A 115343-nucleotide genomic window follows, 5' to 3' on the forward strand; every position below is an offset into this window, starting at 1 on the left:
TATGCCTGGCGGCGATAGCGCGGTGGTCCCACCTGACCCCATGCCGAACTCAGCAGTGAAACGCCGTAGCGCCGATGGTAGTGTGGGGTCTCCCCATGCGAGAGTAGGACACTGCCAGGCTTTAAATCCGGTGAACCCCCTCAGCGTAAGCTGGGGGTGTTTGCGTTTGGGGGTCAGAGACGCGATGACATGTCGGCTCGCCTGGGGTATCCTGCGCAGTTGAGCCGGTTTGAAGACACTCACGCGGTCAAACATTCGGATAATTGCCTGCACAATCGCTCATGGGACGGCTCACTGTAAGGTAAAGCTTGAAGGCGGTTGTACAGAGAGAGTAAGAAGGTAAAGTTCGACATTGATATGGAATTAACTGATGTGGATGCAGAAGGCAGCTTAGCCGCTTCAGAACTCTATTGGATGAGTAAATAACTTAAGCCGGTCACTTCAATTTATAGAAAATATATAATTAAATTATAAAGTTAATTCATTATTATGGTTTTCTTTAAAAATATTATTTCGTGAAATAAGTAACATTGGATATTTCAGTGTTAAAAACAAATTTATAAGAATAATAATCTTAGTTATATCGTATGTGAAATTTTAAAACAGTATATTGCCAGGGCAATATTCAACCAGTTAAAGTGGGTTTGTTAAATTGAATCGCAATTCGAGACTCAGTAGTCTGATAAATTTTTTGTGGGTGATAGCAGCAGGATTAATGACCACACTATTTAATCCTAAAGATGACTCTGAATGTACGTACCTCCAATGACATAAAATCCTCTGAAGTTATTCACTACAGAGGATTTATAATATCATCGGCTTTATCGATTTAATTATAAGATACGACTAATCAATTTGTCTACCCGGATGCGGCGTAAGCGACGAATAAGTTTACGTACTTTGACTGGGTAAAGTTGGATACTATCTAATTCCTGATAATTGTTAATAATCGTAGTGTGAGTACGGATAAAATTCAGTTCTTTTGTACGCTGTTCTTGCATTTCTTCATGAGGATCGTGGATAAGAATTGCATTTTCTAAATCTAGTCCCCAGGCGCGAGGATTAAGGTTATTTCCTGTAATCAACTGCCATTGATTATCCACCCACACACCTTTCAGATGATAGCTATTGTCACCATCTTTCCATAACCGTACAGTCAGTTGATCGCTGTCAACATAGAATTGTAGTCTGCTGATAAAACGGCGCAGATTGATTTCATATAGATATGGCAATGCGCCGATAATTTTAAATGGTTCTTCTGGTGGAATATAAAAGTCATTGGCTGTTTTATCGCCAACAATAATTTCCACTTGTTTACCCCGACGTAGCAGATGAATAATCAGTCGGACAATTACTGCTGGCAAGTTAAAATATGGAGTACAAATAATGAGTTTCTGTTCTGTACTGGCGATCAGATGGTTGATGGTTTTATTAAGAAGGTTTTTCTTCCCTAAACCAGCGATCGGAGTGACAGATAACTCATCGTTAGTTGCTTGGTTATTAATCTGATAAGTGGTGTGTCGCAGAGAAAAACGAAGTTGACGGATCAGATTTTTAATTTCAGGGCTACGAGGGCGATTTTTACAATCCAGTTTCTGTACAGCTTCTGCGGAGAGAATGTAATTATCAACAAACTGTTTCATTGCTTCTGCAAGTTTTGCATTGTGAAGTAGATGGTAGCGGTCATAGCGATATTTATCATGTTGGTGGAGATAGACATCATTAATGCTCGCTCCGCTATAAACCACAGTATCGTCAAAGATAAAGCCTTTTAAATGTAAAACACCCAATGCCTCACGGGTATTTACGGGTACACCTAATACTGGAATTTTTATATCAGGATATGCTGCTGCCATAGAGCAATACCAGTCGGCATTCGTTGCCATTGCAGCAGCACCAATTCGTCCACGTTGTGCCCGATGCCAGTCAACAAGGACTTTAATATCTAGTTCGGGGCGTTGTTGCTTAGCTGCATAAAGTGCATTAAGGATATCTTGCCCTGCGTTATCATTTTCCAGATAAAGGGAGATGATATAAATATGTTTTTCAGCGTTAGCAATTTTTTCCAGCAGGGTGCTGCGGAACACTTCGGGTTGATAAAGTGTTTTAACATCAGCAACTGACTGAGGTAGCTTAGGCAGTTGTGCAAGGTGCTGTTGGTGTTTAGCTTGTTTGAATTTAGACAACATCACAGTGCGCTTTTTCTCTTATGTTGGATGGCTGAAATACTACTATATAAAGCAATGAATCAAATGATCTGGCGATAATACCATTAGTCTGGCTAATTGTGAGCATGATTTGACGCTCTACTCTCTAATGATTCAAGTCTGTGCGATTCATCACGTAGTTGATTTAAAGTTCAAGGGTTAAGTTTACAATACCATCTTCAAATTGAATATCTATGGTAAATCCCAGTTTCTTAGCGAGTTTTATCATAGTTCGATTTTCTGGCATGGTAATGGCGTTGAGGCGTCTTATGCCATGTTCTCGCGTATAATTAATAAGTTTGGTCATAAGCTGATGCCCAAGGGTAATCCCTTTTAAATCAGAACGTACTAACACAGCAAATTCTGCTTCGACATTATCTGGGTCAGCTATGGCGCGAGTAACACCGATAATTTCTGGGTTGGTTTTAGGGTGATGCACGGCAACAAATGCCATTTCACGGTCGTAATCAATTTGGGTCATATTCGCTAGATCATCGTGTGTGAATTCGCTAATTTCACTGAAATAGCGGTAATAGAGATCTTCTCTAGTGACCTGACCGATAAAATCTTTCAGCAATGGTTCATCTTCTGGCAAAATCGGACGCAGAAGGCATTCTGCACCACTTTTTAGTTTTATGGTTTCTTCTAGTTCGCTTGGATATGGGCGGATAGCCAATCTAGTTCTTGGGTCGCCTTCTATTGAAGACAATTCCATCGAAACATCCAATAGTGTGAATTCATCGCCAGAAGCTAGTAAAGGATGAATATCCAATCGTATGATCTGTGGGCAATCAAGTAATAGGTTGGATACTTGAACCAAAAGTCGGCTGAGTGCCAGCACATCTAGTGGTTGAAGAGAGCCTTTGAGCTTAATTTTTCTACTTTTAATGGCTTGAATAACTAAATATCGTGCTAATGCCATATTAAGAGGTGGCAATGCAACCGCTGCTTGTGTTTCCTGTAACCACTCTACACCACCTTCACCCAGCATAATCAATGGGCCAAATACTTCATCTTGTTCTACTGCAATCCGCAATTCTTGCGCTCCAGCGCGGTTTGCCATGCTTTGAACTAACAATCCCTGAACTCTTGCTTGTGGAAAGTTTTGGTTGACTCGTTCGATAATTGCTTGAGCAGAAGCCCTGACTTCATCTGCATTTCGCAAATAGAGCATGACTCCCTGAACTTCTGATTTATGTGGGATATCTGGTGATCGTAATTTCAGGGCGACAGGATAACCAATCTGTTGAGCAATACTGACTGCTTCATTACTGTCATGAGCAATCCATGTCGGAAGTGTATTGAGGCCATAGGCTTCCAGAATAGGTTGAACTTCATGGGTATCTAGACGAAAATTCTTTTGTTCTAGGGCTTGTTGTATGCACTGATGGGCGCGAGCTGTATTAGCGGTGATATTTGCTGGTAATGTTGGTGTCTCTGTTAATTGTTTCTGGTTGCGACGATATTCCACCATATGCATAAAAGCAGTCACAGCGCCTTCAGGGGTTCGGTAAGTTGGAATACCGGCTTCACTGAACAAACGGCGGGCTTCTTGTGACGAATATTCACCACACCAGTTGGTAAAGATAGTGAGCCATTTTCCCCGTGGATGTTGTCGGATTGTTTCAATCACTTTAGTTGCTGTATGAACGCCGGGAGCAATGGCGCTAGGTGAGTGAATAAGTAACAAGGCATCATGGTCGTGGCTGTCCAACAACGGTTTTAGTGCTGTGATATAACGTTCCACGGTGGAGTCATCTCTTAAATCCAGCGGGTTATGTAAAGCGATAGTTTCTGGTAATTGTGTTTTCAATGCTTTCGTTGTTTCTTCTCCTAACGTCGCTAATTTACCGTTGCGGCGGAATAATTCATCCAGCGCCATTGCTGCTGGAGCTGCGCCATTACTGACGATAAACAATCGTTCTCCTCGTAAAGGTGACATATAACTTAATGTTTCTACAGCCGAAAACATTTCATGCGTGTCTTGTACCCGTAATAATCCAGCGCGCTGAATAGCAGCATCATAAGCAGCATCTAGATTTTGTTGCTCACCAAGTAATTTCTGTGCCCGCTTGGTACGACCACTTTTAACCACAAGGATCGGTTTATTACGGGAAGCACTCCTGGATGCTGAAAGAAAACGACGGGCATCATGGATATGTTCAAGATAGAGCAAGATGGCGCTGGTTTTATTGTCACGAGCCAGAAAATCAAGCAGATGATCAATATCAATATCGACACTATCGCCTAGCGCTATAAAGTAGGAAAATCCGACACCTCTGTGTTGTGCCCAGTCAAGAATGGTATTGGATACTGCTGCGGATTGAGAAATAAAGGCTAACTTCCCTTTGTGTATCGGAACCGGAGAAAAACTGGCGTTCAGTCCTTGCCAGGGTGCTAATAATCCCAAACTGTTTGGTCCGAGTAATCGGATACTATAGCGTTGGCAACACTGTCTTAGTTCGGCAAATTGGGATTTTGGTGAAGAAAGAATAATAACTGTTTTACAACCTCGTTTCCCCAATTGCTCCAGACATTGCAAATTGCGGCTGTGATGAGTACAGATAACAGCCAAATCGGGTGTAATCGGTAATTTATCTATTGAAGGATAGGCTAAAACCCCTTGAACGGAACTTTTATTTGGGGTTATCGGTAGTATTGGCCCGGCAAATCCTCCTGCGAGCAGGTTACGCATCATAACTGAACCAGCTCGTTCTGGTTTTTCTGAAGCACCAATTACAGCAATGGATTTAGGGCGTAATAAAGCTTCAAGTCCTCGCTGGCTCATCAAGAGGCTCCTTAATTAGCGATTAATGTTGACAACTGTAGCGGATTTTTCCGGCAATTGCTGTGATTTACGCTCTTGGATGATGAGGTTTACCTGCCAGATATTGCTGATGGAAATAGCTAAAATGAGTGAGCAGTTGCTGAGAAGCTGTTATGTCTCCAGCTTGTTCCAGAATGATAGCTGCCACTTCTGCGGTACAGAGTTGTTCTTCTCTGGCTGACATCCGTAATAAATAATTTGTTTTTGCGGCGCTGTTAACGGATAACAATGGAATATTATCCAGATAAGGGCTTTTACGGAAAATTTTCCTAGCTTCCGGCCATGTACTATCTAACATAATAAATAACGGTGGCTTACTATCAATAGGAATATGCCGATAAACTTTACGCGGTGGTTGAGCATAGTTTTCCGGAAATATCAGATAGGGCTGACGAGAAGGATCGTGGATTACAGCCAGCATTTTTGGATCAGGTGTGGTTCTTGACCAAAGAAAAGCTTGCGTATCAGGAAGAATGTCAGCAATCAGTTTACCTGTGTTACTCGGTTTCATTGGCTCGGTATCAAACATGATAAGACAAAAGCGGCTGGTAGCATTTACCGGTTTGATTGTATCGCACAAGCAGTTTTTTTGTGGCAGCAGGCAGTAAGAGCAACGTTCTATACGGCAACCACGGGCACGAAAGGGGCGAGTGGAACGAGCAAGGCGTTGTTGGCGCAGTTGGAAGACAGCATTATCATTCATAAATCAGGAACCTGGGTCCTTCAGGCAATAAGGCGAGAAAAAATTGAGGGCACATTTTAATGGATTGTGGTTGTCAGAGGTAGCTTACTATGCGCACATCAGGTAATCTTCGCGCCATAAAGTAGTTGGAGAAACGAATGAACGATTCATATAGTGGTAAAAATGGCAAAGTCAAAGTGATGTATGTCCGTAGTGAGGACAAGAATGACAGCCGCAGCAATAACAAACGTCCGTCAGGCAAAGGACGCGATCAAGGTCAGAGTCGTAGGAACAATGAGCGATCATCCCATTCTCCGCGTGTTACTGAGCGTGAAAGATCACCCTGGAAAACAGTTTCACGCCCTGAGAGTGATTCTTTAGCGCCAGAGCATAATGGTATCAGTGGGAAAAGTCAGATTGACCATGAGCAACTCCGCCGTCAGAGAATGGAAGAAACTCGGATTTATGGTGAAAATGCTTGTCAGGCGATGTTTAAAAACCGGTCTGAAGCGATAGTTCGAGCCTGGTTTGTTGAGTCAGTGACACCACGTTTCCGTAATGCTCTGAAATGGATGGCTGCTAACCGCAAAGCTTATCATGTTGTGGATGAAGCTGAACTAACAAAAGTGTCAGGCACGGAACATCATGGTGGTGTTTGTTTTCTGATTAAAAAACGTAATGGTTTGGATGTAGAAACTTACCTGAAAGATGCTCCGGTAAAAGATTGTGTTTTAGCTCTTGAAGATGTGGGTAACCCTCATAATATTGGTGCCATTATGCGAAGCTGTGCACATTTTGGCGTGCGGGGAGTAATTTTGCAGGATGTAGCCTTGTTGGAGTCTGGTGCGGCTATCCGTACAGCGGAAGGTGGTGCAGAACATATTAAAGGCATTGATGCTGATAGCTTGACGACTACACTGAATAAATTTCGCAAAGCCGGTTACACTATTGTGACTACGTCTAGCCATAAGGGGAGTACCAATTTAGCTAAAGCTGAATTGCCTGAAAAAATGGTTTTAGTACTTGGTCAAGAACGTGATGGCCTGAGTGACAGTGCCTGGGAACATGGTGATATGAGCCTGTTCGTTGGTGGTACAGGTTTGGTTGAAAGCCTGAATGTTTCTGTTGCAACTGGCATTATGCTGGCTGAATGGTGGCGACAGAATAAAGCCTGATCGTAAAAGCGGGAGCGATAGTGCTCCCGTTTCGTTATTTAAGATTCAGTGAGCTCCGCTAATACCTTCTTTACTACCTTGTGTGAATGGCGGCTTAGCCAGCCAAACAAGCATGATCAAAATCAGGAATACGCCGGCGGAGAGCCAGAAAATTTCATTTGCTGAAATGATGAGTCCCTGATGGGTAATCTCTTTTGCCAGATAAGCAGAAATTTGCTGGTTATTCATTCCCAGTGCCGATAGTTGTTGATAGATTTGTTGAGTATCAAAGCCATAAGGATTGATGTATTCAGTAAAATGAGAGTGATGCATTGATTCGCGCTGAGTCCACATGGTTGTCGTTATTGATGTTCCTATTGACCCAGCCAATGTACGAATAAAATTCGATAGGCTAGATGCAGATGCCACTCGCTCTGGTGGTAAACCGGAAAGGGTAATGGTTGTTAATGGCATAAAAAAGCAGGCAATAGCAAAACCCTGAATAAATTGAGGCCATGCGGCGGCGGCAAAATCCATGCCTGGTTCGAATGTATATGCACGCCAGTAATAACAAATAGCGTAAACAACAAAGCTAAATGTCACTATGTAGCGCATATCTATTCTATTACTGAACTTACCGATTAGCGGAGATATTATCAATGGCAGCAACCCTACGGGTGCAGCGGCAAGACCTGCCCAAGTTGCGGTATAGCCAAACACTTCTTGTAATAACTGAGGTAACAAAACAATTGTGCCAAAGTAGAGTAAATAGGCCAAACTTAAACAGAAGCAGCCAATGGTAAAGTTGCGCTCTTTAAATAGTGACAGGTCAATAATTGGGTTGTCATCGGTCAATTCCCATACCGTCAGGAATATCAATGTGATTACGGCTATCACAGCCAATACGATAATTTCTGTAGAATTAAACCAGTCCAGATCTTTTCCTTGATCCAACATGATTTGTAAACAACCCACGCCGATAACCAGCAATAGGAGTCCGATTGTATCGATAGGTTTGATTTCTGTTTGAGTTTCACGTCCTTTTAGGGTTTGCATAGCAATCAAAATAACTGCGATACCAATAGGAACGTTGATAAAGAAAATCCATCCCCAATGATAGTTATCACTGATGTAACCACCCAATATAGGACCAAAAATCGGGGCGACAATAATAGTAATTGACCATAATGCCAGCGCCATATTTCCTTTGGCTGGTGGATAATTGTTCAGTAGTAGGCTTTGTGAAAGAGGAATAAGAGGACCTGCCACTAATCCTTGAATGACCCGGAAGAAGATTAGCATCTCAAGACTGTTGGAAATACCACATAGCCAAGAAGATATGGCAAATAAGGCTGTTGACCAGATGAATAGTTTAACTTCACCGATGCGTTTTGCCAGCCACCCAGTAATTGGAATTGAAATCGCGTTAGCAACACCAAAAGAGGTAATTACCCAAATCCCCTGAGAATTTGATGATCCCAGATTACCTGCGATAGTGGGTATTGCCACGTTAGCGATTGTAGAATCCAAAACTTGCATAAAAGTTGCTAGGGATAACGCAATAGTCATCCATGCAAGTTTAGCGCCTGTAAGTGGCGGTCTTGTCACTTTGGCCTCCGGTATTATTTTCCAGAATTGTTGTTAATTATGTCGGTGACTATTTTATTTGCCGGAGACATATCTATTTCCAGAGCCGTTGTGTGATAAGCCGATTTAGTGCGTGTTCTGTCTGATAGAACCTGTCCATCGGAATGAGTGGTATCTACCCTTACTTTAGTCGATAGACCGATGCGCAATGGATATTTCTCTAGTTGTTCAGGGTTCAGTTCAATGCGAACAGGTAAGCGCTGAATAACCTTAATCCAATTGCCACTGGCATTTTGAGCTGGCAGCAAAGAGAAGGCGCTTCCGGTACCCATATCAAGCCCAGCGATTTTGCCATTAAATGTCTTGTCTTTACCGTAAAAATCACTGGTGATTTCTACGGGTTGACCAATACGCATGTCAGCGAGTTGAGTCTCTTTGAAGTTAGCTTCAATCCACATATCGTTTGCTGGGATTATTGCCATTAGGGGAGTATTTTTATTGATTTGTGCCCCAATTTGTACACTGCGACGTGAGACATAGCCATCAATTGGGCTGACTATTTTGGTGCGTTGCAATGTCAACCAGGTATTGCGAACTTCCGTTGCAGCTTGTTCAACTGCGGGTTGTTTTTCTAAAGGGGTGTTCAGAATAATTGCCTGATTCGCGTTATATTGTTCGATAGCGACATCCAATGCAGATTGGGAGCTAGCAACCGCTTCTCGCGCATGTTGTAATTCTTCTTTACCAATGACTTTCTGAGCACCAAGTACTTCACGGCGACTGAGATCACTTTGAGTTCGGGTCAACTCAGAGCGGCGCAGGGCAATATTAGCCTGATATTGTTTACTGTTAATCATCTGCTGATGAGTTTGGCGGACACTGCTGGCTAGTACTGTTTTCGCTTTTTCCAGTGCTAATTCTGCATCACGAGGATCGAGTTGTACCAGCACACTACCGCTTTTCACAAAGTCAGTGTTATCGAAGTTAACGGTGATTACGCTGCCAGCAACTTGCGACATAATTTGAATTTGGTTGCCTGTAACGTAGGCATTGTCTGTTTCTTGATGATGGCGTAAGGCGATAAGCCAATAAAAAAAGTAGGCAATGCCAAGTAAGGTAAAGACAAGAGTCAGTGACACTAAGGCGCGACTGCGCCGTCTTTTTTTGCTATGGATTGGGCTTTGTGGTGCTTGTACTTTCTCATTTGCACTCATAGTAAATCCCCGTGCTTGTTATTTTCTTCCGGTAACTACCATTTCTCAGGATCACTTTTCCAGTAGCGCTATATCATCACTACTGGAAAGGTGAATTACACAAAGTCCAATGTTATCGAAGAATAAGAGTTAGCTTTTTGCAGAATAGATCATATTGGCTAACAAGAAAGTTTTTTCGAACAATTTAACCAGGAAAGTGTTGCTTGGATAAAAAATGTTCGATTAAACGACAAGCTATTTATTTGATACAATCGCCCATTGTATCAAGTTTGACCAGTAATTTTCTCATTAACTTCTCTAACTGTTTTTGTTCCTCTTGGTCAAGACATGACCAAAGTTTTCTCAGGCAGTCATGTTGAGGTGGAAGCAAACTATTTAAGAATTTTGTACCTTGCTCTGTCAGGTGAAGATGAAGACAACGGCGGTCGTTATGGCTTTCTTTTCTTTCAATCCACTCCTGCTTTTCCAATTCATCAGCGATACGAGTGGCATTAGTACGGGAAGAACCTAAAGCGGCACTGAGTTCTGATGGCTGAATACTGTGGCTTTCTTTAGTATCAAGGATCATCAGGGCCATGAACAAAGTTTCATTGATTCCTTGAGCTTTCAACATATTATTACGGTTTTCAAGCAACTTACTTTGGACGTGCATTGATAACCTAGTCAACAGGATCTCTTGATAAGGAATATCTTTATTTAATTTGGCTTGCTGTGCTGCACGAATATTCAGTAATTCTTCGGTAGGCGTAAACGAACTTTCCATTATTTAGATACCTTATTAGTTTCAACTGGTAAGATAACTTTTGTTATCAAACATCCAAATGGTATATTAAAAGATAAATTTAGCAATTGTAGTTATTTATTATCATCATATTTCTTTTGATATTGATACCTAATTCATAAATATTTTGAATGTTAGTCCGAAAAGTAGAGCTCCTAATAGAGTTGAGAGTATAATTTTCTTTGTTTTGTAGAAAACTAAGCAGATAGTTAGAAAGCCCATCAGGGTAGGAAATAGCTTTTGATTATCTTTCATTACATCAGGTACACCGGAAACGATCAGTAAAGAGCAGATGGATGCGATGCCAATGCTATCAAGAATAATGTTTGCTTTTCCGCCTTGTCTGCCGGCAGACTGACGTGCTGTACCAAAACGCAGTGGCAGATAACGGAATAAAAAATTAGCTAATCCAACGAATAGCCCGATGAGCAGAATACTACTGTCAATCATTGTGTTTCCTTTTGGTCAGAAATGCCATTGCAACGGTTTCTTGGTTGTAATAATGCAGCAGTACAACCACCAACAATACCGGCCAGAATGGCAATAGGGATTGAGAAAAATGTAATCCCTAATAGTGCCCCGGTCAGGGCTGCTACAACACAATAGCTATTTTGCTTTCTGCAAGATGCAAGAAGGAAACTCAAGAATAGTGCCGGCAACATGAAAGTCATGGCCGCTTCTACAGCGGGATAGGATTCCAGATAACCGTTGCCAAGAAATGCACCAGCTGCTGTTCCTATGACCCAGGCAAGCCAGGAGCTGATCGCAATGGCAACCATCCAGTTTTCACTCCAACTGCGTTGGTTCTTAATAAGTTTTGCGGTGGTTGCGGCAAAAACTTCATCTGTCAGGCCAAAGGCCCAAATGAGGGTTTTTTTCTCGGTTAATTTATCTTTGATACGGCGTCTTAAAGATGGGCCATAAAGGATATGGCGAACATCCATTGCCATTATGGTTAGAGCAGAAACCCATAATGATGTACCAGCACTCAGTAGGGCAGTGATAACAAACTGGCTTGCACCTGCATAGATGATGCATGAAAAGAAAATGGCTTCTATTGGGTTAAAGCCAAGTTTGACCGCGTTGAGGCCAAAAGCAAAAGCTACAGGTATATAGCCGATAACGATAGGCAAACTGTCTATTATTCCTTCAGTAAAAGAAGATTTTTTATCGGGTAAAGGCGTTAATGTGTCAGGAATAGGCATAGAATATACATTTGGTTATATGAGTGTTATGTAACATTAACAAAATGAAATGAAATAGAGAATATTGTCCCTGCTAAATGTTTCATAAATGTTTTTGTTTAAACATTCTTTGTCATGAGGGCTTCCTACAATGTCTTAGGTTCATGTTTTTTGCCCAAAAACCATACGAGCAGGTTGATGACACAAATAGTCATTCCAGCGGCAGTAACGCCATACCAGCCTGAGTGTTTATAAGCATAACCTGCAACCAGAGAACCAAGAGCACCACCAATAAAATAGCTGGTCATATAAGCGGCGGTAAGTCGATTTCTGGCTTCTGGCATGATGTGGTATATCGTGCTTTGATTAGTGACGTGAACTCCCTGAATTGCAATGTCGAGGATCAAGATGCCAATTAAGAAGCTAATTAATGATTCTTTGGCAAGGCCAATTGGTATCCATGAAAGGAGCAATAGTATCAGAGCGATGCTGGTGGTCAGAGAACCTTTTCCTTTATCGACTAGTTGTCCTGTTCTGGTTGCCATTAGTGCTCCGGCGGCACCGACTAAGCCAAATAAACCGATTACTCCTTCAGAATAATTAAAAGGAGGCGATGCAAGCAGGAATGCCATTGAGGTCCATAAAAGGCTGAAATTGGCAAATGTCAGTGCTCCCAATACGGCGCGAACCCTGAGAAGGGGGCTTGTAGCAACGAGTTGTACAATAGATCTAAGTAATTGGAAATAATTAAGGTCAGTCACTTGCTGGTAACGTGGCAGGTAGCGCCATAATGTCAGGGAAAGAATTACCAGTGATAAGCTAGCAACCCAAAAAATAGTTCGCCAGTCACCCAAGGTAGCCATTGCTCCTGAGATTGTTCTTGCCAGCAATATCCCAAGTAGCAAGCCACCCATAATTGTACCGACTGCTTTTCCGCGCTGATGGGGAAGAGCGAGTGTTGCAGCCAGAGGGACCAAAATTTGGGCAACTACCGAAAATAAGCTTGTCAAAGCTGTTCCTAGTAGCATTTGCCAAATATTCTGCGACGTAGCGGTAATCAGCAAGCCGATAGCGGCTAATATTGTCATCGAAACAATCAGACTGCGTCGTTCAAGCATATCCCCTAATGGCACTAGGAATATCAGGCCAATGGCATAGCTCAGTTGAGCTGAGGTGACAATAAAACTCGCTTCGCTGGTAGTTATGTTAAATTGTAAAGCGATGGTATCAAGTAGTGGTTGCACATAGTAGTTACTGGCAACAACTAAGCCTGTAGAAATTGCCATCAGAGCAATTAAAGCCGGACTTAATGGGGCTCGGGAAATATTTTCTTCCATAGTTGGGTTTTCTCATGTTTAAGCGGCAGATTAAGCGAGAGTAGGCACTTCATTAAAGATATCAGTAGTCACGTGCTAGATTTTTCGCATTGTAATGAGTTTTTATTATTAGATTCAATGCTAAAACAGCGGGAATAGCGGGATGAATCCCAAAAACATTAATTGAGCTGACCAGTTTGGTATAAGAGAAAATAGAAGTGAGAAATAGTGAACTGGCATATACCTGTTATCTTTCAAGTTGCCTCTTTGTTGGCTGCACTCACTCACCCCGGTCACAGAGTTATCTATGCTTATGCTCCCGGGGATTCGCTCCCTGCCGTCGCGATGCATCTTGAAATCCATAGGGTATAGACCAATTCACTATGGTATCTAGAGTGTTAATTATTTCCGGTGACTTCAATGGCAGTTTTAACCCAATCATCAAATAATTTTTGATGAGCTTTAATCCAACCATTGGCGTGGCGTTCGATATCCGCTTGTGATGCTTCACCATTATGCATTCGCAGGTTTTGGGCGTTAATATCAGCAAGCGGCATTTTCATAATAGAAAATAGCTTGGCTGCTGCCGGGTTATCTTCCGCCCATTTTTTATTGGCGGCAATATGCATAATACTTGGCGGGAAACCATAATTTGCTCCATTTGGTAGCTTAGTATCTATTTTTTCACCGTTAGGCATCGCCGAGAAAGGAACTTGCAGCCAGATGACATCTTTACCCGGTTTTAGCACATCACTGATCCAGTAAGGTGTCCAAGTGTAATAGAGGACAGGTTTACCTTCTTTATAGCGGGTAATCGTATCCGCCATCATAGCTGCATAGTTTCCCTGATTATGCTCAACACTATTGTTCAGACCATAAGCTTTAAGGTGATAGTTGATTGCGGTTTCACAGCCCCATCCGGGGTTACAGCCGGTAAGATCAGCTTTACCATTACCGTTGGTATCAAATAATTTGGCTATTTTCGGATCTTTCAATTGGGCAATATTCGTGATGTTGTATTTTTCCGCTGTTCTTTTGTCGATTAAGTACCCTTGCGCGGCGTTTTCTACGTAGTGACCAACCCGGTAAAATTTGGCATCACCACCTGCGGCCTGATATTGGGCGTTATGTAGTGGTTCCCAACTTACTGCCATAAAGGTTGCATCACCGGAAGCGATAGATGAATAAGCGACGTTGTAGTCTACCTCTTTGATTGGTTTGACATCATAGCCAAGTTTTTCCAGTGCCTTATTGACAATCAGTGTCTGGAATGTTTCTTCGGTGAGGGTGCTTTGTACTGGCTGTACGCTGATACCTTTACCCGGTAATTCGACAGCGGATATCTGTGGACTTACTAGTGATGATAAGGATACTACCGCCCAGATAACTATCTTATTCATAGTCTTATCTCCTGTTGTAATAACTATATACCCGTTATCTTTCAAGTTGCCTCTTTGTTGGCTGCACTTACTCCAGTCACAGAGCTATCTATGCTCCCGGGGATTCGCTCCCTTGCCGTCGCGATCCATCCTGAAATCCATTGGGTATATGTTTATTAAAAATTACGCTTTTTTGCTCAACAAACGGATAATTAATCCAGTGGGTCCAGTGGCGTACCAGCGATTTGTCCCCTTGGTGCGGCTGTCAAGACCGAGAGACTGGGTTAGACGGTCGAGGAGAATCGCAAGAATAACGATCCCGACACCACCTACGGCGGCAAGTCCCATATCAAGACGACCAATACCCCGCAGAACCATCTGGCCTAAACCACCGACAGCAATCATTGATGCGATAACAACCATTGACAGTGCCAACATCAGGGTTTGGTTTACACCGGCCATAATGGTTGGCATAGCCAGTGGTAACTGCACTTTAAACAGCATTTGTCGAGGACTGGCGCCGAAAGATTCCGCTGCTTCTATCAGGTCTGCCGGAACCTGTTTGATACCCAAAATTGTTAGACGGACAATTGGAGGCAGAGCAAAGATAATAGTGACGATAACTCCAGGTACGTTGCCGATACCAAATAGCATAACAATAGGAACCAAATAGACGAATGCGGGGGTAGTTTGCATTGCATCAAGTAGAGGCCGGATAATTTTTGCTGCTCTTTCGCTGCGTGACAGCCAGATACCAAGTGGTAACCCGATGATGATGCAGAACAGCAGAGATGTCAGAGCCAGTGCTAGAGTAACCATAGCTTCAGACCATGCCCCAATTGCGCCAATCACTATCAGCGCAACCAGTGAGGCAATTCCCATACCAATGCCTGATAGCTGCCAGGCAATCAAGGCAAACAACATGATAGCAATCGGTGCGGGCATTGATGTTAAAAATTGTTCAAAACCACTGAGAACAAAATCTATTGGGACACGTATTCCCTGAAATGCTGGACGAAAATTTAGCACGATCCAGTCAATAGCATGAGTTACCCATGAGTCTAGAGGGATAAGTGTATGCTGGAAAGGGTCCATGATATTAAAATGTTCAGTTTGTGCCGTTGTTGCTGGTGCATCCAGCCAGTCAGAGCCGGCTGAATTGTTAACATTGGCTTCGCTACCCCAAGGGTCTGTGCTATCAGCGGAAGAGGAATTGGTATCCCATGCGTCCTGTGTCGGCTGGGTTTGATGTTCGTTTTGATTACTCAATTGGTGTCTCCTTGTCTAAAGCCTGCAACAACATCCCCTTGGAAATAACACCAATGTATTTGTCGTTATCTCCCACAACCGGAACGGCACAAGGCGATTGTGCTACAACAGAAATTAATTCATTAAGAGACGTATCTGCGGCAACAGCAGTCGATTCCGCCAATATGGCATGTTCGATAGATTTTCCTTCCTGTAATGCTTTTTCCAGTGAATTTACTGAAACCACACCCGCAAATTTTTGTCCACGTTCAATCAGGTAACCGTAGTTTCTGTCTTCATCACCAAGAACTTTCAATGCAGAACGAGGACCAAAACCCGGCGCAATGTGAAGAAGAGAGTCTGGGCGGCGGCGGGCAACATCTTTAGCGCTGAATACATGGCTGATATCTACGCCACGGAAAAAGGTCCTCACATAGTCATTGGCTGGATTGTTCAGGATTTCATCGGGTGTCCCGACCTGTACAACCACACCGCCTTGCATAATGGCGATCCGGTCGCCAATACGCATTGCCTCATCTAAATCATGGGAGATAAAAACGATGGTTCGTGGTTGAGTACCTTGTAGACTTAGCAGCTCGTCTTGCATTTCTGTACGAATTAATGGGTCAAGGGCAGAAAACGCCTCATCCATCAGCAAAATGTCTGGGTTATTGGCCAAAGCTCTGGCAAGCCCAATCCGTTGGCGCATTCCGCCTGAAAGTTCATCTGGATAGGATTGTGCATAATTTTCCAGATTTACCTGTTTCAGTGCATCCAACGCTTTTTTGTGACGTTCTTGTTTGGCAATACCGGCAAGTTCCATACCAAAAGCACTGTTTTCCAGTACGTTTAAATGCGGCATCAGCGCGAATGATTGGAAAACCATACTGATTTTGTTACGGCGAACCTCTCTCAAGGCTGTTTCTGAAATCTCAGAAATATCTTCACCATCAATTAATACCTGACCGCGACTCGGTTTTATCAGACGATTGAGAAGGCGTACCATGGTGGATTTACCTGAGCCTGATAATCCCATGATGACAAATATTTCGCCTTCTTCAATGGCCAGATTGGCATTCTGTATACCAACAGTTAGACCTGTCTTTTCAAATATCTGATCTTTATTCAAACCAGAATTCAGTAATTTGAATGCATATTCTGGATGATCGCCAAATATTTTATAGAGATTTTTAACTTCGAGTTTAATTGCCATGAAATAGTTAATTTCCTTTCGATGGTTATCTAATAATTTTATGCATTATTTATCTCTGCATGATTACTTGAAGATATATACCCTAACATACTGAGAGGGCCTGACAACCCTATGTTAATGTTAATTAATCAAAAAAATGATGATAATAAATTATTAGAAGTAAATATATTTGCAATAATTTCATAATCATTAGGTCATTGTTATTGGTAATTTATTTCTATTGTTAAAATCATAATTATTCTCTATGTTAATGTTATTAAAGGGTTTTTTATCTTAATTGGCAGTGAGTTATCAATCATATTGTTAATAGAGTTTATTATTAATTAATGGAGTTTATTATGTGTGTTCGGAATGAAATTTAATTTAATAAGCATTAGATTTACTAATGTTTTTTCTGTTTGAAATGATGTGGATGGCTATTTTTGGAAAAAATATTCGTAGGAATAGCTGAAAATTTGAAAAATGCCATAGAAAAGATAAGGATTTTATGGCATTCCATAGTTTAAAAAATAGGCTTGATGATGTTCTCTTTAAATATTATCGTATTATGGCTATTTGCCGTTTGAAATATTCTATATAAAATAAAGTTATTTTCTTCAGAAATCCCAATCTTCATCCTCTGTATTAACTGCTTTACCGATAACGTATGATGAACCGGAACCAGAAAAGAAATCATGATTTTCATTTGCATCAGGTGATAATGCAGAAAGTATTGCTGGGCTAACATCTGTCATTTCTGATGAAAATAATGACTCATATCCTAGATTCATTAGTGCTTTATTAGCATTGTAATGCAGGAATTTTTTTATATCTTCTGTAAAATTGACAATATTATAAAGCTCTTCTGTATATTTTATTTCATTTTCGTATAAATCAAATAATAATGAAAAGGTGAAGTCTTTAATTTCTTTTTTCTTTGATTTACAATATTTCTTCAATGATTTTTGGAATTTATACCCAATGTAATAACCGTGAACAGCTTCATCACGAATAATAAGTCGGATTAAATCGGCTGTATTTGTTAATTTTCCTCGGCTTGACCAATACATAGGTAAATAAAAGCCGGAATAGAACAAAAATGATTCCAGAAAAACACTGGCTACCTTTTTCTTTAATGGATGAACATCACAATAATAATTTAAAATAATTTTAGCTTTATTCTGCAATGCGGGATTATTTTCACTCCAGTGATAAGCATCATCCACATCGGCAGTTAGGCATAGTGTTGAAAAGATAGAACTGTAAGATCGTGCATGAACAGCTTCCATAAAGCTAATATTGGAGATAACTGCTTCTTCATGAGGTGTCTGTGCATCCTCCATCAATGCTGGAGCGCCAACAGTGTTTTGAATCGTATCCAGTAAGGTCAAGCCAGTAAGAACCCGGATAGTGAGTTTTTTCTCTTCTGATGTCAATGTGTTCCAGGAGGGAATATCATTAGATAACGGGATTTTTTCTGGTAGCCAAAAGTTGGTTGTTAGCCGATTCCAGACTTCCAGATCTTTGTCATCTTCAATCCGATTCCAGTTAATTGCACATATAGGATTGTTAATCATAATAAATTTCCAGCATTAATTTTACAATGAGCATGAAATACAGCCTTGTACTTCTGTACCTTCCAGAGCAATTTGTCTTAAACGAATGTAATAAAGCGTTTTGATCCCTTTACGCCAGGCATAAATTTGCGCTTTGTTAATGTCGCGGGTCGTGGCGTCATCTTTGAAGAAAAGTGTCAGTGATAACCCCTGATCGACATGTTGAGTCGCTGCGGCGTAAGTATCAATAATTTTTTCTGGTCCGATTTCGTAGGCATCTTTGTAATATTCAAGATTGTCGTTAGTCATAAATGGGGCAGGGTAATATACCCGTCCTACTTTACCATCTTTACGGATTTCGATACGGGAGACAATCGGGTGAATACTTGATGTTGAATTGTTTATATATGAAATAGAACCTGTGGGAGGAATAGCCTGAATATTCTGATTGTAAATACCATGAGCCATAACCGAAATTTTCAGTTCAAGCCAGTCTTGTTGATTAGGAATCACGATTCCTGCTTGTTCAAATAACTGACAGACTTTTTGGGTCTGAGGTTGCCAGGATCTTTCCGTATATTTATTGAAAAATTCACCACTGGCGTAACGAGAGTCTTTAAAACCTTTAAAGTAACTATTACGCTCAATTGAGATCTGATTTGAAGTACGCAGAGCATGATAAGTAACGATATAGAAATAGATATTTGTGAAATCTATTCCCTCTTCAGAACCATAATAAATTCTTTCCCTTGCCAGATAACCGTGCAGATTCATTTGGCCTAAACCAATTGCATGGGAATCCAGATTTCCTTTTTCAATAGAAGGTACTGAACGGATATTGCTCATATCTGATACGGCGGTTAAAGCGCGGATAGCGGTTTCAATTGAAAGCGCAAAATCAGGTGAATCCATTGTATGAGCGATATTCATTGATCCCAAATTACAACTAATGTCTTTGCCAATATGGCGGTAACTTAAATCATCTTCATATTCACTGGCACTGTTAACTTGCAAAATTTCGGAACATAAATTACTCATATTAATTCTGCCCTTAATTGGGCTAGCACGATTCACCGTGTCCTCATACATAATATAGGGATAACCGGATTCAAATTGGATCTCAGCTAATGTTAGGAAAAATTCACGAGCATTGATTTTTAATTTACGAATGTGTTTGTTATTCACCATTTCAGTATATTTTTCTGTAATGCTAATTTCAGACATTGGTACACCATAAACTCTTTGAATATCATAAGGTGAGAACAGATACATATCTTCGCTGTTTTTAGCCAATTCAAAAGTAATATCAGGAATGACAACGCCAAGAGAGAGTGTTTTTATACGGATCTTTTCGTCAGCATTTTCCCGTTTTGTATCCAGGAAACTAAGAATATCAGGGTGATGAGCATTGAGATAGACAGCACCTGCACCTTGGCGTGCACCAAGTTGATTGGCATACGAAAATGCATCTTCTAGCATTTTCATTACAGGAACAACACCTGATGACTGATTTTCAATCATTTTTATTGGTGCGCCCACTTCTCGTAGATTACTGAGTAAGCATGCAACACCGCCGCCACGTTTTGAAAGTTGTAATGCTGAATTGATTGAACGCCCAATGGATTCCATGTTGTCCTCAATGCGAAGCAGGAAACAAGAAACCAACTCTCCCCGCTGTTTTTTTCCGCAATTAAGGAAAGTTGGCGTCGCGGGTTGAAAACGGCCACTGATAATTTCATCGACCAGACGACAAGCCAGGGTCTGGCTGCCTTGGGCTAGAGTCAGCGCTACCATACATACCCGATCTTCATAACGTTCTAAGTAGCGTTTATTATCGAAGGTTTTCAGGGTATAGCTGGTGTAGTATTTGAATGCGCCCAGAAAGGTTTGAAAGCGGAATTTTTTGCTATAGGCTTGCCGAAAGAGTTTTTTAATAAAAGCAAAATCGTACTGCTCCAATACCTTTGTTTCGTAATACCCCTCTTGCTGGAGGAAATCCAGTTTCTCTTTTAGATCATGGAAATGGATCGTATTTTGATTTACATGCTGGCGGAAATAATGATAAACAGCCAGTTTATCTTTATCAAACTGAATCTTTCCTTCACTGTCGTATAAATTGAGCATAGCATTTAGAGCGTGGTAATCTTGCTGTTTGTTAATTTGGGAAGTCATGATTGCATATTCTCTGGTGAGTAGTGTTGCCAAAATCTTTGAATACCCTTGCGTACCCGTTGTACATCTTCTTCGGTGCCCATTAACTCAAAACGATACAGAAGTGGTATCTGACATTTTTCTGAAATTATCCGTCCGGCAATGCCATAAGCTTCGCCAAAGTTTGTATTTCCGGCGGCTATAACTCCCCGAATTAGAGTTCGGTTTTCGGCAATATTCAGAAATCGGATCACTTGTGGTGGAACAGCGCCTTTAGTACCGCCGCCGCCATAACTTGGTATCAGCAAAATGTAAGGAAAGGTTACGTTTAGTGGGATAACTGATTTGTCTACTGGAATGCGAAGAGCTGGCATTTTCAGTTTCTGGACAAATCTATGGCTATTACCTGATGAACTAGAGAAGTAGATCAGCGGATTTATGTTCATAATAAACCTACACATTCTCGGCTAACATATTGATTTTATCAGGGCGGAATCCTGACCAGTGCTGTGTGCCTGCAATGACCACTGGAACTTGCTGGTAGCCCATAGCGCGGATAATAGCTAAAGCCTGAGGGTCTTTGGTTAAGTCAACAATCTGATAAGGAATGTTTCTTCGGCTTAGAGCTTGGTAGGTTGCACTGCATTGTACGCAGTCAGGTTTGCTATAAATAGTAATGCACATTAAGCACTCCTTTTCCAGTTTGTGGGTATGTAGTGACAAAGTTTGGTTCATTAGTAACAATTTCTTAAAAGGGACTAATTAGACTTATACTATATATAGTGAAATTTTATTTCAACCACACTATATATGGTGTCAATTCTATGCTGAATGACTATTGTCAAAATTACAGTGTTAGTTATTCCTTGTGGTTAGAGGGTTTTTCTCCTCTTTAGGAAAGCTTAAGTTTTCTAGTCAGTGGTAAGGGAGCAACTGAATTCATCATTGCAATTTATTGAAAAGACGATTTACTCTAATCTCAATAATGATTGATATTTTTTTCAAGAGAGGTGGTTATGTATCATCAGTATTTTGAGACACCTAAAGGATTTCCTAAACCGTATGTTCATATCACTGCGGATGATAAAGGAGTGACCAGTCTATATTTTGTTGATGAAAAAACAGCGCCTGAAGTGAAAAATGATATCACTAAACAGTGCGTGAAAGAGCTACGGGGATATTTTGCGGGTAAACGTACTGAGTTTTCTGTTCCACTCAATCCAGAGGGAACTGAATTCCAACAGCGTGTATGGTTGCAGTTATGTAAAATCCCATTTGGAGAAGTGTGGAGTTATAAGCAATTATCATTAGCATTGGGTTCAGCGAATTATTGTCGCGCAGTAGGAATGGCTAATTCTCGTAATCCGATCTCATTAATTGTACCTTGCCACCGTGTTATTGGACATGATGGTAAATTAGTTGGATATACCGGGGGTTTAAATATTAAAAGTTGGTTGTTGGAACACGAAAGAGCATAACAGTTTGTTTGTTTGATAAATTGCCTGATAAAAGACCAGGGACGGTTATAGAATATCTATATATGTGCATTATTTAGCAGCAGAACTAAATAAAGATAACATCCATCGAATTTTATTATGCTTTTCGTGATCTTGGTTGTAGACAGTGAACCAATTTATTTGCTGTACTGTATATGACACAGGTTTTGTGTCTTATTTTCACATTAAAGGTATGTTTGATGTCAAAAATTAAAGGTAACGTTAAGTGGTTTAATGAATCTAAAGGATTCGGGTTTATCACTCCAGAAGATGGTAGCAAAGACGTATTCGTACATTTCTCTGCTATTCAGAGTAACGGATTTAAAACTCTGGCAGAAGGTCAAAAGGTAGAGTTTGAAATCACTGACGGCGCTAAAGGCCCATCTGCTGTAAACGTTGTCGCTATCTGATTTTAACTCCGTATTGCGAAAACCCGTTGTTTCAACGGGTTTTTTTTAGTTTTTGCTAGATGTGTGATGAAATTTAAAGCTCGTTCATCAATGAGAAAGCTAAAATTGTCATCAGCAATGATCCAAAAAGATTAAGCAAAACAGTTCCCAAAGCCCATCCCAGTTTTCCATCTAGTAAGAGATAAACAACTTCGACAGAAAAAGTAGAAAATGTGGTTAGACCACCACAAAAACCGGTGGTCAGCATTAATTTCCAGGCCGGATTAAGATATGTGGATTTATTAAAATATGCCAACCCCAGTCCGATGATGAATGCACCAATACAATTAACTGTGAGGGTGCCAACTCCAATTGCGATATTAGTAGAAATATTATTAAGGCGGAGGCTTATAAACCAACGTAATACACTGCCTAAGCCGCCGCCGATAAATACGGCCAGAATAATATTAAGCATAACTGGGCTTATGATTATTTAACTTCTTCACCCTTGGCTTGCAAATCAGCATGATAAGAAGAACGGACAAATGGCCCACAAGCAGCATGGGTGAATCCCATTGCCAGAGCTTCTTCTTTCATTTCATCAAATTCTTGTGGGCTGACGTAGCGCTGTACCGGCAAATGGTGGCGGCTGGGTTGCAGATATTGGCCTAGAGTTAGCATGGTGACTCCGTGGCGGCGCAGATCACGCATGACATCAAGAATTTCTTCGTTAGTTTCACCGAGACCTACCATCAGACCCGATTTTGTTGGGATATGAGGATGGGCTTCTTTGAACTTTTCAAGTAATTTTAGTGACCACTCATAGTTCGCGCCGGGGCGTACTTGACGGTAAACCCGTGGTACGTTTTCCAGATTATGATTAAAAACGTCTGGTGGTGTCGCTGTCAGTATTTCAAGTGCACGATCCATACGCCCACGGAAATCAGGAACCAGAGTTTCAATTTTAATGGATGGATTTTTTTCACGGATAGCAGAAATACAGTCAGCAAAGTGTTGAGCACCGCCATCACGCAGATCATCACGGTCAACAGAGGTGATGACCACATAGCGCAGGGCCATATCTTTAATGGTTTGTGCCAGTTTTACCGGTTCGTTGGCATCAGGAGCTGTTGGACGGCCATGGGCAACATCACAGAAAGGGCAACGACGGGTACAAATTGCGCCAAGGATCATAAAAGTCGCTGTTCCGTGATTGAAACATTCAGCCAGGTTAGGGCAGGAAGCTTCTTCACAAACGGAATGCAGGCCATTCTTGCGCATAGCAGATTTGATACCCTGAATGCGGCTGGAATCCGCAGGAAGTTTGATTTTCATCCACTCAGGTTTACGCAAGATTTCTGTGCGTTCGGTAATCACTGTTTTGACAGGGATCAGCGCCATTTTGTCTGCGTCGCGGTACTTAATTCCGCGTTCCATCTGAATTGGTTTACTCATAGTCGTGCTGGTTCCAGTGTTAAATTCATCAGGTTGAGATTTATCTTCAGCCCACTGTGTGATAAATCCATTAAAAAATTTTGAAAAATATTAAAAAATTATAGCATCTTTAACTATTCAGTTTAAATCCTAACTGTTGGCAGAAGGTTTCTACCAAGATAGGTTGTACTTGCTCAATAGTAATTCCAGGGACTAATTCACTGAGTTGAGTCATTTTCATGCCAGCATAGCCACAAGGATTAATTCGTAGAAATGGTTCTAAATCCATTGCAATATTGAGTGCCAGACCGTGGAAAGAACAGCCTTGGCGTATTCGTAATCCGAGGGAGCAAATTTTGGCTTCATTGACATAAACACCAGGAGCATCTGGTCGGGCATAGGATTCCACACCAAAGTGAGCAAGTGTTTTAACGACAGTATCTTCTATCGCTGTAACCAATTGCCGTACACCAATTTTGGCGCGCTTGATGTCAATCATGACATACATAACCTGTTGACCAGGACCATGATAGGTGACTTGTCCACCACGATCGGATTGGATAATCGGAATATCACCGAGAGATAACACATGCTCTGCTTTACCTGCTTGTCCCTGAGTAAATACTTTTGGGTGCTGTACCAGCCAGATTTCATCGGGTGTACTAATATCTCGCTGCTCAGTAAACAAGTGCATTGCATCAGAAATCGGCTCGTAGGGTTGTATTCCTAATTGGCGTAAGAAAATCGTTTTATGTTGCAATTGAAACTTCATTTGGTAGCTATAAGATTTAGCCAGTATAACCCTCAGAAGAGATTCTCACCAGTTTAGTACACTTGAAATGGTGCTGTTTCTGATAGATAAACAATCCCCCTGAGAAATTACAGGGGATTGTTTTAGTTCATGTTACAACACCACTCGTACCAGTTTAAGGTTACCTAACTCTTCATACAGAGTTTCTATTTGTTCAATGTGAGTAGCATTGATAGTAATGGATACTGAGTGGTAGTTGCCTTTGCTGCTTGGCTTCACTTGTGGAGAGTAATCGCCCGGCGCATGGCGTTGAACCACTTCAACGACCTGATTGACTAACTCAGGCTCAGCTAAACCCATTACTTTGTAGGTAAATGAGCAAGGGAACTCAAGCAGTTCATTTAATTTTGTTTTCATGGGCGCTCCTGTTTTACTTTCCGCAATACGTCTGGTCAGTCTTTTCTATAAAATTTGATATTTTCCCCGTTTACATCAACGGGGGTACTTATTACGGTCAGGCTGTAGCTTGACTCGTTTCGGTAGGTTCCTGCTTTAACTATTAACCAAACCAGTGATGGAACAGCAGTTTGATATAGTCGATAAAACGGCTGAAAATACCGCCTTCTTTCACTTCATTCATAACAACTAAAGGACGCTGTTCGACAGTCTTGCCATCAAGTTGAAAGTTGATTGTACCGACGACCTGATTTTTCGCTAGCGGGGCATGTAATTCAGTATCATTCATGACATAGCTGGCTTTCAGATCTTTCAAACGGCCTCTGGGAATAGTCAGATAAACATCTTTATCAACGCCTAGCTGAACCCTATCATTATCTCCAAACCAGACAGGTTCAGAGGCAAATTCTGTGTCAGATTTCAGTGGCGAGACGGTTTCAAAGAAACGGAAACCCCAGGTCAGCAGTTTCTTACTTTCTGTCTCTCGGCCTTTATAAGTGTGACCGCCGAGTACCGCAGAAATCAGACGCATATCGCCTTCAGTTGCAGAAGCAACTAGGTTATAACCCGCTGCATTAGTGTGACCGGTTTTGATACCATCTACATTCAGACTTTTATCCCATAACAAACCGTTGCGGTTTATCTGACGGATATTGTTGTAGGTAAATTCTTTCTCTTTATAGATAGTATATTCTTCAGGAACATCGCGGATTAGTGCTTGACCAATCAGTGCCATATCACGGGCAGAGCTGTATTGGCCTTCTGCATCCAGGCCATGAACAGTTTTGAAATATGTATTCTGTAAGCCAAGCGATTTTACATAGCCATTCATCAGATTAACGAACGACTCTTGGCTGCCAGCAACGTAATCCGCCATTGCAACACAAGCATCATTACCGGATTGTAAGTTTATACCGCGGGATAGCATAGAAACTGAAACCTGATCTCCGGGTTTGAGGAACATCAGGGAAGAGCCTTTAAATACCGGATTACCTGTTGCCCATGCATCAGTACCAACCGTGACCATATCATTTGGCCCGATTTTGCCTGATTTGATTGTCTGACCAATAACATAACTGGTCATCATTTTTGTCAGGCTGGCAGGGTCACGGCGAGAGTCTGCATTCATTTCAGCCAGAACTTTGCCTGAGTTGTAGTCGATAAGAATATAAGCTTCAGCATCGATCTGAGGCACACCTGGGATCATCGTTTTCAGGTTTATATCATTCCCATTGGCAAAGGCAGAAACGTTCATTGCCAGCGCAATACTCAAGGTGGCGCTTTTTATAAAACGAGAAGTGGTTGTGTATTTCATGGTCGGTTGGACAACATCCGTGAGAATAAGGTTGATATCGGGCCATATCATAGCAAATGAAGAAAAATACTAACATTGGCAAATTTTGACAGGCCGCCAGTTTACGTTTTTTTACCTTGCTTGCTGATATCTAAGCAAAACCCAGATATCAGCGAGAGGAAAGCTAAGGACTGACGATAAAAGAAGATTGCTGTATCTGGTCAGCCAGTTTCTGTTGTAAATCGGTAGCGTGCTGGCGATTGCTAAATGGCCCCAATTGTACACGATAAACATTACTATATTGAGTTACGCGTCCTTGAACATTAAAGCGCTGTTCTAACGTTCGTTGCCACTCTTTTGCCCGTTGCTCACTGCTAACGGCACCAACCTGGACCATAAAACCATTTGCAGAGGAGCTTGTTGATACTGTTGCTGTTGAAGCACTGTCGGCAACTGGTTTAGGTGGTTGTAGCTTCATTGCGGGTAGTTGCTCAGTAGCTTCTGGTTGTATAGCCAATGGTTGCGTTTGTTCCTCAGGCTGATTAGTCAGAGGGCGGCTGACAGTCTGATCTGGAACATTTCCCATTGTGGGTGTTCCTAGCTGGTTTGTTGTCAGCGTTGGTCTGCCTGGCAGGGCATAACTCTGTTTAACTATCTGGCTGCCAACAGTACCGGGGCCAGATACAGAGCCATCCTGAGCGACCTGAATAAAATCAATCTTAACTTTGGTACTTTGGGTTAGATTCAGGCGTTCAGCAGAAGCCTTTGATAGATCGATAATTCTCCCTGGTTTATAAGGACCGCGGTCATTGACTCTGACTATCATCATACGGCCATTGCTTAAGTTGGTCACGCGAACATAACTCGGGATTGGTAGTGTTGGGTGGGCGGCTGTTAGTGCATAAGGGTTAAAACGTTCACCAATTGCTGTCATTTTGCCACTGTATTCTGCACCATACCAACTGGCATAACCTGTTTCACTAAATTGAGATGGGTCTTGCACAATATGATAAATATGCCCGTTCATCTGATAATCATTATTGGCGCCAGGATGATAAGGCTCATAGCGAGGTTCTGCACCCAGAATATCCTGCGTTGGTACCGCAGGTAATGGGGAAGATTTTTGCTCGTTAGGAGCAGTACAGCCGGATAACAGAGCTGCAATCATGCCGAGTATAAGCCAGTGTTGACGCATTGAAACCTCTTCTCTATAAACTTTTAGACAATAATTTTCGGTGTGTATGAATCGACATTATAATCCCGAAACCAGCCATTAAGACGATCAAGGCTGAGCCGCCATAACTGACAAATGGTAAAGGAACGCCTACCACAGGTAGAATGCCGCTCACCATGCCGATATTGACGAAGATATAAACAAACAGGATTAACATCAGGCTGCCAACCATGACTCGGCCAAAAGTGTTCTGTGCCCTGGTTGCGATAGCCAGCCCGCGCATAATTAATAACAAATATAATGTTAGTAACAGTAACACGCCGATTAAACCAAGTTCTTCCGAGAGTACGGCGAATATGAAGTCTGTATGGCGTTCTGGAAGAAATTCCAACTGAGATTGAGTGCCGAGTAACCAACCTTTACCTGATAGGCCACCGGAGCCTATAGCGATTTTTGATTGAATGATATGGTAACCTTTACCCAATGGATCAGTTTCTGGATCAAGTAACATCATTACCCGATCGCGTTGATATCCATGCATCAGAAAGAACCATAAGATCGGGATAAAACAGGCTAATAACAAGGCTGCAATACCGATCAGCCGCCAGCTCATCCCAGCAAGGAATAGGACAAACAGGCCGGAAAATGCGACCAGAATTGAAGTACCGAGGTCTGGTTGGGCGGCGACGAGTAAAGTTGGCAGGAAAATCAGCATTAGAGCGATAGTTGTATTTTTTAGCGATGGTGGACACAAATCGCGGTTCATAAAACGGGCAATCATCAGTGGTACAGCGATCTTGGCAATCTCAGAAGGCTGGAAACGGATGATCCCTAGATCGAGCCAGCGCTGCGCCCCTTTACTGATCTGTCCGAACGCATCGACAAAAATCAGTAAAACGACACAAACGATATATAGATAAGGTGCCCAGCCTTCATAAACTCTTGGGGGGATTTGCGCCATAATTATCATGACAACCAGTCCGGCACCAATTTGGCTGATTCTGCGCTCCATCATCCCCATATCTTGACCACTGGCACTCCACATAACAAAAGCGCTGTATACTAGCAGTGCTAGAATGCACAGCAACAGCGGTAAGTCGATATGTAGTTTGGTCCAGAGGGGAACCTTTTTTGGGTTTTCTGTCATGGTGTTATTCAGCCATTTTCTGTTCCGGGTGGTGTTGGAGCCGCATCCGGTAATGTTGTGTTGTTATCCCCTAACAATACATGGTCGAGGATTTGGCGAACAAGGGTTCCTACTGCCGGACCTGCACCACCATTTTCTAAAATGATAGAAAGGGCTATCGTCGGGTTTTCATAAGGGGCGAAGGCAATCATTAGCTTGTGATCCCGTAAATGCTCAGCAATTTTACTGGCATTGTAAGTTTCATAGCTATAGACCTGTGCTGTTCCTGATTTGGCAGCTGCTTTATACGGCGTTCTAGTAAAACTCTTGTGACCAGTACCGTTTGGCAGGTTAGCAACACCATACATACCGCTTTTTGCCAGTTCCCAGTATCCTGAATGGATATCACCTATTTGAATATTTTCTGTTTGTTGATAAGGGATCATCTCACCTTTCAGTTTTTTACCCAGCAGCAGATGCGGTGTTTTTACGTTACCGTCATTAATTAAGGTTGTTAGCGCTTTTACCATTTGAATTGGCGTTGCTGTCCAGTATCCCTGGCCGATCCCAACAGGAATAGTGTCTCCCTGATACCAAGGTTTTTTATATTTTCTTTGTTTCCATTCACGGGTAGGCATGATACCTGTGCGTTCTTCAGACAGGTCAATGCCCGTGTATTCACCATAACCAAACTTAGTCATCCATTCAGATAGGCGGTCAATTCCCATATCATAGGCAACCTGATAGAAGAAAGTATCCGCAGATTCCACGATGGATCTATATGCATTGAGACTGCCATGTCCCCAGCGTTTCCAGTCACGGTAGCGTTTTTCTGAACCCGGTAATTGCCACCAGCCCGGATCAAAAATGGTGGTATTTTTATTGATAACGCCGGTGCTTAGTGCTGCAACGGTAATAAAAGGTTTTACCGTTGACGCAGGAGGATAGATCCCTTGAGTTGCACGATTAATAAGCGGTCGGTCAGGATTATTTAATAATTCCTGATAGTTCTTGTTGGAGATACCGTTTACGAATAGATTTGGATCATAGCTTGGATTAGATACCAGTGCTAGAATTTCCCCATTATGTGGATTACTGACAACGACGGCAGCGCGGCTGGTTGTGAGTAGTTTCTCAATATAGATCTGCAACTCAAGATCGATAGTCAGATAAATATCTTGCCCGGCTTGTGGCGGTTGTTCATGTAATTGACGTATCACACGGCCACGATTATTGACTTCGACTTCTTCATAACCGGTTTTGCCATGTAAAACAGATTCATAATAGCGTTCAATACCTAGTTTGCCGATATCATGGGTGGCGGCGTAATTGGGTAAAATACCTTCCTTGTCCAGCCGTTCTACATCTTTATCATTAATTTTAGCGACATAGCCAATGATATGAGTCAGTGCTGAACCGTAAGGGTAGAAGCGGCGTTGATAGCCTTTTATTTCGAGGCCGGGGAAACGGTACTGGTTAACAGCAAAGCGTGCTACTTGGATATGATCCAGTGAAGTTTTCAGTGGAATGGAGGTAAAGCGGCGCGATCGCTTACGTTCTTTTTCAAAGTTAGCAATATCTTCATCAGTCAGATCGATAATATTCCGTAAATCACTCAGCGTTTGCTGAAGGTTCTCGACCTTTTCAGGTATGACTTCCAACTGGTAGATTGTTCGGTTAAGCGCCAATGGTGTGCCTTTACGGTCATAAATAATACCTCGGCTTGGAGCGATTGGAACCAGTTTGATACGGTTTTCGTTTGAACGGGTTTGGTAGTCTTCGTGGCGAGTGATCTGTAAATGGTAAAGATTGGCAATCAGGATACCAGCCAGTACTAGGATGATGATAAACGCCACCAATGCGCGGCGGGCAAATAGGGCTGATTCAGCCGTATAATCACGAAAAGGGGTACGTTTATTCTTCATCCCATTGCCAGAATTCGCTTTTATCCGTTGGTAACCAAATTATTCCCGGTGATAGGGATGATTGGTGGTAATGCTCCATGCCCGGTACAGGCTTTCTGCAACTAAAACTCGTACCAAAGGATGGGGTAAGGTTAAAGGTGATAATGACCAGCTTTGTTCCGCAGCAGCTTTACATGCCGGAGCAAGACCTTCTGGCCCGCCTATCAGCAAGCTTACATCTCTACCATCTTGTTTCCAATGTTCAAGCTGTTGCGCTAGTTGAGGCGTTTCCCAACGAGAACCCGGAATGTCTAGGGTGACAATGCGGTTGCTTTTACCGACAGCGGCCAGCATTTGTTCACCTTCTTTCTCCAGAATGCGTTTAATATCCGCATTTTTACCCCGTTTCCCAGCAGGAATTTCTACCAGATCAAATGGCATATCTTTTGGGAAACGGCGTAAATAATCCGTAAAGCCGGCCTGTATCCAGTCCGGCATTTTTGTACCTACAGCGACTAATTGCAGCTTCAAACTCAGCTCCAAAGTTTTTCAAGTTCATACATACGGCGACTCTCTTCCTGCATGACATGTACGATAACTTCACCGAGGTCTACGACAATCCAATCGGATACGCCCTGTCCCTCAACGCCAAGTGGAGTCAGACCACTCGCACGACAGTCATCAACTAGATGATCTGCGACAGACATCAGATGGCGACTGGAGGTTCCGGTGCAGATAATCATGCAATCGGTAATACTGGATTTCCCATGAACATCCAGAGAAACAATATCTTGTGCTTTGGAGTCTTCAAGTTTATCAATAACAAATTGTTGGAGTTCTCTACCTTGCAAAAGGTTCATCCTTATTTTTTATCAAATTGATCAAATAGTGCCGAATAATAGCATGCCGGGCCACTTGAGAGTAAGCCAACTAAATGACTAATCGGGCCAGATTTCGCTATTGGCGATATAACCCCTGTGAATCTATATATTTTTGTACTAAAGGGGTGAGCAAATCATCACAATTTAGCCCTTGCTGGAGACGCTGGCGGATATCTGTTGCTGAGATACGCAATAGTGGTGTATCTGCCAGATAGATATAACCGTTAGGCTTGCTGTTAAGTAGGGCTGGGTCGTAGATTTGGTGTTGTGTAAGCCATTGCTGCATTTCAGCTATTGAAAGTTGGGGCTGATAACCGGGGCGGGCACAAACCAGTAAATGACAGATATTTAGTAGTTCTGGCCAACGATGCCAGGTATGTAGTGATAACAAAGAGTCCAGACCGATTATAAATGCCAGTGATTGTTTTTCACCAAGCTCCTGACGGAACGATTCCAATGTATCGATTGTGTAAGAAGGAGTGGTGCGTTCCAGTTCACGGGTATCGATTGTAAACAGTGGATGGTCCTGTGTTGCTAGTCGTACCATTGTAAGCCGCTGTTGTGCGGTGGCTTCTGGTTGTGGGCGGTGGGGGGGAACATGGTTTGGCAGCAAAATCACTCGTTTCAGGCCAATTTGATGTGCCAGTGTTTCGATGGGATGCAGATGCCCATAATGGATTGGGTCAAATGTTCCACCAAATAATGCTTGAATAACGGGTTGTACTGGACAAGTAGTATTAATGGTATGAGGCATTAAAAAAGCTCTCAGGTAATGTTTTTCCACATAACAACATGGAAAGTGTTTCTAAATCTGGCCACACAGACTGACCATAATCCTGTTTAACCCGAAGCTCCATTTGTACAAGTAGATGAATTGCTAGTTGCAAATCATGTCGAGTTAGACGTTGCAGCGCACTTGTCAATAATGGGCGGCGGTTCTGCCATACTCGATGTTGATCTAACAGAGTTTTAATGGGAGTTGTGGTGCTTTGGCGTTTTAGTGTAAGTAGCAGCTGTAGTTCACGTTGTATGGTACGCATCAGAATAACAGTTTCACAACCTTCCTGTTTTAACTGTTTCAGGATATGCCAGGCTCGTTTTGCCTTTCCTGATAATAATGAGTCTACCCAGTGATAAGGTGTGAAGTGAGCCGCGTCATTTACGGCATTTTCAACACGGTGTAGGGTCAGTTTACCATCTGGATATAGCAGGAAGAGCCGCTCAAGAGCTTGGGCCAGTGCCAGTAAGTTTCCTTCATAACAGTAGCATAATAGTTGATTGGCTGGTTCTTCCAGAGTCAGTTTCATGACCCTGGCCCGTTGTGCGATCCATTGAGGTAGACGGCTCAGTTCAGGTGTCTGACAACTGATGTAAACTCCATTTTTTCCTAATACTTTAAACCAGTTACTGTTTTCTTGGGCTTTGGTCAATTTTAAACCGCGTAGTATCAGCAGTATATCTGGGTGAAGCAATTCTGCCAGTTTTACCAGTTGTTCAGCTATTACTGTGTTAGGGCCATTTTCTGGCAGCAGTAAAGTGAGTGTTTGACGGCTGGCAAATAGGCTTAGTGACTGGCAAATACTGAATATCTCATTCCATTCGGTATGATTATCCAGGGCATAAGTGAAGTGTTCTGTGAAAGAGTGCTGTTCAGCGGCCCTGCGGATATGATCTTGGCTTTCCTGTAATAGCAGGGGGTCATTGCCCCATATCAGATAACAGTTTCGCAGCCCTTCATTGAGCTGCGAAATCAGTTGTTCGGGATAAAGTTTGATCATTGTGCTTGTGCAGTTTGTTGTCCAGCCTGTTTTTCCTTGGCTTTTTGTTCTTCTGCACTATGAACAGTCAGTAACTGGCGAACTAACTGGCGAGCAGCCTGTTCACGCATTTCCTGATTGATCATCTCGTTTTCAGCATCTTTCGCCAGTGCTTCTAACGGATTGTCGAAAAAAGAACGATCAACCCTAGATTGGAGCGGATAGACGCTACCGTCTGGCATAATAACCTGTGCATTGACATATAGGGTCAGTTGGCGCTCAGCTGCCTTACCATCCTGAAAAACAGAGACGGTGTCTTTATTTTCAGAAGAACCTATTAGTTTCAGAATAGGAACTTCGGTGCTGCCATTTTCAAGGATTGTGACGTTATTCAGACGAAGTTGCTGGCGCACAGAACGAGTCAGTGGCCCGTATGGGTCGCTGCTTGCTAATTGCAGCTTTTTGAGTTCTAGGGGTACCTGAGTGGTACCACGTAGATGAAAACCGCAGCCAGCGGTGACCAGCACCGCTAACCCCAGCAACAACGTTAAAATACGATGCCGCACATTGCCTCCTTTATTAGCCGACGACCAGATTCAGTAATTTGCCTGGTACGTAGATGACTTTACGAATAGTGACGTCTTCAAGGTATTTCGCCACACCATATTCTTTTGCAGCCATATCATGAACATATTCTTTCGTCGCATCCGCTGGCACAGTAACACGACCACGCACTTTACCGTTAACTTGAATAACGACCAATTTGGTGTCGTCAACCATGGCCTGTTCATCAGCCTGTGGCCAATTAGCAGTATCAATGTCACCTTTACCACCCAGAGCTTGCCACATAATAAAACAAGCATGAGGAGTCATTGGTGACAACATGCGGACAACTGCCAGTAAAGCTTCCTGCATCAGAGCGCGATCCTGCTCGGTTTCTTGTGGTGCGCGGGTCAGTTTATTCATCAATTCCATTACGGCAGCAATGGCGGTATTGAATGCCTGGCGGCGACCTACATCATCTGTGACTTTAGCAATGGTTTTGTGCAGATCACGGAACAGATCTTTCTGTTCTACTGTTAAGCTTGTGATATCCAGCGGTTGAGTTGCCCCTTTGCTGCTATGTTCATAAACTAGGCGCCATACACGTTTCAGGAAGCGGTTTGCCCCTTCAACACTGGATTCTTGCCATTCCAGAGTCAATTCTGGTGGCGCTGCGAACATCATAAACAGGCGAACGGTATCAGCACCATATTTTTCTACCATCAATTGTGGGTCAATGCCGTTGTTTTTGGATTTAGACATTTTGCTCATGCCGGTATAAACCAGTTCATGACCCTCTTTGTCTGTTGCCTTAATGATACGACCTTTATCATCACGTTCAGCAATGGTATCAACTGGGGATATCCAGATTTTTTCACCGTTTTTACCCGTGTAATAAAAAGCATCTGCCAGAACCATTCCCTGACATAACAGACGTTTAGCGGGTTCATTGGAATTGACCATGCCTGCATCACGCATCAGTTTGTGGAAGAAACGGAAATACATCAGGTGCATGATGGCATGTTCGATACCACCGATGTATTGGTCAACAGGTAGCCAATAATTAGCTGCTGCTGGATCGAGTAGGCCCTTATCATAATCTGGACAAGTGTAGCGAGCATAGTACCAAGAAGATTCCATAAAGGTATCGAAGGTATCTGTTTCACGCAATGCTGGTTGGCCATTGATAGTGGTTTTTGCCCATTCAGGGTCAGCTTTAATTGGGCTGGTGATGCCATTCATGGTGACATCTTCCGGCAGAATAACTGGCAGTTGATCTTCTGGAACCGGAACAACCGTGCCATCTTCCAACGTTGCCATTGGAATTGGTGCGCCCCAGTAACGTTGACGGGAGACACCCCAATCACGTAGACGATAGTTGACCTTACGCTTGCCGGCTCCCATTTCTACTAGTTTATTAGCAATAGCATTGAAACCATCTTCATGATTCAGGTCGCTAAATTCACCCGAATTAAACAGGACATTCTTATCTGTCACCGGGGCTTCATGAACATTTGGTTCATTACCTTCACTGTCCAGAATAACGGCTTTCATTGGCAGGTTATATTTTGTCGCGAATTCCCAGTCGCGTTGGTCGTGGCCAGGAACTGCCATGACAGCACCGGTGCCGTATTCCATTAAGACGAAGTTTGCAACCCAGATTGCTACTTTCTCTTTGGTTAATGGATGAATGACAAACATACCGGTTGCCATGCCCTTTTTCTCCATTGTTGCCATATCTGCTTCTGCAACTTTGGTATTACGGCATTCATTAATAAAAGCAACCAGTTCAGGGTTATTTTCTGCTGCTTGTTTTGCCAGAGGATGACCTGCGGCAACTGCAACATAGGTGGCACCCAGGAATGTATCAGGACGAGTGGTGTAGACAGTCAATTTCTCCTGACTATCTGCTACTTCAAAGGTGATTTCTACACCTTCAGAGCGCCCAATCCAGTTGCGCTGCATGGTTTTGACTTGTTCAGGCCACTCTTCCAGCGTATCCAGATCGTTTAACAACTCTTCGGCATAATCAGTGATTTTGATAAACCATTGCGGGATTTCTTTACGTTCAACTTTGGTGTCGCAACGCCAGCAACAGCCATCGACCACTTGTTCATTAGCCAGAACGGTCAGATCGTGGGGGCACCAGTTAACTGCGGAGGTTTTTTTATAAACCAGACCTTTTTCATACAATTTGGTGAAGAACCATTGTTCCCAACGATAATATTCAGGGGTACAGGTAGTGACTTCACGATCCCAATCGTAGCCGAAACCCAGTGTTTTCAGCTGACTTTTCATATATTCGATGTTGGCATAGGTCCACGGGGCTGGTGCAGTGTTGTTTTTTACTGCTGCGCCTTCTGCGGGCAGGCCAAATGCATCCCAACCGATAGGTTGCAGGACATTTTTGCCAAGCATACGCTGGTAACGAGAGATAACATCGCCAATAGTGTAGTTACGTACATGGCCCATGTGTAGTCGGCCAGAAGGGTAAGGTAGCATGGACAGGCAGTAATATTTTTCTTTGCTGTTATCTTCTGTCACTTTGAAAGTTTGCTTCTCTTGCCAGTGAAGCTGAACTTGCGGCTCTATATCTTCTGGACGGTATTGTTCTTGCATGGCACCGATGATCCTATGGTGAGTAAAAAGCTACGTTTGTAGCAATCATTTAGTTGGTAAAATATGAGGTTGGCATAGCATATCTGATTTGATACATAAGCAACAGAGGGTTATTAGGGAAAATCCGGTGGCGACGGGCGCCACCACCGGGAATAATATATTTTAGTGAAGAATTTTAGCCAGAAATTCTTTGGCGCGATCTGATTTTGGATTCGCAAAGAAATCTTCTTTCTTGCTGTCTTCAACAATTTTGCCTTCATCCATAAAGATTACCCGATTGGCTACCTTACGGGCGAAGCCCATTTCGTGAGTAACAACCATCATGGTCATTCCTTCGTCTGCCAGTTTAACCATGACATCAAGCACTTCATTGATCATTTCAGGATCGAGGGCGGAAGTGGGTTCGTCGAACAGCATGGCAATCGGGTCCATACACAGTGCACGGGCGATTGCCACGCGTTGTTGCTGACCACCGGAAAGTTGTGACGGGAATTTATTAGCCTGATTGGTCAGCCCAACGCGTTCAAGTAATTTCAACCCTTTTTCTTCTGCCGCTTTCTTATCGCGGTTAAGCACTTTGATTTGAGCCAGCGTTAAATTTTCAATGATGGATAAATGCGGGAACAGCTCAAAATGCTGGAACACCATGCCGACTTTGGAGCGTAATTGCGCCAAATTGGTATTTTTATCATTGACTTTAATGTCATTAACCAGAATTTCACCCTGTTGGATGGATTCCAGACCATTAACCGTTTTTATCAGGGTGGATTTGCCGGAGCCAGATGGGCCACAGACTACAACTACTTCACCTTTTTTAACTTCAGTTGAGCAGTCAGTGAGAACCTGAAATGGGCCATACCACTTGGATACATTTTTCAGGGAGATCATCAAACAGTCCTTTTCTTCAAATAGTTAACCAGCATGGATGCGGCAAAACTAATAATAAAATAAATAACACCAGCAAACAGGATCATTTCAACCTGTGTACCATCACGCTCACCGATATTTGCCGCAGTACGGAAAAAATCCGCCAGACTGAGTACATACACCAATGAAGTGTCTTGAAATAGTACGATACCCTGCGTCAATAGTAGTGGGGTCATTGCACGGAATGCTTGAGGCAGGATAACCAGCCTCATACTTTGCATCGGCGTCATACCCAATGCCAATGCTGCCGAAGATTGCCCGCGGGAAATACTTTGAATGCCCGCACGAATAATTTCTGAATAGTAAGCGGCTTCGAAAAATGCAAACGCGACCATGGCTGAAATTAAACGAATATCTGTTTTGGGAGAAATCCCCAGAACATTCTGCAGTAGACTGGGCACAATCAGATAGAACCATAACAGTACCATAACCAATGGCACAGAACGGAACAGATTGACATATAAAGTAGCAAACCAGCTCAGTGCTTTTACAGAAGAGAGCCGCATAACGGCCAGTACGGTTCCCCAGAGAATACCGACAACAATAGCAACAATCGTGATTTTTGCTGTAATAACTAAGCCTTCTAGTAGAAACGGGATACTGGGGATAATCGAACTCCAGTCAAACTCGTACATTTATTGACCTCCAATATTACCCGGTAAACGCATTTTTTTCTCAAGCAAGTGCATGGCAAGCATAATTACCAGATTGATTCCGATATAGGCCAATGTAATTGCCGTAAATGTTTCATAAGCATGTGCTGAGTAATCAAGTAACTTACCTGCCTGTGCTGCCATATCCACCAGACCAATAGTAGAGGCAATAGCGGAGTTTTTTACCAGATTCATCATTTCTGAAGTCATTGGTGGAATGATCACTCGGTAAGCATTTGGTAATAGGACATAGCGATAGGTTTGTGGCAGAGTTAACCCCATTGCCAGCCCTGCTGCTTTTTGACCACGTGGTAGTGATTGTATGGCGGCGCGGACCTGCTCACACATCCGTGCAGCGGTGAAAAGACCTAAACAGACAGTGGATGAGATGAAAAACTGGATATTAGGGTCCAGTTTGGTTTTAAACCACAGACTGAATTTTTCTGGCAGTAGTTCAGGTACAACCAGATACCAGATAAAAAATTGAACTATCAGTGGTACGTTACGAAAGAGCTCAACATAACAGGTACCTATCCCAGATAATATTTTATTGGGAACAGTACGTAAAATGCCGAACAGTGAACCGACAATGAAAGCGATAATCCAGGCGCAGATAGACAAGGCAATTGTCACTTGAAATCCAGCTATCAACCAGCCTAGATAAGTCGTATTGCCGAAAGGGGCAGCTTGCAAAAAGACGCCCCAATTCCAATCGATTGACATAATAATACTCCCTGTGAGGATGTAGCTTGATCCCCTGAAAACGATTGATTGGCTGAGAAAAAAAAGCGAGGTAGGGAACGGCCACCTCGCACCCTGTGATGCCAATCAAATAGTCATTTTTCTAATTATATTTCTAGTTAAGTGCCTTATCATTTGGCGATTTAAATAGTGTTTTCATTTCATCAGACAACGAGAAGTTCAGGTTCAGATTCTTAGGCGGAATGGGTTGTGTGAACCAGCGCTCAAATGATTTCTCTGCCACTCCGGAAGTTTGTGCCTGAACAATGGTCTCATTGATCAGCTTCTTGAATTGAAGATCATCTTTGCGTGATATGCAACCATAGGCTTCTCTAGACTGCGGTGTACCAACGATTTCCCATTGATCAGGTTTTTTCGCTTTGGCGCGTTCACCGGCTAGCAGAGCATCATCTACCATAAAGGCGATTGCACGGCCGGATTCCAGCGTGCGGAATGAGTCACCATGATCTTTTGCACTGATGATGCGCATTTTCATGTTTTTCTCATCGTTGAGTTTATTTAGCAATATTTCAGAAGTCGTACCAGCGGAAACAACGACATTTTTACCAGCCAAATCTGGAAAATCTTTTATACCGGAACCTTTTTTAGTCAGCAACCGCGTATTAATGATGAAGATAGTGTTAGAGAAAGCGACTTGTTTCTGGCGTTCAAGGTTATTGGAAGTAGAACCGCATTCGAAATCATAAGTCCCATTTTGTAGCAGTGGAATACGATTTTGAGAAGTCACCGGTATCAATTTTACTTGCAAATTTGGCATGTCCAGTTTCTTCTTAACGGCTTCAACAATCAGATTAGAGTAATCTTGCGAATAGCCGACGACATTTTGTTTATTATCGTAATAAGCAAAAGGTACGGAGGATTCACGATGCCCCACAATGATTACACCATCATCTTTAATTTTTTTCAGTGTTCCCGTCAATTCTTCAGCCTGAACAGCACCTGCTGCGCCAAGTAACATCATGGTTAATACTAGGTTACGCATTCGCATATACAACTCCTTTAATGTGGTTATCGTTTGCGATGTTGTGTTTGCAAAAGTCTCTCTGTGATTTGTTTTTAATCAAGGATCATTTGCTGTTATATGTATATATGGTGTTAAAAAATAGTACAAAAGGGTTAGGTAATGAAAATGAATTGTTTCTATTTCGGGAGCTGTCTCGCACTATAAATGAACAATGTTGCTTATCTTGCACAATAAAAGTGCGTGACTATCATTTTTATGGTGCATTTTCCCGTTTTCTATTAATGAAACAGCTATTTTCCTTTTCATTCATGGAGATAACAGCAATTAACGTGCCAAAATAGTAAAGAGGGGTAAAATTAATACTTAAGTAGGTTATTTTATAACATAGAGTGATATCAGTAACTAAGGGAGCAATTTCGCTCCCTTATGATGTATGGATATCGGAGTTAAAATTTACGGCGGTGATATATCAGCGCAAACAGGGCAAACAATACGGTAATTATCCATACCGGCCAATTCCCCCAACGTGCATAGGGTGTTATCCCGGTTGCGGGTGTCACTTTAGCTTCCAAAACATTGCGGGTAAATTGTGGGAGTGCTGCCTGCACTTTCCCATCAGGGGAAATAACAGCTGTAATACCATTATTAGTACCACGTAGTAATGGGCGCCCTAATTCGAGGGAACGCATACGTGCCATTTGGAAATGTTGCCAGGGACCGATGGAACTACCAAACCAGGCATCATTAGAAACAGTGAGTAAGAATTCAGTATCCGGTTTGAAATTATCACGAACTTGCTCACCTAATATAATTTCATAACAAATGGCGGCGGTCAGGTTATATCCTGCAACAGAAAGCTGTGGTTGAATGTAATTGCCTCGGCTGAATGAAGACATTGGTAAATTGAAGAATGGAGCCAGAGGTCGGAGTAGAGATTCCAGTGGGACAAATTCACCAAAGGGGACCAGATGATGCTTATCGTAGCGAGTAGTTGATGGATATTGATAAGGAATTTTATCACCCAGAACAATCAAGCTATTATAGGTCTTATAGCTGTTACCAACCGTTCTTTCATCAATGATACCGGTAATCAGGCTGGTGTGCTGATTACGTAACAGCATATCCAGTTTTGCCAGAAAACCGCGTTGATAACTTTCCAGTGATGGAATTGCAGATTCGGGCCAGATGATAATAGGTGTTTTACCAATGTATGGGCGGCTGTTATTTAAATAGATGTCCAGAGTTTCACTGAGCATATTGGGGTCCCATTTCAGGGATTGTGGGATATTTCCCTGAACCAGTGCCACATCAACCGCTTTTTCAGGTTGTAGGTTATACCACTGGTAATGACGTATTGACCACGGTAATAGCAGAAGTGCGATAGCGGTAATGCCAGCGGTGATGTTTCTGTGTATAACCGCCAGAACTAATAATCCACTCAGAGCCATTAACAGGAATGTAATTGCCTCAACACCGAAAATGGGTGCAATGGCTTTCATTGGGCTATCTAGTTGGCTGTAGCCGAATTGTAGCCAGGGAAAGCCAGTCAAAATCCAGCCACGCAGGAATTCAGTGACTTGCCACAATGCAGGTGCGGCCACTGCTAGCCTTAACCCGCTCGTTTTTACGAAAAAACGGTTGAGTAAGCTGGAGAATAAAGCAGGGTAGAGCGAGAGATAAGCGGCAAGTAATATGACCAGCAAAATATTGACCGCAGTTGGCATTCCACCAAAATTGGCAATGCTGACATATACCCAGTTTATACCACTGCCAAATAAGCCGAATCCCCAGCAAAAAGCAATAAATGCCGCTTGTCCGGGTGTTCTGTTTAAAGTCAGAAGTTGTAGTCCAAACAGGGAGATAATAGCAGCAGGCCAGAAGTCAAAAGGTGAAAAAGCCAGTGTTCCACTGGCTCCGAAAAATAGTGCCAGCAAAGCACGAAGCCGCTGGCAATGTAATAATGAAGCTTTGTTCATTCAGACCCTATTCTTGTTCAAGGTTAGGCATTGGCGCATCGTCCGGTATCGTAACATGAACCTGAATAATTCTCCGACTATCGGCCATGGCAACTTTAAAGAGATAACCGTTAATATCAACAGATTCCCCTCTGGCTGGTAAATGGCCGAATGCCTGCATAACCAAACCGCCAATAGTATCCACTTCTTCATCGCTGAATTGGGTACCAAAGGCTTCATTAAAGTCTTCAATCTGAGTCAGTGCTCGTACCGTATAGGTATGACGGCTCAGGGCACGAATATCGACATCTTCTTCTTCATCATACTCGTCTTCGATTTCACCGACGATTAGTTCAAGAATATCTTCGATAGTAACCAGACCCGATACACCACCGAACTCATCAATGACGATGGCCATATGATAACGTTGAGAACGGAATTCTTTCAGCATGCGGTCAACCCGCTTACTTTCAGGTACAACGACAGCCTGACGCAGAACCTTATCTATGCTGAATGGTGGGGCATCGGTGCGCATAAATGGCAATAGGTCTTTTGCCATTAAAATCCCTTCAATGTGATCTTTATCTTCACTGATCACAGGGAAACGTGAGTGAGCCGAATCGATAATCACATCCAGACATTCGTCCAGGGTTTGATTACGTTTTAAGGTAACGATTTGGGAACGGGGGATCATGATATCACGGACACGTTGATCGGAAATATCCATTACCCCTTCGAGCATATCGCGGGTATCAGGATCAATCAGATCGTTTTGTTCTGAGTCACGGATCAATTCCACCAGTTCATCACGGCTTTTTGGCTCACCGTGAAAAAGTTGGTTAAGAAGAAGAGTAAAAAACCCTTTCTTAGGGCCCGGGTTATCGTTACTTGAAGGATGGTCGTCGCTCATGGAGTTTTAATGAAAATTTCCCATTAAATAAGTTGTTGTTGATATTTTTTAGCATAAAAATGGTGTAGGTGGTTACTCTTTTTCTGCAAGATAGGGATCAGAGTAACCTAACTTTTGCATAATTTCTGTTTCCAGAGATTCCATTTCTTCCGCTTCATCATCTTCGATATGGTCATAACCTAGCAGGTGTAGGCATCCGTGTACAACCATATGTGCCCAATGTTCTTCTACTGTTTTTTGTTGCTCCTCGGCTTCTTTTTCAACTACCTGTCGACAGATAATTAAATCACCAAGTAGAGGTAAATCAACCGTTGGTGGTGATTCAAATGGAAAAGATAGCACATTTGTTGGTTTGTCTTTGCCACGATAAGTCAGGTTTAAATCGTGACTTTCTGCTTCATCAACAATACGGATTGTTACCTCACTTTCAGATTGAAACTGAGGTAAAACCCCGTCCAGCCAGCGCTGGAATAGGGTTTCTTCAGGAAGACCTTGTAAATTCTCACAGGCAATTTGTAAATCAAGTATTACTGAACTCATTGTGCTTCCTGTTTGCGTTGCTCACTGATTGTCTGTTTGCGTTTTTGCTCAGTTGCTTCCCATTCTTCATAAGCAATGACAATTTTGGCAACAACCGGATGGCGGACAACATCATCACTGTGGAAGAAGTTAAAGCTCAGCCCATTGACCCCTGACAATACTTCAATTGCATGGCGCAGACCAGATTTCTGTCCACGCGGCAGGTCAATTTGGGTGACGTCCCCAGTGACAACTGCTTTGGAATTGAAACCGATACGAGTCAGGAACATCTTCATCTGTTCGATGGTAGTATTCTGGCTCTCATCCAGAATAATAAAAGCATCATTCAGGGTTCGTCCACGCATATAAGCCAATGGCGCAACTTCAATAACATTACGTTCGATCAGCTTCTCAACTTTTTCAAAACCTAGCATTTCAAATAAGGCGTCGTAGAGCGGGCGCAGGTATGGATCAACTTTCTGGCTCAGGTCACCAGGCAGGAATCCCAGTTTTTCGCCTGCTTCTACTGCCGGGCGGGTTAACAAGATGCGACGAATTTCTTGACGTTCCAGTGCATCGACCGCAGCAGCAACAGCCAGATAAGTTTTACCTGTGCCTGCTGGACCAACCCCGAACGTAATATCATGGCTGAGAATATTAGCAATATATTGCGTTTGATTGGGAGTTCGTGGTTTTACCATACCGCGTTTGGTACGAATATTAACGGACTTACCGTAGTCAGGTATGCTTTCAGCGGTTTGTTCTAGAACCCGGCTCTCTGTAATTGCTAAGTGAATCTGTTCTGGCTTGATATCAGGGATTACCCCACGAACAGGGGCGGTTTCCACATATAAATGGCGGAGAATATTGGTGGCGGCACTAACGCACCGCGGTTTGCCCATCAGTTTAAAACGGTTATCTCGTCGGCTGATTTCAATACCCAGCCGGAGTTCAAGCTGTTTCAAATTATCATCAAACGGACCACACAGGTTCATTAGGCGCTGATTATCGGCTGGTTCGAGGAAAATTTCCTGAGTTGCTATTTGTGAATGAGTTTGTTGAATCACTGATTATCTCTATGTTTAAGGCTGATAAGTGCCGACCCCGATTTCATCTTCTTTACGGGTACGGGCTATTACGGACTCAGGTGATTCGTGTATACGAAGATCCATCTGATCTTCGGTACGGATAACTTTACCGCGCAGTGAGTTGGCGTAGACATCAACAATTTCAACATCAACGAATTTGCCAATCATGTCAGGCTGGCCTTCGAAGTTGACAACTCGATTGTTTTCAGTACGCCCGGAAAGTTCCATCACATTTTTACGGGAAGTTCCTTCAACCAGAATACGTTGTACACTGCCCAACATAGCACGGCTGTAGTTCATAGCCTGTTGGTTAATGCGCTGTTGTAACAAGTAAAGGCGTTGTTTTTTCTCTTCTTCGCTGACATCATCAGGCAGATCAGCTGCCGGCGTCCCCGGGCGAGCAGAGTAGATAAAGCTATAGCTCATATCGAAATTGACATCAGCGATCAACTTCATAGTTTTCTCGAAGTCATCTTGGGTTTCTCCTGGGAAGCCGATGATAAAGTCAGAGCTTATCAGGATATCAGGACGTGCTTTACGTAATTTGCGAATAATGCTCTTATATTCAAGAGCTGTGTGCGCACGTTTCATCAGCGTCAAAATACGGTCAGAGCCACTTTGTACTGGTAGGTGCAGGAAGCTAACCAATTCAGGTGTATCTTCATAAACAGCGATAATATCATCAGTGAACTCAATGGGATGGCTGGTGGTAAAACGGATGCGGTCAATACCATCTATAGCTGCGACTAGACGGATTAACTCAGCGAAAGAACAGATGTCACCATCATAAGTTGCACCACGATAAGCATTCACGTTCTGACCGAGAAGGTTAACTTCACGTACACCTTGTGCAGCAAGTTGGGCGATTTCAAACAAAATATCGTCACATGGGCGGCTGACTTCTTCACCACGGGTATAAGGTACGACACAGAAAGTACAATATTTGTTGCAGCCTTCCATAATAGAAACAAATGCAGATGGACCGTCAGCACGTGGTTCAGGTAAGCGGTCAAATTTCTCGATTTCCGGGAAGCTGATATCAACAATCGGGCTGCGGGTGCCTTTCACTTGATTGATCATCTCAGGTAAACGATGCAGTGTTTGCGGCCCGAAAATAATATCTACGCACTGGGCGCGCTGACGGATGAAATCCCCTTCCTGGGAGGCCACGCAACCACCTACGCCAATAATAATATCTGGATTGGTGTCTTTCAGGTTTTTCCAGCGGCCTAATTGATGGAAAACTTTTTCTTGGGCTTTTTCACGGATTGAACAGGTATTCAATAGTAAAATGTCTGCTTCTTCGGCGACACCGGTTAACTGATAACCGTGAGTACTTTCCAGCAGGTCGGCCATTTTAGATGAATCATATTCATTCATCTGACAGCCCCAAGTTTTAATATACAGTTTTTTTATCGTCGACATTTTCTTATGCATCCGGGCTTTCTACAGTGCTGAAAGATATTACTGCACTGCAAAAGCAGTTGTGTATTAGGCATTTAAAGTTGTCGGATATTGTATTCATTTGAAGGAGCAGTGACCAGACTGTTAAACAGGATATTCTCTACCGAAGGATCAAAAATCCGGTACACTGTGCCAATCAATGAGTTAATAGCATGACTGATATGAATAATTCACAACAGACTTTTGATGTAGTGGTAGTAGGGGCAGGGATGATCGGTGCTGCAACAGCGCTTGGATTGGCTCAAGAAGGTTGGACAGTCGCTTTGTTGGATCATCAGATACCACAACCTTATGATGCACTGAGTTATCCTGATGTGCGCGTGTCGGCGATTAGTTGTGCTTCTGTGGATTTGCTCAAACAGTTTGGTGCATGGGATACGGTATTACAGATGCGCGGTGTACCGTACCGTAAATTGGAAACTTGGGAACAGCATGATTCCAATTTAGTGTTTGATGCAAAAAGCCTAGGGTTGCCTGAGTTGGGTTATATGGTTGAAAACCGTATTTTGCAGTTGGCTCTTTGGCAACAGTTTGAAAAACATCCTGCTCTGACTTTGCGGTGCCCGGCAGTCTTACAATCTATGCAACGTCAGAAAGAAGGTTGGTTAGTTACTTTGTCTGACGGAACTAAAATTAATACCCGTTTGATTGTTGGTGCTGATGGTGCCCGTTCTCAGGTTCGCAAAATGGCTGGAATTGGCAGCCATGGCTGGCAGTACAGACAGTCTTGTATGTTGATTACGGTAAAAACAGAGCAGCCACAACAGGATATTACCTGGCAGCAGTTTTTTCCTTCAGGTCCAAGAGCATTTCTCCCACTATTTGATCAATGGGCTTCATTGGTATGGTATGACAAACCGGCGCGTATACGGCAGTTACAGACAATGTCAATGGTTCAACTTGCGCAGGAGATTTTTCAGGCATTTCCTGTACGGTTAGGTAAAGTGACTCCGGTTGCAGCTGGCTCATTTCCCTTAACTCGTCATCATGCTAACAGCTATGTGCGTGAAGGATTGGTGTTGTTGGGTGATGCTGCTCATACAATTAATCCGCTGGCTGGGCAAGGGGTAAATCTTGGTTATCGTGATGTGAATACTTTGATTAATATTTTGGTGAAGGCCAGAGAATTAACAGAGCAATGGGATTCATTGGAAGTTCTGATGCGTTACCAACGTTGCAGAATGCCGGATAACCTGATGATGCAATCTGGAATGGATCTATTTTACACCGTGTTCAGTAGTGAATTACCAGGGCTGAAAGTAGCACGTAATCTGGCACTGATGGCAGCTCAACGAGCTGGCGTAATGAAAAAATCGGTGCTTAAGTATGCGTTAGGGTTATAACGTATAGATTGGTAGTGAAAATCACAAGCACGTCGTAAATCTATTTATGGCGTGAAAGGTTCACTTTTCTTTAGATAAAGCTAATTGGCAAGTTAAGAAAGAAGAGATAGGGCGGACTAAAAAGCAGAAAAACAAAACCACCTCTCGGTGGGTGGCATTCTGCATCAAAGAACATTCTTACTATATATTCTTTTTCAACGCATCACTTCACGTAACACATTGATAAATATGGCTGGGGTACCAGGATTTGAACCTGGGAATGCCGGAATCAGAATCCGGTGCCTTACCGCTTGGCGATACCCCAATTGAATGGTGGCTACGACGGGAATCGAACCTGTGACCCCAGCATTATGAGTGCTGTGCTCTAACCAGCTGAGCTACGTAGCCTTTTAGTGAACGGCATTCAGTTAATGGCTGGGGTACCAGGATTCGAACCTGGGTATGCCAGGATCAAAACCTGGTGCCTTACCGCTTGGCGATACCCCAACTGAAATTAGTTACTACACAACATGTCATCAGAACTATGGCTGGGGTACCAGGATTCGAACCTGGGTATGCCAGGATCAAAACCTGGTGCCTTACCGCTTGGCGATACCCCAACTGAATAATTGACAACTTGATGAATGGAATGGTGCGGGAGGCGAGACTTGAACTCGCACACCTTGCGGCGCCAGAACCTAAATCTGGTGCGTCTACCAATTTCGCCACTCCCGCAAAAGATGGTGGCTACGACGGGAATCGAACCTGTGACCCCAGCATTATGAGTGCTGTGCTCTAACCAGCTGAGCTACGTAGCCATCTTTTTTTGCATTACCTTCATCGGCGTTGCGGGGCGCATTATGCGTATATCAGCTAAATGCGTCAACTGCTTTTTTCTTGAAATCTGCTTAAGGTCGCTTGTTTGTTTGGCATATAAGCATTTTGCTGACAAAATCAACAAAAAATGACTATGATCCTTCGAGTAAGTGTTGTAATAGAATACCATTAAGCATAGCACGCTTAGTCAGAGCAAAGGCACCAATAGCAGAACAGTGAACTAATTCAGAAACAACAATCGGCAAATTTTCACGAAATTCTTTTAAAACTTGGGTGTTAATACAACTTTGAATTGCGGGTATGAGTATTTTCTGAGCTTCAGTAATTTCCCCTGCCAAGACAACCTTCTGAGGGTTAAATAAATTAATCGCGATAGAGATGGCTTTGCCAAGATAGTGACCGACATTTTTTATCACTTCAGAGGCTAATGGGTCATTTTGATTAGCGGCCTGGCAAATGGCTCTGATATTGCAGTTATTCAATGTTAGCTGGCTTGGGAAACCTTGTTTTAGTTGATGCTGAACCCGTGCTTCAATTGCTGAGTTAGATGCAATAGTTTCCAGACAACCAAAATTGCCACAGTGACAACGCTCACCGAGAGGATCAATTTGAATATGGCCAATTTCCCCTAAATTCCCTCTATTATTAAGTAATATCTGACTGTTTATAATTACCCCAGCACCAGTACCTCGATGGATACGTACCAGTAAAGAGTCTTCACAATCACGAGTAGCGCCGAAATAGCGTTCAGCCAGTGCTAAACTGCGGATGTCATGACCGATAAAGCAGGTGATATTGAAATGTTTTTTTAGAGTATCGACCAGAGTCCAGTTCGTCACTTTAATATGAGGCATATAACGAACGATACCTCTATTTGGGTCAACTAGTCCTGGCAGGATAACTGAAATAGCGATTAATTCGCGGACTTTGCGTTGGTTTTGTTGAATAAAATTTTCTATTGCGCTGATAAGCAGATTTTCGACTTTCTGCTGAGTGGTTTCAGGTAGTGGATAATGCTCTTCAACCAGCGTTTTGCCACTCATATCATAAAGAGCAAGAGTGGCATCGTGACGGCCAAGGCGTACACCAATAGTATGGAAATTGCGATTTTCTGTAACGATTGAAATTGCGCGGCGGCCTCCGGTAGAAGCTTGCTGCTCGACTTCTTTGATTAGGCCACGCTCAAGTAACTGACGGGTAATTTTAGTCACACTGGCTGGGGCAAGTTGACTTTGTTCTGCAATCTGAATACGAGATATTGGCCCTTGCTGATCAATCAACCGGTATACCACTGCGCCGTTGAGTTGCTTTACAAGGTCAATATTACCAATTTGTTTTTGTGTGCTGCTATGACTCATCGGTTATTTTGTCCATTAAAGATCAGTTTCTTTTCCGTTAACAATGGTTTTGCAGATTTTAAAGTCATGACTGAAAACAGTGAGGTTAGCAATCTTACCGGTTTCAATGGTACCAATATATTTATCAACACCAATTGCGCGGGCAGGGTAGAGTGTTGCCATCCTCAGAGCTTCATCCAGAGCAATACCAACGTGTTCAACACTATTTTTAACGGCGTCTATCATAGTAATAGATGAACCGCTTAAAGTGCCGTTTTCATCGACACATAATCCGTCCCGATAATATATGGTTTTACCGGCAAAGGTGAAGTGCCCCATTTTATTGGTGGAAACATTCAGCCCGGCAGGAAGTATGGCATCTGTGACCAGAATTAATTTATCTTTTTTTAGATGCTTGGCATTACGGATGTTTGGCCATAAGACATGCAAACCATCGGGAATAATACTTGCGTAAATTTCTGGTGTATCAAAGATAGCACCAATCAGGCCAGGTTGGCGGCCAGAAATATAGGGCATTGCGTTATAGAGATGGGTTGAGATGGTAATTCCATTCTGGAATCCTTGCCGGGCCTCTTCATAACTGGCATTTGAATGACCAGCAGAAATCACAATACCTGCTTCTACTAATTGCTGAATATATTTTTGCTCAACCATTTCTGGTGCGAGGGTCAATTTAGTGATGACATCAGCGTTATCGCACAAGAAATTTATCATTTCAGGTGTAGGCTTACGAATGAGTTCTGGATTGTGAGTCCCTTTTTTTATCGGATTAAGGTAAGGGCCTTCCAGATGCAGCCCCAATGCTTGATACTGATGTTTAGCCAGATAAGAGCGCATGGCTTCGACAGCGGCGATCATCAGTTCATCGGTGCTTGTAATGAGTGTTGGTAAGTAGCTGGTGCAGCCTGAGCGTTCATTGGCTTTTTGCATGATATCCAATGTTTTTTCTGAAATATCTTCTAGCCAGTCATTGAACTGAACACCCCCGCAACCATTAACTTGCAGGTCAATAAAACCGGGGGAAAGGATTGCGCCATGCAGATCGCATTTTTCAATATTTTCGGGTAACACTTCTGTTGGGCAAACTTGTTTAATTAAGTCGCCTGTAATTATAACTGCATGATTATCCAGTCTATTATGACCAGTATATATAATGCAGTTGGTTAAAGCATACATTTTAGCCTCCTATGGAATCGGGAGATGATTAATGATTGAGAATGTAAATTGAGATTGCTATGTAATCAGCCTAAATGGGTTTTAGGCTGATGTAGATTCTTATTTTTTGCTGGCAAATTTGCCGATAATATCTGCTTCTAATTGATGGAAATATTTGACTGTTTTTACTTTCAATTCCATGGTCGCGGGTTCATCACAGACAATGATGGATTTAGGATGCATTTGCAGGCAGCTTACCGTCCACATATGGTTGATATTACCTTCAATTGCAGCCTGAATTGCCTGTGCTTTATTTAGACCCGTTGCCAGGATCATAATTTCTTTTGCATCCATTAGTGTACCTACTCCTACCGTCAGGGCATATTTAGGTACCTGATTAATATCATTACCAAAGAAACGGGAGTTGGCAGTGCGGGTTTCTACTGTGAGTGTTTTAATGCGAGTACGTGAAGTTAAGGATGATGCGGGTTCATTGAAAGCAATATGACCGTCATTACCGACGCCTCCCATAAACAGATGAATTTGACCATAAGACTTAATTTTGTCTTCATAACGTTGGCATTCTGCATCAACATCAGGTGCATTGCCGTTGAGTAAATTTATATTTTCTTTTTGTATATCAATGTGATCAAAGAAATTTTGATGCATAAAACTGTAATAGCTTTGCGGGTGATCTTCAGCAATACCTACATATTCATCCATATTGAATGTGACGACATATTTAAAACTGACCTCTCCTGCTTTGTGCAGAGCAATCAATTCCTTATAAGTTGCCAGGGGAGTGCTGCCAGTTGGCAGGCCCAAGATAAAAGGATGTTCTGCGGTTGGGTTAAATGCATTGATTTTGCTAACGATATAGTGTGCAGCCCATTTACCAACATCACTTGCATTCGTTAGGGGGATTAGTCTCATAAATACCTCTTAGAAATCATCGTGATTAAATATTTAGCGTTATACATTATTCAGTTAGTTAATCTTCTATATACAAGATATTAAACCATTTTCAGTAACAGAGACACTATGCGGAGTAAGATATTTTTCATAATAAAATAAGATTTGTGTGTTAGCGAGCATTTTGACCATATTTATGGATAATATAGTGACTATCATCACATTTTGTTATTAATTAATTTGCGACGAAAAATAAATCTCCTACACTGAAAATTGTAGAATAAATATTCTTATTGATTAATTTTATAAGCGGTAAAAAAACTCCAATAATTGAAGATAATAAGGGGGAGTAATGTGAACATTCTGAATTATTTGCAAAGGGTGGGCCGGGCATTGATGGTGCCAGTTGCTACATTACCTGCTGCTGCAATACTAATGGGGATAGGTTACTGGATCGACCCGCTAGGGTGGGGAGCTGATAATGCATTGGCGGCTTTGCTGATTAAATCGGGTGAAGCCATTATTAAGAATATGCCATCGTTGTTTGCTATTGGTGTCGCTTATGGTATGTCCAAAGACAAGGATGGTGCGGCAGCCCTGACAGGTTTTGTCGGTTTTTTAGTGTTAACTACGCTTTGTTCTCCGGCAGCGGTATCTCTGATCTTGGGTATTCCGATTGACGATGTACCAAAAGCCTTTAGTAAAATTGATAACCAATTTGTTGGCATTTTGGTTGGTGTGATATCTGCTGAGTTGTATAACCGCTTTAGTAGTGTTGAACTGCCGAAAGCGTTGTCATTCTTCAGTGGCCGCCGTTTGGTCCCGATCCTTACCTCTTTCCTAATGATTTTGGTTGCTTTTATCCTGATGTATGTATGGCCGGTGGTTTATAATGCATTGGTAACTTTTGGCGAAAGTATTAAAGATCTCGGTGCTACAGGTGCTGGTATCTATGCCTTCTTCAACCGTTTGCTTATTCCTGTTGGCCTGCATCATGCACTGAACTCTGTATTCTGGTTTGATGTTGCTGGTATTAACGATATTCCTAACTTCCTTGGTGGTCAGAAATCCATTGTAGATGGCACTGCAATTGTGGGTATTACTGGTCGTTATCAGGCTGGTTTCTTCCCCGTTATGATGTTTGGTTTGCCTGGTGCTGCATTAGCGATGTATCACTGTGCACGTCCTGAAAATAGAGTCAAAGTTGCTGGTATTATGATAGCGGGTTCATTTGCTGCGTTTTTCACGGGTATTACTGAACCTTTGGAATTCGCTTTCATGTTTGTTGCCCCGGTGCTTTATGTGTTGCATGCGATCTTGACAGGTATTTCTGTGTTTATCGCAGCGACGATGCAGTGGATTGCTGGTTTTGGTTTCAGTGCTGGTTTAGTGGATATGGTGCTATCTTCCCGTAACCCACTAGCGACACATTGGTACATGCTGATCCCGCAAGGTTTGGTTTTCTTCTTCCTGTACTATTCTGTATTTAGATTTACTATTAAGAAATTCAACCTGATGACTCCAGGTCGTGAACTGGCCGCCGATGGTGAAACAGATGGCTATGATGTTGATGTGAACGAAAATGGTAAAGTAGCAGCGGGTGATATCCATAAAGAAGCTCATCAATATGTTGCAGCAATTGGTGGTTCAGATAATTTGGTGGGTATCGATGCTTGTATTACTCGTTTACGTCTATCTGTAAAAAATGCTGATCAAGTCAATGACAGTTTGGTCAAACACCTTGGTGCTTCCGGTATTATTCGTCTGAATAAACAAAGTGTACAAATTATTGTTGGTACTCGAGCAGAATTGATTGCTAGTGCCATGCGTGATGTTTTGGCAAAGGGGCCGATAGCGGCTGTGACTGAAAATCATCAACCTGAGGCAATATTAAAAAAGAAGAAAGTTGAAAATAAAGGTGAGGTTTTCCTAACTCTGGTTGCGCCAGTCAGTGGTCAGCTAATTGATTTGAAAGAAGTTCCTGATGAAGCTTTTTCTAGCAAAATTGTCGGTGATGGAATTGCTATCAAGCCAACATCGAATATTGTGCTTGCACCAGTGTCTGGCACGATTGTGAAAATTTTCGATACCAATCATGCTTTCTGTATTGAAACTGAGGAAGGTGTGGAATTGATTGTCCATTTGGGTATTGATACGATTTCTCTAAATGGTAAAGGTTTTAAACGATTGGTGAATGAAGGCGCAATCGTGAAAGTTGGGGAGCCTGTACTGAATTTGGATCTTGATTATCTGAATGCTAATGCTAACTCTATGATTAGTCCGGTTATTGTCAGTAATATTGGTGATTATATCGGTGTTAATATTCTGGCAAAAGGTCCGGTAGAAGCTGGAAAGACAAAGTTGTTTGATATACTGAGATAAACAACAAATAGATTTTTAACAGCTATACAAAATAAGTGATGGGAAGAGGATTTCTCTTCCCATTGAGATTGGCATAGCCCCGCTTGTGTTCCTCTCGGATTTTCCAACAAAGCGAAACGTAGATATAGTAAATAAGATCGAATGTTGCAGTTTAATCACTAAATACCAAACTGATATTAACCCTTGAAGCAACAATTAAATTCGGTAAATAAAAAGTGGTATGCGGTATATTGAAGAAGTACTTAACAAAAGATTTAACCATTAGGTTGAGTTTACACTGGTTGATAGTACTTTTTTCGAATCTCTCTGAAACTGAAAAATCTCACTTCAGTTCAATCTCTAAAAATTGCGTTTTCGAAAACCTGGATTGTCCTGTTGGTTAGAGAGCATAAAAAACCTTGGGGCATTTATGTGGTAAAGCAGCTAAAGAAGCCACTTTAACGTATACCTTTATGGATACCGATCATCCTACCCACTACAGCCCTATGACGATGGGTTCCATTTCCGGTGCATCAAGGTTAAGCCGGCTTAATTGGCGATTAACCTTTCGGCGGTTGAATCGGACAGTATCCAGTTCATCTATCAATGGGCGGATTTTTCTGACGTGTGTTGTGTCATCAGCATGAATAATTGCATTGAGTAATGCCAGTGTTTTCGTCGCTTCATCCTCTGACGTGGCACCGGGCATTCTGTTTCCGACCAGACAAAAAGGGGACTTCAGGCGAGAGTTTTCGAGAACCGTTTCAATATGGATATCGTGAAGCTAGGGCTCGAAAAAGTTGTACTCGTAGGTAAAGTGGTCACCGGCATCAAATTCAAAATCATCCAGTGTAATTTTGTAGGGATTATCTGAAAACCCGATCCCACCCTCGTAGGAAATACCGTAATTTTTGCCATAAATACGGAATTGATGCAGATGGTCATCCTGCCATCCTTGCGCGATCTGAATGATATAGTGCAAAGCCGCTAAAGACGTTTCGCCTGACAATCTGAATCGGCGCCAGACCATTGGACTGATACCTCGAAGGGCGATTTTCACAATATAAGTTTTCATGGTGAGGTGTTTGATAGAATGATGTTCCTTTGCTCATTCTATCGCCGATTTAACACTGTGCCCCACAAATTTTTATGCTCTCTTAGCTTGCCGGTCACTGTCTCTATCTCTGTCACTGCATGTTTTCTTGCTTATGAAAATCCAGTTTATTATAACAGGTCATCATTAATATTGTTCATTAATCTCAATTGGTTGGATCAACCTGAATTTCATCAATAAAAGAATCGAGGAACTTCTTCATACTCGCAACCCTCTCATGGGCCATCTGTTTACCTGATTGAGTCTGAAATCCAGACTCAATCTTAAATAGTTTGGTATAGAAATGATCGACAGCATAGGTCTTATCATCATATTCACGCTGTTTTGCCAGAGGATCATGAAAATCATACAATGAAGAACCCATGCGGCCAGAGGTATAAAAACAGCGGATAACACCAATCAAACCAATAGAATCCAACCGATCAGCATCTTGTACTATTTGAGCTTCTAATGTTCTGGGGGTTAGTGCCGCAGAAAAACTATGTGCTTCAATGGCATGGCAAACGGCGGTAATATCTTCCTCACTCCACTTTAACTCTTTCAATATTAATGCTGCTTTTTCTGCCGCCATACGAGAAGCCAGATGACGGTTTGGCGAGTTTTTTTCAACACTTACACAGTCATGCAGCAACACTGCGGTGAATACGAGCCGCAAGTTACCAGATTCTGCTTCACAAATTTTTTGTGCGTTTCTCCATACTCGATAGAGATGAGCAATATCATGAGCACCGTCATCGCTTTCTATAGCTATAGGTAACAATTGTTGAGCTAAATTTTCAAAAGGTGAAAAAGATAATATAGTCAAAATCTCTCCAATGAATGAAAAAAGTCTCTTACCCAACTCTGTCTGAGTTTGTAACGACCACAATAACAGGATTAATCAACAGTAACATAACGGTTATTACTAAAGAAATTTAGCATTAGTTCTCGAGGTCAGGTCAAGATGTACCTACCAACTTTATTCTAACAGAACTGATAATGTTGGTAGGATAACTTCATTTGAGCTCTCACTTCATTGAACTAAGGGACAGAACCAGCTATTTTAGACGTTAGGCTCCCAATACTCTTTAGCCATAAAAGCTTCATTATTATGTCTATACTCGCAAACTTCATCAAAGAAATAGGCAATTTGCTTCACCGCTTCGTTGGAATCAGCTGCTCTATGGATTACATCTGCACCTGTCCAGACACTATATTTTTGTCTTATTGAACGTGTAGTGTCTTCTTCTGGGTTTGAGTAAGCTCCGGCGAAGTTAAATATACTTCCTAAAGCATTATGTCCACTCAGAACCAGCAAAGTTGATGGAGCTGACTGCATTACCGTTTTGAACTGCTTATGAAAGGGTTTACCCAAAATTTTGGGATATAAGAAGTAGAAGTCTTCGTCATTTAGCACCAAAGAACGGATATTATGTATTTTGAATCCTTTTTCTTCGAACTCAGTGATAATTTTCCCTACAAGCCCTCGATGAACAGCATCCGGCTTGATTAAAATAAAGCTTTTTTCTAGCATGAAACCTTCTCCAGAATTTCAATTATATAGTCGATTCCTTCCTGAGAAAGATCTGGATGGGTAGGAATGGTTATCAGGTTTTTGAGGACAGTATCTCCTTTCTCAATACTGCCATCATAAAATTTATTGAGGATACCAAACTTATACTTAGCCTCCCCATATTTTACAAAGTCCGTTTCAAATCCCATATCTTTTAGTACCTCATGAACATTGCCAAGGTCTCTATGATCTTTATCTTTAAGTACTAGGTTGTAGTAGTTAGGTTGTCCCAGGCAATCAATTTCTTCAAATCTCGTGCTCACTATGCCCTCCTTGATTTTCTCGGCGTTTTCTCTACGAATAGTAAGTTCATCATACACTCGTGTACATCTTGAGATACCTAAAGCCGCTTGGAGTGAACCTAGCTTGAAATTCAAGCCAAATGACAAGCCATTAAGGTTCCCAAGGTTGACTATTTCTCGCAAACGCTTAGTTCTTTGAGGAGACGAAGGAATGATAAAGCCACCTTCTCCAGTAGAAAGGATTTTCTTATCATGAAGCGAGAAGCAACCATAATCAGAGAAAGTTCCAACCAGACGACCAGTCTTAAATGTACTGAAGTGAGCTTGCGCAGCGTCATCAATAACAATGATGCCTCGACTCTTACAAACTTCAGCAATCTCATCATAATTGACTGGATATCCCCATAGAGGGACAGCTATTATAGCCTTAGTTTTATCATTTATTTTACTTAGTAAATCGTCAATCGATAGTTCAGTTGTATGTGACGTTTTGGTATCAATAAATACAGGCTTAGCTCCAACTGATAGGATCGGGAACGTTGTAGGTATCGTCGTATAACACGGAACTAAAACTTCATCATCAGCAGAAATGTCTTCAGCCATTAGGCTAGCAATAAGTGCGCTCGTTCCACTAGAACAACACACTACATCATCAACTTCGAACAACTCTGCTATTTTTTTCTCAAATTGCTCAACAGTATCACTTTTCCCTGAAAGCTTACCGAGATCCAATACTTTTTCCAGCTCAATCAGATCGTTGCTATGAGGTTTCTTTTTATAACTGTCATTAATTTTCATGGTAATACAATCCCCTTAATATCCGTTTTAACCACTAGGTCCTCTTTTTCATAGAGGTAATATCGATGCAACTTTCTACTAAAGCTTTCCTCAGAAATAAACTCTCGACCATGAATGCACCTTCTGTTGTTTACGATGAGTAACTGGTCGGTTTTCAACGCAATCTTCTGGCACAAGCGTTGATATAATGAAGAAAGCTTTATCGCACATTTTTTTGCTTTCTCTGTTTTATAAGTCTTTATTGAGTTAGAGAATCGAACTTGAAAAAAACCATCAGAAAAATGAAGGATAGGCTTCCAAGAACTATCTAACTCGTTGGACTCCATAACAAATGATTTTTGCCACTCAAATACATAATTTGGTGAACTAAGCTCGCAAATTTCATCATCATTCATGTGATATAAGATTTCTTCGATATGACAGACTGTGGTTCCCACATCACTGCCACAAATAGAAAGAAGTGCTACATAGTTTGGGATTATCGACAGACCTCTAACTTTCTTCCACTCGGTATCGAATGGAAGAAAGCTTGCATCAGTGTGACCTCTTAACTTTTTTCTAGATTGAACAATACCTTCTTTAGGGGATAGGATAGACGCGACATCCCCTAAAATCTCAGACCGAAAGCCGAAGGTATGCATGCCTATAGTGTCTCGAATATAATTAGTGAACATATCATCACTGTGGCCAAGGCATGAAGGTGTATCAACACACACCCAACCTTTAGCACTTAATTCTAAGAGTATTTTGGTGTTATTCATAGACAACAAAATCTCCTGTTACTTGCCCGTAAAAACAACCAATATTTGTTTCCATTTTGAAGCTATTACTTTCGTCTACCTTCTCATTTTTAAACAAACGGTAGAATCTTGTAGGAGTGCCCCTATCAAACAGTTCTCGTGATTTGGCGGTTGGATCGTCTGATATTAATGCAACGCACTTTTTATCAAATTGAGAAACGTCCGGAGTACTAAGTTCCCATGAAACCATTTTGACTATGTCCGCACCACTTGGATACTTGCTAACATCAATTTCATTAGCTTCAATATATTTACGAAGCTTTGCAATAGCAGGACCTAATCCATGCGAACTAATTAGTGTTCTCACTATGTGCTCACATGCTTTAAAATCGCTATTTTCAAGCAGAATGAGAAGATCCACAAAGTCCCTAATTGTTAAATAATCTTTGTTGTAAATTTGAATAAGTATTATCAATATAGAATTAAGATCACTAACTACATTGACATATGTCCCTCTCAAAATAGTGTTGTAGCAGCCAGAATATAACGACTGTAGTAATATTCTCGAACCATTATCATCGATTGGGTAGTGATCAACATGGATTTCAAATCCACGATCATCATCTTTCCCTTTCGTATATCGGAATGATTTATAAACTTTTTCTGTAACAACATCTTTTATCCAAATAGTACTGAAATATATATCGTACCCATGCTTAATCAACAAAGCATCAAGCAATGGTAAGTGATCTTCTAATACTACCAAATCTGCGTCAAAAGCGAATCGCGAGGCACTTTCATGGTAAAAGCGCTCTACAGATAACCCCTTCAAAACTAGAACAGAATTTTTTAGTTCTGAGGATTTAGCGATATCGTTAAGTACGATCGATTTTTCTCTCTTTTCATTTTCAATATGACAATACTCTTCGCTACTCTGGCCGGTTGCATATACAAACATTGATAGAATCTTCTCTTGGAAGGCAGACTCTTTGTTTAAGACCGATATGTACTTCTTAATTGCTTCAGGCAACCAACCATTTAGACAATAATTATAGTATGAATCAATTACTTTAGATTTTTTCATTGTTTCTTCTCCTCGAAGAAAAAGCCAAATAGAATGGAATAAAAACTAATGCAAATTGATACTTTGTTCACCTTCTCTTGTTACATATATTCTATTTCATAGAACCATTGAAATAAACAATATTATTAATGGATGTAATTATTACAATAATTTCATTGCACAATCTAAGCTTATTTACACCTGTTTATGAATTATAAAATCACATAAAAAAACATTAACCTCATGCCCATTATATAGAGCTTTCCTTTATCATTAACCTTATCAATTCCTAACCAATTTATGATAAGTTGATAAAACACATTAAATAAGACATTTATTTACTAAGACAATAATTGAATTCATATCAGAAAAATCATCAAACGTAAGATCTTCATCTAGTAGGTTGATATCAAGCTCATTTTCCAAATTAATAATCAAAGAAACAATTTGAAATGAATCCAAGTCATCAAGTGATTTTATTTCAGATTTCTTCATAAACTCAATTACTATTATTTCAATATCTAAATTTGATTTTTTGCCCATAATTCCAACTTTTTATAATTTACTTTTCCACTTATTAATGTAGGTACAGATTCGATACAAAAAATTCCTTTCACTTTAACATTCTTAATGAATCCGCAATCAAATATTTCGCCTTCGTTTTTAGGTTGATAAAAAATTGTAATTCCAGTATTGCAATCTATATTTTTGTCATAATAAAGAACAACAAAAACCAAAGGATTATTGTTCTTTACTCTTAATTGTTCTTCAAGACCTTGAAGATCAACTCTATGCCCCATAATCTTAGTCTGCCGATCTATTCTTCCCTCAAAATATACCTCACCATCTAATATAGTTACTAAATCTCCTGTATCGTAATACACTTTACCATCGACTTTCACAAAGCTATTCTTTGAAGTACCTATATATCCATTAAAAATTTGAGGTCCTGACAATAATAATTTATATAGATTGCCAGATAAATGCTCAGTTTTGTATGACATATCCCCTAAAGCTCGGCCAAGACTAGGTGGGCCTTCAATACCCACATCACTTATCATACATGCGATTGTTGTTTCAGTTGGTCCATATAAATTAAATATCTTCTGGCAATTAGATATTTGTGCCCAAGAGGTTACGACGTGTTTTCTTAATAATTCTCCGCAAAACAAAGAAACTTTTAAACTAGACAGTTGATGTGATTTTGGTTTGAGAGAAATCAGCATCTGAGCGAGTGTAGGAACAGAAAACCAATAAGTGAGTTTATTATTTTCCACCTTATTTAGTAATTGTCCAATTTTTTTGGTTTCTACAGGAGTTATGGAGCTTGCACTCTTCCAACTTAGAAATAGATCATGATAAAAAAGATCAAAAGCTGGAGAAAATGTATTAGTTAATCGTTCGATGCCTTTTTCAATTTCCAATTCTTCATAGATATTATCAATATAATGTTTTAAGGCTAAATGTGTAATCGGAACTCCTTTAGGTAAACCAGTAGATCCTGATGTGAACAATATGTATGCAGTTTTTGCTGGCATAATAACTGAATCGTTTCTATCTGCTTTATGTTTTATATGATATACACTAAGATCTTGATTGAGCCTGATATCAGCTTTAACTGCATTAATTATTCGCTCTTTATATTCATCATCCCAATCTGAAATCAAAGGAACTATCGTATTCTTGTTTTTCCACATTGCCGAAAAAACAGAATACATATTTATATCCTTTCTTTCAATATCAATAGCAACTACTTTCTCTATCACTTCAGAGAAGTAATCTGAAAAATAAACAACTTTGGAAAGGAACTCACCATATGTAATTTCAATGGGATGGTCTCTATAAAAAATAGACTGAGAAAAATTATTTGATGAATAGTACAAATATTCAATTACATTGAATGACATAGTTCCTCCATTACATGATTGAACATGGGATCAATCTCCAAGAATGAAAATCCCTCAATATAGGAGAAAGCACTTGTTCCTATTTCGTCAGTTATAAAGCCACCATTACCTATTACTTCAAATAATTTATATGGGCCAACTAAATGAATAGCTGCGAGAATACCACTTTCGGACACTTCAAAAGGAAACTTCTTTTCATTGTTTATATATTTCACTAAGTGAACCAAGTCAAAATTCATACCTATAAGGTTACATAATTTATTAATCCCGCTAGCCCATATGGCATAAATAATAGTGGTCTGTTTATTTGGTTCATATAGATCTTGCAAATTATTAACCCCAAATTTTCCTGTAAAATCACCTTGCCATGTATTATATGATGTACATATGAATGATTCACCTTTAGGATAGTCAAATAGTTCGAATTTATTATTTCCTTTCCATATATATTCAGGGTGAACGAAATCATAGTAAACCTTATAATTTCTACCATTTATTTCCATATCTTTAGGGTTGTATACTCCTAAAGAGAACAAAGCAGACTCACCAATCTGTATGCCTACAAATCCCCAAGGATTAATCACTCTAAAACAATTCTTTTCTAGAGAATAATGACTCAAATCATCATAAGTAATATTAACTCCTAAACTATTAAAGTATTGCTCATATGACATGAATGTTAAAACAGGAGCTCCATTAATTGGATTTCTTATTAGTTCTCCGGGCTTCTTAACCAAGAAATACTTGACAGCATCTCTAGAATTAAAGCCTTTTTTATATATATCCAAATAATCAGGGTTTATCCCAGATTCTTTGTAAAGAATATTCTTTAATATATCGTATTTAGCGTTTATCATATTATTTAAAATTTAGATTATGTGAATTATTAAAATTTTCAATTAACAAATAAAATAACCCTCTAATATAATACTCTTCGTAATCAAGAGAAGAGAAGTCTAGAATTAAATCACAATATTCAGAATCAATAATAAGTCCAATACCTATATGCATAATTCGACATGCTCCACGATCATTGACTAAAATTTTATGTTTGTACTGTGTGTTAATTTTTCCTATAAACCATTTTTTATTTATTACATTTAGGCAAATTGATGGGAATTGTATACCAACCTCTCCATATTCAGTTTTACTAGCAAGCAGAGTATTAGTATCGCCACCATATAGAGTATTCATTAGCACTCTGGATCTGATATCATTGACACAGTAACCATTTTCGCTCTTTTTTATTATCAACGGCCGTATCTCATTCAACCATCCTAATGTATATCTAGGATCTATCGAATAAGTAGGTTCTCTTCCATGTTGATTTAACCCTATATATAAGTGTTCTCCTCCAAAAAACTCATCAAATGACGATGCAATGGCTTTAATTAAATGGGCTGTAATCATATTGTCTGATGTAGATCTTAAAACTTTATGACGAAGAACTGAGGTACTGGACTCTAATTTCATATCTCTAATTGGAAATCTTGATTTCTCAGAGTTATGAATTTTTAACTCACAATATTCTTTTATGAAACCTAAATTATATTTGTTATTTCTTGATTTCTTACCCAGTTTAGAAGATACAAAGTTTTTAATATGGTTCTTCTCATATAAATCCCAGTTAGTATCCTCTCCAGATAACAGATTTGAAATCATTCCATTGGAAAGTGCATCAGATAAGAAATGATTTACGGCAAAGAAAAAACTTAAGCCATTAGTGGTTTCTTTTAAAAATAAAGTAAGTGGTTTTATCAAATTATAATCAGATAACATTTCATGTTCATAATCTTCATAAGCCATTATCTTTATTTTTACTTCACCTACAGGTTTAACACGCAAGTCAGTTGTTATCGTGTAGTGAACAAATAACTCAGGGCATATTTTCGACAGCCTAGATAAGTTAGAATTGAGTTTTTCTTTTGCATCATCACCATATATATGAAATTCTGGTGTTGTTGATAGCCATTTGTAAAACTCAGAATTACGGCGATCTATAAAAGTAACTCGATTTGATAGTATATTTAAGTAGTAATCCATCACTCACTCCAAACGGGTTTATCATTAATAAATTATTACACTAGAGTGCAAGTTGGTAATTAATTCTTAATTAACTACCGTCAGTAGATAGAATACAACTCATTTGTAAATTCACATCACTTCATTTTCCAACCTTAATATTTGTCTATTTAGCTGTGCCTTTGCTGTCGGAAATTTATCGAAAAAATCAGACTGTTCACAAAGTAATTTGTGACATTCTTTAATTCTTTTTTCATTGAATTTACTTGATGTTAACTGATTAATAGAATGCTTGTTGACCTCAATGTAAATCTGATTTATAGGTACCGGATGAATATTGTTCTTTAGCAAGCGAATAACTAGTTCTGTATCTTCTATATATCTGTATTTTGGATTAAAGTATCCGATATCCTTAAGTGCTTCTCTTGCGCAAGTAAGTCCATATCCAGTTCCAATCCTTAAAGCTGTCACTACCAAATCTGAAAAACTATCATATTCAATAGGAAATTTTATATCGAATTGACTTACACAAGATTCGGATACTCGATCTAAAACTTTCACGCTTGACCAATAAAAACAAGATTTATCAACGCTATTTAAAATTTCATTATGTAATCTTTCCAAATAATTAGGTAACATTATGTCATCATCATCTAGGAAAGTTATATAATCTCCACTTGCATGTTTACATCCAATACTTCGACAAAAACCTGGACCTTTACCTAAGTTACTTTCAATAACTGTCACATTAGGTATATGTAAAAAAATGTTACCAATAGATTTTTCTGCATCATTAACTATGATAATTTCTTTATTCAAGAATTTCTGTGAATTAACGCTGTTAACTGCATTCAGTAGCATTGATGGCCTATTAATTGTTGGAATTATTACTGAAATTTTCATAATTTTTCCCTCATATAATTAAATTGGGGACACATATATGATACTAACTACCATTATATTTTTTACATTTCACTATCAATGCAGAAACACGATTCACAAAGTATGGAAAGTTATAGATCATAGTTATCTAACAATATTAATAACTAGAGATATCGTTAACCTTATAAATTTAATATTCCCATCAATATGAACCCCCTCTTTAACATGATCAACACTACAATTAACATCATTCTCAACACTTTAGAATAATTTATTAAAATTGAACCATAGGAAATAACAATAATGTGAAACCAGTCACATATATGATTTATTCTCTTTTCAATATCTTGCCCATCTAAGTAATCTAAGTAATCTAAGTAATCTAAGTAATCTAAGTAATCTAAGTAATCTAAGAAACAGTCTCTTTCCAAGAGAATTGGTTGTGTAGTGCATATGAATTTGGCGACCTATATAATGGATATAATGGAGGTATTCGAATCCGCTTCATAGATAAATAGGTGACGTTATGACAAGAGCATACTCGGCGTATTTAAACGTGAAATAAAAAAAGGTAGCGCCAGAGGAACTCGGAAACGGAAAAAGAAACCAGTACACCTGGAGGGCAGAACGAAAAAACACTACCCTCTCTTGATGTTCGACTCACTGAACAATTCTCGATAATCGATAAACTTAGGCAGAGCTCTAAATGTAATAAATTTTTTGTGATTTATTCAGTAGAAAAAGTTAAAAATTCTAGCATCGTCGATCTAAGCGGGTCCTACCTTAAGAGATGTCAGATATATACAGTAATTATTAAATAAAGAGGTATATGATATGAATACTACAGTTACAAATTCAAAAATTTTATACACATTAACTTCCTTATGTAGAACTGATTATGAAAATGTGAATAAAAGTCAATTGATTGATATTATGAATCGTACGGAATTTCCTTGGGATCGGTTCCTTTCAGTAGTCAATAGGCAAAAAATTGTAGGCATCGTCTATAAATCTCTGTCTGAAATGAAATTACTCCATCTAGTGCCTTATAGAGTAGCAAGTGCTATAAAATATATTTATTTAGCAACAACCAAGAGAAATCAGGTGCTTATGGATGAATTGATTACTATTTTAACGGCATTTAAGGAGGAAGGAATTGATATAAGGCCTCTAAAAGGCTCTGTTTTGTTGGATTTGATATATACCGACTATGGTACACGAACACTAAACGACTTAGATTTTTTTGTTAGCAAAAATGACTTAAAAAGATTGCCAAAAATTATGAATAATTTAGGTTATATTCAAGGAGAGTATAATGTTAATGACAAAACGTTAACTGAACTTAGTCGTGAAGACAAATTAATGTGGAAAGTAAAGATGTTTAACCTTCCACCATTTTGTAAAATCCACTCAGAACCCACTGTTGATATTATATCTATAGATTTTACTTTTGGACTATCATTTTCTGACAATAAAGACATTAATGAAAAAATTCTATCAACTGATTCTATTCTAAATAACAAAAAAACATTATCCAATATTGATTTTTTTATCCATTTATGCACTCATTTATATAAGGAGGCTTCAAACGAAGCATGGGAAAATTTTGCTCAAGATATCAATTTAATAAAATTTTGTGATGTTAGAGAGTATTACTACTTTTTGTCAAAAAAAATAGATAATGATGACATTATATCTAGAGTGAATGAGTTGGGTGTTGAAAAAGCATTCTCTTTCTCAATACTCTATTCGTCCATTTTATACAATGACAATAATTTAATTAAACTTCTGGAAAGAATAAATTATTCAAAATATAACTTCCAAGAAGTATACACTCAAAACAATGAGATAAATAAGATAAAGTTAAACTCAGTCAGTGAATCTATTCTACTTGTAAAATAGTGATAGACATACTCTAAGTTTATAGTATAAAACTATGAAGATTAGTGAAATATTAAGACTAGCCATCCCCATTTCAATTCAGAGTTTGGTTTTCTCTTGCTTAGGTTATATCGATATTTTTATGGTATCTAAGCTAGGGGAGGCCAATGTCGCCGCAATTGGAATTGCGGCTAAAGTAACATGGCTAAACATTACATTGCTCATATCGTTAACTGCCACTTTATCTATATTTTTATCGAATTATGTTGGTTCGGGAAATGTAAAAAGCCAAACTTCAATAATACAAATATCTCTATTGTTTTTATTAACAGTATCTACAATACAGTCTATTATTCAGGCATTGTTTTCTTATCATGTATCTTCTATTTTTACCGATAATTTAGAAGTCTCGCTTCTTTGTTCAACTTATTTAAAATACACTTCACCTTTATATTTATTTAGTTCACTATCACTAATTATTGACACAATCAATAGGTGTCATAAAAAACCATCCATATCAACAAAAATAACCATTCTAGAGGTCATAATTGCGGTTTTCTTAAACTGGGTTATGATATATGGAAATTTATCATTTCCTGAGATGGGTATCATAGGTGCAGCTTTATCAACAACAATAGCTAGAATAATCAGAACAATTGTTGGTTCTTATATATTAGTAAAAATTTACACCTATAAGTATTTTATAAGTACAATATATTTAAATTCTTTTAAGCCACTAGTTGTTGATTATTTTTCAAAGTTTCTACCTATTTTATTAACCAATATAATATGGTCGCTTGGAATCGCTACGTATCAGTTTCTCATTGGAAAACTAGGAGTTGATTATATAGCTCTACACTCTGTTATTTCCTCCATAGAATCCGCATTCTTAGCAATATCTTGGGGAGTAGCTACTTCATCTGGGATATTAGTTGCTAGAAGACTAGGATATGGATATAGCATAGCTGAGCTAGATAGATATTTAAAAAAGCAGAAGTTATCAGTTTACTTATATTCATTGGTAACTAGCGTGACTTTCTTTATAGTGCTTTATTATTTTTCAATATATTATAATGTAAGATATGATTTTACATATCTATTGTTTTTCCCATTGATTTTTTTGCTAAAATGCATATCTGTATATTATCTAACTATACTTCAAAATTGCGGTGATACGAAAAATAACCTAAAGTTGAATTTTATCTGCCAATGGTTAGTATCCATACCAATTTCAACTATTCTTATAATACACCTAAACTGTACTTATATTTCAATTTTGGCTATGCTAACTGTTGAAGAATTACTCAAAGTTATCTTTTTGCATGTTAGGTTGAAAAATTTGTCATGGATTGATGATGTTAAATTGACTAGAGGCTGTTGACGTTTTGGAAGGGGGTTTAAACAGCATGATGGTCTGGTAGAGAGCATAAAAATCTGCGGGGCACGGTGTTAAATCGGCGATAGAATGAGCAAAGGAACATCATTCTATCAAACACCTCACCATGAAAACTTATATTGTGAAAATCGCCCTTCGAGGTATCAGTCCAATGGTCTGGCGCCGATTCAGATTGTCAGGCGAAACGTCTTTAGCGGCTTTGCACTATATCATTCAGATCGCGCAAGGATGGCAGGATGACCATCTGCATCAATTCCGTATTTATGGCAAAAATTACGGTATTTCCTACGAGGGTGGGATCGGGTTTTCAGATAATCCCTACAAAATTACACTGGATGATTTTGAATTTGATGCCGGTGACCACTTTACCTACGAGTACAACTTTTTCGAGCCCTAGCTTCACGATATCCATATTGAAACGGTTCTCGAAAACTCTCGCCTGAAGTCCCCTTTTTGTCTGGTCGGAAACAGAATGCCCGGTGCCACGTCAGAGGACAGGGCGGGATTCTACTTTGCGTAAAAATTATACATTTCGCAGATATTGATAATTTCTCACATTCAATACGATTTTATTGATAGGTTTTGATATCTGGCATGAACATTTATTGAGCTAGTAGAGGGTTGTTTTTATCCACAATAACCATATAGAAAATGTGAGATCCCGCCCTGCGTCAGAGGATGAAGCGACGAAAACACTGGCATTACTCAATGCAATTATTCATGCTGATGACACAACACACGTCAGAAAAATCCGCCCATTGATAGATGAACTGGATACTGTCCGATTCAACCGCCGAAAGGTTAATCGCCAATTAAGCCGGCTTAACCTTGATGCACCGGAAATGGAACCCATCGTCATAGGGCTGTAGCGGGTAGGATGATCGGTATCCATAAAGGTATACGTTAAAGTGGCTTCTTTAGCTGCTTTGCCACATAAATGCCCCAAGGTTTTTTATGCTCTCTGTTGGTTATGCCTTTGATGAAAACGGATTGGCGATTATTCGATTTACATTTAAACAACTTTATTATGTTGTTCAAGTGGGTAAAACTGATAAAAAAAGGTTAAACCAGGAATAGGTAATAAAACTACTACGTCCAAAAAAAGTGAGGAGGCTAAATTAAAAAATGAAAAATGGACTATTTACCCGGCACTATCCAAAAAAGAATCGACATGGCGTTGGTCTTTGGATTAAAAAATTAGCGCTAATGTTTGGCATATGTGCAAATATCATTTCTTGCTCTCAGGCTGTGGAAACAATGAAAGTTAATTACACCATTAATTTTAATACCAATGCGGCTTTTTGTTTGGCTAAAGTTAACGATATTTTGGTGATGGATAGTGGTGATTCTGTTGGAGGTAATTACTCAGCAGGACAAACCATCAGCTCTATTCTGGAAAACGGTAAAAATACCCTGACGGTATCTATGCATAATGCACTATGGGGTGAACCAGAGAAGAAACCGACTCCTGATATGTGGTGTTCGGTGCTTCTAAAAACAATTAATCAATTTGGCGAAGAACAAACGGTTACCGGTATCAAGCTAATTGTGGACAAGAATGGAAATGTTACTGTAGATAAAGATTTCTATCCACCTCCAGTAAATGCTTTTGGTAAGACGGAACGTCACTACGAAGATGACACAAGAGAAGCCACTAAAGATTTTTACGCAGAAGATTTACCTGATTGGGAATGGACAAAAGCCACACCTGTTACGAAAGCTGATATCCCCAAAGTCAAAGTATTTTATGAAGAATTACAACAAGCCTTTGCTCAGCAAGACCTCAAAAAAATTCGGTCAATGACAAAAGCAGCCTGGGAAATAATGGGGAAAGAGAGAGGTGCTTCGCCTGATTTTATGTGGGACTCTATGGATTTTAAAGGTTTTTTTGAAAAAGGTTATAAAGCTGTTCCTATTAGCTGGGATAAATATGAATTTTATACCTACAAAAACAACCGAATATTTCGTTTTGAATATGATTACGACAGAGTTTCACCGATAGAATTAGAAAAGGGTGACGATGTTTTTTTCTATAATCCTTATCTCTCTATCGTTGATGGCAAAGTTGTGGTGGTTCATTAACAAATTTGTTTTTGTGCTTCGTAAAGGTTTTTGCGGAGCACAAATAATGGGATAAGGAGTCTATTCGCAACCATGCAAACGAATTAATCAACGTATTGGGTGAATATAAACTTATTGAAATATATAAGTTGGAGGTATGTAACGGGAAGAGTGCTGTCCTTCTTGCTTTTTCGTTTCAATTTTGCTCTGAATCGCGATTTTGCATGAACAAACGGTTGTTTCTCATCACTGCTTGTTGGATTATAGGCGGTTATGTGACGTGTTTTTGGCATTATTGAGGTAAAAACAATGAGTGAGGCAGATGCCCGCCCGACGAACTTTATTCGTCAGATTATTGACGAAGATTTGGCAATTGGTAAACATACATCCGTACATACCCGTTTCCCCCCTGAGCCAAATGGCTATCTGCATATTGGTCATGCGAAATCTATCTGTCTGAACTTTGGCATTGCAAAGGATTACCAGGGGCAGTGCAATTTGCGTTTTGACGATACCAACCCAGTTAAAGAAGATGTTGAGTATGTCGATTCTATTAAAAATGACGTTCAGTGGTTAGGTTTTGAGTGGAGTGGTGATATTCGTTACTCTTCCAATTATTTTGATACGTTGTATCAGTATGCGATTGAATTGATCAATAAAGGTCTGGCTTATGTTGATGAATTGAGTCCGGAAGATATCCGTGAATATCGTGGTACGTTGAAAGAGCCAGGTAAAAACAGCCCGTATCGTGACCGCAGTATTGAAGAAAATCTGGCTCTGTTTGAAAAAATGCGCGCCGGTGAGTTTGGCGAAGGCAAAGCTTGCTTACGTGCCAAAATTGACATGGCGTCACCCTTTATTGTGATGCGTGATCCGGTTCTGTATCGTATTAAATTTGCAGAGCATCATCAGTCCGGTAATAAATGGTGCATCTATCCGATGTATGATTTTACTCACTGTATTTCTGATGCGCTGGAAGGTATTACACATTCGCTGTGTACGCTGGAATTTCAGGATAACCGTCGCCTGTACGATTGGGTGCTGGATAATATCACAATTGATTGTCATCCGCGTCAGTATGAATTCTCGCGTCTGAATCTTGAATACACTGTTATGTCCAAGCGTAAATTGAATCTGCTGGTGACTGACAAGATTGTTGAAGGTTGGGATGACCCACGTATGCCAACTATCTCAGGATTGCGTCGTCGTGGTTATACGGCTTCTTCCATTCGTGAATTCTGCCGTCGTATCGGTGTCACCAAGCAGGACAATAATGTGGAAATGGCCGCATTGGAATCCTGTATTCGGGATGATCTGAATGAAAATGCACCTCGCGCTATGGTTGTTCTCGATCCAGTTAAATTGGTGATCGAAAATAGGCCAGAAGGAGGGCAGATTCTGAGTATGCCTAATCATCCGAATAAACCAGAGATGGGTAGCCGTGAAGTGCCATTTAGCAGTGAGATCTATATTGATCGGGCAGATTTCCGTGAAGAAGCGAATCGTCAATATAAGCGTTTGGTATTAGGTAAAGAAGTTCGTTTGCGTAATGCCTATATCATCAAAGCAGAACGTGTTGAAAAAGATGCCGACGGCAATATCACGACAATCTATTGCAGTTACGATGAGCAGACTTTGAATAAAGACCCGGCAGACGGACGTAAAGTGAAAGGTGTTATTCATTGGGTTAGTGCTACTCATGCTGTTCCTGCTGAATTCCGCTTGTATGATCGTCTGTTCAGTGTGCCAAACCCAGGCGCAGAAGATGATTTTCTGGCGGCTATTAACCCTGAATCGCTGGTAATTCGTCAGGGATTTGTGGAGCCAGGTTTAGCTGATGCCAGGTCAGAAGAGACTTATCAGTTTGAGCGTGAAGGTTATTTCTGTGCTGATAGCGGCCACTCTAGTGCAGAACATTTGGTATTTAACCGTACCGTTGGCCTGCGTGATACTTGGGCAAAAATTTCTCAGGATTAATTAGATTCTGGTGTATTTAAAAAGCGTGACAATTTAATTGTTACGCTTTTTTATTTTATAAATTTTATCTTATTCTTGATTTTATAGTTTATTATCCATCATTATAATAGATTAAATAAGTTGAAGTTAATGAATTTTTGCTAAAAAATTATCATTGATAAATAATTATGAATTTATTTTTGTTGGAAAGTATTTATATTGAAAAAGCTATTTTTTAATGTGGTTGTTATATTATTAAATTTTCCGTGTTGTATGATTTTTTATTTTAATATCAATTTCATATATAGTTTTAATTGTATTTTTATTAATGTGTTCTTTGTCATGTTATGCAAAAAAAACATTTTTTATTATTGATAATTCATGATGAGAAAAATAATCTGTATATATGTTTATTAAATAGTTTTAAGTTTTTTTCAGTTGGGATTTTATTTCACATTTTTTTGCATGATTGGTTTTATACCCAATAGATTTCAAATTGCAGCGCGGCGGCAAGGGAGCGAATCCCCGAGAGCATAGATAACTATGTGACCGGGGTGAGTGAGTGCAGCCAACAAAGCAGCAACTTGAAAGATGAAGGGTATAGTTAAAAAGGAATTAATTTTATGGTTAAGTATGGTGTCTAAATTGGATTACGCTATGTATGACAATCACATGGATATTTCCAGATTGTGATAGTGGTTTCAGCAATATTTTCCGAATGAAAGAGAGATTCAATTCAACATCATCATGCCATTTACTATCTTCTAATAGGGTCCCTTGTCGCTGCTTTAGCGTTTCTGGGCGGTGGCTTACCTTACACAACTTTTGCGTTTGAAAGAGGTAACAATGAAGAAATTTAAATTGCGTACACTAGCAGCATTAACTGCAACTGTTGGACTTATGGGGTCTGCATATGCCACGGATGCAGCGCAGCAGTTGGTTGATTCACTGAGTCAATTAAAAGTTAATTATAAGGTTATTGATAATCAGGCAGGAAGTCATGGTGTTAATTGTGCTGTACTGGGGGCAGATTGGGCCGCTTGTAACCGAGTAGATATTACTTTAACAAATGGTAATCAGGCGATTAACTCTTCTGACTGGGCGATTTATTTCCATAGTATTCGCCAGGTTCTGGACGTAGATAATGAGCAGTTCAAAATCACGCGCATCACTGGTGACTTACATAAACTGGAACCAACTGAGAAATTCACCGGTATTAAAGCTAATCAGCAGATAAAACTGCCTATTACTGGAGAATACTGGCAAATTTATAGCACTGATTTTCTGCCCCGTTGGTATGCAACGTCAGGTGATGCAAAACCTAAAGTACTTGTTAATACGGATACGGAAGATTTGAGAGAATTTTTATCTGCTTTCACTGGTGATCAGTGGAAACGTATAAAAACAGATAACAATATTCTGATGACCCCTGAGAATCGTTATGCCAAGAATTTACAGGTCCAAAAAATAGGATCAGAAAATCTGCGTGGGCAAATTATTCCGACACCAAGAGAGATTCAAATTTATGCACAGGATGCCGATTTATCGAGAGGTGTCAGGCTGGAACTAGGTGGTTTGAATGACGAGGCGGTTATTCTTGTCAGAAAACGTTTTACTGATCAGGGAATTAAATTAGAGAATGGTGGCTATCTGGTTGCGACGCAGATTGTTTCTTCAGATTTTACTGACGATTGGAAGGTTAAAGGTGCTTACCGACTGAATGTTACCCAGAATGGCGCCCAGATTGTTGCTTTTGACCAATCTGGTGTGTTTTACGGTCTTCAGTCTTTGTTGTCATTGATTCCTACTGATGATAGCAGGAAGATTGCGACTCTGACGGTAAAAGATGCTCCACGTTTTGAGTATCGTGGTGCTCTCTTGGATGTGGGACGTAATTTCCACAGTAAGCAGGCTGTTTTGCGTTTACTTGACCAAATGGCAAGTTACAAGCTGAATAAATTCCATTTCCATCTGTCTGATGATGAAGGCTGGCGTCTTGAAATCCCAGGATTGCCAGAGTTGACAGAAGTGGGTAGTCAGCGTTGTCATGATTTGAGTGAAACCAAATGCTTGTTACCACAACTGGGTTCTGGCCCTGATAACAACAACATGGGTAGCGGATTCTTCAGTCGTCAGGACTACATTGATATTCTGAAATATGCCAAAGCCCGTTATATTGAAGTTATTCCTGAAATTGATATGCCGGCTCATGCCCGTGCCGCAGTGGTTTCTATGGAAGCTCGCTATAACAAGTTGATGGCTCAGGGGAATGTAAAAGGGGCGAATGAATATCGCTTGCTGGACCCAACTGATACGACCCGGGCAACATCCGTTCAACTCTATGATCGTCGTAGTTATTTAAACCCATGTATGGATTCTTCAAAACGATTTGTTGAGAAAATCATTAGTGAAGTTGCTGCTATGCATAGAACAGCTGGCTTACCATTGGAAACCTGGCATTTCGGCGGTGATGAAGCGAAGAATATCCGTTTGGGAGATGGTTTTCAGGATAAAAATGGTCCTATAGAACCGGGTAAAGGTATCATCGATAAGAGTATAGAAGATAAGCCATGGGCTAAATCTCAAGTTTGCCAGAAGATGGTAGAACAAGGCATTGTGAAAGATGTTGAGCATCTTGCTAGTTATTTCGCAATTGAAGTAAGTAAGATTGTGAATGCCAATGGTATCGACAGGATGCAGGCGTGGCAGGATGGATTAAAGCATGCTACTAGCGTTAAAGATTTTGCAACCAAACGCGTTGGTGTAAATTTCTGGGATGCTCTCTACTGGGGTGGTTTTGATTCAATCAATGATTGGGCGAATAAAGGATATGAAGTGATCGTATCCAACCCAGATTATGTCTATTTGGATATGCCATATGAAGTGCATCCGCAGGAGCGGGGATATTATTGGGCCACCCGTTTTAATGATGAAGCCAAGATTTTTAGTTTTGCGCCAAATAATATGCCGCAAAATGCTGAAACTTCCGTTGACCGTGATGGTAATGTCTTTAGTGCGAAAAGTGATAAACCATGGCCGGGCGCTTATGGGCTTTCAGGTCAGGGATGGAGTGAAACAGTTCGAACTGATGAGCAGATGGAATATATGCTTTTTCCGCGTTTGTTACCGCTGGCAGAGCGGGCGTGGCACCGTGCTGGTTGGGAACAAGATTATGTTCCAGGCAAGGAATATAAGAAAGGTGAAACATATAGAGTCGATATTGATGCACTTAACCGTGACTGGACACGGTTCGCTAACCTGATAGGGCAACGCGAACTTGTCAAACTGGATAGAGCAGGTATTGCTTACCGCTTACCGGTTCCAGGGGCCAAAGTAAAATACGGTGTTCTGAGGGCCAATATTGCTCTGCCGGGGCTGGTAATCCAGTATTCAACTGATGGCGGTAATAGTTGGAAAATTTATGACAATCATAAACGCCCGAAGGTGAAAGGTGATGTGTTAATCCGTTCTGTTAGCCCAGATGGTAAACGTTACAGCCGGATTGATAATGTAAAGGCATGATTATGTGATATCAAGTAAGAAGGGAACCCTGATGGGTTCCTTTCTATGATAAAAGTTAGCGGATCAGGAGTGAATTACTTCTCGTCATGTGCACTACTATCTTCGCGGCAATTACCAGCAGAACAGTGACCATATAGGTAAAGGCTGTGGTTTGAGAGTTTAATCCCATAACGTTCAGCAATATTCTTCTGGCGTTTTTCGATATATTTGTCACTGAATTCAATGACTCTACCACAATCCAAGCAGATTAAATGGTCGTGATGATGTTGTTGAGTGAGTTCAAAAACCGATTTGCCACCTTCGAAATTATGACGGGTGACAATCCCGGCGTCATCAAACTGATTCAACACGCGATAGACAGTAGCAAGGCCAATCTCTTCACTGTTATCAATCAGTTTCTTGTAGAGATCTTCCGCACTGACGTGGTGGTATTCAGGATCTTGTAATACTTCCAGTATTTTCAGACGAGGAAGTGTTACTTTAAGTCCAGCATCTTTTAATGCCTTATTGTTGTCGGTCATGCGGATTCAGTCCTGTTACTCAGTAAAGTGAAAGTAGCGATACTTCAAAAAGTACCAGTTAGTTATCAGATTATAATTATAGGCATGGCTAATGAAAATGAAAACCACGTTAACCATAACTATCATTACACATTTTGCCAGAATAATCATTTGTAAAACGCTGGAATAGCTTTACCGTCTATACCCTTCATCTTTCAAGATGCTGCTTTGTTGGATGCGTTCACTTGCCGCCGCCCTGCAACTTGAAATCTATTGGGTCTATTCTATTCGGTCATTTTATTTGCCATTCTTCATCATAAAAAGCGAATCTGGGCAGTGTTGTGTTCTGGCAAAAGCGATAGCTTTTGATAGAACTGCGCGCGGCTCGCAGGGTGAGAAAAGCAATGTGCCCCAATACGCGTGTACACTCCAAATTTTGCACGCTGTCCGTGTTCACCATTGATAAGAATGGTTAGCACCAATAAACGCCTACTGAGGTAGGCGATTATTCTCCAAGAATTTCTGACAAACTCATCTCTTCACGGATCTGTTTGGTCCAGGAATTGACTCGTTCGTCTGTTAACTCTGGTTGGCGGTCTTCATCGATAGCAAGTCCGATGAAGTGGTTATCATCAGCCAGACCTTTTGATTCCTCGAAGTGATAACCTTCGGTTGGCCAGTGACCGACGATGATGGCTCCGCGAGGTTCAATAATGTCACGGATAGTTCCCATGGCATCACAGAAATACTCTGCGTAATCCTCTTGATCACCACAACCAAAAAGGGCGACCAATTTCCCGTCAAAATTGATCTCTTCCAGAGTCGGGAAGAAATCATCCCAGTCACACTGTGCTTCACCGTAGTACCAGGTAGGGATGCCTAGCAGCAGAATATCGAACTGTTCGATATCTTCTTTGCTGCTTTTGGCAATATCATGGACTTCAGCAACGTCAGAACCCAGAATTTTCTGGATCTTTTTGGCAATATTTTCTGTATTGCCAGTATCGCTGCCAAAGAATATACCTATAATTGCCATGAAATGATATAACCTCTTGTTTTATCTGTGTATTTCTGTTTGAGATATACGTATATAAAATGTCGAAATCAGCAGAAAGTTTCTGATTGCATTAATAAAAAAATAAAGTCCTATTTTGACCAAACAGCAAGGACAATTCTGTCAAATTTGTGTGGTGCTGTGCTTTCAATACTATGATGCAGTGATGTCACTTTCTGCTAACTGGGCTAGCAGAATTTGCTCAATGAGTTCACTGCGGCTGATATTGCGTTGTTGTGCAAGAAAGTTCAGTGCATCTACTGCGTCAGCATTTATTTTCAGCTCCACACGACGCAAGCCTCGTACCTTATCACGGCGAAGCTGATTACGTTTATTGACTTTAAGCTGTTCATCCCTGGAAAGTGGGTTGGTTTTTGGGCGCCCCGGTCTGCGTTCATTTGCGAACAAATCCAGAGTGGTGCGGTCCATTTGTTCTTTTGCCATAAATTCAATTAATAAAGGGCGTATACCATAAAATATAGCACGCCATGATACCCCAGCTTCCAATGTATCGCTACTGCCTGACAAAGATAAAAAGCAGTGTAATTGTTTATCTGCAAAAGATTGTCAATGAGTACCCGCTTTAGCGGTACTGGTATTTTCTACGGTATTCTATCGGTGTTAACCCATTAAGTTTCTTAAATAACTCTCTAAAATAGCGAGTATCTTCATAGCCAACTTCATGACTAATCTCTTCTATGGTTTTATTTGATTTTTCTAACCGGCATTTCGCCAGAGATAACCGGATTTGCTGGATATATTGAATCGGTGTCTGGCCGGTCGCGGTTTTAAAACGTCGCTTCATTTGCCTTTCGCACAGGTGAATTTTGTTTGCTAAATCGCCAACAGATAATATGTCTGATGGGGAGGAATGCATCCAATCCTGTAGCTTGTGGATTAGCGTGTCTGAATGTTGGCGGTAGGGTACAAAACTTGCCAGAGTATGTGGAGGAGCGCCTTCCATATCACCAAATATTAGTTGGCTACAGGTTTCTCTGGTATTTTGACCATATATCTGCTCGACAATGTGCATCATTACATCATTGTATTCATAGGTGCCGGAAGTACAGAAAATATTGTTATCGCTGGTGACTTTTATTTCCGAATGTAACTGCACTTGCGGAAACATATCCTTAAATAAGTTGGTAAGCAGCCAGTGTGTGGTGGCTTTGCGATTATTGAGCAAATTAGCTTTAGCCAGGACAAAGGAGCCAGAGCAAATAGAAACAATAGGAATATTTTTTTCTTCCATCATTTGAAGCCAATCTAAGGTTTCCTGGGTACAAGAATCCAAGTTGTTGTAGGGGATTCCAATTGAACCAACGAGCACAATATCTGTTTGTTTAATTTCTCCGATAAGTTTATTGGGTTTTAACCGTACTCCTCCCAGCCCAACAGCATCTTGATTATCCGGTGTGACGATATTTATTTCTGGCTCTGGTGCTCCGGCTAAATGAGCGGCAGTGGTTAGGATTTCTATCGGGCCGGTAATAGAAGTCAGAGATCCTCCTGAAAATACTAAAGCGCTTAAAGAAACTGGATTCCTGTCCATAAGAATTCTCCAACTTAAAAATTAAGAGGTATAAAGGTATTTGATTTACCTAATATATTAATAACTGACTGTTACAATTTAAATGATTTAGTTACATTCTATTGTTTTTTGAAACAAATAGTATAGAAATAGATACAGTTTGGGCCAAAATTCATCTATACCCGTCATCTTTCCAGTTGCTTCTTTGTTGGCTGCACTCACTCACCCCGGTCACATAGTTATCTATGCTCTCGGGGATTCGTTCCCTTGCCGCCGCGATGCATCTTGAAATCCATAGGGTATATTTCTTGTTGGAAATTAAGCTGGATTGTTACAACTTAGCTTTTGCCAACTTGCTGATTCCATAAATGAGCGTATAAACCTCCTTGCTGAAGCAGTTGGTCATGTGAAGCAAATTCGACGATTTGTCCCTGATCTAACACACAAATTTTATCGGCATGGCGAATGGTATTGAGTCTGTGAGCTATGCTAATGACTGTTCTATTGCGGCATATTTCATCCATATTTGCCATGATTGCCGCTTCGGATTCATAGTCTAGTGCGGAGGTAGCTTCATCGAGGATCAGAATAGTTGGGTTGACGAGAAGTGCCCTTGCCAATGCGATTCTCTGTCTTTGACCGCCAGAGAGATTTGAACCCTTTTCTCCGACTGGATGTGCAAAACCGTGAGGAAGAGATTGAATAAATTCAATAGCACCGGATAACTCAGCTGCTCGATAGACTTCTTCATCGGTTGCGTTGGGTTTACATAGCCGGATGTTATCGGTGATGCTACCGGAAAACAAAATACTTTCCTGGAGTACAACACTCATATTGCGGCGTAAAGAGACGGGATCAGCAATGGCTAAATCCATACCATCGACCAGAACTTGCCCATGTTGAGGTACATAGAGTCTTTGTAACAAACGGGTAAGAGTACTTTTACCTGAACCAGATGGCCCTGTTATACCAATAAATTCGCCGGATTTTATGGATAACGAAAGGTTTGCCAGCACTTCCGGCGTGTCATCATGATAGCGGAAACGGATATTTCTGAATTCAATCTGGCCTTCCAGCTCAGGTACGGAAGCCAGCCCCTGTTTACTGTTTTCCATCGGCTCATCAAGAATATCACCCACACGTTTCAGGGCGATTAATGTATGTTGAAAATCCTGCCAAACTTGTGCGAGCCGGAGGATAGGTTGGGTGACATGTCCGGCAAGCATATTAAAAGCAATGAGCTGCCCAGGGGTCAGTTCACCACGTAAGACTTCGGTTACTCCCCACCATAAGAGGATGGCTGCGGTAAATTTTTGGACAAAATCGATTCCCTGTCCGGCGATTAGACCACTTTTCTGTGCTGCGAAGCTTTTCGTTAACTGTTGGCTGAGAATGCGTTGCCACTGATGTAAAAAACGGTTTTCAGTGGCGGTTGTTTTAATGGTTTCAATCCCTGTGACGGCTTCAGTCAGAAAACTTGTTGCATTGGCATCACTTTCATATTCTGCTTCTACCTTGCGACGAATAACCGGTCCGGCAATTATCCAGAGTACGAAATAAACGAAGAGTGAACCAATGACAATCCAGGTCAGTATCCAGGCATAATAAAACATAATGCCAATAAACATGATGACAAAGATGAGATCCAGTAACAGCATCAAAGTAGAACCGGTCAAGAACTGGCGGATTTGTGACATTTCTCTGACTCTGGCAATGATCTGCCCTGTTTGTCGTTGTTTAAAATATTGCAACGGTAAACCTGTCAGATGACGATATAATCTCCCGGATAGTTCAGAATTTATCTGGCTTGCCATATGCCCAAAGACAGTATTGCGCATAAAGCTATATAAAGGTTCTGCAAGGGCAATGGCGAGCATAGCCATACCTAATACATGAAGACTGGATAAACTTCGTCCTACCAACACCTTATCAATGATGTTCTCAAACAGAATTGGGCTGATCAGTGCAAAGAGTTGAAGAACAATAGCAAATAAAAACAGATCTCTTATTTGATTTTTCTGCCGGAAAATTGAGGGATAAAACCAACTCAAGCTGAATTTGATATGCTTTTTAATTAATTCCTGATCTGCGATCAAAAGAATTTTATATAAATTTTCTTTGGTATCATCGGGTAAAGAGAGTAACCGTATTTGCTCAGTAACAGGATCGAGAACTGTCATATTGGCGTTATTGATTTCAATAAGCACCCACCACTGTTGCTCCAGTTCGATCAATGCGGGTAAGGGCAAAGTTGGTCCGGTATTGGCAGTTAAGCGTTCAATTTTACTGTGCAGTCCGATGGTGTCGGCGGCTTCACGTAGTTGTAAATCACTCAGATAGAGAGAATCAAAACCAAGGCTGTGTTGAAGTTGATCGACTGTGGCTGATTTATGAAATTGTTTCCCCACATAGACGATGCAATCCAGCGCCTGATTATTATGGGCGTAATCGTTGGAACTGGTAGTAGAAGATAGCAATACGTTCACGATTATTTCTCCCTCAATGCTTCAGACTGATACTCTCTGATAGGACTCAGGAGATAATCGATAACGCGGCGTTGATCAGTTTTGATTTCTGCGACAATTGACATACCCGGGGTAATTTCAACACTGGTATTGTCTATGACAATATGACTACTTTTAAGGCTTACCTGAGCAGGAAAGACCAGCCCTAATTGTTCATCAGTGGTTGAATCTCTGGATATGCTCATCAATTCGCCGTCGATAGTGCCATAACGTGTGTAGGGGAAGGCGTCTACCTTAACGGTGACCTGCTGTCCGGGATAAACAAACCCAGCATCTTTGTTTAAAATTTGCACTTCTGCCAGTTGTACATCGTCATCAGGTACAATTACCATTAAGTTTTGTGCCGGTTGCAGTACCGCACCTAAAGTATGCACACTGAGTTGTTGCACAGTTCCTGTGACGGGGGAGCGAATGACTTCGAGTTGTTCCCGTACCTGAGCTTTTGAAAGTTCTTGTTCTAAGACGACCAATTGAACTTCGGCCTGTTTTCTTTTATCAAACCATTCGCGTTCTTTTTGTGTTTTCAGGCTGTTTAGTCGTTTTTCAAGGTTAATATATTGTGATTGCAGAACATTAAGTTCGGCACTTTGCTGAGCAATCAGACGTTCTGTTTCCAGGAACTCTTTTTCCTGTTCAAGATATTCAACTTTACTGATCACTTGTTTCTCACTTAAGGTTTGGCGTGCCTTTAAACGCTGGCTAATATTCTGCCTAAGCTTAGTGAGCGCATTAATGTCACTTTTTCGTGCTTGTTGAGAAGCGAGATTGACGTTCATCTCTGCTTTCAGATTTGTTATGCCCGCTTCATATTCTCTTTTCTCACGGGAATAGTTTTCAATAATTTGTGTTTGTTGAGATATTGGCAATGTTTGAAACAGTTCCTGTTCTGCTGGTTCTTGTTCCTCAGTCAAAGCTTGATAACGAATCTTTTCATGGACTTGATATTCAATCTGCTTGAGTAATCTGGCGATATCTTGATTAACGCCAAGTGTATCTAATGTCAGGAGTGGTGTATCTTTAATCACCTGCTGTCCGTTCTGAACATGGATAGCTGTCACTCGGCTTTGTTCATACGCTTGAATTATCTGAGAGCGGCCGGAGACAATCAGGCGGCCAGTTGCTGTTGCCTGAACATCCAATTTACCCAGATATGCCCAGAGCAGCGCTATGATGATGCCTACACTAAGCATGATTGCGGTGTAGCGGGCAAAAGGTGAAGGAGGACGCTGAGATAATGCTAAATGTGTTGGCAAGAAATCATAGTGCTGTGGGCAAAAGCCCAACCGGGTTTTAATTTTATCCTTAAACGCCTTAAGCATGATAAGGCACCTCCTGTTTCAATTCCTGTTGCAGTTGCCAGAGCTTCCGGTACTGCTTGCCGTGCTTAAGTAGTTGCTCATGCGAGCCTTGTTCAATAATTTCCCCCTGATTAAGAACAATGATGCGATCACAATGACGCACAGTTGAAAGCCGATGTGCGATAGTGATGACGGTTCTGCTCTGTGCAATTTCTGCCATATTTGATTGAATGAGTGATTGTGACTCATCATCAAGCGCACTGGTTGCTTCATCGAGAATGAGAATTTTGGAGCCTGCAAGTATGGTCCGAGCAATGGCAAGCCTCTGACGCTGACCGCCGGATAGAGATTGCCCTCCTTCTGCTATGATTGTGTCATATCCCATCGGCAGTCTGAGAATGAATTCATGAGCGCCCGCTAGTTTGGCGACTTTAATCACTGATTCCAGGCTGGCATCGGGTTTTGATTGAGCAATATTTTCATATACTGTTTTGTTAAATAAGAAATTTTCTTGCAGAACCACTCCAACTTGTTGCCTGAGTGTTTCGATACCTATATTTTGCAATGGAATTCCATCTAAGGTGATCGCGCCTGTTTCCGGTGAGTAAAGGCGGAGTAATAAACGTGCTAACGTGCTTTTGCCTGAGCCGGAAGTGCCTACGATACCAATGGTTTCTCCAGCGCTTATATCAAGATTAAATCCTTTAATGGTGGGAGGAATATCGGGTTGATAACGAAAGACAACATTGTTAAATGAGACCGCCCCTTGCAGAGTGATGGGCTGTTGGCCGGATTGCTGCTCGGTTGGTAGGTTTAACATATCGCCTAATTTATCTACGGCTACCCGCGTTCTGATAAATTGCCCCCAAAGCTCTACCAGCCTGGCTAATGGTTGGGAAGTATGGTTTACCATCATATTAAAAGCGATTAACTGACCAATGGTCATTTGTAGTGATAAAACTTCTGATGCACCTAACCAGAGAATCGCGGCATTGGTAACTTTTTGCAGTAGCATAACAATATGGTTTGAACGATTACCAAGTTGCTGTACTGCATAACTGGTATTAATCATCTTCTCAGTTTGGCTATCCCAGCGGCGAACAAATCTCGGTTCTACTGCCAGGCTTTTAAGGGTTTCGGAACCGGAAACGGTTTCCGTCAGAAAAGAAGTATTGATTGCTGCATGAGTGAATTGTTCTTCAACGGCTTTTTCCATGCTAGGCGTCAGCCACCATGCCAGAATGGCATAAAAAGGAATTGTGGCGATAAAAACCCAGGTCAGCGTGCTGGATAACAGGCTCATCACATAGATGAAAACAAACATAAACAGCACATCGACGGATAAGGTGAACATTGAACCGGTCAGAAATTCCCTGACAGTATCCAGTTCGCGCACCCGTGTGACAATTGCCCCTACCTGACGGGATTTAAAAAAGAGCAAAGGTAGCCCGAACAGATGCCGGACCAGCTTTAATCCCAGTTTGATATCGATACGGTTTGCGGTATGAGCGTATTGGTATTCGCGCAATCCCCTTAACATCACCTCTATGATTCCGGCGATAATTAAGCCAAAGATTAATACATCAAGGGTCGATAACGCCTGATGGATTAATACCTTATCCATAACCACTTGAATGACTAAGGGAGAAATGAGTGCAAGAACTTGTAGTACAAAAGAAAATAGCAATATTTCACCCAAGTTTTTCTTTTGTGCCATAAACTCTGGAATAAACCAACTAATATCAAATTTTGATTGTTTTTGTTTTATCTTAATCCATTTTCCATTCCATTCTTCCGTCAGTTTTTTAGCAGACCATATTTCTGGGGTTTCTTTATTCACCTTCTGAATGAGTGAGCTTTCTTTATCCGATTTGGCTAAAACAAAAGGTAGGCCATTATTATCAAACAAGATTGCTGGTAATGGTATGTCATTGTGTTTTTTTCTTACAGACGTCTTATTTGCAAGAGATAAGTTAAATTTTTTCTCTATATCTCTTATATAAGATTGGTAACAACTCGCGTCTTTTAGATTATCAATATCAATAGTATTGTTTTTTCCATTACATATCATCAATATTAACTTTAATGATGATATGGTTAATTTTTCAATCTCATTCATGAAAAAACATCTTTAGAATTTGCATAGAGTATTAATAAGAACAGAGCATTATGTTGCCTGTTTGTTATGTTTTCATTTAATTGTCACTTTATTATCTTATATTTGTTGCTGGTAACGGTGTGTAGGTAAATAGGACTATGTATGGGGGGTAAAAAGACTTTCTGATATATAAATATTGTCTTTGAATTTTTGCTCTATATTATTTTATTTGATTCACTCATATAAAAGCATTTATAGCTAGATAACTTCATAATATCTTTGTATTTAATGCTTTCACTGTTGTACGTATTGTACAATCTTATTAATAAGTTGTTTGTTTTTTGGTAAATAAATATGTCTGAAAAATTTGTACAAACTGTCTCTAGCGTCAATTATAACAAGGGCGTTTTCTCTCTTTATTTTGTTGGTCAGGAATCCAATCGTATGGCGAATGGAGTAATGGCGGAAAATGACAATGAACTTGAATTAAAACAAGTTATTCATATGCCAGCATCGGGATTTATGTATATGGTGTCGATGGTTAAAAATATGTTGGAAGATCCACGCATGGCGGCTGAATTTGATAAATTGATAGCGGCAGGGTTTTTACCGGCGCCGCAATTGCCGGAAGAACAGATTACATCAGAAGCTGAAGTTATGGTGGAAGAACCTGCGAATGCGAAGAAACGTGCAGCTAAAAACGAAAAATAACATCTGATGGTTGAATAACGCATGGCGATTATACATCAGCCAGTGAAACTGAATACCGCAGAAATACAGGCAATGATCGGAGGAGTGATGCTATTGAGCCAGCATTCTCCTCTTCATCGCAGATATTTGGTGTCTGAATGGCAGCAGCGTATTTTGCCTGCATTTGAACTCAATCAGTTTTGCTACTATGAAGATGAACATGGGCGCCCTATTGCTTTCTGTAATTGGGCTTTTTTGTCGGAACAAAATCGGGAGGAACTGCTTGCGGGAGAAAGAGAGCTTACTCATACGGATTGGCGTTCAGGTCCATATATCTTTTTTCCCGAAATGATTGCGCCTTTTGGTCATGGGCGTGAAGTTGCCAGAGATTTACGCCGCCGTGTCTTTTTGCCATGGAAAGGCCAGAAAGCTTGTACTGTCCGCGGAAAACTTGATACTCAAAATAATCGTTGTATCCGTCAGGTACAGTGGTTCTTTGTTTAATTTTAGTATTATTTAATAATAAAAAGTGGCTCATTGAAAAGTGGGTCATTTCTCTATGCAGGTTTAACTGTCTTGGTTGGGGGTGTTCAAACAGAATTTTCTTACAGAGCTATATACCCAATAGATTTCAAGATGCATCGCGACGGCAAGGGAGCGAATCCCCGGGAGCATAGATAACTATGTGACCGGGGTGAGTGAGTGCAGCCAACAAAGAAGCAACTTGAAAGATAACAGGTATAGTTGATTCGTCTGAGACTTTTCGTCTGAGATTAACCCCAGGAATAGAAAATTATCTATTAAGACGTCGAAATTAGATGAAACCAAAATGCCGATACATACAATGTGGTTTACATCATTACCCCAGATAATGAACAGTTTTGTTCCGGTGGTAGGTAATAGTAACTTTATTGGCTATTATTATTTCCTACTAAAATAGTAGGAAATTATTATCTCATTTACTTATATTTTTTTAATGGTTATAATGTTCAATGTTTTAATGATAGTGGAATGAAATAATTGATTTTAATTAATGTGATTTATGTTTTGGTTTATTCGTTACTTTATTGCATCTCCTGTTTTTTCTATATTTTCGTGGAAAAACATATCCGCGTTAAATATCTTTTTTGATTTTTTTATCTCAGCGATGTTTTTTAAAATGTGTTTATAGATGTATCAGTTTAAATTTTTTCTGGACTTGATATTTTTCTTGTTATACACGTTTTATTAATAAATTATTTTTGGGATAAAGGTGTGCCTAAGAAATTTGTGCAAATAATCTCTAATGTTAATGATAATAACGGTATCTTTTCTCTTTGTTTAATTAAACAGAGATAAAACTTTATAGAGAATAGAATGATAATAATCATGAATCAAACAAGCTTTTAAAGGATATCTAATTGATTTTTCATTATTTTTTTGACTATTAAAAGGTCAGAGGGTTTGCCCTATTTTATACCCGTCATCTTTCAAGTTGCTGCTTTGTTGGCTGCGTTCACTTACCCCAGTCACATAGTTATCTATGCTCCTGGGGATGCGTTCTCTTGCCGCCGCGCTGCAATTTGAAATCTATTGGGTATATAAGAAATTGAATATTCAAAGCAATCGCTACATTCGTTAGATGTATGGTTTTGGTCTTAATTTCAACGATAAATTAAAGGACGATTGATGGGGAAATCATCAAATAGAAGTACAGAGTACTTCTTTACTGGAAAATATTACGACGATAATAATGGTAATAGTATTACTGCTATTGGTGTTGGTGGTGAAGTTTATGCTTATGGCGGAGATGATGATGTTATTGTGGGTTCATTAAAGGTCGATGTATACCATACGAATGGTGAACTTTCGGTAAAGGGAGCTTCAGGTTATACCGGTATTCGTAAAACGGGAAATGGCGGCCTGTCATTTGCAGGTGCAGCCGGGACGGCTTTTATTGATCACACCGGTGAAACGGGGAATTTATATTATTCGGGTGCGGCTGGCTATAACAAACTAGTTCGTAAAGGTTTATCTGGTGATACCAGTTTTAAAGGTGCTGGTGGATATAATCAGTTATGGCATGAAACTAACCAAGGCGATTTGTATTTTGCTGGTGCAGGAGTTGCTAACGAAATTGACCGTACTTGGTTTAACCGTTATCAAGGCACTCAAGGAGATGTGACATTTAATGGTGCAGGTGCTGCAAATAATATCAGTTCGCGAGTAGAAAGTGGCGATATCACTTTGAATGGTATTGGCGCTGATAATCATATTGTGCGTAGAGGTAGAAAAGGTAACATTATCTTGCGTGGTGCGGGCGCATCAAATCGCATTGAACGTATACGCCATAGTGAAGATGTGTATGAACAGACACAAGGTGATATTACTCTTGAAGGTGCGGGTGGTTATAACAAACTCTATTCTGATATTGCCCACGGCAATATTTATTTTACTGGTGCCGGGGCTTATAACAAAATTACCCGAACCGGTGTGAAAAATGAAATAGAATTTGCTCGGGCTAAAGATATTATCATGACATCGGCAACAGTGGAGGGCCGTTGGATTGAGCAATCTCAGCAAGTTACAGCGATTAAATCCACCATAGAGCCAGATACTTATCTTTTTGCATTTGCTGATGAAGTTAATACCAAAGTTGTTGCTGTGCGGCTACAGAATAATCCTGATACCGGTGAGCTCCGTTATGACTCCACTTCTTGGTATAAGAAAGGTCACCATCTTAAGAACTTGGCAGCGGAAAATATCTCTGTAAACAACGGATTTTTCCCGATTAAATACGAAGGGGCTATCACTCTCTCTAATATTAACCTTATATATCGACAAAAAAACACGATACAGGGTGTTGAGGAAGCATTATTAACAGATAAATGGGTGACTTATGCTGGTGGTACGAATGTTAAAGCAGAAGATGTCACACTGAATGATGCCAAAATGGGCGGATATGCAATTGGTTCAGACGGTTTTAAAGTCGATGTTTCCGCGGTTAAATCGAACGTTCAACCGAATACTTATGTGTATGCGGCATTTTTGGAGCCCTATACCAAAGTGGTTGCGGTTAATCTGAAAAATGATCCTGAAACAGGAAAACTGAAATATATTGCAAGAGCTTGGTATAAAAAGGGTAACCATACAGATCGTTTAGTAAATGAAACGTTTTCCTATCCTCATGGTTACAAATCAATAGGTGCTGGCTATACCTTAAGTCAGCTTCATTATGATCTAAATGTAAAACACGATGTCACTGATTCTTTGACTAATCTTGAAGGTTATTCTGAGCAAGATCTTATCAAATTATCAAGAACGGGTGGTAATAGTGCTGGTGATATTTATTTCAACGGTGTAGGTGGTGGAAACATTATTATATCCAATGTGACGCACGGTAATATTAATTTCACCGGAGCGGGTGCGGCTAACGTTATTCTGCACAATTCAACATTTGGTAATACGCATTTTGAAGGCGGCGGTGCTGCTAATGTGATTGTAAAAAGTGGTGAAGAGGGCGATCTATCGTTCCGTGGTGCTGGTTTAGCAAACGTCATTGTTCACCAAAGCCAGAATGGAGAAATGGATATTGACGCTGGTGGTGCAGCAAATGTTCTCGTGCGGGTCGGGGATGGGCGATATCTGGCTCATCTTCTGGCTTATGGCAATATCTCAATTCACAAAGGCAACGGTAACAGTCGAGTACTGATGTTGGGGGGATACAATACTCATACCCAAATAGGTGATGGTAGCGCGGATTGGTCTGGGGTGGGCGGTTTTAACGTCATCACCCAAGCGGGAAAAGGGGATATCTCCTCTGTACTTTTGGGCGGCGCTAATGTGTTGACTAAGCTCGGCACGGGTGATCTGGTTTCTGGCATGCTTGGTGGTGCCAATATTATCACGCATCTCAGTGATGAGACTGAAACGTCAAACACCACAGCCATAACATTTGGCGGAGCCAATATCCTGACTAAAAAAGGGAAAGGTAATGCACTGACGATAATGGGCGGTGGTACAAATGTCCTTACACATGTTGGTGACGGTAATACCACGGGCATTATGTTAGGTGGCGCAAATATCTTGACCAAAGTCGGACAGGGTGACACGACTGGCATCTTGTTCGGCATTGGTAACGTATTGACCCATGTTGGCGGTGGCTTGACATTGGGCGTGATGGCAGCAGCAGGCAATATCTTCACTAAAGTCGGGGATGGTACATCTATTGCGGCTATGGTTGGCGCGGGCAACCTCTTTACCCATGTTGGCAAGGGGGATGCGTGGGCGTTGATGGGCGGTGCAGTAAACATCTTTACCAAAGTGGGTGACGGTAATGCGCTGGCACTAATGATCGCGGCTGGCAACGTGTTCACCCATATTGGTGATGGCACAAGTGTTGCCCTGATGCTGGCAAAAGGCAATATCGCGACCAAAGTGGGTAACGGCATAACTCTGTCAGGGATGATTGGCAAAGCCAATGTGTTTACTCATGTGGGTGATGGCAATACCTTTGCTGCCATGATCGGAGGTGCCAATGTGCTGACTAAAGTTGGTAATGACATGACTGCCGCCTTAATGATGGGTAAAGCCAATATCTATTCGCATGTGGGTAATGGTACCAGTATTGGCTTGTTCGCTGGTGAACTGAACGTGATGACCAAAGTCGGTGATGGTACGACATTGGCGGCAATGTTTGGTAAAGCCAATATTATGACCCATGTGGGAGATGGCTTAACCGGCGTGTTAGCACTGGGTGAGGCCAATATCGTTACCAAAGTGGGTGATGATTTTATGGGAGTCGTTGCAGCGGCGAGAGCGAATGTTATTACGCATGTCGGCGACGCGACAACTGCTGGCGTACTGCTTGGCAAGGGCAATATTCTGACCAAAGTGGGGAATGGTACGACAGTTGGCCTGCTTATTTCCGATATGGGTAATGTTATGACTCATGTCGGCAATGGTTTGACCGTGGGTTTCGCCAAAGGTAAAGCCAATATCATAACCAAAGTGGGGAATGGTACTGGGATTAACGCCGTTTGGGGAGAAGCTAATATCCTGACTCATGTCGGTGATGGCAACCGTTACAACTTCGCTAAAGGTAAAGCAAACATCATTACCAAAGTGGGAGATAAGCAGGAAGTCACGGTCGTCCAGGGGGCTGCTAATATCATTACCCATGTTGGCAATGGTGATGATTACACTGGAGCTTGGGGCGAAGCCAACGTTATCACTAAAGTGGGAGATGGGCGTAATGTTGTGCTTGCCAAAGGTAAAGCTAACATTGTCACTCAGGTGGGTAAGGGCGACAGTTTTAATGCCTTATGGAGTGAAGGAAATATCGTCACTAAAGTCGGTGATGGTGTACAGGTTATTGCGGCAAAAGGTAAAGCTAACATCACGACCATGGCGGGAAATGGTTTAAGTGTGACCGCAACGCAGGGTGATCTTAATGTAAATACCAAAGTGGGTAATGGTGTTTCAGTTAATGTGGCGTGGGGGAAATATAACGTCAACACCACAGTTGGAGATGGCCTTAATATTGCGGTCATGAAGGGTAAAGGCAATACCAATATTCATGTTGGTGATGGTCTGGGTATCAACGCCTTTTATGCACGTAATAATGTGGCGATTAAAATTGGTAACGGTGATTTTTACAGTTTTTCTGTGGCAGAAAGCAATAAACTCCCTTCCCTTTTTGAGAATATCAAACAGACAGCATTAGGTGTAGGAGGCAGTCAGGCCATCAACTATCTGATTCAAGGGGATGAAGCTAACACGTCCGGGACACATCAAGGCAGAGGCGCGATTAATTTAGCGGAAGTTTCTGCTATTGATGGCTTTCAGATGGATGAAATTTCGCCGGTAAATTCAGATTTAAACCATCGTCTCAATGGTGCTGTAACCGCTGTGGAAACCCCGGATGTGGGGTCAATAGAAAGTGCTTTGAATCGAAAAACGCGATCTGTATCAGCTCAGAATGAAAATCTGATCATTAATGGTGACTTTGAACAAGGTGATCGGGGTTGGCAATCAACCAATGGTATAGAAGCATATGGTTCAGCGAATACCTATGGTCTTGATAACGCCGGCCATGGTGAGCGAGTTAGTGAACTTGATGTCGATAAAAACACCACGATTTACCAGGACTTGCAAGACTTGTCTGAAGGAGAAGTGATTTCACTGAGCTTTGATTTTACTAATCGTCCAGATGCTTATATTACTCAAAGTGGTATGGAGGTTTTTTGGAACGGAAAACAGATATTCTCAACGTCTGGAGATACTGCGAAATGGCAAAATAAAACGCTGAAATTAACGGCAACAGCCGGCAGGAACCGCATTGAGTTTAAAGGAACCGGTTTGAATGATGGCATAGGCTATATTGTGGATAACATTATTGCGAGATCTAAGAATCCACGAGAAACCAATGTTGTTACCGAACATGTGAAACAGGATAAAGCGGCGCAAAATGCGTTAAGTGATAAAGAAAAAGCGGAAAAAGATCGCCAACTACTGGAACAGGAAAAAGAGAAACAACTGGCAGCCATTGCAAAATCGCAATCCCAATTAGAATTAACGGATCAGGCTGCGCTTAACCAAAGTGGGCTGATACAGCGTAATGCGATAGAAGCAGAAGCACAGGCGGAGACTGACAAACTGATTTCCATGACGCAAGGTTTGGATATACTTGATAACTATGCCAATTACAGCGGTCAATCAGGTAACCCGTGGCGCAATCAGTTTGCTAGCCAATTCCTGGACCATATTCAGGATAAGTTGAATGACACCAAATTTATTGCACAGCGAAAATTAACGAATGTCCGACAATCTATTACGGATAACCAACAACAAGTAAAAGAAGCAGTTAAGAAATCCGAGGTCGGCGTAGCGCAAAGTGAACAGCATCATGCCAGTGCAAAACAAGATATTGCAGAGGCTCAGAAAAAAGCAGCGTTAAGAAAAGAAGAAGCATTATTGCAACAACAACGGGCCAAAGAAGCGGAAAATGACGCAAATATTGCCCATCAAGGGGCGGAATATCGGGGTAAACGTGATATTGCTGCGGCTGCAAGTAAGATTGCTCAAGTACAGGCAGATGCTAAAGAGGCAAAACAGAGTGATTCCAGACCTGATCGTACTGGTGCTGGTGGTAGTGGTTTGTCTGGCAAAGCCTACGAATCGACAGGAGCAGGGGAAACAAGTCGTTATATTGATCCCGAATTAATACCGGAAGCTGAAAAAAAATTCTACAAGGGATTGACCGAAGAAGAGCTACAAGCGTTGGATGGTGCCAAACAAGCGGTTGATCGTCTACAGATAAATGCCGGTATTCGCGCAGAAAATACCCGCGTTTTAACTACTTCAAAATTTGCCAAAGCACAATCTGCCAAAGCACAATCTGACGACGTAGTGATGCCAACTTCGAACAGCTCAGATGAGCTTGTCAGAAAAGTGCCGCGAATTTCAGGCATTAATCTGGAATCGTTGGGGAATGATGTCAAAATAGAGCAGAAAAATTCCGCTATATTTGAAAGTGCAAAATTTAATTTATTGAAAGAGGGAAATAAGCTATTTATCAATCCAAATGTACGAACATTGAGGCGGAAAAGGCAACTCAGTAAAGCGCTGACGGCTGTACGGGATATTTTCTATAAAACGATGAGCCATTTTGATGAAGAGCATGTGATGCAGTTTGAGCAGGCACTTTCTCATTGGCAACAGAGTAACTCAAAGGAATTTGCTCTGCGTATCAGTCAAGTGAACTTAATACGTTTTAGGATGGGCCGGATGATGGAGCACTTGCAGGCCCAGCGCGCCGAATCTGCTGGCGTCCTTGGGATCGCCGTGGCGCCTCAACATGTTGAACGACTTAATCAACGAGTCATATTTGATGGAACCGGACGTATTGTCGGTTTGCAAGGTAGTGTCACCCAAGACGAAATTAATCAACTTGTTAAATGGAAAATTACACCTTTAACTCGAAAAAACTCGACTGCTGAACGGGAGGCACCTAAGACCGAAAGTGAAAGCCTCATTGTTTTCATGAGCCGATTGGAAGCCGCGAATATCCCGGAAGCGGGGCCTTTGATTGAACGGGCCAGGGAACTCTGGCTCACCGGACAAGTCACATCTCAAGAAACCATCCGGTTATTTAATGATGCGGTTAGCCAGTTACATGCATACCCTGAGTTACATGGTTTGGTATTGTCATTACAGGCTGACGCTCACAGAGAAAAGTCAACTACCCAATATATTGACAACTTATTTGGCCGTCGTTTTGATTCTGAATTGGCGCATACGTTGGTGAAAACCGCATCACCGGATGTGATAGCCGCCTCCAGGCGGATAGGTCAGTTTCTGGTGCAGGAGTTTGAGTTATATATGCAAAGTACTTCTGGCTCAACCGAGCATGACCGGCAGATTGCTATCAGGATGCAAGCTTTTGCCGAAAAAATTAAAAAGGATATTCGTCCTTGGTTCAGTCGAGTACCTGAACTGACTACATTCTTGCAAAAACCGACCTTTGATAATTTTAAGATTATGATGACCAAGGTGGATAACGGTTTTGAAATGATCAAAATTCCGTTTCTGGCGGTAAAAATGTCGAACACTGATGGTATGGGGTTACATTTATCTCAATGGAAGGCGGAAGCGGATATTTTCTATCGGGATGAAGTCTATAAGGCTCGTTCCACCAGTAGTAAGTTAACGAATATGGCTGATGTTACTTACAAAGTGAAGTTATCTGAACAGCAAACTAATGATTATGGTATTGCACTACCTTACCAGCCATCTGGTGATCAATATGAAGATTTTCTATATGGCAGAAAGGTTGCAGCGGGCAGAATACTGACGCCCGGACAGGAAACCGCACTTGAGCGTAACGCACTGGTACAAGGGCATTCCGTGGTGACGGGAGCCTCTGGATCAACCAATATCATGGTTCACCTCAATAACTATATTGCTAGTCAAGATCCCACTTTCTCGCAGGAGCAGGCATATCTTAATACTTTGGTGTTTCTGGTATTTGATGGTGGTCATTCGGTTAATGAAAGTTTGGTGGTCTACAAAGCGTTGCAGGAGACCGGTGATGAGCGCCGGCAGGTACTGCAAAACTACACTGCTAGTTATAGGGATCTGATGGATATTGCCGGAGATAAAGGAGAACTATGGATAAATCAGGCATTAAATAGTGCATTTGAGAAGACCCAACATCTTTATCGAGAAAATACCCCAGAGAGAGAACAGAACGACTCTTCGGTGGATGCATTGCAAGCGTTATCGGGCAAAAATAAAACATCAGAGTTAGTCTCCGGTTATCAACATAAAAATCGGGATACGGTAAAGAATTCGCTGCAAAAGAGGGGGGATCGTGAAATGCGTTTTGGTGGTCAGATCATTATTCAGATGGAAAATGACCCGATTGTAGAAAAGGCAGCACTCAATCTGGCGGGTAAACACCCGGATTATAGCGTCATTGTTAAATTCGATTCTGACGGCAAATATCATGTCATTTACGGTGATCCTGACAGCTTATCAGGTAAGTTACGTTGGCAGATTGTTGGTCATGGCCGTGATGAATCGGAACACAATAACACGCGCTTAAGTGGTTACAGTGCCGATGAATTGGCAATAAAACTAAAGCAGTTCAGTCAGAACTTTGAGCCGGCAGGTAAACCTGATCGTATCAGCATTGTGGGTTGTTCACTGATTAGTGATGATAAGCGGAACGGTTTTGCCTATCGTTTTATTACCGCTTTAGATGAACAGGGCATCCGTAGTGATGTTTCAGCGCGTCGTAGTGAAGTGGCTGTTGATGCAACGGGCCGTAAATTTACCCGCGATAAAAAGAATCAGTGGGTTAACAAATTGGATGATAACAAACTGGTATTGCGCTGGAATGAACAGGGTGAACTAACAACCACAACAGAAAAATTGCGTCGTGGTGTGGCTGAAAGCGATATCAACCTCGCCAGGGTGGGGTACACAGACGCTGATTCGGTAGCTAAAGGAGCAATTGCGGATAATCATCATATTTTCACTGCGCCAGGAAAGCATAAAAACAGAATAGAGATCAGCTCCAACCCTCAATCGGATAAGCCGCTGAGTTACACCGGTAATATACAGGTAAACGTGGGTGACGGTGAGTTTACTGCGGTCAACTGGGGAACATCGAACGTGGGTATCAAAGTGGGTACCGGTGGTTTTAAATCACTGGCTTTCGGTGATAACAATGTGATGGTGCACATTGGTGATGGTGAAAGTAAGCACAGCGTTAATCTTGGCGGCTATCAAGCACTTGAAGGGGCGCAGATGTTTATTGGTAATCGTAACGTCAGTTTCAATCGGGGGCGCAGTAATGACTTGATTGTCATGATGGATAAATCTATCCCAACGCCACCGTTAGTTAATCCATTTGATGGTGCGGTTCGTATTACTGGCGTATTGAAGTCGATTGCTCGTTCCAGCGAAGAGGGGAACTGGTTGACGGCGCAAGAGCGGCAGTGGACGTTATCTGGGGCAAAGAAGTTTGTGCAGGATATGTCTGGCTTAGACCAAACTAGTAGCGTGGACTACAAAACACTGGCTGATCTGGATTCGCAGCATGAACGCAGTAGCCGTGGTTTGAAAAGTGACACGGAAGCAGCATTGAATAAGAAATACCACCAATGGTTAAGTAGCAACGGCAACAATACTGAAACGGGCAAAATAAGTCGTGCGGGTAAATTCCGTCAGGCCAATGAAAAATTATCCTTCAATTTTGCGGTAGGTGGTCAGGGTGCGGATATTCAGGTTACAACAGGTAGCTGGAACTTTATGTTCGGTGATCATATTCAATCGATTCTGGATACCAATCTGGGTTCACTGTTTGGTTTGATGACGCAGCAGTATTCAACAACGGGCATGGCGAAGACAACATTTACCTACACGCTACAAGACTTACCGCGTCAACTTAAAAACAAATTGCTTGGTCGGTTAGCCAGTGTGAATGCAGATACCACTTTAGCGGATATTTTTGCTGTGGATTACACCCCTGAAGGACAGATTGTTTGCCGTACTGGCGAACCCGTTGATGGCGAGGCGATTCTGAAAGAAATGCTGGAAGTTATTAACAAGTTTGGTGGTGATCAACTACGTGCTTTCACTGATCCGGATAAATTGATCGATAATTTGAAACAGAACGCCGATATGAGTGCGGATAGTATTGAATCATTTTTTGTCACCCACGGGCTAAAAGAGAAAGCGCCTGATGAAAATCGGGAAAAGAGTGTGCTGGCTGCCATCAACAATAGGAATATTCAGGCGAATGACAAACCAGAGCGTGCATTGGGCTTTAATTCGCTGAATTTGCCTAATCTGTTTGCGACGATATTCAGCGAAGATAAACAACAAGAGATGAAATCGTTAGTGAGCAATCTGAAAGAAAATCTAACCGCAGATCTGCTCAATATGGAGCAGAAAACGTTTGATTTCTTGCATAACAGTGGTCATCTGCAAGGGGATAGCGATATCCATGTATCGTTGGGGAACTACAATTTCAACTGGGGCGGTGACGGTAAAGATCTCGGTGCTTATCTGGGCGATAACAACAATTTCTGGGGAGGTCGTGGTGATGATGTTTATTACTCAATTGGCACCTCTAACATTTTTACCGGTGGTGAAGGTGATGACTTGGGCGTTCTGATGGGACGTGAAAATTGGATGTTTGGCGGTAAGGGTGATGATACCGCCGTGGTCGCCGGGCGCATTAACCAGGTATTTATGGGCGAAGGTAATGATCAATCCTTTGTCTTTGGTGAAGGTGGCTTTATTGATGCCGGTAATGGACAAGACTATGTTGTCACCTCCGGTAACTATAACCGGGTGGATACTGGTGAAGATCAGGACTATGCTGTGACCATCGGTAATAACAACCGGGTTGAGTTAGGTGAAGGCAATGACTTTGGCCGAGTGTTTGGTAATGCTAACCGAATTGATGGCAACACGGGTGACGATGTCATTAAACTGATGGGCTACCATGCGGTGATTAATGGTGGAGAAGGTGATGATAACCTGATAGCAGCCACCATTTCGAAATTCAGCCAGTTTGACGGTGGTGATGGTCAAGATCTGCTGGTTCTGGGGGGATATCAGAACCGCTTCCGGGGCGGGGCAGGCGTAGACAGCTTTGTGGTCAGCGGTAAGGTGATTGACAGTCAGGTTGATGATATCAATGCAGAAGATATGATTGTCTTTAACGGAATTGATTGGCAAAACCTATGGTTCCAGCGTAGTGGATACGATTTAGTGTTATCAGTGAACCGTCGTACTCAGGATAAAACGGCTCAGGGACTCTTTGAATCGGTGGGTTCAATCACCTTTAATGATTACTTTAATGGTCATCGTGCCAAGATGGTGATTCATATGGAGAATAAAGACTCTTCAGAGCAACGTGAATTCACGGCACTTTCTGATAATGCGGTTGATTCATTAATCCAGGCAATGAGCGGTTTTGCTCCGACAGCCGGTGATAATGGTTTTATTGAAAGTCTGGATAGTAAGGCGAAAGCGGTCATTACAACAGCGTGGACGGATACCGTGATGGGAAAAGGAAAATTTGCCTGATTAATTTCGCTATAAGATAAGTAAAAAAGTTGTCGTAAAGTAGATAGCATACTTAAATTAAAGGATAACCAATAGGTTGTTATTGAGTATGCTATTGAATCTCCTGTTCATTGAATATACCTGTTATCTTTCAAGTTGCCTCTTTGTTGGCTGCGTTCACTTGCCGCCGCGCTGCAACTTGAAATCTATTGGGTATAAATTAAAGCAGGATTGACGGCAATATTTGACGAGTTTGACGTTGAACTGAGGGAACGGAGTGACCGATAATTTTACACGTTTCTCTCGATGAGATTTGTTATTGCTCTCCTTATGGATATCCGTTGGTAAAAGCTGTGAAAAATGATAACCATAAATCTAAAGGGTAGGGAAAATATTACAAGATATTTATTTTAATATTCCCCCTAAATTCCCCCCAAGAAAACCAAACTATTATATGAAAATAACACCAACCTATTTAATATAATATATTTTGCTGATTGAAACCGTACTGTGATTAAATAAATATAAATTTATTTTTTCCGCTTTTTTTTCTTTTTTTTCTTTTTCTTCACCTTGCTTTTATTTTCAGTTTCAGTTTCAGTTTTAGTTTCGGTTTCCGGATGTCGCTGACGTATGGCTCCAAACTGTCCAGCTAGTTTAAGAACCGCTTTTTTATTGATAAACCAAAAAGACAGACAGGCCGTCTGGACAACAATTAGGCTCCAAAACAGGCGGATAATATCTTTTGTGAAGGTTAAATAGATGACAGCGACACAGAGTAAATTGATAAAGACAGAGGTTAATAAACTGATAGCCAGTGTTTGAATAACCTGGCTAATTCCCCGCGTATAGATAAAGGGACTTAGGCAGAGTATCATACCTATAGGGCCAAAAATCGCAATGGTTATTAAAATACCGTGGTTACTACGGATAGCATCAACAAATCCGAATAAATCAAATGGAATGGTAAACATGGACTTTATCCTTGCATAGGTTTCAGCATCGAACTGGGTTTATATCTTAATATCCGGGCAAAAATTATATTGGGAAACTGCCTGATACCCATATTGTAAAGGGCAACGCTTTTATTAAAGAATTCACGTCTGTCTGCAATCTGATTTTCCAGCAGAGTAATCTGCGCTTGCAAATGTTGAAAAGTCGGTTGACTGATTAGGGTCGGATAATTCTCTGCCAGCATCAGCAATAACGACAACTGATGTTCTAATGCATTACCTATCTTCACTTTTTCATCGATTATTTTTGTACCGAGATAATTTTTCCTGACTGCTGATAGTTGCAGAAAGAATGATTTTTCATGGATCATTGCCTGTTCCGCGATTGTGATAAGCTGTGGAATTAAATCAGCCTGCTTTTTCAGTAAAACATCAATATTAGCGAATGCTTTATCCCGGTATTTTTTTAGCATGACAATTTTATTAAAAATCCCCAGAAGATAACGAACCGTGACAAGCAGAATAATGGCTAGAATAAGAAAAGAGAGAATATATTTATCCATTGCTATATCTCTAAAATAACCATTGCAATAACGGAGATTCACGATAAAAAACCGTTAAATGATGAGAGTGATATTTATAGGGAACAGTCAGAATAAAGGCAATTAATATTGCTGCACTAATGACGGTAATCGCAAGATTACGGCGCATTGGTGCAACTTCATTCCAGGTTTCTAAATATCTCGTCGAAGTAATCCCCAGTAATTGATGAGGAGCGGTCTGAGTAATAACAACCTGATCGTCTTTTTCAACCGCTGTACCAATAATGAGATATTCTTCATCTGGAAATAACAGGTATTCTTGGTAAGATATGGAATTGGTTTCATAATTCTGATAAGAAGAAAAATTCACAAATGTCAGCGTCTCTGGTGTTGCCTCAATACAGACTGATCCTGAATCATCGGTTAAAGTGAACTGACTGATTTTTTCTTCCGAATGGCGCAGAGAATAACGTTTGCTGCCTTCAGAATCCCTGCTGACATCATATTCATAATAACGATAACCATAGCATAACTTTTTACTCAGTGGACTTTTGAATTGTTTTCCATTTGTTATTTTTCCTTCTATTTCCACCAGACCCATAGCGATTGAACGGATTTTTGATGTGGGTAAAATCTGTTGAAATTTAAGGAAGTTATTTTTCGGTGTTGTTTTCAGTCGGCTAGATATAAACAGTAGGACAAGTAAACCAAATAAGGCATAGGGTGAAACAAAAAAGGCAATTAAGAAAATGACAAAAACCGACGAGCCTAAAATCACTTTCCAGGTTACCTTGCTGGCGGATTCACCGGACTGTCGGGCTTGTTTGTAACGTCTTGCGGCACTTTTTCCGAATGAAATGATGATTATCGGGATCATTATGGCAAGGATAAAAAGAAAGGTGCAAAAAAATATATAGAAAAATGACTTAAAAGGATCATCGAAATAGCAAACTGTGCTGGTAACGATCAATGCGGATAAAGGAATGGAAAGCCAGTGGAGGCGTTTAAATCCCACCACTTCTTTTAAAAGGAAGTCAATGAGATAGATTAATATGCAGGAGAAAGCAAAAATAAAAAAGGCCATGGTTCAAATTACCTATCACAGGATTTATCATCTGACTTATTTAAACTTGATGCCGTCATAGGCTTTTTCTTCCTGACGGATTTCTAATAAAGGTAGTTCCTGATAATGGAACATGTGGGCAAAAATCAGATCAGGAAATAGATAAATTGCCGTATTATACTCCGTTACTGCATCATTGAACATTTCACGACGATGAGCAATTTTATTTTCTAGATCTGCCACTGCTGTTTGCAACTGTGAAAACTGGGAACCTGAAATCAGTGTCGGATAATTTTCGGCGATGGCGAGTACAGAGCGGAATGCATTGGTCATTTCATTGGAAGCTTTGATTTTATCTGTGAGGGTATCGGCATTAAAATATCCCTGTCGTGCATCACTTAACCGAGTGAAAATATCACGCTCATGTTCCATGGACTTTTCCAGTAATGTCACAAGCTGCGGGATCTGTTCAGCACGCTGTTTTAAAATAACATCGATATTGGCAAATGTATTGTCTGTCTGTTTTTTCAAGGCAACCAGACGGTTATAAATTGTGATCCCCCAGCCGATAAGTCCTATAGCAATGACGGAGATAATAATGGTGGTTATTGTCATTTTTTTCACAAAGGTTCAGATATATATTATCCAGTTTAATTCATGGTGGATTGAATTATCAAGTGCAACGCTATGTTTATCTAACGTAACTCGTCAAAAATGACTTTTGGCTGTTTAATTCCCAAAGTATTTTCGTGGCTTGTCGTTCAGTAATTCTTGATATCGGGGATATGGAAGGATAATTTACCACGGGGTATGTGCCTTGGTAGTGACTAATCAATTGATAATTGAGGGAGAAGGGAATATTGGATAGCTGTTTTTGACATTTCCCAGAGACCCATTATCAGAAAAATATCAGGAATATCCCTACGGAGTGCTTCATTACCAAGTAGTCGGTCAACGCGTTTAATTTTATGTTTGACGTAAACATGTCCTGGTAAAAAAACGCCCAATACTGGTTAACGTAAGAGAAGCACCATTAATCAAAGCTATGGTGGCATCGATTAATGCATTCTGACGATATTTATGAAACGGCGCTAAGGAATCTTTGAAAAAGTTATGACAGACTTTACGTGCAGGCATAGCAGTGACCTTATTGACTTGGTGGGATAATCAGTAGATCACACAACGCTATGTCTGTCTATTTTCTGGGGATTCCTCAGCGCATAGCGGGTGGTTTTATGTTTAAGAAGCTGACGCTACTTAAACTGGCTAAAGCCACAATAACATTCCCCACCTAATACATTAGGCGGGGAAATAAAGCCCGAGGGCAAAGCATTTATATCAAAGAGCTTGCTGAACTTTTGGAACGAGTCAGCCAGAAATCTAATATTGTCAATGAAATACCGATAACCAATCCTATCGATAACACAATCATGGCTGCGGGGGGACCTCCCTTTGCCAGTCCTATCATCGCTAATGGTACCAAGCTCAAAATGCCCAGATTATTGAACGTTTCTGCAAAGGCCAGAACCATACCTTTATTAGCACTTGCTCTTGTCACCAAAACCACTGTACTTGAAGGTGCTCCAGCACCAAGCGCAATTCCCCAAAATATCAAACATCCCAATGAGCCGAAGAGTGTAATTGGAACGAGCATAAAAACTGAGATCACACCAGTTAGTAGCAGACTGACAACGACTAAAGTCGCTTCTTCTCGACCGCAAAGCTTGCGAAGCCCACCAGCTGAGATATTCCCTATCCCCAGACCGGTGCCAAAGGCTATAACAGTCAAACCGATTTCGGTTGGGCCAAATCCGTACCGTTGACGTAAAACTTCTCCCGACAGAAGAAAAGCAGAGACACCGGCACCATTCCAGGCCCCTTTTGCAATGAGTGGCCTGACAATCGACCATTGCCGAAACCAGATTAATTGCCGGCTTATAAGCTCTTTTGACGCAATGTGTGTCGGAAGACAGTAAAACCCTGCGATAAATGTGACGGTGCAGCCAAGCGAGCTAAATAAAAATGGTGCTTGCCAACTAATGAGGTCAGTAAGTATTCCCGCTAAGGCTGGGCCAAATGCAATACCGAAAGTCATGCCAAGCATAACGACTCCCATTGCTCCAGCCTGGCAGTTATAAGGAACGATATCGGCGATCAAGGCAAATACTGTCGGTATGATGACCGCTGATGCTATACCGCCAAAAATCCGCAGTGCGACTGCGATTTCAAGCGTGGGTGCAAAAATGATAGCAAGACCATCTACGGCAAAAAACAATAAGGAACCTAGAAGTAATCTGCTCCGATTAACTCGATCTGAAAAATATCCGAGTACGGGGGCTGCCAGAGCATAGGAAAATGCATAACCAGACACTAGCCAGGATGCTCCGACGGTGGTCGTCTCAAAGGCTATTGCCAGAGGGGTAAGCATAGACGATAACATGAATTCGGTCGCACCGACGAGGAATATGGTGACTGAAAGGATAAATAAAAACGTATAGTTTGTATTCTGTCCTAAAGTTGATGGATATTGAATTTTTCTGTTCATAAAATCAATTTAACTCCGTATGCATATAGGTTTATTTTATATATTTCTTGTGATAAAGCGTGATGAACCGGTAATGCAGAAAAGCTATTGTGAAAACGCAGAGGGAAGGACGTGTTAAGCCAGTTTAGATAGGATAGTGTAAGTATTAGGTACTACGAAAGCTGATAGGGAAAGTGAGGGTAATAAAATTGTTAGTTAGTATACCGGACAAAAAAGCTAGCAAGAAATTACTTTGTGAGATTGGGTATTTGATGCTCTCTATCTGATTAGTTGGGTGTTAAATAAATTGTCACACCTAATATCTATAGAGAGCAAGCTGTAGTGGTCTAATAAAGCCCCTGAGTATGTTGTTCATATGTATTATGAAGAATTTTATTTACAGGGTCGGCATGATTTTATACGCTTATATTCCTGTTTTTTCCTATTTATTGGGATTATCTTTGGGGTGTATGACCATATCCTTCCTCATTCGAAAAATGAATATTGCTCTTTTTGGAAAAAATATTTTTGGATTTTTCTTATTCTTAGCAACTATAAACTGCATTCTCTTTTCAAGAGAAACAACTCTTATTTCAGTTTGGCTGGATGCTCTGCATAGAATATTATGGGGAGTAATAAGTGGATTTATTGTCATAATAGGAAGAAATATTCTTATAACTGAAGGAAATGAAAAGAAGACGAGTAAGGATTTTTCTATCTTAAGCCTGGCGCTATTAAGCCTGCCATTTATAATTCCAGTCATTTTTTCTTTCTTCGGTTTAAATTCCCGTGCATCAGCAGATTTTTTTGCTGCTTTTATTTATTCTATTGCTTCAATTATCTATTATACGGGCTTTAAAAGCAATAATTTAAAAAAACAAAAACTCGATATTAAGGGTTCTGCGAAAACAACCAATAAATTAGTTGTTTTCTTCTCCTTTTCAAGTTTAGTCATAATCAATGTTTGCTTTTTCCTCTCTTTAATGATTATGCCCGCTATGCGAACAAAATATTTTGAACATATTGATATGGTTCAAATGTATATCATACTACTGATTATATGGTTCCCCAGTGCATTTGGTATCATGAAAGTCATGAAATCCGTAATTTTAACAAAAAGAATTATGGTAGGTAATATCATTCAATTATTTTCTCTCGGATTTTGTTCACTTGGCATTATTATAAATTCTGGCATACTCTATTTGCTATTCACAATTATGGTGTTTTTAGCTAATACAATTATGCAACCTGTTTTTTTCTCTTATCTGGGGTTATATTCAAAAAATTCTCTTTATACTTTGGGTATGCAGTCAGGGATTTATGTATTTGTTACTATGATTATTCTCCTTTATACTATTTACTTAGGTGTTGGTCTTGAAGAAATTATTACTGGATTTACAATATTATTAATTTCTTCAATAGTTATCTCTACTATTTTTCTTTCAGCAGTTAATTCAAAAAAATAATAATAGGTAGTAAAAATTAATAAATTTATATAAAAATAACTTTTATACCCAATAGATTTCAAGCCGCAGCGTGGCGGCAAGTGAACGCAGCCAACAAAGCAGCGATTTGAAGGATGAAGGGTATATACACTTTTGGGGACCGCGGCTTAATAACCGTAAGCAACAGCATTATTGAGAATAAATTTGGAATAAATAGCGATATTAATTTTACGGATCAAATGATGATTGGATAAACCATGTCAAACTAATTTGACTTTAAGCTGAAATTAGCATCATTCATTTTTCTGTTATATAGAATTTAAAGATACATTTGAATAAGTAATTAATTATGTGATTTTCTTTCATAAGAATAATAAACAAATAATTTATTTTTAATTTAAAACTATTTATTTATGGTATTAAAAATAACTGACATATGTATTGGTTGTATTATTTTTTTATTACGAAAAAATATATATAAAAATTAGTTTTTGTTTGAAATTGTTTCGTCTGAGTGTTAAATATAATTAGCGTTTACATCAGTTGTATAATTTGATTATTATAAAATAATATGTAATGAAGCTAGTTTATATTTTTGCATGTTAAGATATATCTGATTAAGCATTAAATTTCTGATAAGTATGGTTTTTTTGTTTGCTGTTGGAAGGGAGTGACTGATTTGCACATAATTATCAAAGCAAACCCATTGTTAATTAAAAGTCAGGAAAGTGAATTCATCTTTCTAGTATCTGGTTTTTCCTGAAATAGTTTACATCAGATATTAATATCAAATGGACAAAATACAGCAAGGATTTAGCTCTCATGCCAGTATATATATCCAATAGATCCATTTTTATTTAGTTATGGAGTTCAGCGTCTGCTAATAAAAAATTGCAGTAAATCAAAGGCGCTTATCTAAAAAACAGGAACAAAAATGGAATGCTTTTTTAGGTTCACCAGATGAACTGTTTATTCCACGGTTAGGAAAATTATCGTTGCAGAATTGTTAATTATGCGGCTATTAACCGGAATATGACATCCAGCGCCTGAGAGAAAATATTGCCTGAGCATCTTTCGATGTCAGGTGTGCTCGTTGTTATTTCTCCTAAAAGTAAAAGAAAAACATTTTTGATGGTTGCTGGAAATAACAGTTTTTAAATATTTTGAGGTAGTAAGTAGATGAAAGAGAGTATCGCGAGAAAGGGAAGTATCCTTGAAGCTGAATTAGTTCAAGTGTCGTTAGAAGAGCGGGATGGCGATATATCTGTCCAGAAGCCTAATTTATTGTCTGAGGCTGAACGCACGCTGTTACGGGAAACCTGGAACGCGACTGAAACACCGTATCCTAACCAGTTGTGCCTCCATCAGTTGTTTGAACAACAGGCAGCGAAAACCCCGGCAGCTACGGCACTGATAGCGGGACAGCAGATCCTCAGTTACGCGGAACTGAATGCTAATGCTAATTGGTTGGCCCATCAACTGATTGAACAGGGGATTTACCCGGGTGACCATGTTGCAATTTTGTTAGAACGATCCATTGATCTGGTGGTGGCCCAGTTGGCTATCCTTAAGGCTGGTGCTGTTTACATGCCTATAGACCCCAGTGTACCGGACGAACGAAAGAATTGGCTGATAAATGATTACTCAGCTAATTTATTGATTACTGATATGCATTTTGATATTCCGGTTGACCTTGCTGTTCCATTATTTCGTCTCTCCGATAAAGTAAATACGGGTAGGGAGGAAGATTATTTCAATCCTGACTTATCGCGTTCCAGTAGCCAAGCCGCGTATATTATGTACACCTCCGGTTCGACTGGCATGCCAAAAGGCGTGGTAGTGCCTCACCGCGCCGTTGTCCGATTGGTCATTAATAATGGCTATGCTGAAATTGGGCCGGATGATCGGATGGCTTTTGCTGCTAACCCCGCTTTCGATGCCAGCACATTTGAAGTTTGGGCGCCGTTACTTAATGGTGCTGCGCTGGTGGTTATCGATCACCTCACCTTATTGACCCCGCCAGATTTTGTGCAGGTATTACAACAACATCACATCACTATCCTGTGGCTAAGTGTCGGGTTGTTTAACCGGCTGGCAACGGAACTGTCCCCGGTGTTGCCTCAGCTTAGAATGCTGTTAGTCGGAGGAGATGCCCTCGACCCGCATGTTATTGCTCAAGTATTGCGCCATAATCCTCCACAACAGTTGTTAAATGCTTATGGCCCAACTGAAGGCACTACCTTTACCACGACATACCGTATTGAATCGTTACCGGAGGGAACAATCAGTATTCCCATTGGTCAACCAATCGCTAACACACGAGTTTATTTGCTGGACACTGATGGTCAGCCGGTACCTTTAGGGGAGGTTGGTGAGATTTATGTGGGTGGAGACGGGGTAGCTTGTGGTTATCTTAATCGACCTGAATTGACGGTGGAACTTTTCCTGACAGATCCATTTAGTGATTCACCGGGTGCGAGAATGTACCGCACCGGGGATTTGGCTCGTTATCTGCCGGATGGCAATCTGGAATTCCTTGGGCGTAACGATCAACAGGTTAAAATCCGCGGCTTTCGGATTGAACCGGGGGAAATTGAGGCTGGGTTGGTAGAATACCCGACAGTACATGAAGCGGTTGTGCTGGCGCTGGGTGATGGTCAGGACAAACATCTGGTTGCCTATGTGTTGGCGCAAGCAGAGGATGGATTGGCCGCCCACTTGCGTGACCACCTGAGTGCCCGGTTGCCTGATTACATGATACCGGTGGCTTTTGTGTGTTTGGATGAATTCCCGTTAACCCCAAATGGTAAATTGGATCGCCGTGCGTTGCCGACTCCGGGGAAAGAAGCCTTTGCCCGTCAAGTTTATGCTGCGCCACAAGGGGAGATGGAAACTGTACTGGCAACTCTCTGGCGTGAATTACTGGGGATTGAACAGATTAGTCGGCATGACAGTTTCTTTGCACTGGGCGGCCACTCACTGCTAGGTGTGCGAATGATTGAACGTTTGCGTCAGCTTGGGTTGACACTGGCAGCACGTGACCTGTTTCAGTCGCCGGTTCTGTTGGAGCTTGCTCAAACGTTGGGGCAACATCAGTCTGTGGTGTTGCCGCCTAATGTCATTACACCGACGACTACGACGCTGACACCAGAGATGTTACCGCTGATTGAGCTGACTCAACCAGACATTGACCGTATCGTCGGACAAGTGCCGGGCGGGATAACCAATATTCAGGATATCTATGCGTTGTCGCCATTGCAGGACGGTATCCTGTTCCACCATCTGCTGGCAAATAAAGGCGACCCCTATCTGTTGGTCTACCCGATGACCTTTGCTAATCGGACTCTACTGGATCGTTATCTGGTAGCGGTTCAACAGGTGATTGACCGCCATGATATCTTGCGCACGGCCTTTGTTTGGCAAGGGTTGTCTGTTCCGGCTCAGGTGGTTTGGCGTCAAGCTGCATTGTCAGTCACTGAACTGACGCTGAACCCGGCGGATGGCCCAGTTAATGAACAATTGGCTCAACGTTTTGACCCGCGACAACACCGTCTTGACCTGAGTCAGGCTCCGTTGTTGCGTTTTGTCGTCGCTCAGGAAACCGATGGTCATTGGGTAGCCCTGCAATTGCAGCATCACCTCATTGGTGATCATACAACAATGGAAGTGATGAATCGGGAAGTGCAGGCGTATTTTGCTGGTCAGGGGGATAACTTGCGAGCTCCAGTTCCTTTCCGCAATTTGGTGGCTCAGGCTCGACTGGGGATGAGGCAGGAAGAATATTCTCATTTCTTTACTGACATGTTGGCGGAGGTGGAGGAGCCAACGTTGCCGTTTGGACTAACCGAAGTACATCGTGATGGTTCGCAGGTGACACAATCGCATCAGCCGCTATCACCGATACTGAATGATCGCTTGCGTGGTCAGGCTCGGCGTCTTGGTGTCAGTCTGGCGGCCTTATGCCATCTGGCTTGGGCACAGGTCCTATCACGTACCAGCGGTCAGGAGAAAGTCGTCTTTGGTACGGTGCTGTTTGGGCGCATGGCTGCGGGGGAAGGCGCTGACAGTGGCATGGGACTGTTTATCAATACTCTGCCGTTGCGGTTGGATATGGACGATACCCCGGTGCAGAAGAGTGTCAGAGTGGCACATACCCGGCTGGCTGGATTACTGGATCATGAATATGCTTCATTGGCGCTGGCCCAGCGTTGCAGTGGGGTGCAGAGTGGAACACCGCTTTTTAGTGCCTTGCTAAACTACCGGCATAATGAACAGCCGATAACCCCGCATGAAATCATGAACGGGATTGAATTCCTTGGGGAACAGGAGTGTACCAACTACCCGTTTGTGCTGTCGGTAGAGGACGGGGGTTCTACACTGGGACTGACTGCTCAGGTGGTACAACCGTTTGATCCAGCACGGATATGCGGTTATATGCAACAGGCGCTGGAAAGTCTGGCTGATGCGCTTGAACAGGCGCCGGAAACGCCAGTTCGGACACTGAACATTTTGCCTGAAACTGAACGCAGATTATTGCTGAATACCTGGAACGCCACTGAAATCGCTTATCCTAAGCAGTTATGTCTCCATCAATTGTTTGAACAACAGGCAGCGAAAACCCCGGATGCCACAGCACTGATAGCCGGAGATCAAACCCTCAGTTATGCGGAACTGAACACCCGGGCTAACCGACTGGCCCATCAACTGATCGAACAGGGGATACACCCGGATAACCACATTGCGATCCTGTTAGAACGCTCTGTTGAACTGATAGTGGCACAATTGGCTATTCTCAAGGCTGGTGCTGTTTACGTGCCGATAGATCTCAACGTGCCGGATGAACGGAAAAATGGGTTGATGAGTGACTGTTCAGCGAAGTTGTTGATCACGGGGGGGCAGGTAACTATCCCAACTGACCTGGCTCTTCCTGTGCTGCGTTGCACGGGTGAGACACAGAGCATCGGGGAAAAAGCGGACATCAATCCTGACTTACCTCGTTCCAGTACCGAATCAGCGTATATCATGTATACCTCCGGCTCGACTGGCACCCCAAAAGGGGTGATCGTGTCTCATCGGGCGGTAGTCCGGCTGGTCATTAATAATGGGTACGTTGAAATCGGACGGGATGATCGGGTGGTCTTCGCCGCTAACCCTGCGTTTGATGCCAGCACCTTCGAAGTCTGGAGCCCCTTGCTCAATGGCGGAACATTAGTGGTGATTGATCATGCCACGTTATTGACGCCGAAGGCGTTTGTACAGGCGTTACAGGATTATCGAATCACGATTCTGTGGCTGAGTGTCGGGCTGTTTAATCGGCTGGCTGAGGATTTGTCGCCGGTTCTTCCTCAGATCAAGAGCCTGATTGTCGGCGGAGATGTGCTCGATCCGTCGGTGATCGGCCAGATTCTGCGCAATAATCCGCCCCAACAGTTACTGAATGGCTATGGACCGACCGAAGGCACGACCTTTACCACAACATACCGTATTACGGCGTTAGCGCCGGGAGCAACGAAGATCCCGATTGGCCGTCCTATCGCCAACACGCGAGTTTATCTGTTGGATGCGGACAATCACCCGGTGCCGTTGGGGGTGATCGGTGAGATTTATGTGGGCGGAGAAGGGGTAGCCAGCGGTTATCTTAATCGCCCGGATTTGACTGCCGAGCGTTTCCTTGCTGATCCGTTTAGTGATGAGGCAGAAGCGCGGATGTACAAGACCGGGGATTTAGCGCGCTACCTGCCGGATGGCAATCTGGAATTTCTGGGTCGTAACGATCAACAGGTTAAAATCCGGGGTTTCCGGGTGGAGCCGGGAGAAATCGAAGCCCGGTTGATGGAATATCCTGCGGTGCGTGAGGCGGCGGTGCTGGCACAGGATGACGGGCAAGACAAACGTCTGGTTGCTTATGTGGCGGCGGAGCCGGATGAGGGATTATCAAATAGCTTGCGTACTCACCTGAGTTCAATCCTGCCTGATTATATGGTGCCAGCCGCTTTTGTACGTTTGGATTCATTCCCACTGACGCCTAATGGCAAGCTGAACCGTCAGGCATTACCGGGGTTGGGCGAAGAAGCTTTTGCCCGTCAGGTTTACGAAGCGCCACAAGGGGAAATGGAAATAGCCCTGGCGGCTATCTGGCGTGAATTGCTTGGGATTGACCCGATAAGCCGGCATGATAATTTCTTTGCACTGGGCGGTCATTCACTGTTGGCGGTACGGGTGATGAACCGGGTAGCAGCTTTAGGTATTGAACTGTCGCTGACCCGCTTATTTGAATCCCCTTCATTGACGGCTTTTGCTCAGGTGATGAATACCCGGCTTGGTGAACTTGGTGAACAAAGCAAGATACTTCCGGCTATCATACCGATATCCCGTGAGGGTGAGCTGCCTCTGTCATTCGCCCAACAACGGCTATGGTTCCTGGCGCAGCTTGAGGGGGTGAGTGATACCTATCATATTCCTCTGGCACTGCGTTTGCGGGGTCAGCTTGATATTGCGGCTTGGCAGTGGGCGCTTGATACGCTGTTGACCCGCCATGAAGCATTACGTTCCGTATTCGTTTCCGTTGATGGTCAACCTCAGATTGAACTGTTGCCGGCTGAATCGGGTTTACTAATGAAAAAATACGATCTGCGTCAAGCCCCGGACGTGGACGAACAGCTTAAGCATGTATGCACACATGAAGCTGAGGCTCCGTTTGATCTCGTTCAAGGGCCATTAATCCGCTCTGTTTTGATACAACGGGCTGATGATGATTATGTATTTTTACTGACTCAGCATCACATTGTTTCAGACGGCTGGTCTGTTAATGTGCTGATACGTGAACTGAACGTGCTTTACACCGCTTTTCTGGTAGGACAACGTGATCCGTTACCTCCATTAGCGATCCAGTATCCTGATTATGCTGCATGGCAGCGTCAATGGCTGTCGGCTGAGCGGGTACAAGTTCAATCTGACTATTGGCGTATTACGCTGGCTGATGCACCGGTCCTGCTGGATTTGCCGACTGACCGACCCCGTCCGCCTCAACAGTCATTTGCCGGTAACGTCTTGCCTATCAATCTGGATGCAGAATTAACAACATCACTTAAGCGCCTGAGTGAACAGCAAGGGGGTACGTTATTCATGACTCTGTTGTCAGCTTGGGCCACGGTCTTGTCACGTCTGTCCGGTCAGGAAGATCTGATAATAGGTACGCCGAGCGCGGGTCGCAGTCGTCAGGAGGTGGAATCCCTGATCGGTTTCTTTGTCAATACGCTGGCCTTGCGTATCGATTTATCGGGCGCTCCGAATGTGACGGAATTGCTGACGCGTGTGCGGAAAATCGCGCTGGCGGCGCAGGATCATCAGGATCTGCCTTTCGAACAAGTTGTTGAGATCGTACAACCACCACGCAGACCAGAACATACTCCGCTGTTCCAGGTGATGTTTGCCTGGCAGGACGGTGAAACAGAGGAATGGCAATTACCAGGATTGGAAGTGGCACCCATCGGGCAGGGATATGATATCGCTAAATTCGATTTGCAACTGGAATTGATGGAGAAGGATGGAGAGGTTGTTGGGACGTTAACTTATTCTTCTGCCTTGTTCGACCTGGAAACGATTGAAAGGCAGGTTGGCTATTTGCAGGCCATGTTGCGAGCAATGGTGAACAATCCTCAACAACTTGTCACAGTTGTCGATATCTTGTCACCCAATGAGCGGACATTATTGTTGGAAAGCTGGAACGCGACCGAAGAGCCATATCCTGAGCCGTTGTGTGTTCACCAATTATTTGAACAACAGGCAGAGAAGACCCCAGATGCCATAGCAGTGAAATATGAAAACCAGACGCTGAGCTATGCGGAACTCAATACCCGTGCTAATCGGCTGGCTCATCAGCTTATTGTACTCGGCGTGAAACCGGATCATCGGGTAGCGATTTGTGCGGCACGTTCACTCGCCCGGGTGGTCGGGTTGCTGGCTGTATTGAAAGCGGGTGGGGCTTATGTGCCGTTGGACCCAGCTTATCCGGGTGAACGTCTGTCATATATTTTGGCTGATGCTGCGCCGGCTATTTTGCTGGCAGACAACGCCGGATGTACAGCGTTGGGTGAAGAGATGCTTTCGGGGCTGACTGTACTTGATCCAAATGTGCTGCCCGACCAGCCGGACGGTAACCCGCAGGTACCGGCATTGACCTCCCGTCATCTGGCGTATGTGATTTACACCTCGGGTTCTACCGGCACGCCAAAAGGGGTCATGGTTGAACATCGTGGGTTGGTTAATCTTATTCAAGATAAAATCGCCCAGTTTGATATTCGCAGCTATAGCAGGATGTTGCAGTTCGCCTCATTTGGCTTTGATGCCAGTGTCTGGGAAGTCATGATGACGCTGTGTGGTGGTGCCAGCCTGATTATTCCTGATGATACTGTTCGTCAGGACCCGCATAGTCTCTGGTGTTACCTGGAAAATCAGGCGGTGACACACGCTTGCCTGACCCCGGCTTTACTCCGGGATGGTACTGATTTACCGGTGATGACTATAAAACCGACGTTGATACTGGGTGGTGAAGCGCCCAGTACGGCACTGCTTCAAGCACTATGTGGTCGGGCAACCGTGTTCAATGCTTATGGTCCGACAGAGATAACGGTTTGCGCCACAGCTTGGCGTTGCCCTTCAAACTATCTAGATGAGACTATTCCTATTGGGCGTCCGACAGCCAATATGCGTGTTTATTTATTGGATGACCACAATCAGCCAGTGCCATTAGGGGCAGTAGGTGAGTTATATATTGGTGGCGCGGGTGTAGCGCGTGGTTATCTCAATCGCCCTGACTTGACCGCTGAACGTTTCCTGACTGATCCGTTTAGTGATACACCGGATGCCCGCATGTACCGAACCGGGGATTTGGCCCGTTACTTGCCGGATGGCAATTTAGTGTTTGTTGGCCGTAATGACCAGCAGGTTAAAATCCGTGGTTTCCGCATTGAACCGGGAGAAATTGAGGCCCGGTTGACCGAATACCCAGCGGTGAGTGAAGCTCTGGTATTAGCATTGGGTGATGAGCAGGATAAGCGCTTGATTGCCTATGTAGTGGCAGAAGCAGACGATGGACTGGCGAACAAACTGCGTGAACATCTGAGTGCAATTTTGCCTGATTATATGGTGCCGGCGGCTTTTGTGCGTTTAGATACTTTCCCGCTGACTCCGAATGGCAAATTGGATCGCCGGGCGCTGCCAGTGCCTGATCAGAACGCCTTTGCTCGTCAGATTTACCAAGCGCCGCAAGGGGAAATTGAAACCGCATTGGCGACTATCTGGAGTGAATTACTGGGAGTTAAACAAATCAGCCGGTACGACAGCTTCTTTGCCTTGGGGGGGCATTCGCTCCTTGCTGTCAGGATGATTGAACGTTTGCGGCGGATTGGACTGGGTGTATCGGTTCAGGCACTATTCCAGCATCCGACATTGAGTGTGCTGGCTCAGTCATTGTCTCAGAGTCATGAGATTAGAGTGCCTGATAACCGTATTACACCGGATACACCTGTACTGACACCGGAGATGTTGCCGCTGATTGATCTGACTCAGCCTGAAATTGATCGCATTGTTGATCAAATACCGGGTGGGATAACCAATATTCAGGATATCTATGCGCTGTCACCGTTGCAGGATGGCATTTTGTTCCACCATTTGCTGGCAAACGAGGGTGATCCTTATCTGCTAATCACCCAACAAGCTTTTGCAGATCGGCATTTGCTGGACCGTTATCTGGCAGCCGTTCAGCAGGTAGTTGACCGCCATGATATCTTGCGCACGGCTTTTGTTTGGCAAGGATTGTCTGTTCCGGCTCAGGTGGTTTGCCGCCAGATACCTTTATCCGTGACTGAACTGATACTTGATCCGGCTGATGGTCTTATTAGTGACCAATTGTCCCAACGTTTTGACTCGTGTCGGTATCGTATCGACTTGAGTCAGGCACCGTTATTGCGCTTTGTCGTCGCACAGGAACCTGATGGTCGCTGGATTCTACTGCAATTGCTGCATCATTTGATTGGCGATCACACCACGCTGGAAGTGATGAACAGCGAAGTGCAGGCATATCTTACCGGGCAGGTAGACAGTCTGCCGGCTCCGGTCCCTTTCCGTAATTTGGTGGCTCAGGCCCAGTTGGGCGTCAGTCAAGAAGAACATACTCGCTTCTTTACCGACATGTTGGCTGAAGTGGATGAACCAACGCTACCATTTGGTTTAGCGGAAGTACACCATGATGGCTCTCAAGTGGTGGAGTCGCATCGGATGCTGACAACTGGGTTGAATAATCGCTTACGTAGTCAGGCTCGGCGTTTAGGCGTCAGTATGGCAGCTCTGTGTCATCTGGCTTGGGCACAGGTGTTGTCGCGAACCAGTGGACAGGCGCAAGTGGTGTTCGGCACTGTATTGTTTGGACGTATGCAGGCAGGTGAAGGTTCTGATAGCGGTATGGGATTATTTATCAATACCTTACCGTTGCGGCTGAATATGGATGATACCCCGGTACGTGACAGTGTACGTACGGCACATACTCGGTTAGCAGGTTTGTTGGAACATGAACACGCATCTTTGGCGTTGGCTCAGCGTTGCAGTGGTGTAGCCAGTGGTACACCGCTTTTCAATGCGCTGTTGAACTACCGGCATAATGAACAGCCAATAACCCCGCATGAAATGATGAGCGGGATTGAATTCCTTGGTGCTAAAGAGCGTACTAACTATCCGTTTGTATTGTCGGTGGAGGATGGAGGTTCCGATCTGGGGATAACGGCTCAGGTGGTACAACCGTTTGATCCAGCACGGATATGCGGTTATATGCAACAGGCGCTGGAAAGTCTGGCTGATGCGCTTGAACAGGCGCCGGAAACGCCAGTTCGGACACTGAACATTTTGCCTGAAACTGAACGCAGATTATTGCTGAATACCTGGAACGCCACTGAAATCGCTTATCCTAAGCAGTTATGTCTCCATCAATTGTTTGAACAACAGGCAGCGAAAACCCCGGATGCCACAGCACTGATAGCCGGAGATCAAACCCTCAGTTATGCGGAACTGAACACCCGGGCTAACCGACTGGCCCATCAACTGATCGAACAGGGGATACACCCGGATAACCACATTGCGATCCTGTTAGAACGCTCTGTTGAACTGATAGTGGCACAATTGGCTATTCTCAAGGCTGGTGCTGTTTACGTGCCGATAGATCTCAACGTGCCGGATGAACGGAAAAATGGGTTGATGAGTGACTGTTCAGCGAAGTTGTTGATCACGGGGGGGCAGGTAACTATCCCAACTGACCTGGCTCTTCCTGTGCTGCGTTGCACGGGTGAGACACAGAGCATCGGGGAAAAAGCGGACATCAATCCTGACTTACCTCGTTCCAGTACCGAATCAGCGTATATCATGTATACCTCCGGCTCGACTGGCACCCCAAAAGGGGTGATCGTGTCTCATCGGGCGGTAGTCCGGCTGGTCATTAATAATGGGTACGTTGAAATCGGACGGGATGATCGGGTGGTCTTCGCCGCTAACCCTGCGTTTGATGCCAGCACCTTCGAAGTCTGGAGCCCCTTGCTCAATGGCGGAACATTAGTGGTGATTGATCATGCCACGTTATTGACGCCGAAGGCGTTTGTACAGGCGTTACAGGATTATCGAATCACGATTCTGTGGCTGAGTGTCGGGCTGTTTAATCGGCTGGCTGAGGATTTGTCGCCGGTTCTTCCTCAGATCAAGAGCCTGATTGTCGGCGGAGATGTGCTCGATCCGTCGGTGATCGGCCAGATTCTGCGCAATAATCCGCCCCAACAGTTACTGAATGGCTATGGACCGACCGAAGGCACGACCTTTACCACAACATACCGTATTACGGCGTTAGCGCCGGGAGCAACGAAGATCCGGATTGGCCGTCCTATCGCCAAC

The 115343-nt window shown here is 41.7% G+C and carries 83 protein-coding genes, 6 tRNA genes, 1 rRNA gene and 1 pseudogene (1 of these 91 running past the window's edge); 18 read left to right on the forward strand and 73 right to left on the reverse strand.

Translation table 11 applies throughout. The features are described from left to right. The first annotated feature begins 4 nt into the window (after nt 1-4). Nucleotides 5-120 (forward strand): 5S ribosomal RNA (gene rrf, locus EAE89_RS10100). A gap of 713 nt (nt 121-833) precedes the next feature. Here the strand turns inward: rrf and pssA are convergent. The 3 genes from pssA to EAE89_RS10115 form a co-directional block, all read right to left on the reverse strand. Continuing rightward, a complete protein-coding gene (gene pssA, locus EAE89_RS10105; protein ID WP_214085781.1) occupies nt 834-2189 on the reverse strand; it encodes a CDP-diacylglycerol--serine O-phosphatidyltransferase in 1356 nt (451 codons plus the stop codon). A 163-nt stretch (nt 2190-2352) separates the two neighbouring features. After that, on the reverse strand, nt 2353-4995 hold the full coding sequence (locus EAE89_RS10110; RefSeq protein WP_214085748.1) for a bifunctional acetate--CoA ligase family protein/GNAT family N-acetyltransferase: 2643 nt from the start codon (nt 4993-4995) through the stop codon (nt 2353-2355). Between the two features lie 67 nt (nt 4996-5062). After that, nucleotides 5063-5737 carry a tRNA-uridine aminocarboxypropyltransferase gene (locus tag EAE89_RS10115; RefSeq protein ID WP_054476654.1) on the reverse strand — a complete coding sequence of 225 codons (675 nt, stop codon included), beginning with the start codon at nt 5735-5737 and terminating at the stop codon, nt 5063-5065. 137 nt (nt 5738-5874) lie between these two features. Here EAE89_RS10115 and EAE89_RS10120 point away from each other — a divergent pair, with 137 nt between their 5' ends. Beyond that, the gene (locus EAE89_RS10120; RefSeq protein ID WP_054476656.1) at nt 5875-6891 is read left to right on the forward strand and encodes a tRNA/rRNA methyltransferase; all 1017 of its coding nucleotides are present in this window, start codon (nt 5875-5877) and stop codon (nt 6889-6891) included. 45 nt (nt 6892-6936) lie between these two features. Here EAE89_RS10120 and emrB read toward each other — a convergent pair whose 3' ends face one another. The 13 genes from emrB to nrdH all read right to left on the reverse strand — a co-directional run bounded on the left by emrB (nt 6937) and on the right by nrdH (nt 21162). Further along, nucleotides 6937-8478, reverse strand: a complete 1542-nt coding sequence (gene emrB, locus EAE89_RS10125; protein WP_172909696.1) for a multidrug efflux MFS transporter permease subunit EmrB — start codon at nt 8476-8478, stop codon at nt 6937-6939. 14 nt (nt 8479-8492) lie between these two features. Then, entirely contained in the window at nt 8493-9671 is a 1179-nt protein-coding gene (emrA, locus tag EAE89_RS10130) for a multidrug efflux MFS transporter periplasmic adaptor subunit EmrA (RefSeq protein WP_054476660.1), read from the reverse strand. A 238-nt stretch (nt 9672-9909) separates the two neighbouring features. Beyond that, nucleotides 9910-10434 (reverse strand): transcriptional repressor MprA, encoded by a 525-nt coding sequence (mprA, locus tag EAE89_RS10135; RefSeq protein ID WP_054476661.1) that lies wholly within the window; start codon nt 10432-10434, stop codon nt 9910-9912. 129 nt (nt 10435-10563) lie between these two features. Further along, entirely contained in the window at nt 10564-10899 is a 336-nt protein-coding gene (gene ygaH, locus EAE89_RS10140; RefSeq protein WP_188093341.1) for an L-valine transporter subunit YgaH, read from the reverse strand. Beyond that, nucleotides 10899-11657 (reverse strand): AzlC family ABC transporter permease, encoded by a 759-nt coding sequence (locus EAE89_RS10145; protein ID WP_214085749.1) that lies wholly within the window; start codon nt 11655-11657, stop codon nt 10899-10901. Before EAE89_RS10145 ends, ygaH begins: the two co-directional genes overlap by 1 nt. Nucleotides 11658-11782: 125 nt before the next feature. Next, the gene (locus EAE89_RS10150; RefSeq protein ID WP_214085750.1) at nt 11783-12973 is read right to left on the reverse strand and encodes an MFS transporter; all 1191 of its coding nucleotides are present in this window, start codon (nt 12971-12973) and stop codon (nt 11783-11785) included. Nucleotides 12974-13350: 377 nt separating this feature from the next. Continuing rightward, nucleotides 13351-14352 carry a glycine betaine/L-proline ABC transporter substrate-binding protein ProX gene (proX, locus tag EAE89_RS10155; RefSeq protein WP_149616648.1) on the reverse strand — a complete coding sequence of 334 codons (1002 nt, stop codon included), beginning with the start codon at nt 14350-14352 and terminating at the stop codon, nt 13351-13353. 162 nt (nt 14353-14514) lie between these two features. Beyond that, on the reverse strand, nt 14515-15600 hold the full coding sequence (gene proW / locus EAE89_RS10160; RefSeq protein WP_149616647.1) for a glycine betaine/L-proline ABC transporter permease ProW: 1086 nt from the start codon (nt 15598-15600) through the stop codon (nt 14515-14517). Further along, nucleotides 15593-16792, reverse strand: coding sequence for a glycine betaine/L-proline ABC transporter ATP-binding protein ProV (gene proV / locus EAE89_RS10165; protein ID WP_149616646.1), 1200 nt, complete (start codon nt 16790-16792; stop codon nt 15593-15595). The genes proW and proV overlap by 8 nt, the downstream gene beginning before the upstream one ends. 596 nt (nt 16793-17388) lie before the next feature. Then, complete coding sequence (gene nrdF / locus EAE89_RS10170; RefSeq protein WP_214085751.1) at nt 17389-18348, reverse strand: class 1b ribonucleoside-diphosphate reductase subunit beta; 960 nt, start codon at nt 18346-18348, stop codon at nt 17389-17391. A 21-nt stretch (nt 18349-18369) separates the two neighbouring features. Further along, nucleotides 18370-20499, reverse strand: coding sequence for a class 1b ribonucleoside-diphosphate reductase subunit alpha (nrdE, locus tag EAE89_RS10175; protein WP_054476676.1), 2130 nt, complete (start codon nt 20497-20499; stop codon nt 18370-18372). Further along, the gene (nrdI, locus tag EAE89_RS10180) at nt 20496-20918 is read right to left on the reverse strand and encodes a class Ib ribonucleoside-diphosphate reductase assembly flavoprotein NrdI (protein WP_214085782.1); all 423 of its coding nucleotides are present in this window, start codon (nt 20916-20918) and stop codon (nt 20496-20498) included. The genes nrdE and nrdI overlap by 4 nt, the downstream gene beginning before the upstream one ends. A 13-nt stretch (nt 20919-20931) precedes the next feature. Then, nucleotides 20932-21162: a glutaredoxin-like protein NrdH gene (gene nrdH, locus EAE89_RS10185; protein WP_172909703.1), complete on the reverse strand. Its 231-nt coding sequence runs from the start codon at nt 21160-21162 to the stop codon at nt 20932-20934. 332 nt (nt 21163-21494) lie between these two features. Between nrdH and EAE89_RS10190 the strand changes: the two genes are divergently transcribed. Further along, on the forward strand, nt 21495-21956 hold the full coding sequence (locus tag EAE89_RS10190) for a methylated-DNA--[protein]-cysteine S-methyltransferase (protein WP_054476682.1): 462 nt from the start codon (nt 21495-21497) through the stop codon (nt 21954-21956). A 218-nt stretch (nt 21957-22174) separates the two neighbouring features. Next, a complete protein-coding gene (cspE, locus tag EAE89_RS10195) occupies nt 22175-22384 on the forward strand; it encodes a transcription antiterminator/RNA stability regulator CspE (protein ID WP_021323071.1) in 210 nt (69 codons plus the stop codon). Nucleotides 22385-22457: 73 nt separating this feature from the next. Here the strand turns inward: cspE and crcB are convergent, their stop codons facing one another. From crcB to miaB, 23 genes are all read right to left on the reverse strand, one after another. Then, nucleotides 22458-22838 carry a fluoride efflux transporter CrcB gene (gene crcB, locus EAE89_RS10200; protein WP_214085752.1) on the reverse strand — a complete coding sequence of 127 codons (381 nt, stop codon included), beginning with the start codon at nt 22836-22838 and terminating at the stop codon, nt 22458-22460. Between the two features lie 14 nt (nt 22839-22852). Next, a complete protein-coding gene (gene lipA / locus EAE89_RS10205; protein ID WP_054476686.1) occupies nt 22853-23818 on the reverse strand; it encodes a lipoyl synthase in 966 nt (321 codons plus the stop codon). Nucleotides 23819-23927: 109 nt separating this feature from the next. Then, the gene (gene lipB, locus EAE89_RS10210) at nt 23928-24569 is read right to left on the reverse strand and encodes a lipoyl(octanoyl) transferase LipB (protein WP_054476688.1); all 642 of its coding nucleotides are present in this window, start codon (nt 24567-24569) and stop codon (nt 23928-23930) included. A 132-nt stretch (nt 24570-24701) separates the two neighbouring features. Next, nucleotides 24702-24965 carry a DUF493 family protein YbeD gene (gene ybeD, locus EAE89_RS10215; RefSeq protein ID WP_054476689.1) on the reverse strand — a complete coding sequence of 88 codons (264 nt, stop codon included), beginning with the start codon at nt 24963-24965 and terminating at the stop codon, nt 24702-24704. A 142-nt stretch (nt 24966-25107) separates the two neighbouring features. After that, on the reverse strand, nt 25108-26319 hold the full coding sequence (gene dacA, locus EAE89_RS10220; RefSeq protein WP_214085753.1) for a D-alanyl-D-alanine carboxypeptidase DacA: 1212 nt from the start codon (nt 26317-26319) through the stop codon (nt 25108-25110). 163 nt (nt 26320-26482) lie between these two features. Beyond that, nucleotides 26483-27493, reverse strand: coding sequence for an endolytic peptidoglycan transglycosylase RlpA (rlpA, locus tag EAE89_RS10225; protein WP_214085754.1), 1011 nt, complete (start codon nt 27491-27493; stop codon nt 26483-26485). Nucleotides 27494-27506: 13 nt separating this feature from the next. Then, nucleotides 27507-28619 (reverse strand): peptidoglycan glycosyltransferase MrdB, encoded by a 1113-nt coding sequence (gene mrdB, locus EAE89_RS10230; RefSeq protein WP_054476696.1) that lies wholly within the window; start codon nt 28617-28619, stop codon nt 27507-27509. An 8-nt stretch (nt 28620-28627) separates the two neighbouring features. Further along, on the reverse strand, nt 28628-30523 hold the full coding sequence (gene mrdA / locus EAE89_RS10235; RefSeq protein ID WP_054476698.1) for a peptidoglycan DD-transpeptidase MrdA: 1896 nt from the start codon (nt 30521-30523) through the stop codon (nt 28628-28630). A 39-nt stretch (nt 30524-30562) separates the two neighbouring features. Further along, nucleotides 30563-31033: a 23S rRNA (pseudouridine(1915)-N(3))-methyltransferase RlmH gene (gene rlmH, locus EAE89_RS10240; RefSeq protein ID WP_054476700.1), complete on the reverse strand. Its 471-nt coding sequence runs from the start codon at nt 31031-31033 to the stop codon at nt 30563-30565. A 2-nt stretch (nt 31034-31035) separates the two neighbouring features. After that, nucleotides 31036-31362: a ribosome silencing factor gene (gene rsfS / locus EAE89_RS10245; RefSeq protein WP_072161812.1), complete on the reverse strand. Its 327-nt coding sequence runs from the start codon at nt 31360-31362 to the stop codon at nt 31036-31038. Nucleotides 31363-31459: 97 nt separating this feature from the next. Continuing rightward, entirely contained in the window at nt 31460-32137 is a 678-nt protein-coding gene (nadD, locus tag EAE89_RS10250; protein WP_054476704.1) for a nicotinate-nucleotide adenylyltransferase, read from the reverse strand. After that, nucleotides 32121-33161, reverse strand: a complete 1041-nt coding sequence (gene holA / locus EAE89_RS10255) for a DNA polymerase III subunit delta (protein ID WP_054476705.1) — start codon at nt 33159-33161, stop codon at nt 32121-32123. The genes nadD and holA overlap by 17 nt, the downstream gene beginning before the upstream one ends. After that, nucleotides 33158-33706 carry an LPS assembly lipoprotein LptE gene (gene lptE / locus EAE89_RS10260; protein ID WP_188093340.1) on the reverse strand — a complete coding sequence of 183 codons (549 nt, stop codon included), beginning with the start codon at nt 33704-33706 and terminating at the stop codon, nt 33158-33160. The genes holA and lptE overlap by 4 nt, the downstream gene beginning before the upstream one ends. A 13-nt stretch (nt 33707-33719) precedes the next feature. Beyond that, the gene (leuS, locus tag EAE89_RS10265) at nt 33720-36302 is read right to left on the reverse strand and encodes a leucine--tRNA ligase (RefSeq protein ID WP_214085755.1); all 2583 of its coding nucleotides are present in this window, start codon (nt 36300-36302) and stop codon (nt 33720-33722) included. 162 nt (nt 36303-36464) lie between these two features. Beyond that, nucleotides 36465-37190, reverse strand: a complete 726-nt coding sequence (locus EAE89_RS10270) for an amino acid ABC transporter ATP-binding protein (RefSeq protein WP_054476712.1) — start codon at nt 37188-37190, stop codon at nt 36465-36467. Then, on the reverse strand, nt 37190-37864 hold the full coding sequence (gltK, locus tag EAE89_RS10275; RefSeq protein ID WP_214085756.1) for a glutamate/aspartate ABC transporter permease GltK: 675 nt from the start codon (nt 37862-37864) through the stop codon (nt 37190-37192). The genes EAE89_RS10270 and gltK overlap by 1 nt, the downstream gene beginning before the upstream one ends. Then, nucleotides 37865-38605: an amino acid ABC transporter permease gene (locus EAE89_RS10280; protein ID WP_054476715.1), complete on the reverse strand. Its 741-nt coding sequence runs from the start codon at nt 38603-38605 to the stop codon at nt 37865-37867. 133 nt (nt 38606-38738) lie between these two features. Continuing rightward, nucleotides 38739-39632, reverse strand: a complete 894-nt coding sequence (locus tag EAE89_RS10285; protein ID WP_054476716.1) for an amino acid ABC transporter substrate-binding protein — start codon at nt 39630-39632, stop codon at nt 38739-38741. A gap of 422 nt (nt 39633-40054) precedes the next feature. Then, on the reverse strand, nt 40055-41584 hold the full coding sequence (lnt, locus tag EAE89_RS10290; RefSeq protein WP_149616642.1) for an apolipoprotein N-acyltransferase: 1530 nt from the start codon (nt 41582-41584) through the stop codon (nt 40055-40057). A gap of 7 nt (nt 41585-41591) precedes the next feature. Next, the gene (gene corC, locus EAE89_RS10295) at nt 41592-42473 is read right to left on the reverse strand and encodes a CNNM family magnesium/cobalt transport protein CorC (protein WP_054476720.1); all 882 of its coding nucleotides are present in this window, start codon (nt 42471-42473) and stop codon (nt 41592-41594) included. Nucleotides 42474-42545: 72 nt separating this feature from the next. After that, complete coding sequence (gene ybeY, locus EAE89_RS10300; RefSeq protein ID WP_054476722.1) at nt 42546-43013, reverse strand: rRNA maturation RNase YbeY; 468 nt, start codon at nt 43011-43013, stop codon at nt 42546-42548. Next, complete coding sequence (locus EAE89_RS10305) at nt 43010-43987, reverse strand: PhoH family protein (protein ID WP_235525401.1); 978 nt, start codon at nt 43985-43987, stop codon at nt 43010-43012. The genes ybeY and EAE89_RS10305 overlap by 4 nt, the downstream gene beginning before the upstream one ends. An 87-nt stretch (nt 43988-44074) precedes the next feature. Further along, nucleotides 44075-45505, reverse strand: a complete 1431-nt coding sequence (miaB, locus tag EAE89_RS10310) for a tRNA (N6-isopentenyl adenosine(37)-C2)-methylthiotransferase MiaB (RefSeq protein WP_054476778.1) — start codon at nt 45503-45505, stop codon at nt 44075-44077. 200 nt (nt 45506-45705) lie between these two features. Between miaB and ubiF the strand changes: the two genes are divergently transcribed. Then, nucleotides 45706-46887, forward strand: coding sequence for a 3-demethoxyubiquinol 3-hydroxylase (gene ubiF / locus EAE89_RS10315; RefSeq protein WP_083451875.1), 1182 nt, complete (start codon nt 45706-45708; stop codon nt 46885-46887). Between the two features lie 229 nt (nt 46888-47116). On the opposite strand, the gene EAE89_RS10320 is transcribed toward ubiF, so the two are convergent. From EAE89_RS10320 to nagB, 9 genes are all read right to left on the reverse strand, one after another. Next, nucleotides 47117-47191 (reverse strand) — tRNA-Gln (locus tag EAE89_RS10320). A gap of 6 nt (nt 47192-47197) precedes the next feature. Further along, nucleotides 47198-47274, reverse strand: a tRNA-Met gene (locus tag EAE89_RS10325). Between the two features lie 24 nt (nt 47275-47298). Then, nucleotides 47299-47373, reverse strand: a tRNA-Gln gene (locus EAE89_RS10330). A gap of 38 nt (nt 47374-47411) precedes the next feature. Then, nucleotides 47412-47486 (reverse strand) — tRNA-Gln (locus EAE89_RS10335). 30 nt (nt 47487-47516) lie between these two features. After that, a tRNA-Leu gene (locus tag EAE89_RS10340) sits at nt 47517-47601 on the reverse strand. A 6-nt stretch (nt 47602-47607) separates the two neighbouring features. Next, a tRNA-Met gene (locus EAE89_RS10345) sits at nt 47608-47684 on the reverse strand. A 150-nt stretch (nt 47685-47834) separates the two neighbouring features. Further along, nucleotides 47835-49061, reverse strand: coding sequence for a DNA-binding transcriptional regulator NagC (gene nagC / locus EAE89_RS10350; RefSeq protein ID WP_214085757.1), 1227 nt, complete (start codon nt 49059-49061; stop codon nt 47835-47837). Between the two features lie 15 nt (nt 49062-49076). Next, entirely contained in the window at nt 49077-50237 is a 1161-nt protein-coding gene (gene nagA / locus EAE89_RS10355) for an N-acetylglucosamine-6-phosphate deacetylase (RefSeq protein ID WP_214085758.1), read from the reverse strand. A gap of 99 nt (nt 50238-50336) precedes the next feature. Continuing rightward, nucleotides 50337-51149: a glucosamine-6-phosphate deaminase gene (gene nagB, locus EAE89_RS10360; protein ID WP_054476730.1), complete on the reverse strand. Its 813-nt coding sequence runs from the start codon at nt 51147-51149 to the stop codon at nt 50337-50339. Nucleotides 51150-51482: 333 nt separating this feature from the next. Here nagB and nagE point away from each other — a divergent pair, with 333 nt between their 5' ends. Then, on the forward strand, nt 51483-53510 hold the full coding sequence (gene nagE / locus EAE89_RS10365) for an N-acetylglucosamine-specific PTS transporter subunit IIBC (protein ID WP_214085759.1): 2028 nt from the start codon (nt 51483-51485) through the stop codon (nt 53508-53510). Nucleotides 53511-53985: 475 nt separating this feature from the next. Here the strand turns inward: nagE and EAE89_RS23590 are convergent, their stop codons facing one another. From EAE89_RS23590 to EAE89_RS10420, 12 genes are all read right to left on the reverse strand, one after another. Next, entirely contained in the window at nt 53986-54198 is a 213-nt protein-coding gene (locus EAE89_RS23590) for a hypothetical protein (RefSeq protein WP_244866347.1), read from the reverse strand. Between the two features lie 75 nt (nt 54199-54273). After that, nucleotides 54274-54549, reverse strand: a complete 276-nt coding sequence (locus EAE89_RS23595; RefSeq protein WP_339423195.1) for a plasmid pRiA4b ORF-3 family protein — start codon at nt 54547-54549, stop codon at nt 54274-54276. A gap of 199 nt (nt 54550-54748) precedes the next feature. Next, nucleotides 54749-55402, reverse strand: a complete 654-nt coding sequence (locus tag EAE89_RS10375) for an HD domain-containing protein (RefSeq protein ID WP_214085783.1) — start codon at nt 55400-55402, stop codon at nt 54749-54751. A gap of 243 nt (nt 55403-55645) precedes the next feature. Next, nucleotides 55646-56116 (reverse strand): nucleoside-diphosphate kinase, encoded by a 471-nt coding sequence (locus EAE89_RS10380; RefSeq protein ID WP_036773716.1) that lies wholly within the window; start codon nt 56114-56116, stop codon nt 55646-55648. Beyond that, nucleotides 56110-57195 (reverse strand): DegT/DnrJ/EryC1/StrS family aminotransferase, encoded by a 1086-nt coding sequence (locus EAE89_RS10385; RefSeq protein ID WP_214085760.1) that lies wholly within the window; start codon nt 57193-57195, stop codon nt 56110-56112. Before EAE89_RS10385 ends, EAE89_RS10380 begins: the two co-directional genes overlap by 7 nt. Continuing rightward, nucleotides 57192-57956 carry a Fe(II)-2OG oxygenase family protein gene (locus EAE89_RS10390; RefSeq protein WP_214085761.1) on the reverse strand — a complete coding sequence of 255 codons (765 nt, stop codon included), beginning with the start codon at nt 57954-57956 and terminating at the stop codon, nt 57192-57194. The genes EAE89_RS10385 and EAE89_RS10390 overlap by 4 nt, the downstream gene beginning before the upstream one ends. Continuing rightward, nucleotides 57949-59019, reverse strand: coding sequence for a nucleotidyltransferase family protein (locus EAE89_RS10395; RefSeq protein ID WP_214085762.1), 1071 nt, complete (start codon nt 59017-59019; stop codon nt 57949-57951). Before EAE89_RS10395 ends, EAE89_RS10390 begins: the two co-directional genes overlap by 8 nt. 300 nt (nt 59020-59319) lie before the next feature. Then, on the reverse strand, nt 59320-59541 hold the full coding sequence (locus EAE89_RS10400; protein WP_214085763.1) for a hypothetical protein: 222 nt from the start codon (nt 59539-59541) through the stop codon (nt 59320-59322). Further along, a complete protein-coding gene (locus EAE89_RS10405; protein ID WP_214085764.1) occupies nt 59520-60905 on the reverse strand; it encodes an AMP-binding protein in 1386 nt (461 codons plus the stop codon). The genes EAE89_RS10400 and EAE89_RS10405 overlap by 22 nt, the downstream gene beginning before the upstream one ends. Then, on the reverse strand, nt 60890-61762 hold the full coding sequence (locus EAE89_RS10410) for a hypothetical protein (RefSeq protein ID WP_214085765.1): 873 nt from the start codon (nt 61760-61762) through the stop codon (nt 60890-60892). Before EAE89_RS10410 ends, EAE89_RS10405 begins: the two co-directional genes overlap by 16 nt. A gap of 1 nt (nt 61763) precedes the next feature. Next, nucleotides 61764-62948, reverse strand: coding sequence for a hypothetical protein (locus EAE89_RS10415; RefSeq protein WP_214085766.1), 1185 nt, complete (start codon nt 62946-62948; stop codon nt 61764-61766). Between the two features lie 111 nt (nt 62949-63059). Then, entirely contained in the window at nt 63060-63830 is a 771-nt protein-coding gene (locus EAE89_RS10420; RefSeq protein ID WP_214085767.1) for a glycosyltransferase family 2 protein, read from the reverse strand. 813 nt (nt 63831-64643) lie between these two features. Here EAE89_RS10420 and EAE89_RS10425 point away from each other — a divergent pair. The 7 genes from EAE89_RS10425 to EAE89_RS10455 all read left to right on the forward strand — a co-directional run bounded on the left by EAE89_RS10425 (nt 64644) and on the right by EAE89_RS10455 (nt 74625). Next, entirely contained in the window at nt 64644-65711 is a 1068-nt protein-coding gene (locus tag EAE89_RS10425; RefSeq protein WP_214085768.1) for a nucleotidyltransferase domain-containing protein, read from the forward strand. Between the two features lie 34 nt (nt 65712-65745). Next, entirely contained in the window at nt 65746-67071 is a 1326-nt protein-coding gene (locus EAE89_RS10430; RefSeq protein ID WP_214085769.1) for an MATE family efflux transporter, read from the forward strand. 136 nt (nt 67072-67207) lie between these two features. Continuing rightward, nucleotides 67208-67483 carry a plasmid pRiA4b ORF-3 family protein gene (locus tag EAE89_RS10435; protein WP_339423195.1) on the forward strand — a complete coding sequence of 92 codons (276 nt, stop codon included), beginning with the start codon at nt 67208-67210 and terminating at the stop codon, nt 67481-67483. A gap of 256 nt (nt 67484-67739) precedes the next feature. Continuing rightward, nucleotides 67740-67955, forward strand: a complete 216-nt coding sequence (locus tag EAE89_RS10440) for a hypothetical protein (protein WP_214085770.1) — start codon at nt 67740-67742, stop codon at nt 67953-67955. A gap of 256 nt (nt 67956-68211) precedes the next feature. Beyond that, nucleotides 68212-69168, forward strand: a complete 957-nt coding sequence (locus EAE89_RS10445; protein WP_214085771.1) for a hypothetical protein — start codon at nt 68212-68214, stop codon at nt 69166-69168. 288 nt (nt 69169-69456) lie between these two features. Beyond that, nucleotides 69457-71124 (forward strand): glutamine--tRNA ligase, encoded by a 1668-nt coding sequence (gene glnS / locus EAE89_RS10450; RefSeq protein ID WP_214085772.1) that lies wholly within the window; start codon nt 69457-69459, stop codon nt 71122-71124. A gap of 825 nt (nt 71125-71949) precedes the next feature. Then, nucleotides 71950-74625, forward strand: a complete 2676-nt coding sequence (locus tag EAE89_RS10455; protein WP_054476735.1) for a beta-N-acetylhexosaminidase — start codon at nt 71950-71952, stop codon at nt 74623-74625. A 74-nt stretch (nt 74626-74699) separates the two neighbouring features. Here the strand turns inward: EAE89_RS10455 and fur are convergent, their stop codons facing one another. The 7 genes from fur to EAE89_RS10490 all read right to left on the reverse strand — a co-directional run bounded on the left by fur (nt 74700) and on the right by EAE89_RS10490 (nt 83652). Then, on the reverse strand, nt 74700-75146 hold the full coding sequence (gene fur / locus EAE89_RS10460) for a ferric iron uptake transcriptional regulator (RefSeq protein ID WP_054476736.1): 447 nt from the start codon (nt 75144-75146) through the stop codon (nt 74700-74702). A 484-nt stretch (nt 75147-75630) separates the two neighbouring features. Beyond that, nucleotides 75631-76161 carry a flavodoxin FldA gene (gene fldA / locus EAE89_RS10465; protein WP_054476740.1) on the reverse strand — a complete coding sequence of 177 codons (531 nt, stop codon included), beginning with the start codon at nt 76159-76161 and terminating at the stop codon, nt 75631-75633. A gap of 171 nt (nt 76162-76332) precedes the next feature. Next, on the reverse strand, nt 76333-76623 hold the full coding sequence (gene ybfE / locus EAE89_RS10470) for a LexA regulated protein (protein ID WP_054476780.1): 291 nt from the start codon (nt 76621-76623) through the stop codon (nt 76333-76335). Nucleotides 76624-76762: 139 nt separating this feature from the next. Next, on the reverse strand, nt 76763-77731 hold the full coding sequence (locus tag EAE89_RS10475) for a GlxA family transcriptional regulator (RefSeq protein WP_054476742.1): 969 nt from the start codon (nt 77729-77731) through the stop codon (nt 76763-76765). A gap of 317 nt (nt 77732-78048) precedes the next feature. After that, complete coding sequence (locus tag EAE89_RS10480; protein ID WP_214085773.1) at nt 78049-80196, reverse strand: type I secretion system permease/ATPase; 2148 nt, start codon at nt 80194-80196, stop codon at nt 78049-78051. Between the two features lie 2 nt (nt 80197-80198). Further along, nucleotides 80199-81554 (reverse strand): HlyD family type I secretion periplasmic adaptor subunit, encoded by a 1356-nt coding sequence (locus EAE89_RS10485; RefSeq protein ID WP_054476745.1) that lies wholly within the window; start codon nt 81552-81554, stop codon nt 80199-80201. Beyond that, nucleotides 81547-83652 carry a peptidase domain-containing ABC transporter gene (locus tag EAE89_RS10490; protein ID WP_214085774.1) on the reverse strand — a complete coding sequence of 702 codons (2106 nt, stop codon included), beginning with the start codon at nt 83650-83652 and terminating at the stop codon, nt 81547-81549. The genes EAE89_RS10485 and EAE89_RS10490 overlap by 8 nt, the downstream gene beginning before the upstream one ends. Before the next feature lie 333 nt (nt 83653-83985). Between EAE89_RS10490 and rtxH the strand changes: the two genes are divergently transcribed. The 3 genes from rtxH (at nt 83986) to rtxA (ending at nt 96906) form a co-directional block, all read left to right on the forward strand. Next, complete coding sequence (gene rtxH, locus EAE89_RS10495) at nt 83986-84342, forward strand: protein RtxH (protein ID WP_149616638.1); 357 nt, start codon at nt 83986-83988, stop codon at nt 84340-84342. 21 nt (nt 84343-84363) lie between these two features. Then, nucleotides 84364-84825, forward strand: coding sequence for an RTX toxin-activating lysine-acyltransferase RtxC (rtxC, locus tag EAE89_RS10500; RefSeq protein ID WP_054476752.1), 462 nt, complete (start codon nt 84364-84366; stop codon nt 84823-84825). A 1164-nt stretch (nt 84826-85989) separates the two neighbouring features. Then, nucleotides 85990-96906, forward strand: a complete 10917-nt coding sequence (gene rtxA, locus EAE89_RS10505) for an MARTX multifunctional-autoprocessing repeats-in-toxin holotoxin RtxA (protein WP_214085775.1) — start codon at nt 85990-85992, stop codon at nt 96904-96906. A 509-nt stretch (nt 96907-97415) separates the two neighbouring features. On the opposite strand, the gene EAE89_RS10510 is transcribed toward rtxA, so the two are convergent. From EAE89_RS10510 to EAE89_RS10535, 6 genes and pseudogenes are all read right to left on the reverse strand, one after another. After that, nucleotides 97416-97859: a hypothetical protein gene (locus EAE89_RS10510; protein WP_214085776.1), complete on the reverse strand. Its 444-nt coding sequence runs from the start codon at nt 97857-97859 to the stop codon at nt 97416-97418. A gap of 5 nt (nt 97860-97864) precedes the next feature. Beyond that, entirely contained in the window at nt 97865-98401 is a 537-nt protein-coding gene (locus tag EAE89_RS10515) for a LemA family protein (RefSeq protein ID WP_054476758.1), read from the reverse strand. Between the two features lie 10 nt (nt 98402-98411). Continuing rightward, a complete protein-coding gene (locus tag EAE89_RS10520) occupies nt 98412-99464 on the reverse strand; it encodes a hypothetical protein (protein ID WP_214085777.1) in 1053 nt (350 codons plus the stop codon). Nucleotides 99465-99500: 36 nt separating this feature from the next. Next, nucleotides 99501-100058 (reverse strand): LemA family protein, encoded by a 558-nt coding sequence (locus tag EAE89_RS10525; protein ID WP_214085778.1) that lies wholly within the window; start codon nt 100056-100058, stop codon nt 99501-99503. Nucleotides 100059-100345: 287 nt separating this feature from the next. After that, nucleotides 100346-100580, reverse strand: a pseudogene (locus EAE89_RS10530) (IS4 family transposase); the annotation flags it as partial. A 196-nt stretch (nt 100581-100776) separates the two neighbouring features. Beyond that, a complete protein-coding gene (locus EAE89_RS10535) occupies nt 100777-101988 on the reverse strand; it encodes an MFS transporter (RefSeq protein ID WP_054476763.1) in 1212 nt (403 codons plus the stop codon). Nucleotides 101989-102377: 389 nt separating this feature from the next. On the opposite strand from EAE89_RS10535, the gene EAE89_RS10540 reads away from it, so the two are divergent. Both EAE89_RS10540 and EAE89_RS10545 read left to right on the forward strand, forming a co-directional pair. Beyond that, nucleotides 102378-103433 (forward strand): hypothetical protein, encoded by a 1056-nt coding sequence (locus EAE89_RS10540; RefSeq protein WP_214085779.1) that lies wholly within the window; start codon nt 102378-102380, stop codon nt 103431-103433. Between the two features lie 1158 nt (nt 103434-104591). Next, nucleotides 104592-115343 carry the 5' portion of a non-ribosomal peptide synthetase gene (locus tag EAE89_RS10545; RefSeq protein ID WP_214085780.1) on the forward strand. It continues 4803 nt past the right edge of the window, so the window shows 10752 of its 15555 coding nt (coding positions 1-10752); its start codon is at nt 104592-104594; its stop codon lies beyond the right edge, outside the window.

Origin of the sequence: Photorhabdus heterorhabditis (assembly GCF_018448905.1) — a bacterium.
Lineage (GTDB): Bacteria > Pseudomonadota > Gammaproteobacteria > Enterobacterales > Enterobacteriaceae > Photorhabdus > Photorhabdus heterorhabditis.

Excerpts from the sequence above, each read along its gene's own strand:
- mrdA (WP_054476698.1), bottom strand. The coding sequence starts at position 30,523 with ATGAAGAATAAACGTACCCCTTTTCGTGATTATACGGCTGAATCAGCC.
- corC (WP_054476720.1), bottom strand. The coding sequence starts at position 42,473 with ATGAGCGACGACCATCCTTCAAGTAACGATAACCCGGGCCCTAAGAAA.
- dacA (WP_214085753.1), bottom strand. The coding sequence starts at position 26,319 with ATGAAATACACAACCACTTCTCGTTTTATAAAAAGCGCCACCTTGAGT.
- nadD (WP_054476704.1), bottom strand. The coding sequence starts at position 32,137 with ATGCCTCATACCATTAATACTACTTGTCCAGTACAACCCGTTATTCAA.
- rtxC (WP_054476752.1), top strand. The coding sequence starts at position 84,364 with ATGGCGATTATACATCAGCCAGTGAAACTGAATACCGCAGAAATACAG.
- EAE89_RS10115 (WP_054476654.1), bottom strand. The coding sequence starts at position 5,737 with ATGAATGATAATGCTGTCTTCCAACTGCGCCAACAACGCCTTGCTCGT.
- EAE89_RS10150 (WP_214085750.1), bottom strand. The coding sequence starts at position 12,973 with ATGGAAGAAAATATTTCCCGAGCCCCATTAAGTCCGGCTTTAATTGCT.
- EAE89_RS10280 (WP_054476715.1), bottom strand. The coding sequence starts at position 38,605 with ATGTCAATCGATTGGAATTGGGGCGTCTTTTTGCAAGCTGCCCCTTTC.
- EAE89_RS10490 (WP_214085774.1), bottom strand. The coding sequence starts at position 83,652 with ATGAATGAGATTGAAAAATTAACCATATCATCATTAAAGTTAATATTG.
- EAE89_RS10305 (WP_235525401.1), bottom strand. The coding sequence starts at position 43,987 with ATGAACCTGTGTGGTCCGTTTGATGATAATTTGAAACAGCTTGAACTC.
- fur (WP_054476736.1), bottom strand. The coding sequence starts at position 75,146 with ATGACCGACAACAATAAGGCATTAAAAGATGCTGGACTTAAAGTAACA.
- EAE89_RS10430 (WP_214085769.1), top strand. The coding sequence starts at position 65,746 with ATGAAGATTAGTGAAATATTAAGACTAGCCATCCCCATTTCAATTCAG.
- emrA (WP_054476660.1), bottom strand. The coding sequence starts at position 9,671 with ATGAGTGCAAATGAGAAAGTACAAGCACCACAAAGCCCAATCCATAGC.
- EAE89_RS10510 (WP_214085776.1), bottom strand. The coding sequence starts at position 97,859 with ATGTTTACCATTCCATTTGATTTATTCGGATTTGTTGATGCTATCCGT.
- EAE89_RS10385 (WP_214085760.1), bottom strand. The coding sequence starts at position 57,195 with ATGAAAATTAATGACAGTTATAAAAAGAAACCTCATAGCAACGATCTG.
- EAE89_RS10285 (WP_054476716.1), bottom strand. The coding sequence starts at position 39,632 with ATGCGAATGCGTAACCTAGTATTAACCATGATGTTACTTGGCGCAGCA.
- EAE89_RS10515 (WP_054476758.1), bottom strand. The coding sequence starts at position 98,401 with ATGGATAAATATATTCTCTCTTTTCTTATTCTAGCCATTATTCTGCTT.
- EAE89_RS23590 (WP_244866347.1), bottom strand. The coding sequence starts at position 54,198 with ATGCCCGGTGCCACGTCAGAGGATGAAGCGACGAAAACACTGGCATTA.
- miaB (WP_054476778.1), bottom strand. The coding sequence starts at position 45,505 with ATGTCGACGATAAAAAAACTGTATATTAAAACTTGGGGCTGTCAGATG.
- holA (WP_054476705.1), bottom strand. The coding sequence starts at position 33,161 with ATGATCAAACTTTATCCCGAACAACTGATTTCGCAGCTCAATGAAGGG.
- pssA (WP_214085781.1), bottom strand. The coding sequence starts at position 2,189 with ATGTTGTCTAAATTCAAACAAGCTAAACACCAACAGCACCTTGCACAA.
- EAE89_RS10445 (WP_214085771.1), top strand. The coding sequence starts at position 68,212 with ATGAAAAATGGACTATTTACCCGGCACTATCCAAAAAAGAATCGACAT.
- EAE89_RS10535 (WP_054476763.1), bottom strand. The coding sequence starts at position 101,988 with ATGAACAGAAAAATTCAATATCCATCAACTTTAGGACAGAATACAAAC.
- nagB (WP_054476730.1), bottom strand. The coding sequence starts at position 51,149 with ATGAGACTAATCCCCCTAACGAATGCAAGTGATGTTGGTAAATGGGCT.
- mprA (WP_054476661.1), bottom strand. The coding sequence starts at position 10,434 with ATGGAAAGTTCGTTTACGCCTACCGAAGAATTACTGAATATTCGTGCA.
- EAE89_RS10540 (WP_214085779.1), top strand. The coding sequence starts at position 102,378 with ATGATTTTATACGCTTATATTCCTGTTTTTTCCTATTTATTGGGATTA.
- EAE89_RS10145 (WP_214085749.1), bottom strand. The coding sequence starts at position 11,657 with ATGCCTATTCCTGACACATTAACGCCTTTACCCGATAAAAAATCTTCT.
- EAE89_RS10270 (WP_054476712.1), bottom strand. The coding sequence starts at position 37,190 with ATGATCTCCCTGAAAAATGTATCCAAGTGGTATGGCCCATTTCAGGTT.
- glnS (WP_214085772.1), top strand. The coding sequence starts at position 69,457 with ATGAGTGAGGCAGATGCCCGCCCGACGAACTTTATTCGTCAGATTATT.
- rtxH (WP_149616638.1), top strand. The coding sequence starts at position 83,986 with ATGTCTGAAAAATTTGTACAAACTGTCTCTAGCGTCAATTATAACAAG.
- mrdB (WP_054476696.1), bottom strand. The coding sequence starts at position 28,619 with ATGACAGAAAACCCAAAAAAGGTTCCCCTCTGGACCAAACTACATATC.
- nagA (WP_214085758.1), bottom strand. The coding sequence starts at position 50,237 with ATGTATGCTTTAACCAACTGCATTATATATACTGGTCATAATAGACTG.
- EAE89_RS10390 (WP_214085761.1), bottom strand. The coding sequence starts at position 57,956 with ATGAATAACACCAAAATACTCTTAGAATTAAGTGCTAAAGGTTGGGTG.
- ybfE (WP_054476780.1), bottom strand. The coding sequence starts at position 76,623 with ATGGCAAAAGAACAAATGGACCGCACCACTCTGGATTTGTTCGCAAAT.
- EAE89_RS10520 (WP_214085777.1), bottom strand. The coding sequence starts at position 99,464 with ATGGCCTTTTTTATTTTTGCTTTCTCCTGCATATTAATCTATCTCATT.
- EAE89_RS10420 (WP_214085767.1), bottom strand. The coding sequence starts at position 63,830 with ATGAAAATTTCAGTAATAATTCCAACAATTAATAGGCCATCAATGCTA.
- lipA (WP_054476686.1), bottom strand. The coding sequence starts at position 23,818 with ATGAGTAAACCAATTCAGATGGAACGCGGAATTAAGTACCGCGACGCA.
- EAE89_RS10120 (WP_054476656.1), top strand. The coding sequence starts at position 5,875 with ATGAACGATTCATATAGTGGTAAAAATGGCAAAGTCAAAGTGATGTAT.
- nagC (WP_214085757.1), bottom strand. The coding sequence starts at position 49,061 with ATGAGTCATAGCAGCACACAAAAACAAATTGGTAATATTGACCTTGTA.
- rtxA (WP_214085775.1), top strand. The coding sequence starts at position 85,990 with ATGGGGAAATCATCAAATAGAAGTACAGAGTACTTCTTTACTGGAAAA.
- EAE89_RS10475 (WP_054476742.1), bottom strand. The coding sequence starts at position 77,731 with ATGGACAGGAATCCAGTTTCTTTAAGCGCTTTAGTATTTTCAGGAGGA.
- nrdH (WP_172909703.1), bottom strand. The coding sequence starts at position 21,162 with ATGTGCATTACTATTTATAGCAAACCTGACTGCGTACAATGCAGTGCA.
- EAE89_RS10400 (WP_214085763.1), bottom strand. The coding sequence starts at position 59,541 with ATGGGCAAAAAATCAAATTTAGATATTGAAATAATAGTAATTGAGTTT.
- lnt (WP_149616642.1), bottom strand. The coding sequence starts at position 41,584 with ATGAACAAAGCTTCATTATTACATTGCCAGCGGCTTCGTGCTTTGCTG.
- leuS (WP_214085755.1), bottom strand. The coding sequence starts at position 36,302 with ATGCAAGAACAATACCGTCCAGAAGATATAGAGCCGCAAGTTCAGCTT.
- lipB (WP_054476688.1), bottom strand. The coding sequence starts at position 24,569 with ATGAAGTTTCAATTGCAACATAAAACGATTTTCTTACGCCAATTAGGA.
- rlpA (WP_214085754.1), bottom strand. The coding sequence starts at position 27,493 with ATGCGTCAACACTGGCTTATACTCGGCATGATTGCAGCTCTGTTATCC.
- nrdE (WP_054476676.1), bottom strand. The coding sequence starts at position 20,499 with ATGACTTCCCAAATTAACAAACAGCAAGATTACCACGCTCTAAATGCT.
- EAE89_RS10455 (WP_054476735.1), top strand. The coding sequence starts at position 71,950 with ATGAAGAAATTTAAATTGCGTACACTAGCAGCATTAACTGCAACTGTT.
- EAE89_RS10415 (WP_214085766.1), bottom strand. The coding sequence starts at position 62,948 with ATGGATTACTACTTAAATATACTATCAAATCGAGTTACTTTTATAGAT.
- rsfS (WP_072161812.1), bottom strand. The coding sequence starts at position 31,362 with ATGAACCTTTTGCAAGGTAGAGAACTCCAACAATTTGTTATTGATAAA.
- EAE89_RS10190 (WP_054476682.1), top strand. The coding sequence starts at position 21,495 with ATGTATCATCAGTATTTTGAGACACCTAAAGGATTTCCTAAACCGTAT.
- EAE89_RS10380 (WP_036773716.1), bottom strand. The coding sequence starts at position 56,116 with ATGCTAGAAAAAAGCTTTATTTTAATCAAGCCGGATGCTGTTCATCGA.
- cspE (WP_021323071.1), top strand. The coding sequence starts at position 22,175 with ATGTCAAAAATTAAAGGTAACGTTAAGTGGTTTAATGAATCTAAAGGA.
- ubiF (WP_083451875.1), top strand. The coding sequence starts at position 45,706 with ATGAATAATTCACAACAGACTTTTGATGTAGTGGTAGTAGGGGCAGGG.
- EAE89_RS10405 (WP_214085764.1), bottom strand. The coding sequence starts at position 60,905 with ATGTCATTCAATGTAATTGAATATTTGTACTATTCATCAAATAATTTT.
- EAE89_RS10110 (WP_214085748.1), bottom strand. The coding sequence starts at position 4,995 with ATGAGCCAGCGAGGACTTGAAGCTTTATTACGCCCTAAATCCATTGCT.
- proV (WP_149616646.1), bottom strand. The coding sequence starts at position 16,792 with ATGGCAATTAAACTCGAAGTTAAAAATCTCTATAAAATATTTGGCGAT.
- EAE89_RS10485 (WP_054476745.1), bottom strand. The coding sequence starts at position 81,554 with ATGCTTAAGGCGTTTAAGGATAAAATTAAAACCCGGTTGGGCTTTTGC.
- fldA (WP_054476740.1), bottom strand. The coding sequence starts at position 76,161 with ATGGCAATTATAGGTATATTCTTTGGCAGCGATACTGGCAATACAGAA.
- EAE89_RS10525 (WP_214085778.1), bottom strand. The coding sequence starts at position 100,058 with ATGACAATAACCACCATTATTATCTCCGTCATTGCTATAGGACTTATC.
- EAE89_RS10425 (WP_214085768.1), top strand. The coding sequence starts at position 64,644 with ATGAATACTACAGTTACAAATTCAAAAATTTTATACACATTAACTTCC.
- proX (WP_149616648.1), bottom strand. The coding sequence starts at position 14,352 with ATGAATAAGATAGTTATCTGGGCGGTAGTATCCTTATCATCACTAGTA.
- ybeY (WP_054476722.1), bottom strand. The coding sequence starts at position 43,013 with ATGAGTTCAGTAATACTTGATTTACAAATTGCCTGTGAGAATTTACAA.
- EAE89_RS10395 (WP_214085762.1), bottom strand. The coding sequence starts at position 59,019 with ATGAAAAAATCTAAAGTAATTGATTCATACTATAATTATTGTCTAAAT.
- EAE89_RS10410 (WP_214085765.1), bottom strand. The coding sequence starts at position 61,762 with ATGATAAACGCTAAATACGATATATTAAAGAATATTCTTTACAAAGAA.
- nrdF (WP_214085751.1), bottom strand. The coding sequence starts at position 18,348 with ATGATTAACAATCCTATATGTGCAATTAACTGGAATCGGATTGAAGAT.
- gltK (WP_214085756.1), bottom strand. The coding sequence starts at position 37,864 with ATGTACGAGTTTGACTGGAGTTCGATTATCCCCAGTATCCCGTTTCTA.
- crcB (WP_214085752.1), bottom strand. The coding sequence starts at position 22,838 with ATGCTTAATATTATTCTGGCCGTATTTATCGGCGGCGGCTTAGGCAGT.
- ybeD (WP_054476689.1), bottom strand. The coding sequence starts at position 24,965 with ATGAAAACAAAATTAAATGAACTGCTTGAGTTCCCTTGCTCATTTACC.